Source organism: Caulobacter segnis (assembly GCF_023935105.1).
In the GTDB taxonomy this organism is placed as follows: Bacteria; Pseudomonadota; Alphaproteobacteria; order Caulobacterales; family Caulobacteraceae; genus Caulobacter; species Caulobacter segnis_B.
Map to the genome: position 1 here is coordinate 5,044,403 of NZ_CP096040.1, position 113,465 is coordinate 5,157,867.

General features: G+C 67.5%; 98 protein-coding genes, 2 pseudogenes and 2 riboswitches (2 of these 102 running past the window's edge). Of the genes and pseudogenes, 32 read left to right on the forward strand and 68 right to left on the reverse strand.

The features are described from left to right. The 9 genes from MZV50_RS23435 to MZV50_RS23475 form a co-directional block, all read right to left on the reverse strand. A protein-coding gene (locus MZV50_RS23435) for an ethanolamine ammonia-lyase subunit EutB (RefSeq protein ID WP_252631737.1) crosses the window boundary here: on the reverse strand, positions 1 to 948 show its 5' portion. 441 nt of this gene lie to the left of the window's left edge; only the first 948 of its 1,389 coding nucleotides appear in the window; its start codon is at positions 946 to 948; the stop codon falls past the left edge of the window. Between the two features lie 4 nt (positions 949 to 952). Then, on the reverse strand, positions 953 to 2,029 hold the full coding sequence (locus tag MZV50_RS23440; RefSeq protein ID WP_252631738.1) for an ABC transporter ATP-binding protein: 1,077 nt from the start codon (positions 2,027 to 2,029) through the stop codon (positions 953 to 955). Next, positions 2,022 to 3,734, reverse strand: coding sequence for an ABC transporter permease (locus MZV50_RS23445; RefSeq protein WP_252631739.1), 1,713 nt, complete (start codon positions 3,732 to 3,734; stop codon positions 2,022 to 2,024). Before MZV50_RS23445 ends, MZV50_RS23440 begins: the two co-directional genes overlap by 8 nt. Positions 3,735 to 3,757: 23 nt before the next feature. Further along, positions 3,758 to 4,867, reverse strand: coding sequence for an ABC transporter substrate-binding protein (locus tag MZV50_RS23450; RefSeq protein WP_252631740.1), 1,110 nt, complete (start codon positions 4,865 to 4,867; stop codon positions 3,758 to 3,760). After that, on the reverse strand, positions 4,860 to 5,645 hold the full coding sequence (locus MZV50_RS23455) for an HpcH/HpaI aldolase family protein (RefSeq protein WP_252631741.1): 786 nt from the start codon (positions 5,643 to 5,645) through the stop codon (positions 4,860 to 4,862). Before MZV50_RS23455 ends, MZV50_RS23450 begins: the two co-directional genes overlap by 8 nt. Beyond that, positions 5,639 to 6,481 carry a hypothetical protein gene (locus MZV50_RS23460; protein ID WP_252631742.1) on the reverse strand — a complete coding sequence of 281 codons (843 nt, stop codon included), beginning with the start codon at positions 6,479 to 6,481 and terminating at the stop codon, positions 5,639 to 5,641. The genes MZV50_RS23455 and MZV50_RS23460 overlap by 7 nt, the downstream gene beginning before the upstream one ends. A gap of 82 nt (positions 6,482 to 6,563) precedes the next feature. Further along, positions 6,564 to 8,711, reverse strand: a complete 2,148-nt coding sequence (locus tag MZV50_RS23465; protein ID WP_252631743.1) for a TonB-dependent receptor — start codon at positions 8,709 to 8,711, stop codon at positions 6,564 to 6,566. 117 nt (positions 8,712 to 8,828) lie between these two features. Continuing rightward, positions 8,829 to 9,722 carry a proline iminopeptidase-family hydrolase gene (locus MZV50_RS23470; protein ID WP_252631744.1) on the reverse strand — a complete coding sequence of 298 codons (894 nt, stop codon included), beginning with the start codon at positions 9,720 to 9,722 and terminating at the stop codon, positions 8,829 to 8,831. Further along, positions 9,719 to 10,555, reverse strand: coding sequence for a carbon-nitrogen hydrolase family protein (locus tag MZV50_RS23475; RefSeq protein ID WP_252631745.1), 837 nt, complete (start codon positions 10,553 to 10,555; stop codon positions 9,719 to 9,721). Before MZV50_RS23475 ends, MZV50_RS23470 begins: the two co-directional genes overlap by 4 nt. A gap of 154 nt (positions 10,556 to 10,709) precedes the next feature. Here MZV50_RS23475 and MZV50_RS23480 point away from each other — a divergent pair, with 154 nt between their 5' ends. Next, positions 10,710 to 11,306 (forward strand): GntR family transcriptional regulator, encoded by a 597-nt coding sequence (locus tag MZV50_RS23480; protein ID WP_252631746.1) that lies wholly within the window; start codon positions 10,710 to 10,712, stop codon positions 11,304 to 11,306. A 34-nt stretch (positions 11,307 to 11,340) separates the two neighbouring features. Here the strand turns inward: MZV50_RS23480 and MZV50_RS23485 are convergent, their stop codons facing one another. The 3 genes from MZV50_RS23485 to alr are packed head-to-tail and all read right to left on the reverse strand — an operon-like array spanning position 11,341 to position 14,135. After that, a complete protein-coding gene (locus tag MZV50_RS23485) occupies positions 11,341 to 11,688 on the reverse strand; it encodes a RidA family protein (protein ID WP_252631747.1) in 348 nt (115 codons plus the stop codon). Positions 11,689 to 11,718: 30 nt separating this feature from the next. Further along, complete coding sequence (locus MZV50_RS23490) at positions 11,719 to 12,975, reverse strand: D-amino acid dehydrogenase (protein WP_252631748.1); 1,257 nt, start codon at positions 12,973 to 12,975, stop codon at positions 11,719 to 11,721. After that, positions 12,972 to 14,135 (reverse strand): alanine racemase, encoded by a 1,164-nt coding sequence (alr, locus tag MZV50_RS23495; RefSeq protein ID WP_252631749.1) that lies wholly within the window; start codon positions 14,133 to 14,135, stop codon positions 12,972 to 12,974. The genes MZV50_RS23490 and alr overlap by 4 nt, the downstream gene beginning before the upstream one ends. Positions 14,136 to 14,273: 138 nt before the next feature. Here alr and MZV50_RS23500 point away from each other — a divergent pair, with 138 nt between their 5' ends. Next, positions 14,274 to 14,729, forward strand: coding sequence for an Lrp/AsnC family transcriptional regulator (locus tag MZV50_RS23500; protein WP_252631750.1), 456 nt, complete (start codon positions 14,274 to 14,276; stop codon positions 14,727 to 14,729). A gap of 257 nt (positions 14,730 to 14,986) precedes the next feature. On the opposite strand, the gene MZV50_RS23505 is transcribed toward MZV50_RS23500, so the two are convergent. From MZV50_RS23505 to MZV50_RS23525, 5 genes are all read right to left on the reverse strand, one after another. After that, on the reverse strand, positions 14,987 to 15,769 hold the full coding sequence (locus MZV50_RS23505) for a 3-hydroxybutyrate dehydrogenase (RefSeq protein WP_252631751.1): 783 nt from the start codon (positions 15,767 to 15,769) through the stop codon (positions 14,987 to 14,989). A 3-nt stretch (positions 15,770 to 15,772) separates the two neighbouring features. Continuing rightward, the gene (locus MZV50_RS23510) at positions 15,773 to 16,966 is read right to left on the reverse strand and encodes a patatin-like phospholipase family protein (protein WP_252631752.1); all 1,194 of its coding nucleotides are present in this window, start codon (positions 16,964 to 16,966) and stop codon (positions 15,773 to 15,775) included. Next, positions 16,959 to 17,525 carry a carboxymuconolactone decarboxylase family protein gene (locus tag MZV50_RS23515; protein WP_252631753.1) on the reverse strand — a complete coding sequence of 189 codons (567 nt, stop codon included), beginning with the start codon at positions 17,523 to 17,525 and terminating at the stop codon, positions 16,959 to 16,961. The genes MZV50_RS23510 and MZV50_RS23515 overlap by 8 nt, the downstream gene beginning before the upstream one ends. A 434-nt stretch (positions 17,526 to 17,959) precedes the next feature. Continuing rightward, positions 17,960 to 18,895: a TraB/GumN family protein gene (locus tag MZV50_RS23520; RefSeq protein ID WP_252631754.1), complete on the reverse strand. Its 936-nt coding sequence runs from the start codon at positions 18,893 to 18,895 to the stop codon at positions 17,960 to 17,962. A gap of 231 nt (positions 18,896 to 19,126) precedes the next feature. Continuing rightward, positions 19,127 to 20,020 (reverse strand): NAD(P)/FAD-dependent oxidoreductase, encoded by an 894-nt coding sequence (locus MZV50_RS23525; RefSeq protein WP_252631755.1) that lies wholly within the window; start codon positions 20,018 to 20,020, stop codon positions 19,127 to 19,129. Positions 20,021 to 20,114: 94 nt separating this feature from the next. On the opposite strand from MZV50_RS23525, the gene MZV50_RS23530 reads away from it, so the two are divergent. Both MZV50_RS23530 and MZV50_RS23535 read left to right on the forward strand, forming a co-directional pair. Next, on the forward strand, positions 20,115 to 20,762 hold the full coding sequence (locus MZV50_RS23530; RefSeq protein WP_252631756.1) for a TetR/AcrR family transcriptional regulator: 648 nt from the start codon (positions 20,115 to 20,117) through the stop codon (positions 20,760 to 20,762). A gap of 292 nt (positions 20,763 to 21,054) precedes the next feature. Further along, positions 21,055 to 21,798, forward strand: a complete 744-nt coding sequence (locus MZV50_RS23535) for an AraC family transcriptional regulator (RefSeq protein ID WP_252631757.1) — start codon at positions 21,055 to 21,057, stop codon at positions 21,796 to 21,798. 219 nt (positions 21,799 to 22,017) lie between these two features. Here MZV50_RS23535 and MZV50_RS23545 read toward each other — a convergent pair whose 3' ends face one another. Further along, on the reverse strand, positions 22,018 to 23,754 hold the full coding sequence (locus MZV50_RS23545; RefSeq protein WP_252631758.1) for an amidohydrolase: 1,737 nt from the start codon (positions 23,752 to 23,754) through the stop codon (positions 22,018 to 22,020). 114 nt (positions 23,755 to 23,868) lie between these two features. Beyond that, a pseudogene (locus MZV50_RS23550) lies at positions 23,869 to 24,300 on the reverse strand (aldehyde dehydrogenase family protein); the annotation flags it as partial. Between the two features lie 147 nt (positions 24,301 to 24,447). Between MZV50_RS23550 and MZV50_RS23555 the strand changes: the two are divergent. From MZV50_RS23555 to MZV50_RS23580, 6 genes are all read left to right on the forward strand, one after another. Beyond that, positions 24,448 to 24,789 carry a LysR substrate-binding domain-containing protein gene (locus MZV50_RS23555; protein ID WP_289781931.1) on the forward strand — a complete coding sequence of 114 codons (342 nt, stop codon included), beginning with the start codon at positions 24,448 to 24,450 and terminating at the stop codon, positions 24,787 to 24,789. A gap of 519 nt (positions 24,790 to 25,308) precedes the next feature. Then, complete coding sequence (locus MZV50_RS23560; RefSeq protein ID WP_252631760.1) at positions 25,309 to 27,684, forward strand: TonB-dependent receptor; 2,376 nt, start codon at positions 25,309 to 25,311, stop codon at positions 27,682 to 27,684. Between the two features lie 85 nt (positions 27,685 to 27,769). Next, the gene (locus MZV50_RS23565; protein WP_252631761.1) at positions 27,770 to 28,537 is read left to right on the forward strand and encodes a substrate-binding periplasmic protein; all 768 of its coding nucleotides are present in this window, start codon (positions 27,770 to 27,772) and stop codon (positions 28,535 to 28,537) included. Then, entirely contained in the window at positions 28,537 to 29,199 is a 663-nt protein-coding gene (locus MZV50_RS23570) for an amino acid ABC transporter permease (protein ID WP_252631762.1), read from the forward strand. Before MZV50_RS23565 ends, MZV50_RS23570 begins: the two co-directional genes overlap by 1 nt. Further along, positions 29,196 to 29,921: an amino acid ABC transporter ATP-binding protein gene (locus MZV50_RS23575; RefSeq protein ID WP_252631763.1), complete on the forward strand. Its 726-nt coding sequence runs from the start codon at positions 29,196 to 29,198 to the stop codon at positions 29,919 to 29,921. Before MZV50_RS23570 ends, MZV50_RS23575 begins: the two co-directional genes overlap by 4 nt. Positions 29,922 to 29,935: 14 nt before the next feature. Beyond that, on the forward strand, positions 29,936 to 30,394 hold the full coding sequence (locus MZV50_RS23580; protein ID WP_252631764.1) for a DUF3299 domain-containing protein: 459 nt from the start codon (positions 29,936 to 29,938) through the stop codon (positions 30,392 to 30,394). A 3-nt stretch (positions 30,395 to 30,397) separates the two neighbouring features. On the opposite strand, the gene MZV50_RS23585 is transcribed toward MZV50_RS23580, so the two are convergent. From MZV50_RS23585 to yghU, 7 genes are all read right to left on the reverse strand, one after another. Continuing rightward, positions 30,398 to 31,333 carry a 2-hydroxyacid dehydrogenase gene (locus tag MZV50_RS23585; RefSeq protein ID WP_252631765.1) on the reverse strand — a complete coding sequence of 312 codons (936 nt, stop codon included), beginning with the start codon at positions 31,331 to 31,333 and terminating at the stop codon, positions 30,398 to 30,400. 34 nt (positions 31,334 to 31,367) lie between these two features. Next, on the reverse strand, positions 31,368 to 32,780 hold the full coding sequence (locus MZV50_RS23590) for an NAD(P)/FAD-dependent oxidoreductase (protein ID WP_252631766.1): 1,413 nt from the start codon (positions 32,778 to 32,780) through the stop codon (positions 31,368 to 31,370). A gap of 2 nt (positions 32,781 to 32,782) precedes the next feature. Next, positions 32,783 to 33,139, reverse strand: coding sequence for a cupin domain-containing protein (locus tag MZV50_RS23595; RefSeq protein ID WP_252631767.1), 357 nt, complete (start codon positions 33,137 to 33,139; stop codon positions 32,783 to 32,785). Positions 33,140 to 33,143: 4 nt separating this feature from the next. After that, the gene (locus tag MZV50_RS23600) at positions 33,144 to 34,622 is read right to left on the reverse strand and encodes an NAD-dependent succinate-semialdehyde dehydrogenase (RefSeq protein ID WP_252631768.1); all 1,479 of its coding nucleotides are present in this window, start codon (positions 34,620 to 34,622) and stop codon (positions 33,144 to 33,146) included. Beyond that, positions 34,622 to 35,923 (reverse strand): 4-aminobutyrate--2-oxoglutarate transaminase, encoded by a 1,302-nt coding sequence (gene gabT / locus MZV50_RS23605; RefSeq protein WP_252631769.1) that lies wholly within the window; start codon positions 35,921 to 35,923, stop codon positions 34,622 to 34,624. The genes MZV50_RS23600 and gabT overlap by 1 nt, the downstream gene beginning before the upstream one ends. Before the next feature lie 105 nt (positions 35,924 to 36,028). Further along, positions 36,029 to 37,009 (reverse strand): LysR substrate-binding domain-containing protein, encoded by a 981-nt coding sequence (locus tag MZV50_RS23610; RefSeq protein ID WP_252631770.1) that lies wholly within the window; start codon positions 37,007 to 37,009, stop codon positions 36,029 to 36,031. A 143-nt stretch (positions 37,010 to 37,152) separates the two neighbouring features. After that, on the reverse strand, positions 37,153 to 38,049 hold the full coding sequence (gene yghU / locus MZV50_RS23615; protein ID WP_252631771.1) for a glutathione-dependent disulfide-bond oxidoreductase: 897 nt from the start codon (positions 38,047 to 38,049) through the stop codon (positions 37,153 to 37,155). Between the two features lie 18 nt (positions 38,050 to 38,067). Between yghU and MZV50_RS23620 the strand changes: the two genes are divergently transcribed. Together MZV50_RS23620 and MZV50_RS23625 are read left to right on the forward strand one after the other, a co-directional pair. After that, positions 38,068 to 38,709, forward strand: coding sequence for a hypothetical protein (locus MZV50_RS23620; RefSeq protein ID WP_252631772.1), 642 nt, complete (start codon positions 38,068 to 38,070; stop codon positions 38,707 to 38,709). A gap of 267 nt (positions 38,710 to 38,976) precedes the next feature. Further along, complete coding sequence (locus tag MZV50_RS23625; protein WP_252631773.1) at positions 38,977 to 39,552, forward strand: class I SAM-dependent methyltransferase; 576 nt, start codon at positions 38,977 to 38,979, stop codon at positions 39,550 to 39,552. A gap of 199 nt (positions 39,553 to 39,751) precedes the next feature. Here MZV50_RS23625 and MZV50_RS23630 read toward each other — a convergent pair whose 3' ends face one another. The 4 genes from MZV50_RS23630 to MZV50_RS23645 all read right to left on the reverse strand — a co-directional run bounded on the left by MZV50_RS23630 (position 39,752) and on the right by MZV50_RS23645 (position 47,114). Next, positions 39,752 to 40,552, reverse strand: coding sequence for an amidohydrolase family protein (locus MZV50_RS23630; protein ID WP_354668910.1), 801 nt, complete (start codon positions 40,550 to 40,552; stop codon positions 39,752 to 39,754). Positions 40,553 to 40,778: 226 nt separating this feature from the next. Beyond that, positions 40,779 to 42,719, reverse strand: a complete 1,941-nt coding sequence (locus MZV50_RS23635) for a S9 family peptidase (RefSeq protein ID WP_252631776.1) — start codon at positions 42,717 to 42,719, stop codon at positions 40,779 to 40,781. 86 nt (positions 42,720 to 42,805) lie between these two features. After that, on the reverse strand, positions 42,806 to 45,508 hold the full coding sequence (locus MZV50_RS23640; RefSeq protein WP_252631777.1) for a TonB-dependent receptor domain-containing protein: 2,703 nt from the start codon (positions 45,506 to 45,508) through the stop codon (positions 42,806 to 42,808). 122 nt (positions 45,509 to 45,630) lie between these two features. Next, a riboswitch (glycine riboswitch) is annotated at positions 45,631 to 45,722 on the reverse strand. 3 nt (positions 45,723 to 45,725) lie between these two features. Beyond that, positions 45,726 to 45,816: riboswitch (glycine riboswitch) on the reverse strand. A gap of 266 nt (positions 45,817 to 46,082) precedes the next feature. After that, positions 46,083 to 47,114, reverse strand: a complete 1,032-nt coding sequence (locus MZV50_RS23645; RefSeq protein ID WP_252631779.1) for an ABC transporter substrate-binding protein — start codon at positions 47,112 to 47,114, stop codon at positions 46,083 to 46,085. Positions 47,115 to 47,205: 91 nt separating this feature from the next. Here MZV50_RS23645 and MZV50_RS23650 point away from each other — a divergent pair, with 91 nt between their 5' ends. Together MZV50_RS23650 and MZV50_RS23655 are read left to right on the forward strand one after the other, a co-directional pair. Further along, entirely contained in the window at positions 47,206 to 47,874 is a 669-nt protein-coding gene (locus MZV50_RS23650; RefSeq protein WP_252631780.1) for a response regulator transcription factor, read from the forward strand. Next, on the forward strand, positions 47,871 to 49,244 hold the full coding sequence (locus MZV50_RS23655) for a sensor histidine kinase (protein ID WP_252631781.1): 1,374 nt from the start codon (positions 47,871 to 47,873) through the stop codon (positions 49,242 to 49,244). Before MZV50_RS23650 ends, MZV50_RS23655 begins: the two co-directional genes overlap by 4 nt. Before the next feature lie 563 nt (positions 49,245 to 49,807). Here the strand turns inward: MZV50_RS23655 and MZV50_RS23660 are convergent. From MZV50_RS23660 to MZV50_RS23685, 6 genes and pseudogenes are all read right to left on the reverse strand, one after another. Beyond that, a complete protein-coding gene (locus tag MZV50_RS23660; RefSeq protein ID WP_252631782.1) occupies positions 49,808 to 50,089 on the reverse strand; it encodes a hypothetical protein in 282 nt (93 codons plus the stop codon). A 210-nt stretch (positions 50,090 to 50,299) separates the two neighbouring features. Then, entirely contained in the window at positions 50,300 to 51,166 is an 867-nt protein-coding gene (locus MZV50_RS23665) for an Hpt domain-containing protein (RefSeq protein ID WP_252631783.1), read from the reverse strand. Between the two features lie 118 nt (positions 51,167 to 51,284). Continuing rightward, positions 51,285 to 53,045, reverse strand: a complete 1,761-nt coding sequence (gene nagE / locus MZV50_RS23670) for an N-acetylglucosamine-specific PTS transporter subunit IIBC (protein ID WP_252631784.1) — start codon at positions 53,043 to 53,045, stop codon at positions 51,285 to 51,287. A 17-nt stretch (positions 53,046 to 53,062) separates the two neighbouring features. After that, a pseudogene (ptsP, locus tag MZV50_RS23675) lies at positions 53,063 to 55,584 on the reverse strand (phosphoenolpyruvate--protein phosphotransferase). 22 nt (positions 55,585 to 55,606) lie between these two features. Then, entirely contained in the window at positions 55,607 to 57,889 is a 2,283-nt protein-coding gene (locus MZV50_RS23680; protein WP_436792190.1) for a family 20 glycosylhydrolase, read from the reverse strand. A gap of 147 nt (positions 57,890 to 58,036) precedes the next feature. Continuing rightward, entirely contained in the window at positions 58,037 to 60,703 is a 2,667-nt protein-coding gene (locus tag MZV50_RS23685; protein WP_252631785.1) for a TonB-dependent receptor, read from the reverse strand. Positions 60,704 to 60,959: 256 nt separating this feature from the next. Between MZV50_RS23685 and MZV50_RS23690 the strand changes: the two genes are divergently transcribed. Continuing rightward, the gene (locus tag MZV50_RS23690) at positions 60,960 to 61,703 is read left to right on the forward strand and encodes a GntR family transcriptional regulator (RefSeq protein WP_252631786.1); all 744 of its coding nucleotides are present in this window, start codon (positions 60,960 to 60,962) and stop codon (positions 61,701 to 61,703) included. Further along, positions 61,703 to 62,839, forward strand: a complete 1,137-nt coding sequence (nagA, locus tag MZV50_RS23695; RefSeq protein WP_252631787.1) for an N-acetylglucosamine-6-phosphate deacetylase — start codon at positions 61,703 to 61,705, stop codon at positions 62,837 to 62,839. The genes MZV50_RS23690 and nagA overlap by 1 nt, the downstream gene beginning before the upstream one ends. 98 nt (positions 62,840 to 62,937) lie before the next feature. Here the strand turns inward: nagA and MZV50_RS23700 are convergent, their stop codons facing one another. From MZV50_RS23700 to MZV50_RS23760, 13 genes are all read right to left on the reverse strand, one after another. Continuing rightward, a complete protein-coding gene (locus tag MZV50_RS23700) occupies positions 62,938 to 65,958 on the reverse strand; it encodes a TonB-dependent receptor (RefSeq protein ID WP_252631788.1) in 3,021 nt (1,006 codons plus the stop codon). Positions 65,959 to 66,246: 288 nt separating this feature from the next. Next, positions 66,247 to 66,717, reverse strand: coding sequence for a chemotaxis protein CheE (locus MZV50_RS23705; RefSeq protein ID WP_252631789.1), 471 nt, complete (start codon positions 66,715 to 66,717; stop codon positions 66,247 to 66,249). Further along, positions 66,714 to 67,316 carry a response regulator gene (locus tag MZV50_RS23710; protein WP_252631790.1) on the reverse strand — a complete coding sequence of 201 codons (603 nt, stop codon included), beginning with the start codon at positions 67,314 to 67,316 and terminating at the stop codon, positions 66,714 to 66,716. The genes MZV50_RS23705 and MZV50_RS23710 overlap by 4 nt, the downstream gene beginning before the upstream one ends. Before the next feature lie 6 nt (positions 67,317 to 67,322). After that, complete coding sequence (locus tag MZV50_RS23715) at positions 67,323 to 67,706, reverse strand: chemotaxis protein CheU (RefSeq protein WP_252631791.1); 384 nt, start codon at positions 67,704 to 67,706, stop codon at positions 67,323 to 67,325. 5 nt (positions 67,707 to 67,711) lie between these two features. Further along, positions 67,712 to 68,281 carry a chemotaxis protein CheD gene (locus MZV50_RS23720; protein WP_252631792.1) on the reverse strand — a complete coding sequence of 190 codons (570 nt, stop codon included), beginning with the start codon at positions 68,279 to 68,281 and terminating at the stop codon, positions 67,712 to 67,714. Beyond that, positions 68,278 to 68,667: a response regulator gene (locus tag MZV50_RS23725; RefSeq protein WP_004621657.1), complete on the reverse strand. Its 390-nt coding sequence runs from the start codon at positions 68,665 to 68,667 to the stop codon at positions 68,278 to 68,280. Before MZV50_RS23725 ends, MZV50_RS23720 begins: the two co-directional genes overlap by 4 nt. 3 nt (positions 68,668 to 68,670) lie before the next feature. Continuing rightward, the gene (locus MZV50_RS23730; protein WP_252631793.1) at positions 68,671 to 69,705 is read right to left on the reverse strand and encodes a protein-glutamate methylesterase/protein-glutamine glutaminase; all 1,035 of its coding nucleotides are present in this window, start codon (positions 69,703 to 69,705) and stop codon (positions 68,671 to 68,673) included. After that, positions 69,705 to 70,586 carry a CheR family methyltransferase gene (locus MZV50_RS23735; protein WP_252631794.1) on the reverse strand — a complete coding sequence of 294 codons (882 nt, stop codon included), beginning with the start codon at positions 70,584 to 70,586 and terminating at the stop codon, positions 69,705 to 69,707. The genes MZV50_RS23730 and MZV50_RS23735 overlap by 1 nt, the downstream gene beginning before the upstream one ends. Then, positions 70,586 to 71,053: a chemotaxis protein CheW gene (locus MZV50_RS23740; protein ID WP_252631795.1), complete on the reverse strand. Its 468-nt coding sequence runs from the start codon at positions 71,051 to 71,053 to the stop codon at positions 70,586 to 70,588. Before MZV50_RS23740 ends, MZV50_RS23735 begins: the two co-directional genes overlap by 1 nt. A 3-nt stretch (positions 71,054 to 71,056) precedes the next feature. Further along, positions 71,057 to 73,351 (reverse strand): chemotaxis protein CheA, encoded by a 2,295-nt coding sequence (locus MZV50_RS23745; protein WP_252631796.1) that lies wholly within the window; start codon positions 73,349 to 73,351, stop codon positions 71,057 to 71,059. 81 nt (positions 73,352 to 73,432) lie between these two features. Beyond that, positions 73,433 to 73,798, reverse strand: a complete 366-nt coding sequence (locus MZV50_RS23750; RefSeq protein WP_062095129.1) for a response regulator — start codon at positions 73,796 to 73,798, stop codon at positions 73,433 to 73,435. Next, positions 73,795 to 74,082 carry an STAS domain-containing protein gene (locus MZV50_RS23755; protein WP_252631797.1) on the reverse strand — a complete coding sequence of 96 codons (288 nt, stop codon included), beginning with the start codon at positions 74,080 to 74,082 and terminating at the stop codon, positions 73,795 to 73,797. The genes MZV50_RS23750 and MZV50_RS23755 overlap by 4 nt, the downstream gene beginning before the upstream one ends. Further along, positions 74,083 to 76,056 carry a methyl-accepting chemotaxis protein gene (locus MZV50_RS23760; protein ID WP_252631798.1) on the reverse strand — a complete coding sequence of 658 codons (1,974 nt, stop codon included), beginning with the start codon at positions 76,054 to 76,056 and terminating at the stop codon, positions 74,083 to 74,085. A 345-nt stretch (positions 76,057 to 76,401) separates the two neighbouring features. On the opposite strand from MZV50_RS23760, the gene MZV50_RS23765 reads away from it, so the two are divergent. Then, positions 76,402 to 76,713, forward strand: coding sequence for a hypothetical protein (locus MZV50_RS23765; protein ID WP_013080820.1), 312 nt, complete (start codon positions 76,402 to 76,404; stop codon positions 76,711 to 76,713). A 100-nt stretch (positions 76,714 to 76,813) separates the two neighbouring features. On the opposite strand, the gene MZV50_RS23770 is transcribed toward MZV50_RS23765, so the two are convergent. The 5 genes from MZV50_RS23770 to MZV50_RS23790 all read right to left on the reverse strand — a co-directional run bounded on the left by MZV50_RS23770 (position 76,814) and on the right by MZV50_RS23790 (position 82,646). Next, positions 76,814 to 78,424 (reverse strand): globin-coupled sensor protein, encoded by a 1,611-nt coding sequence (locus MZV50_RS23770; protein WP_252631799.1) that lies wholly within the window; start codon positions 78,422 to 78,424, stop codon positions 76,814 to 76,816. A gap of 240 nt (positions 78,425 to 78,664) precedes the next feature. Next, positions 78,665 to 79,813: an acyl-CoA dehydrogenase family protein gene (locus MZV50_RS23775; protein ID WP_252631800.1), complete on the reverse strand. Its 1,149-nt coding sequence runs from the start codon at positions 79,811 to 79,813 to the stop codon at positions 78,665 to 78,667. Between the two features lie 69 nt (positions 79,814 to 79,882). Next, on the reverse strand, positions 79,883 to 81,337 hold the full coding sequence (locus tag MZV50_RS23780) for an amino acid permease (RefSeq protein ID WP_252631801.1): 1,455 nt from the start codon (positions 81,335 to 81,337) through the stop codon (positions 79,883 to 79,885). Between the two features lie 68 nt (positions 81,338 to 81,405). Next, positions 81,406 to 82,407 (reverse strand): putative sulfate exporter family transporter, encoded by a 1,002-nt coding sequence (locus MZV50_RS23785; protein WP_252631802.1) that lies wholly within the window; start codon positions 82,405 to 82,407, stop codon positions 81,406 to 81,408. Beyond that, positions 82,404 to 82,646 carry a DUF6356 family protein gene (locus tag MZV50_RS23790; protein WP_252631803.1) on the reverse strand — a complete coding sequence of 81 codons (243 nt, stop codon included), beginning with the start codon at positions 82,644 to 82,646 and terminating at the stop codon, positions 82,404 to 82,406. Before MZV50_RS23790 ends, MZV50_RS23785 begins: the two co-directional genes overlap by 4 nt. Positions 82,647 to 82,768: 122 nt before the next feature. On the opposite strand from MZV50_RS23790, the gene MZV50_RS23795 reads away from it, so the two are divergent. From MZV50_RS23795 to MZV50_RS23810, 4 genes are all read left to right on the forward strand, one after another. After that, complete coding sequence (locus MZV50_RS23795) at positions 82,769 to 83,236, forward strand: Lrp/AsnC family transcriptional regulator (protein WP_252631804.1); 468 nt, start codon at positions 82,769 to 82,771, stop codon at positions 83,234 to 83,236. A 64-nt stretch (positions 83,237 to 83,300) separates the two neighbouring features. Then, positions 83,301 to 84,416 (forward strand): pyridoxal phosphate-dependent aminotransferase, encoded by a 1,116-nt coding sequence (locus MZV50_RS23800; RefSeq protein ID WP_252631806.1) that lies wholly within the window; start codon positions 83,301 to 83,303, stop codon positions 84,414 to 84,416. Positions 84,417 to 84,488: 72 nt separating this feature from the next. Next, positions 84,489 to 85,487: a cupin-like domain-containing protein gene (locus MZV50_RS23805; RefSeq protein WP_252631807.1), complete on the forward strand. Its 999-nt coding sequence runs from the start codon at positions 84,489 to 84,491 to the stop codon at positions 85,485 to 85,487. A gap of 33 nt (positions 85,488 to 85,520) precedes the next feature. Further along, complete coding sequence (locus MZV50_RS23810) at positions 85,521 to 86,105, forward strand: hypothetical protein (protein ID WP_252631809.1); 585 nt, start codon at positions 85,521 to 85,523, stop codon at positions 86,103 to 86,105. 2 nt (positions 86,106 to 86,107) lie between these two features. Here the strand turns inward: MZV50_RS23810 and MZV50_RS23815 are convergent, their stop codons facing one another. Beyond that, positions 86,108 to 86,737: a TetR/AcrR family transcriptional regulator gene (locus MZV50_RS23815; protein ID WP_252631810.1), complete on the reverse strand. Its 630-nt coding sequence runs from the start codon at positions 86,735 to 86,737 to the stop codon at positions 86,108 to 86,110. 286 nt (positions 86,738 to 87,023) lie between these two features. Here MZV50_RS23815 and MZV50_RS23820 point away from each other — a divergent pair, with 286 nt between their 5' ends. Continuing rightward, positions 87,024 to 87,860: a UDP-2,3-diacylglucosamine diphosphatase gene (locus MZV50_RS23820; protein WP_252631811.1), complete on the forward strand. Its 837-nt coding sequence runs from the start codon at positions 87,024 to 87,026 to the stop codon at positions 87,858 to 87,860. Continuing rightward, entirely contained in the window at positions 87,860 to 88,951 is a 1,092-nt protein-coding gene (locus MZV50_RS23825) for a glycosyltransferase family 4 protein (RefSeq protein WP_252631813.1), read from the forward strand. Before MZV50_RS23820 ends, MZV50_RS23825 begins: the two co-directional genes overlap by 1 nt. Positions 88,952 to 89,296: 345 nt before the next feature. Here the strand turns inward: MZV50_RS23825 and MZV50_RS23830 are convergent, their stop codons facing one another. The 9 genes from MZV50_RS23830 to phnC form a co-directional block, all read right to left on the reverse strand. Continuing rightward, positions 89,297 to 89,734, reverse strand: a complete 438-nt coding sequence (locus MZV50_RS23830) for a DUF6491 family protein (RefSeq protein ID WP_252631814.1) — start codon at positions 89,732 to 89,734, stop codon at positions 89,297 to 89,299. Between the two features lie 116 nt (positions 89,735 to 89,850). Continuing rightward, the gene (locus tag MZV50_RS23835; RefSeq protein WP_252631815.1) at positions 89,851 to 90,150 is read right to left on the reverse strand and encodes a putative quinol monooxygenase; all 300 of its coding nucleotides are present in this window, start codon (positions 90,148 to 90,150) and stop codon (positions 89,851 to 89,853) included. An 81-nt stretch (positions 90,151 to 90,231) separates the two neighbouring features. Next, positions 90,232 to 91,545 (reverse strand): hemolysin family protein, encoded by a 1,314-nt coding sequence (locus MZV50_RS23840; RefSeq protein WP_252631816.1) that lies wholly within the window; start codon positions 91,543 to 91,545, stop codon positions 90,232 to 90,234. Between the two features lie 145 nt (positions 91,546 to 91,690). After that, positions 91,691 to 92,734, reverse strand: coding sequence for a substrate-binding domain-containing protein (locus MZV50_RS23845; protein ID WP_252631818.1), 1,044 nt, complete (start codon positions 92,732 to 92,734; stop codon positions 91,691 to 91,693). Positions 92,735 to 92,804: 70 nt separating this feature from the next. Further along, on the reverse strand, positions 92,805 to 94,064 hold the full coding sequence (locus tag MZV50_RS23850) for an OprO/OprP family phosphate-selective porin (RefSeq protein WP_252631819.1): 1,260 nt from the start codon (positions 94,062 to 94,064) through the stop codon (positions 92,805 to 92,807). A gap of 300 nt (positions 94,065 to 94,364) precedes the next feature. Then, on the reverse strand, positions 94,365 to 96,776 hold the full coding sequence (locus tag MZV50_RS23855) for a TonB-dependent receptor (protein WP_252631821.1): 2,412 nt from the start codon (positions 96,774 to 96,776) through the stop codon (positions 94,365 to 94,367). A gap of 437 nt (positions 96,777 to 97,213) precedes the next feature. After that, positions 97,214 to 98,044, reverse strand: coding sequence for a phosphonate ABC transporter, permease protein PhnE (phnE, locus tag MZV50_RS23860; RefSeq protein ID WP_252635307.1), 831 nt, complete (start codon positions 98,042 to 98,044; stop codon positions 97,214 to 97,216). Between the two features lie 23 nt (positions 98,045 to 98,067). Further along, complete coding sequence (gene phnD / locus MZV50_RS23865) at positions 98,068 to 99,126, reverse strand: phosphate/phosphite/phosphonate ABC transporter substrate-binding protein (RefSeq protein ID WP_252631822.1); 1,059 nt, start codon at positions 99,124 to 99,126, stop codon at positions 98,068 to 98,070. Further along, on the reverse strand, positions 99,123 to 99,917 hold the full coding sequence (gene phnC / locus MZV50_RS23870) for a phosphonate ABC transporter ATP-binding protein (RefSeq protein ID WP_252631823.1): 795 nt from the start codon (positions 99,915 to 99,917) through the stop codon (positions 99,123 to 99,125). Before phnC ends, phnD begins: the two co-directional genes overlap by 4 nt. A 237-nt stretch (positions 99,918 to 100,154) precedes the next feature. Between phnC and MZV50_RS23875 the strand changes: the two genes are divergently transcribed. The 7 genes from MZV50_RS23875 (at position 100,155) to MZV50_RS23905 (ending at position 107,867) form a co-directional block, all read left to right on the forward strand. Beyond that, positions 100,155 to 101,414 carry a type III PLP-dependent enzyme gene (locus tag MZV50_RS23875; protein WP_252631824.1) on the forward strand — a complete coding sequence of 420 codons (1,260 nt, stop codon included), beginning with the start codon at positions 100,155 to 100,157 and terminating at the stop codon, positions 101,412 to 101,414. Between the two features lie 190 nt (positions 101,415 to 101,604). Continuing rightward, the gene (locus tag MZV50_RS23880) at positions 101,605 to 103,368 is read left to right on the forward strand and encodes a 6-pyruvoyl-tetrahydropterin synthase-related protein (protein WP_252631826.1); all 1,764 of its coding nucleotides are present in this window, start codon (positions 101,605 to 101,607) and stop codon (positions 103,366 to 103,368) included. A gap of 107 nt (positions 103,369 to 103,475) precedes the next feature. Beyond that, a complete protein-coding gene (locus MZV50_RS23885; RefSeq protein ID WP_252631827.1) occupies positions 103,476 to 104,534 on the forward strand; it encodes a 1,9-bis(guanidino)-5-aza-nonane synthase in 1,059 nt (352 codons plus the stop codon). Between the two features lie 73 nt (positions 104,535 to 104,607). Beyond that, on the forward strand, positions 104,608 to 105,378 hold the full coding sequence (locus MZV50_RS23890; RefSeq protein WP_252631828.1) for an acid phosphatase: 771 nt from the start codon (positions 104,608 to 104,610) through the stop codon (positions 105,376 to 105,378). 48 nt (positions 105,379 to 105,426) lie between these two features. Continuing rightward, complete coding sequence (locus MZV50_RS23895; protein WP_252631829.1) at positions 105,427 to 105,915, forward strand: Fur family transcriptional regulator; 489 nt, start codon at positions 105,427 to 105,429, stop codon at positions 105,913 to 105,915. 196 nt (positions 105,916 to 106,111) lie between these two features. Continuing rightward, the gene (locus MZV50_RS23900) at positions 106,112 to 107,059 is read left to right on the forward strand and encodes a thioesterase family protein (protein WP_252631830.1); all 948 of its coding nucleotides are present in this window, start codon (positions 106,112 to 106,114) and stop codon (positions 107,057 to 107,059) included. A 55-nt stretch (positions 107,060 to 107,114) separates the two neighbouring features. After that, positions 107,115 to 107,867: an FkbM family methyltransferase gene (locus MZV50_RS23905; protein WP_252631831.1), complete on the forward strand. Its 753-nt coding sequence runs from the start codon at positions 107,115 to 107,117 to the stop codon at positions 107,865 to 107,867. Positions 107,868 to 107,877: 10 nt separating this feature from the next. Here the strand turns inward: MZV50_RS23905 and MZV50_RS23910 are convergent, their stop codons facing one another. Then, the gene (locus tag MZV50_RS23910; protein WP_252631832.1) at positions 107,878 to 108,768 is read right to left on the reverse strand and encodes an alpha/beta fold hydrolase; all 891 of its coding nucleotides are present in this window, start codon (positions 108,766 to 108,768) and stop codon (positions 107,878 to 107,880) included. A 115-nt stretch (positions 108,769 to 108,883) separates the two neighbouring features. Here MZV50_RS23910 and MZV50_RS23915 point away from each other — a divergent pair, with 115 nt between their 5' ends. Then, positions 108,884 to 109,318, forward strand: coding sequence for a DUF488 domain-containing protein (locus MZV50_RS23915; protein WP_252631833.1), 435 nt, complete (start codon positions 108,884 to 108,886; stop codon positions 109,316 to 109,318). A gap of 125 nt (positions 109,319 to 109,443) precedes the next feature. Here MZV50_RS23915 and MZV50_RS23920 read toward each other — a convergent pair whose 3' ends face one another. Continuing rightward, entirely contained in the window at positions 109,444 to 110,232 is a 789-nt protein-coding gene (locus MZV50_RS23920; protein ID WP_252631834.1) for an SH3 domain-containing protein, read from the reverse strand. A 101-nt stretch (positions 110,233 to 110,333) separates the two neighbouring features. Between MZV50_RS23920 and MZV50_RS23925 the strand changes: the two genes are divergently transcribed. Beyond that, the gene (locus tag MZV50_RS23925) at positions 110,334 to 111,194 is read left to right on the forward strand and encodes a crotonase/enoyl-CoA hydratase family protein (protein ID WP_252631835.1); all 861 of its coding nucleotides are present in this window, start codon (positions 110,334 to 110,336) and stop codon (positions 111,192 to 111,194) included. A gap of 3 nt (positions 111,195 to 111,197) precedes the next feature. Here the strand turns inward: MZV50_RS23925 and mdoH are convergent, their stop codons facing one another. Together mdoH and MZV50_RS23935 are read right to left on the reverse strand one after the other, a co-directional pair. Further along, positions 111,198 to 113,084, reverse strand: coding sequence for a glucans biosynthesis glucosyltransferase MdoH (mdoH, locus tag MZV50_RS23930; RefSeq protein WP_252631836.1), 1,887 nt, complete (start codon positions 113,082 to 113,084; stop codon positions 111,198 to 111,200). Between the two features lie 88 nt (positions 113,085 to 113,172). Further along, positions 113,173 to 113,465, reverse strand: partial view of a glucan biosynthesis protein gene (locus MZV50_RS23935; RefSeq protein ID WP_252631837.1) — the 3' portion only. 1,246 nt of this gene lie beyond the right edge of the window; 293 of the gene's 1,539 nt are visible here — the last part of the coding sequence; its start codon lies off the right edge, out of view; the stop codon is at positions 113,173 to 113,175.

Genomic DNA, 113,465 nt, shown 5'->3' on the forward strand with positions numbered 1-113,465 from the left:
CCGCGCCACGGCATAGGCCCGGGTTTCCATGGTCTGCTGATCGGCGCCGTGATGGGCGTCGGCCGAGAGGGCCGCGCCCTGCCCGGTCTCGAAGTACATGACGTCCTGACCGACGGTCCCGCGGTTCAGCGACAGAGCCGCCTCGCGCCCTTCGCGCAGCACGGACAGGTCGACGCCAAAACCGCTGTTGGCCTTCTGGCTGCCGGCGATCGATTGGAACACCAGGTCCACCGGCGCGCCGCGCTCGATCGCCGCGATGGTGTTGGTAATGTGAGTGAGGATGCAGCTCTGGGTCGGGATCGCATAGGCCTGGCGCAGATCGTCGATCAGCCGCAGCAGGGTCGTGGCGCCCGCGACGCTGTCGGTGGCCGGATTGACCCCGATGACCGCGTCACCGCTGCCCATCAGCAGACCATCCAAGATGATCGCCGCGACGCCGGCCGGATCATCGGTCGGATGGTTGGGCTGCAGCCGGACGGCCAGGGCGCCGGCCTCGCCCAGGGTGTTGCGAAAACGACTGACCACCTGGATCTTGCGCGCGATGGCGATCAGGTCCTGGTTACGCATCAGCTTGCAGACGCCCGCGACCATTTCCGGCGTCAGGCCCGGCGATAGCCGCGCCAGGGCCGGCCCGTCCGCAGTGTCGCCGAGCAGCCAGTCGCGGAAATCGCCGACGGTCAGGTGCGAGATCGGCGCGAAGGCCTGCGCGTCGTGCCCGTCGATGATCAGCCGGGTGACCTCGTCATCCTCGTAGGGAACGATGGCGTCGGTCAGGAACGCCTTCAGCGGCAGGTCCGCCAGCGCGCGCCTAGCCGCCACGCGCGTCGCGGCGTCGGGGGCGGCGACGCCGGCCAGGGCGTCGCCCGATCGAAACGGCGAGGCGGCCGCCAGCAGGGCCTTCAGATCGTCGAACCGATAGCGCGTGCCGCCCAGGTCGATCGTCGGCATCGGCCTAACGCGCGATCAGCAGCGTGTCGCGCGGCTCGAATACCGCGAAGATCGGCCCCGGCTCGAGCACCTCCTCGGCCTCGGCGACCAGGGTATGGCCACTGATCTCCAGGCCATAGGCGTGTCGCGCCCCCAGATAGGTGCGGTCGATGATCGCGCCGGCCAGCACGTTGAGGCCAGGATCGGTCGGCGCTAGGCGCGAAAGGCGGATGTGTTGGGGCCTGACCGTGACGATCCCGTCGTCGGCGCTGGGCGAGCCGGCGGCCACCGCGCGCAGAGCGACGCCCGCCTCGGTCATCACCGGCGTGATATCGTCCACCGTCGCGCCCGTCCGCCGCACCGGCAGGAAGTTGCTGGCCCCGATGAAGTCGGCGACGAAGGTGTTGGCGGGGCGGCGATAGATGGTCTCGGGCCGGTCCAGCTGGACAATCCGACCCTTGTCCATCACCGCGATGCGGTCGCTGAGCGCCAGGGCCTCTTCCTGGTCGTGGGTGACGTAGATCGTGGTTAGGCCCAGCTGGCGCTGCAACGATTTCAGCCAGCTTCGCGCCTTGAGCCGCAGCTTGGCGTCCAGGTTCGAGAGCGGCTCGTCGAGCAGCAGCAGGGTCGGCCGGAACACCAAGGTGCGGGCCAGGGCCACGCGTTGCTGCTGGCCGCCGGACAGTTCGTGCGGAAAGCGCGCGCCGTACTCACCCATATCGACCAGCGACAGGGCCTCGGCGATGCGCGGCGCCTGCTCGGCCTTGCTGACGCCGCGCAGCTTCAGCGGAAAGGCCAGGTTCTGGGCGACCGTCATATGCGGCCACAGGGCGTAGGACTGAAAGACGAGGCCGAGATTCCGGCGCTCGGGCGGCACATCGACCTTGCCAGCGCCGTCGAAGAAGGTCTGGCCGCCCACCCGGATCACGCCGCCCGTGGGGGTGTCGAGGCCGGCGATCGCGAACAGGGTCGTCGATTTGCCGCAACCGGACGGGCCCAGCAGGGTCAGGAACTCGCCCTGCGCCACATGCAGGTTGACGTCGTGCAGGGCGGTGACGTCGCCAAACCGCTTGGAGAGGTTCTCGACAGAAACATCAGACATCGCGGTGCGTCCTTGTGATGAGGCGCGCGGCCGTCACGAAGAGGAAGGTGATCAGAAGCTGGATGACCGACAGGGCGGCGACCGCGCCGCTGTTGCCGTTGGCCCAGAAGGACAACATGGTCGTGCCGATGATCTCGGCGCCCGGCGCGAACAAGAACACCGCCGAGGCGTATTCCTTCAGCATGCCCAGGAACAGCAGGGTGAAGGCCGAGAACAGGGCGGGCTTCATCAGGGGCAGGACGATGCGGGTCGAGACCGTCCACCAGCTGGCGCCGACCGAGCGGGCGCTCTGGTCCAGCTCCTTACCGATCTGCATCATGGCCGGCGCCAGGGCGCCATAGGCCGTGGGCATGCCGCGCATGGCGAAGGCGATCATCAGGATCCAGATCGTGCCCTGCAGCAGGCTGGCGCCGGGGATCAGCAGCATCGCCCAGAAGAAACCGATGCCGGCCACCACGCCGGGCATGGCGCGCGGATAGAGGGCGACATATTCCAGCTGTCGCCGGAACGGGAAGCTGGAACGCTGCACGACCAGGGCCAGCAGGGCCACGAAAGTCGTGGCCCCGACGCCGCCGACGAAGGCGATGACGACGCTGTTGGTGATCGAGCGGATATAGGCCGGGTACTTGGCTAGGATCGTGAAGTTGTCGAAGGTCAGCAGCTCGAACGGCGACAGCAACGGCGTCAGGAAGGTCGTGAAGGCTCGCAGCACGATGCCGATCAGGGGGATCAGCAGGGCCAGGACGAGATAGAGCCACAGCGCCGCGGCGATCGGCGGCCCGGCCTTGCCCAGGTCGGCGACCTTGGGTCGCTGGGCCTTACCCTTCACGGTGACGAACCGGCCGGCCTTGCTCAGCAGCAGGCCCTGCAGGACCAGCAGTCCCGAGACAATGGCGAGCAGCAGGGCGGCGGCCGCGCCCACCAGCCCATAGTCGGGGGTGATCGCGCCCAGGCCCCGGCTGAACAGGAAGGTGGTGAAGAACTCCAGGCCGGCGGGGCGTCCAAACACCAGCGGCACCGCCAGCATCTCCAACGAACCGATGAACACCAGAAGGGCGCTGTAGATGATCGCCGGCCGCATCAGCGGCAGCGAGATCGACCACAGCACCCGCAGGGCGCCCGCGCCCATGCTGCGACCGGCGTCCTCCAGCGTGGCGTCGGCCATCCGCGCCGAGCTCGAGCAGAACAGATAGACCAACGGCGCCTGGGTGACGCCCGCGACGATGGCCATGCCGGGGATCGAATACATGTCCCAGGGCGGCACGCCGATCAGGCGCTCGCCCAGCAGGGTGATGTAACCCGACGGCCCGTAGATGATGTACCAGGCGAAGGCCGTCACCAGCTGCGAGATGTACATCGGCCACAGCACCAGCGGTCGCAGCCAGCGCCGGCCTGGCAGGTTGGTGCGCTCAATGAACAGGGCGAAGACCACGCCCGCCGCGCAGGCGACCAAGGTCGTCAGGCCGGCCAGCTGGAACGAGTTGGCGAGCACGTCGTGGAAGTCGGGGTCGCCGAAAAGCCGCGAATAGTTGCGCAGCGTCAGCGCGCCGGTCTCATACAACGGCTTGTCGAGGAAGGACTGCCAGAGGATCGGGCCCAGGGGCGCGGCGACCAGGATGACGGTGACGATCGCCGTCGCCCACTGGATCAGCAAGGCATGCGATAGCGACGAGCGGCCGTCGAGAAGCTTGGCGGATGCGGGCATGGGGGCTCCAGAGCTCGCGCGGCTCATCGGCGCCGCCTGTGGAACAGCCCGTTCCAGCGGGCGACGAAGGCGTCGTACTGGCTGACCATCCGGTGGTCGTAGCCGACCATGACCACCTTGGACTCACCGCCCAGCCGACGGATCACGCCGTCATGGGTCAGGAACGGCACGTCGCGCTCGCTCACATCGCTGCGATAGGGCGTCAACCCGCCCTTGGCGGCGGCGATCTGGCCGTCGCGCGACAGCAGGTAGTCCAGCATCAGCCGGGCCGAGGCCGGATTGCGCGCCGCGGCCGTCACCGCCATGCCGCGCGGCACGACGGGCGTGCCGTCGGCGCAGAGCGTCCAGGCGACGATCTTAGCGCGGCCCTTGGTCAGCATCTGCGGCAAGACCGTCACGGCCGAGACGTGGTAGCCGACCAGGTATTCGCCGGCCGTGACCTTGTCGAGCATGGCCGCCCCGCCCGTCTCGACCCGCACGTAAGGCGCCAGGCGCTGCATCAGGTCCCAGCCGCCCGGCTTCTTCTGATCGATCGCCGACCAGTGCACCGCATAGGCCAGGGCGTGGGCGGACGCGTCATAGGTGGTGATGCGGTGGGCGAACTTGCGTGGATTGGCCGCCGCCAGCGTGGTCAGCTGATTAAGGCCCGTCGGGACCTGGTGCGGATCCAGCAACGCCTTGTTGTAGACCATCAGCATCGGGTCGGCCGACAGGGTGTAGACGCCCGGCAGCGGCAGGCTCCAGGCCGGCAGGCGCGATTGCTCGGGACTGCGATAGCTGGCCGCCGCACGGCGCTGGGCGAAGCGCAGCCAGGCGTCCGGCGCGCTGCTGACGATGATGTCGGCCGAGGCGCGCCGGGCCGAGGTTTCGGCGTAATAGCGCTCGAAGGCCTCGGTGGGTCCCATGTCCAGGGTCTCGACCCGGATCCAAGGATAGCGGCGCTTGAACCCCTCCAGAATCTCGCGCCAGTTATATTCGGCCATGTTGGAATAGACGCGCAGGCCCGTCTCGCGCCGCGAGGCCGCGATCAGGTCCTGGCCCTGGGCCAGTCCCCTGCCCCCGGTCAGACCCGCCATGGCCGCTAGACCGGCCAGCACGCCACGACGCGCGGGCGTCATCTTGCCATCAGTCATGCGCGGGTCTCCTGGCGCCATCCAGCGCCGACACGGCCGCGCTCCGCAAGAAACCCGCATCCGCGCCCACCGTCACGAAGGCGTATTGTCGCTCGAACAGGCGCTGGGCCGGATGGCCCGGCAGGATCGTGCCGCCCAGGGCGACGCCGCTTTCCAGGATGCGCCGCTCGGCCTCGCCCCACAGCTCCATGAAGGCGGGACTGTCGTACTCACCGGCCACGCCAATGCTGGCTGACAGGTCCAGCGGGCCAATGAAGAACATGTCCACGCCATCGACCGCCGCCATCTCGGGGATGGCCGCGACGCCCTTCTCGGACTCGATCATCACCACGATCAGGGTCTGGTCGGCGGCGTGGTCCGGATAGGCGGCGCTGTCGGCGCCCCAGCCCGCGGCGCGTGAGACGGTGTAGTGCAGGCCGCGCGCGCCGCGCGGCGGATAATAGGCGGCTCGGACGAGGCGCTCGACTTCGTCGGCGCTCTCCAACGCGGGGGCGAACAGACCCTCCACGCCCATGTCGAGCACGGGCTTGACCACGGCGGCCTCGACGTTGGGCAGGCGCGCCAGCAAGGTCGGCCCGTCAGGCCGACCGCCGGCTGCGCGCAGCTGATCGACAGCCTCGCCCAATGCAGCAGGCGAATGTTCCAAATCGACGATCAGGGCGTCGAACCCAACATGGGACAACAACTCGGCGGCCGGCGGGCTGGCCATGAACAGCCAGGCGCCCAACGAAGGCTCGCGCCTGGCCAGACGCGCTTTCACGGCGTTGGGCCTCAGCATGGCGTGGATGCATCCTTGGCGCCGAGCGCCTGGGTAAAGAAAGCGATGGCTGACTGGGCCAGGGCGTCCCGCTGGTGGCGCACCCCGGGCAGGATGTCCATCCGCACCCGCACGCCGGCCGCCGAAAGGCTGGCCTCCAGCGCCTTGAGGCGTTCGATGCGGGTTGCTCCAGCCCCGTTGGCCCCTTCCATCCAGTGCGCGCCACCGGGTTTGTGGGTGATCTCCCAGGTGTCGGTGTCGGCGTCGCCGACCGCCAGATGGACCGGCACGGCGCGCAGGGCGGGCGGATCGAGCGGACGCCCAAACCGCGCCTCCATGTCGGCCACACCCACCCACCAGGGCTTGTGACTGTCGAGCAGGGTCGGCGAGCCCGGCGCGCAAACCGACAGGGCGCTGAGCCGTTGGGGATGCAGATAATAGAAGCGGTGCACGAAATGGGCCCCGCCTGAGAAGCCGAACAGCGAGAAGCGCCCAGCGTCCACGCCGTAACGCGCTGCGACCTCATCGATCATCGACAGCAAAACCTGGTCGAAGCGGATGCCGCGATATTCGATGTATTTGTAGTTGTCGCGATCATAGGGCTCGTCGATCCCGCACGGGAACAGCGGCGCCAGGATGATCAGGTTGAGCGCTTCGGCCAGGTCGGAGAACAGGTCGCGCATCGCCTGGTTGCCGCGCTCGGTGCCGTGGACGGCCACCAGGATACGCCGGTCGGACGCCTCCCCGGTGGTCGGCACATAGAGGCAGTAGGAGAACCGCTGGTCAGCGCGACAGGCCGTGGCCGGCGTGCGACCAAGGTCATAGGGCGACAAGGGCGGGATCGTGGAATCGGTCATGGACTAGGGAGCGACCGACGCCTCAGGCGCCGGCCGCGGTCTCCGCGCTGTGATCTTCGAAGGTCGATGAGGCCTGTCGGCGTCAGTAGTTGATCCCAAGCTTCAGATAGACCGTCCGCCCCTCAGCCTTGCTGTAGAGTTCGTTGCGATTGATCATCTGCGAGGTGATCGAATAGTAGTTCTCGTTGAGCAGGTTGTTCACGCCGACACTCATATCGATCTTATTGACCTTGAACTGGGTCAAAGCATCCAGCCGATCGGTGCTACGCACGCGACCAGTGTAGAAGCTGCCGACGGTGGAGTTCGGGAAGGCGTTGCGGGTTCCCGAGTGGTTGTACTGCAGCCGCACCAGCCAATCGTCGGTGATGTCGTGCTCCAGCATCAGGTTGAACTGGTCGGGGCCGATGCGGCGGCCGGTCAGCGGCGTGTCGAGCGTGCCGTCATGGGTGGCGTCGCGCTTGCCTTCGGTGTGCGAATAGTTGGCCGACCAGCGGGTCTTGAGCGTCAGGCGGCCATCCAGCACCACTTCCCAGCCGTGGACCTTCTCCTTCTCGCGCAGGGTCTGGGCCTCGGAAGGATTGACCGTGTCGATGATGAAGTCGGTGCCGAACTTGGCGGTGTTGATGAAGTAGGCGCCGGTGTAGCGCACGCCCAGGACCTTGCCGCGCAGGCCGAGCTCGTAGTTGTTCACCAGCTGCGGCTTGGGATCGAAATTATCCAGGTTAGTCACGGCCACGCGACGCAGCGGCGAGCCGATATCGGGGATCGAGAAGCCCTGTGAGAAGCCGCCGAACAGCTGGGCCTGCGGGGCGATCTGGAAGGTGCCGCCGATATTGACCGGCGTGGCGTGGTACTTCAGCTCGCCGCCCTCGACATGCACGCCGGTGAGGCCGGCGACGAAGTCATCGATCTTCAGCACGAACTGGTCGTGGCGCACGCCGGCCCGCAGGGTCAGGCGCTCGGTCAGCGGCATCTCCAGCTGGGCGAAGGCCGCGTAGTTCATCTGCTCCAGCGGCGGCGTGAAGGTGCGGCCGTCGCCGGGATTGTTGGTCAGCGGGATCAGCGGCTGCTGGGTGGTGTCGCGGCTGATGTCCGCGCCCCAGAGCAGTTCCCCGCCCGACGACCAGCCCAGCTTCTCCAGCGGCGTGCGGAAGTCACTCTGCAGGCCGATCTTCTCCGACGAAATCGTCGTCTGGGTGCCGCCCAGGCGCGCCGGATCGAACGAGAAGACCGAATAGTTCTTCAGATAGTAGGCCTGGGCATGGAAGGCGCTGCTGAGCAGGTCGTCGTTGTAGTAGCCCAGATAGCCCATCACGTTGCGGTTGACCGGATCCAGGGCGCGCGGATCGTAGGATCCCTTGACCGCCGTTTCCTTGAGGCCCTGCGCGATGTTGCCGGCGCGGCTGATGTAGTCGGTGTCCTGGTGTTGGCGATAGAAATTGCCCATCACCTCCAGGCGCTGGCCGCCGAAATTGTAGCCGACCTTGCCGAACATGTTCCAAATGTCGGAGTCGGAGATGCCGCCAAAGTTATGCGGGTCCGGAGCCAGGCGGTCGCCGTCAGCGTCGAACTGGCCGCCGACATGTTCGTAGCTGCCGTTGAGGGTGACATCGAAGCCCTTCACCGCGCCGGTCACGCTCTGCGAGACGCTGGGACTGCTGCTGCCGGTGAAGTGTTCCGTGGAGAAGCCGGTCCCGAGCTCGGTGTGGAATTTCCAGCCGTCGTCAGCCTTGCCCTTGCGGGTCACGTAGTTGATGACGCCGCCCGCGCCGCCTTGGCCATAGATGGCCGAGGCGCCGCGAATGACCTCGATGCCGGAAATCGCGTTGGGCGAGATCAGGCGCAGGTCGCGACCGCCGTCACGCAGCGGGTTGGAAACCGGCACGCCGTCGATGAACACGCGAAGCGGGCGGCCGCGCAGGCTCTGCTCGACATTGGCCGCGGTGCCGTTGGCGGCGGCCATGCCGGGAATGGTCGAGGCCAGGACGCTGCCGATATCGTTGGTCGTGGCCAGCTGCTTTTCCAGCTGTACTTCATTAAGCACCGTGGACGAGCCCGGGAAGGTCGTCAGCGTGCCGGAGAAGCGCGAGCCGGTGACGACCACCGCTTCCAGTGTCGTGCCGTCGTCGGTCGTGGCGGCCTGGGCCTGGGCCTGGGCCTGGGCCTGGGCCTGGGCGGCAGCCGCGCCTAACAGCGCCGTGGTCGCCAAGAGCAGGTGCGAGAATTTCATGAGCCTATCCCCCGAGGCCGACCGCCCCGGGTCGGCTCTAAATAGTAGCCAATATGGAGACCTAATAGTAGCCAATTTTGGCATGCAATCGATTTGTTCGATTTTAATGACGAATTTTCACGGCGCCTTCGCGGCGCGCACCTCGTCCAGAAACGCTTCGAGCACGGCGAAATAGGCGTCGGGCTCTTCGTAGAACGGCATGTGCGAGCTGTGCGGGAAGATGTGGATCCGCGAGTCCGGCAAGGCGTCGTGCATCAGGAAGGCGCAGGCCGGCGTGAGCTCGTCATAGCGCCCCGCCACCACCAGGCATGGCGTGGTGATCGCCCCCATGGCGGGCACGCGATTCCAGGCCTTCATATTGCCGGTATAGGTGAACTCGTTGGGGCCCTGCATGGTCTCGTAGGGACCCATGTTCCAGTCGGCCAGGGCCTGGGTCAGCGGCTCGGGCCACACCGGCAGGCGGCAGACATGGCGGTGATTGAGTAGGGTCACCGCCGCCTGGTACTCGGGATGGTCCAGCGTGCCCTGGGCCTCGTGGAAGACCATCATCGAGACGGTCTCGGCCCCCAGGGCGCCGCGCAGGCGGCCCAGCTCGCCGACCAGATGCGGGATGTCGCAAGCCCCGTCGGCCAGCACGCAGCTCTTCACGCTCTGCGGATAGGTCAGGCAGTATTCGGTGAACAGCCAGGTGCCCCAGCTGTGCCCCAGCACGTGTACTTGGCCCAGATCGAGCGCGGCGCGCACCTGCTCGGCCTCCTCGACATAGCGGCCCAGCGTCCACAGCGCCGGATCGGTCGGTCGGTCCGACGCCCCGCAGCCCAACTGATCCCAGGCCACGACCCGATAGCCGCGCTCGACCAGCCGGGCGTGCGGCGCGCGCAGGTAGAGGCTGGGTAGGCCCGGCCCGCCATTGGCCATCAGCACGGTCTCGGTTCCCTCGCCATACACATAGGCGACGACCTCGTGACCTTCCTTCAGGCGAACGCGGACGGTGGTCGGCTCCAGGGTCATGCCGCCACCTCGCCGAGGGCAAAGGCGCGGCCCTTGGCCAAGGAGGGGATGGCGGCGCGGAAGCGCTCGACCTCGTCCAGGTCCAGATCGGCCAGGATCACCCCGACCTCATCGCCGGCTTCGGCCAGCACGCGGCCCCACGGGTCGATGATCATCGACTGGCCGTGACTGCGGCGCTCGCCATAGTGCAGGCCGCACTGGGCCGGAGCGATGACGAAGCTGCCGGTCTCGATCGCCCGGGCCCGCAGCAGCGTTTCCCAATGCAGGGGTCCGGTGACGCTGCTGAAGGCGGCGGGCACGGCCAGGATGCCAGCGCCCGCCTCGGCCAAGGCGCGATGCAGCTGCGGGAAACGCACGTCGTAGCAGATCGTCAGGCCCAGGCCGCCCCAGGGCGTATCGGCGACCACCGCGCGCTCGCCCGGTCGATAGAAGTCCGACTCCCTCACCGCGCCGCCATCGGGCAAATCGACGTCGAAAAGGTGGATCTTGTCATAGCGCGCGGTGATCGCGCCTTCGGGATCGATCACCAAGGATCGATTGACCACCGCGCCATCGCCCGAGCGGGTGGAAACCGAGCCGGCCAGGATCCAGATCGAAAGTTCCCTGGCCAGCCCCTTTAGACGAAGGGTGGCCAAGTGGCTCTCCTCGGGCAGGGCGTAGGCGTGCATCTCCGTAGCGGTCGGCGCCAGGAAGTCGAACGCTTCCGGCAGGGCGACCAGGCTGGCGCCCTGCCCCGTGGCCTGACGGATAAAGGCTTCGGCCTGCGAAAGGTTCTGTTCGAGGTCAGGCGTCGCGCACGTCTGCACGCACGCCACCCGCACGGGAAATGGCATGGAAAGTCTCCTTAAGATCGACAAGGGCCCCGGCCGGCGGTTGGCAACGGATCGCGACTGTTGCTAACTTAGATGCCGTGATTGGCTACAGAGATTGGCTACTATCGTGGATGTGTCAACCGCGTCGCGGAAGAAGGACGGCGCCGCTGAGCTGGTGAGCGCGCTCGAAGCAGATCTGCTGTCGGGCGCCTTTCGGCCGGGCGAATGGCTCAAGCAGACCGATATCGAGACCAACTACAGCGCCCATCGTTTCGACGTGCGCATGGCGCTGCTGGACCTGAAGACCCGGCATTTGATCGAGCACGTCAAGAATCGCGGCTATCGGGTGATCAACCTCACCGACCGTGAGCGCGAGGACCTGATCGAGACACGCACGGTGCTGGAGAAAGCCGCCGTCCAGCTGGCGGCCAAGCGGCGCACATCGCAGGACATCATCGAGCTGAAGGCGATGGTGGCCCAGTTCGACGCGGCCATCGAGACCGGCGACCTAGACGTGCTGCGCGGCCTGAACTCGGACTTCCACGACCGCTTCTATGAAGCCTGCAACAACCTGACCCTGGCCCAGGAGATCAAGGCCCTGCGCCAGCGCGGCCTCCCCGGGGCGCGCGGCTGGCGTTCGCTGGGCGCGATCCGCCGCAGCAACGACGACCACGCCCAGATGATCGGCTTGCTGGAAGCCGGCGACGGCGAGGCCTTGTCAGCCCTGATCGATCGCCACTTGAACCGCTGGCGCGAAGGCCCGGAAGGCTAAAGGACGGCGTCGGCCGAGCCGACGCCGCCAGGGTCTAGTCGCGCGCGGCGACGATGATGATCTCGACCTTGTAGTCCGGGGTGGCCAGCTTGGCTTCGCCGGTGGCGCGCGCCGGGGCGTCCTGCCCGCCGACCCAGACGTCCCAGACGGCGTTCATCTCGGCGAAGTCGGCCATGTCGGCCAACCAGATCGTCGCCGACAGGACCTTGGACTTGACGCTGCCGGTCTCGGCCAACAGGGCGTCGATCTGGCCCAGGATCGTCTCGGTCTGCTCGGTGACGCTCTTGCCTGGCGCGCCCACCTGGCCGGCCAGATAGATGGTGTCGCCGTGGATGACGGCCTGGCTCATGCGTGGGCCGGAATGAAGACGGGTGATGGTCATGGACGGTCTCTTCTGTTGAGGCGGAAGGGTCTAGCGGCCGTAGCGCGCGATCGAAAGATCGGCGGTCTCGATGTCGGGCGTACGGCGGCTGATGATGTCGCTGAGCACCTGGGCCGAGCCGCAGGCCATGGTCCAGCCCAGGGTGCCGTGGCCAGTGTTGAGATAGAGATTGCCGATCTTGGTGGGGCCGATCACCGGGGTGCTGTCGGGCGTCATCGGCCGCAGGCCAGACCAGAAGGTCGCCGCCTCCAGATCGCCCGCGCCAGGGAACAGGCTGCCGACCGAGCGTTGCAGGGTGGCGCGGCGACGTTCGGGCAGATCGTTGTTGTAGCCGGAGATCTCGGCCATGCCGCCCACGCGGATGCGATCGCCCAGCCGGGTGATGGCCACCTTGTAGGTCTCGTCCAGCAGGGTCGAGACCGGCGCGCGCTCGGCGTCGATGATCGGCGCGGTGATCGAATAGCCCTTCACCGGATAGACCGGCAGCTTCAGGCCCAGCGGACGCACCAGCCGCGCCGAGAAGCTGCCCAGGGCCACGACATAGGCGTCGGCCTTGATCGGACCGCGGGACGTGCGCACGGCGGTGATGTCGCGGCCATCGACTTCGATCGCCTCGATGGCGGTGTCGAACTGGAAGCGGACGCCCTGCCCCTCGGCCAGCTTGGCCAAGGCGTTGGTGAACTTGAAGCAGTCGCCGGTCTCGTCATTGGGCAGGCGCAAGCCCCCGACGAAGTCGTCGTCGGCGTGGGCCAGTCCGGGTTCGGCGGCGATGCAACCGGCCCGGTCCAGCACCTCGAACGGCACGCCGCCGGCGCGCAGAACCTCGATGTCCTTGTCGATCCCGTCCAGCTGATACTGGGTGCGGAAAAGCTGCAACGTGCCCTGCTGGCGCTCGTCATAGGCGATGCCGGTGGCGGCGCGCAGGTCGATCAGACGGTCGCGGCTATATTCCGCCAACCGCACCATGCGGCCCTTGTTGAGCGCGTAGCGGCGGGCCGTGCAGTTGCCCAGCATCGACAGCAGCCAGGCCAGCATCTCGCCGTCCAGCTGCGGGCGCAGGATCAGGGGGGCATGCTTCATCAGCAGCCACTTGATCGCCTTTTGCGGAATGCCCGGCGCCGCCCAGGGCGAGGCGTAGCCCGGTGAAATCTCGCCGGCGTTGCCGAAACTGGTCTCCAAGGCCGGGCCGGCCTGGCGATCGACGACCGTCACCTCATGCCCGGCCTGGGCCAGGTAATACGCCGTGGTGACGCCGACGACGCCGCCGCCTAGAACCGCGACCTTCACGACCGCGCGCCCGCTTGGCGCAGCGAAATGGGAAGCTGCTGCATGACGGGATCCTCCACATAGGTCCGGTGATACCGGCGCCCGAGGTTGGTCAGGATTTCATAGGGGATGGTTGCGGCGTCGCGGGCCACATCTTCCAGGGTCTGGTGTGGACCCAGCAACTCGACGAGATCGCCAAGCTTCAGGGCCAGTCCCCGTTCGCCCAACGCCGAGACGTCCAAAGTGATGCTGTCCATCGAGACTCGGCCGGCGATCGGCAGACGAACGCCCTGATAATAGGCCGCGCCCGTGTTGCTGAGATGGCGCGGCCAGCCGTCCGCATAGCCGACGGCGATGGTGGCGATCCGGCCCGCCGTCTCGCGCGCATAGGTCAGGCCGTAGCCGACCCGATCGCCGGCGGCGACGTCACGCACCTGAATCACCCTGGCGTCCAGGCGCACCACCGGGCGCATTGGATTGGGCCCGGCGTTGGGCGAAGCGCCATACAGACCGACACCGGGCCGGACGAGATTTCCGTGATGCGAAGCGTCCAAGAAGATCCCACCAGAATTGGCGAGCGACCAACGCGCGGCCGGCAGACGATCGGCCAGGGCCGCGAACCTGGCCCTCTGCTCGGCGTTGCTAGCGGCCGCAGGCTCGTCGGAACAGGCCAGATGGCTCATCACCAGCGCCAGCGAAACCTCATCGAAGAACGTGGCGTCGGCCAGGAGCTCATCCAGATCCGCCTCCGAAAGACCTAACCGGGCCATGCCGCTGTCGATCTGGATCACCGCCGGCAGCGCCGCGCCTCGAGAGGCAGCCAGATCGCGCCAGCGCCAGGCCTGCTCCAGGCCATTGAGCACGGGGATCACGCCGGCGGTCAGGCAGGTCGTTTCAGCGCCGGGCTGCAGGCCGTTCAGCACATAGAGCTTTGCGCCAGGCGACAGCGCCGACTTGAGAGCCAAGGCTTCTTCCAGATGGGCGACGAAGAAGTCTTCGCACCCGGCCCGCTCGAACACGGGCGCGACCTGTCGGGCGCCCAGCCCATAGGCGTCGGCCTTCACCACCGCCGCAGTCCTGCTGGGCCAAACGCGACGGGCAAGGTCTAGATAATTAGCCGCCAGGGCCGTCAGGTCGATACGGAGCAGACCACCGGCCATGTCGCGAGAAGGCTCGCCCATCATCGTCATCGATCCTCAGCGGCAGCTGAACGCAACCATGACCGTAAAGAAACGAGCTTCGAATGAATGACTTATAGTTCGCAGATATCTCTATAATGCGCCCCAGAACGACGCCATGTTGCACAAGACTCGAATAACATGCTGAAGCTCGACATTCTCGACCGGAAGATCATCGGCCTGTTGCGCGTCAATGGCCGCATGCCCAACAACGAGCTCGCCGCCCAGGTCGGCCTCTCGGCCTCGGCCTGCCTTCGGCGCGTCAAGGCGCTGGAGGAAAGCGGCGCGATCCGGGGTTACGCCGCCATCATCTCCGAGGCCGTGGCCGATGACGGCGTGGTCGCCATCGTTCGCATCACGCTCGACAAGCAGACCGAGGACTATCTGAGCCGCTTCGAGCAGGCAGTGCGAATGCATCCCGAGATCGCAGAATGCTTCCTGATGACCGGCGACGCCGATTACATCCTACGCGCCACAGCCTCGAGCACGGCGGCCTACGAGCGGATTCATACCGAGATCTTGTCTCGCCTCCCCGGCGTCGCCCGCATCAATTCCAGCTTCGCGATCCGCAGTGTAATGGTGGCCAAGTCAGGCTAGACATAAATTCTCCCGTCGAGCGACACGGCCGATCTCGACAAAGTCGAGGCGCCCTCGCAAGGACCGACCTACGCCATTTCCTGACGTTGGCAGCCTGCCAGATCCAGACATTCGCTGTCGGTTGTTAGTGCCTGCCCAATCCGCTGAAGGACCTGGCTCATCCCGATCGCCGGTCACTTGCGCAACGACAAACGGGAGACGGCTGGCGAGGACAGTGACATTTGCCATCAGCAGCCATCGCGCGGCGCCTAGCGGTTCTACTGCATGAACCAGCCGTGACTGACCACGATCGATTGGCCGGTCAGGGCGTTCGTCGGAAAGCCGGCCAGGAACACGGCGGTTTTGGCCACGTCATCCACCGTCGTGAACTCGCCATCGACGGTGTCCTTCAGCATCACGGTTTTGACCACGTCCTCCTCACTAATCCCCAGCGCCTTGGCCTGTTCGGGAATCTGCTTTTCCACCAGGGGCGTGCGGACGAAGCCGGGACAGATGATGTTGGCGCGAACGCCGTGCTTGGCGCCTTCCTTGGCCACCACCTTGGCCAAGCCCTCCAGCCCGTGCTTGGCGGTGACGTAAGGGGCCTTGAGCAGCGAGGCTTCCTTGGAGTGCACCGAGCCCATGTAGATCACGCTGCCGCCGCGGCCCTGCGCGTACATGCGTTGCAGGCACGCCCGCGTGGTCAGGAAGGCGCCGTCCAGGTGGATGGCCAGCAGCTTCTTCCAGTCGGAGAACTTGTAGGTCTCGATCGGGCCGACGATCTGGATGCCGGCGTTGGAGACCAAGATATCGATGCCGCCGAACTTCTTGGCGACGGCCTCGATCCCGGCCTCCACCTGATCCTCGTCGGTGACGTCCATGGCCACGCCGAAGGCGCGCTGGCCGGTCGGGTCGAACTCCAGGGCGGTGGCGGTGGCGGCTTCGACGTTGAGATCGGCGATCGCCACCTTCGCGCCATTGGCCAGGAATTCCTTGGCGATGTCCTTGCCAATGCCGCTGGCCGCGCCGGTGATCACGGCGACCTTATCTTGCAAGCTCATGGGTCAGTCCTTTGCGGGAGACGAGGATGGGGTCGTGAAGTCGAAGGTCCGCACGGAGTGGGCCGCCGTCGGCGGCGTCAGCACCTCAGGGTGGGACAGAGTGAGCAGCGCGTCGCGACGGCCGGCCGCCCAGTGCTCTTCCATGGTCCGGCGCGAGAACTCGTAGTCCTTGGACTGGCCTTCATAGGTGGCTGATCGATAGACCAGCTGGACGATGTTGTAGACGGCCGGGTCCGAGGCCTCGGCCAACAGCCGCGCCTGGGGCGTGGCGGCCAGTTCGGCCGGCATCTGGGCCAGCAGTTCGTTGAAGGCGGCGCGCAGCGTCTGGATCCGCTCGAAGCCGTCGGTCGCCGCGCGGGTGCGGCTGGAGAATTGCACCTCCTTCATCCGCACCGCCACCTCCGACAGGTCGCGCGGCAGAACACCCTGAGCGCTCCAAAGGTCGACCTGAAAAATCAGGGTGTCGAGGTCCGAGCGCGCGGACAGCACCCAGTCCAGCGGCGTGTTGGAGACCATGCCGCCGTCCCAATAGAACTCGCCGTCGATCTCGACCGCGTCGAAGGCCGGCGGCAGGGCGCCGCTGGCCATGACGTGTTCGGGACGAATGACGTCGGCCTCATTGTCGAAATAGGCGAAGTTGCCAGTGCGCACGTTCACCGCCCCGACGCTGAAGCGCATGGTCTTGCTGTTGATGCGATCGAAATCGACCAGTCGCTCCAAGGTCGGCTTGAGGGCCGAGGTGTCGTACCAGCTGGTCGCCCCCGCCAGGCCCGCGGGCATCAGAAACGGCGGCGGCAGGCGCGGCCGGAAGAAGCCTGGAACGCCCTTGGCCATGATCTCGCCGGCCGACAGTTGGTTGACCCAGCCGCGCGCGGCGTCGCCGTTCAGCATGTCCGACCAATAGCTGGACCAGCCGCCGTCATGCGGCTGGCTGACCATCTCCCAGAACTCACGAAGGCGCGCACAGCGGGTCTCGCGAGGATTGCCGGCGATGATGGCGCTGTTGATCGCCCCGATCGAGATGCCCGCGATCCAGGTCGGCTCGACATTGGCGTCCAGCAAGGCCTCGTAGACACCGGCCTGGTAGGCGCCGAGCGCCCCGCCGCCCTGCAGCAGCAGGGCCACGCTCTCGAAGGCCGTGGCGGTGGGTTTGACCTTCTCGGGGACGGCGACCGCTTTGCGCGCCCGGTTACTCACGTTCGGGAACCGGCACGTTGAAGCCGTTCAGCGTCACCGAGACCAGGGCGTAGAGGCCGACCAGATAGATCAGTTCGTTGGCCCCGTGCTGGCCGAAGGTCTTGACCGCCAGGGCGTAGAGCGGTTCGGGCAGGACACCGCCGCGCGACAGCGCGTAGGCCACGTCGAAGGCCACGCTCTCGTCAGGCGCCAGGTCGGTGGGCTTCAGGTCGGCCATCATCGTCGCCAGACGCTCGGCCGGCATGCCTTCGCGTTCGGCGACGGCGATGTGGGCATAGATTTCGTAGGCGGCGTCGTAGCGGGCGCCGACCACCAGAATGGCGATCTGGCGGACATGATCGGGCAGGACCGCGTTGGCGGTCATCGCCAGGGTGAAATCCCAGATGGCCTTGCCGATCGCCGGCTCGTGCAGCCAAGGGTTCCACGGCCCCATCAACGCGCCGTCCTCGCGCTCGACCTTGAAGGCGTTGAAGTGACCGGCGATGCCCTTTCGCATGTCCTCGTAGAGCGGCTTTTGTTCAGGCGTCAGGTCGGCGGGAGCGATCAGAGGCAAGCGCATCGTGGATCCTTCCGAAGAGGGCGACGAGCCCTCTGGTCCACCAGGAATGGTGCAGCGCAGCAAGTCACTCCGATCGTGGCCAGATCACGGCGATACGGTATTGTGCAGTTCAATCACCAAGGCACGCCGCGCGGTGCAACGAGGGCAGCATCAAAGGTTGAAGCTCGCCGCAAGAGCAGACGCTTGGGGGTCCCGATCATCGCAGTTCCGGCGCGGAGTAAGCGCCGCTTCTCCAGCCTGGTTGCGCCAATTTCTGACGTTGGCGCACCTTCCGGTAACCGGACGCTCGGCGCGGAGCGAGAAGACCGTCCACGACCTATTGCGGACGTCTGGCGCGGTGCGTCCTTCGAGGCGCGCTCAGGAGCGCGCACCTCAGGATGAGGTCGTTAGTGAAATGAATTCCTCGTCCTGAGGCGCCCGCGCACGACCGGCTCTCAGTCGACCTCAAATCCGGCGCGCTGCAACTGGACCAGCATGCTTTCCGGGCCGACAAGGTGATAAAGGCCAACAACGACCAGCGTGGGCTTCGGACCGTTCAGCATCGTCTCGAAGCGCGGAACCCAGGCGCGATTCCGATCGACCGTGAGCTTGGCATAAAGCTCGGGATAATCGCGACGTTCGTGATCGACAAAATCAGCCGCCGCCGCCTGTCGGCCTGCGAGCCAGTCTGTCGATATCCGTTCGGAACCTTCGCGGCCCAACAACGCGCCATCGACGGCGTAGCAAACGAACTGCGCTTCCTGTTTCGGGGTCATGCCGGCGAACCAGGCAAAGACGTCGTCCTTCACTTCGAACTCGCTCGAGACTGGAATCCCAATTTCGGTGGCCCGTGCGCTGAGAACAGCGTTGGCCGATTTCCCGGTCAGACCTGCGGCTCGGTAACCAGCGTCCTCGATCGTCGCGCCGATCAGCCACGGCCGCGCGCCAGCAAGATCGTTCATGGATACCGCGCACAGGGCCAGCGCCGTCTTCAAACGGGCCAACTGCTCCGGCGACAGGAGCTCCAGAGGCGACGGCGACGTCGACATGCCAAACTGCTTGATGAGTTCACCGCCGGGACGCCGGTAGATCTGGTTCGTTTCGGTCCAGAGACGGCCACAACGCTCCAGCAACGCCACGATCTCAGGGGCATGCCAATCAACAGGGCGGGGCAGGGTTTCGCCTAGAATATAGATGCGCTTGCCGCCCTTCTTGACCGTCCAGAGCGGCGCCTTGGGGGCCGCAAGCACCGATTTTGGCGCTAAAGCAACGCAAGCTGCGGGGAGGCTATAGTTGAGGAACTGGCGTCGCGTGCGCTGACTTTCCGGCAATGGGGCATCGACACTTGCCAGGAGGGCAAGCTCAGGCAGCGGCGTCCTCGGTTCCTTCATGCAGCCAGTCCTCCCGTCCAGTCCAAAAGGACGTTCGCACGCGCCGGTGCTCGCATCACCTTAAGTTTAGGTCATGTCGAAGGCGACCGAACGTCGCCATGCCAACGCCGGCTCCTGGCGCAGGGCGATCTCTGAAAGGCCCGTCTGAAGGACCGGCTTCGACCCATGGCGGACGTCAGGCCGGACCAGCTCGCAGCGACGGCCCCAGCCGTGCTCCGGGAATCTGTCCTTTCAAGCCAGCATCGACTGCTGTGCGAAGATACCTGCCATCGCGCCCTGCCAGATCGCCGTGGTGACCGAGGGGATTCCGGGGTTGGCGAGGTCGCCGGCGGCGTAGATGCCGGGCACGCTGGTTTCGCGGCGATCGTCGGTCTTGAGGGCGATGCCGGTTGGCGTATTGACCGTGGCGAGGCCCAGGGAATCATGCAGGCTTGCGGACGGCTTGGTACGCGGATGCGCGAACAGGATATTGACCGCTACATCGAGGCCGGTATGGAGCTTGAGGGTGGCTCCATGGGTTCCGTGACGGGCGATCCCGGTGACCCGGCCATCAACGACCGGGGTGTTGCGGCCTGCCAAATCGGCCCGGATTTCAGGCGCGATGTCGTGACCATCGGCGAAGACTGTCAGCTTGTCGGTCCAATCGTGGAACAGCTTGACCTGATTCATTGACTGCGGACCCGACCAGACAAGGCCCCAATGCTGGTCGGCAACTTCGAAGCCGTCGCAATAGGGGCATGGGATGATGGATGTGCCCCAACCTTCGGCATAACCTGGAACATCCGGCATCTGATCCACAACGCCATAGCTCAGGATCAAGCGGCGCGCCCTTAGGCTTTCGCCATCGCCAGTGACGATGGAAAAATTGTCGATGGCGCCGGTGATGCTGTCGGCGCGGCCATTGATCATCCTGATCGCAGGATAGCGCGATAGTTGCTGCCGCGCCTCGGCCCAGATGTCTGACGGGGGCTTGTGATCGTGGCCGAGCACGCCGTGCGAGCGTCCCGCGAAACGATTGCGCCGCAGGCCGGTATCGAGAACGGTGACCTTGCGACGAGCGCGGCCGAGCTGCAGCGCGGCGGCGAGGCCAGCGAAGCTGCCGCCGATGATGATGACATCGTCCATGGTGATGAACCTACCCATTGGCTTGCACATTTTCGATACTGCGTGGTACCTTAAATGTGCAAGAATTGAGATACTGTCAAGTACTGGAATTGTCGTGACCGAAAACAGCCAGGCCCGGCGCGGCCGGCCCGCCAACGAGGCCCTTGGCCAAACAATCGTCGACGCCGCGTACGATCTCCTTGTGGAATTGGGTTTTCAAGCGACGACCTTGGACAAGGTCGCCCAGCGGGCGAAGATATCCAAGCTCAGCATCTATCGGCGCTTCGAGAACAAGGAGGCGCTGTTCAGCGCGGCCATTGCGGCCCACTGCCATCAGTTTGCACCACTGGCTCTCATTGAAGGCGTCGACGGTTCGGCCAAAGATCAGCTCATGGCGGTGGGATCATCCCTGCTTCGCACGCTGCTCAGCCCGGACGTCCGCGGTGTCGAAGCCATGATCATGGCCGACAAGACGAACCAAAAGTCGTTGGGCAAGCTCCACTACGAGGCCGGCCCTGCCTATATCATCGCCCAAATCGAGGCCTTGTTGCGTCAGTTGCACGCGAAGAAGCTTTTGAGCGTGCCCGATCCTGTCCAGTCCGCCCGCTTGTTTGCCGCGCTTTTCAAAGGATCCGATCTCCTGATGATTGCACGCTTTGATGAGGAGAGAGCACGGGGCGACAACGAAATCGAAGCTTATTGCGAGTCAGCCATCGCCATGTTTATCGCCGCGCACGGAGGCGACGATCACGCAGGCGGATAGCCACCCGTAGCGGACGCTAAAATTCCCTTTCTCAAAGAGAAGCCTTGCGGGGCGCCAGACGGCCAATCTCGACGTCTGCTCACCACACCCTCCGCGGCCGATCCGAAGGTCTGTGTCACCGGCCAGGCAGCGCCAACGACGGACTCGAGCACCACTCCAGGAACGCGACATTCGGGTCCGACCAAGAAGGAAGGGCCGATATGTGGCGGACCTTTGCAAAATTGTCAGCGCGTCTAGGCTGCCGACACGGCCAGCGATATGCGCACCGTGTGCCTAGCCCCCATAGGAATCAATGGATCTCAGCCAGCTGGACGTGATCACTCGGGTCGCGGGGGCCACTCTGCTGCTGGCGCTGTCGGCACTGCTGGCGCGCGACGCGCGCACGCGGCGGCTGGCGGCCTATTTCGCGCCAATGGCCCCGTGCCTGGCAGGCTTCCTAGCCGGCGACACGCCAGGGCATACCTTGCGCCTCGGCGGTCCGCTGGGCCACGCCGCCGTCTTCCTGTGGTGGTTCGGCCTGGCGAGCTTCGATCCCACGTTCCGGCCATGCGGCGGGGTACTGGCTGCGGGGCTGGCATGGCTGGCCGTCGCCAGCGCCGATCGCGGCCTGCTGGGGCCAGCGCTGGAGAGTAAGGGTCTGTCCTGGGCGTTGATCGCCCTGGGCCTGGGCATGATTGGCGACCTCTTCTGGCGCCTGGTCCGCGACCGGGCCGGAGACCTGGTCGATGAGCGCCGCCGGGCGCGGATCCTGGTCCTCGTCGTCATGGGACTCGACTGGAGACCGCAAAGCTTCACCATCATCCAGAACACGGCTCTACTGGCCTTCGCAGCCTGGCTGGCCCTGCGCCTGCTACCGGTCCCTGCTCCGGGCGCCGGCGCGGCCGCGGCCGCCGCCCTGCCCGCCCGGGGCGAAGAGGCCCGCCTGACCGAGCGCCTGCGGGTCCTAGTCGAGGTCGAGAAGGCCCACCTTGAACCCGATCTGACGTTCGCCGATTTCGCCCGGCGCATGAGCGCGCCGGAGCGGACCGTGCGCTAACTGATCAACCACCGCCTGGGCCACGACCACTTCCGCGCGTTCTTGAACGCCTGCCGGGTGGCCGAGCAGATGCTGGCCTGCGCGCAAGCTGCCGGTCTTCTTGTAGATCTGCGCGACTTTCGGGCGGCGGAGGCAGGCCGGCGATGCGGCGCCGTGAGCCGGCGTTGTCCGTCCATCGGAGCTTAGGGCGCTGGCCCCGCGTCGGGTCGGGGCTAGCGCTTAGCGGCGCTCATAGGCCACTTTGCCGTCGATGATGGTCATATCGACGGGGATATCCGCCAGCTTGGCTTTCGGTACGGTCAAGGGGTTTTGGGCCAGCACGGCGAAATCGGCCAATTTACCCACCTCGATGCTGCCTTGGGTCTTCTCCAGGAAGTTGGCGTAGGCCGCCCAGGTGGTGAACATGCGGATGCCGTCCATCACCGAAATGGCTTCCTCGGGCTGGACCACCGAGCCGTACTTGGTATCGCGGTTCACAGCGCGGGCGATTGAGAACATCGGGTAAGTCGCGAAGTTCTGAGTACCGATCGTGTCGATGCCCCCCGCCGGATGGAAGCCGCGGTCGATCAGGGTCTTCATCGCGAAGAACGTCACCTCCGGCTCCTTGATGTTGACGTCAGTCAGACGCCACAGGAACGCCGGCTGGGGCGAAGGAATGACGTGGTCGTCCTTCATGCGCTTCAGGCGCGTCTCGGTTCGTTCGGAATCCTGCACCAGGAAATGCCCGAAATGTTCGATCCGATAACGCGGATCGGGCCGGGGGTAGGCCTTTTGCGCGGTCTCGTAGGCGCTCAGCACCATGTCCTGGGCGCGATCGCCATTGGCGTGGATCTGGACCTGCCAGCCGTCCTTGGCCGCCTCGATCACGGCGTCGTTCAGCTGCGCCTGGGTCATGCTGGCCCCGCCATAGTTGTCCGGCGTCCAAGTGGTGCCAGAGCCGTTCCAAACGGGTTTGTAGACCGCCGCCGTCGTGCCCCAGACGCCGTCAAGTACGTACTTGATGGCGCCGGCGCGCAGCCAGTCGTCTCCCTTGCCCGGTGTCAGGCCGGCGGCTCGCAGCGGCGTGAAAGGTGAGGTGGCGGGATCGGACATGACGTTGACGCCCGGCACGGCCTTGGCCCGCAGCATATAGTTCATCCGTACGCGGGTCGGCAGGCGGCCCTCAGCCTTCAACTGGGCATAGGCTTTGTAGGACTCCATGTCGGACATGTCCGACACCGTCGTCACGCCGCGCTTCAAGTAGAAGTCGCTGAGGACGTAGCGCAGCGCCTCCTTGAGTTCGGTAGGCGTGAACTCGGGCGACTTGTCCCTTGGCCAGGGCGCGGGCGCATCCCGAATGATCGCAACCTCGCCATCCGCCGTGCGCTCGTAGCGTCCGGTCGTGCCCGCCGGGGGATCGGGAAAGTCCTTACCCATGCCCATCAAGGCCGCGGCCTTGTGATTGATCAGGTGGTCGTGGACGCTCCACTGGAGATCGACGGGATTGTCCGGAAACGCCGCGTCGATCTCCGCGCGGGTCGGCATGACCTGGTTGTAGGTGCCCTGCCCTGTCAGCCAGGCGCCCGGCGGCAGCTTGGCGGCGGCTTCCTTCAGGCGCGCGATGACCGCCGCGCCGTCCTTCAGGGGCGGGACCTGGATGTTGATGTAGTGCGCCTCGACATTGGCCATGCCCGACACGTGCGAGTGGGCGTCGATGAAGCCTGGCAGCAAGGCGCGGCCCTTCAGATCGATGACCTTGGTCTTTGGGCCGCGCCAGGCCGAAACGTCGCCGACCGCCGCGATCCTGTTGCCGACGACCGCCACCCCCGAGGTCACGGTGTCCTTGTCGTCGACCGTGATCACCTTGCCGTTGACGAAGACGAGGTCGGCTTTCGGCGCGGCGAAGGCCGCCGAGCAGAACCCGGAGGTGGCCAGAAGGGCAAGCCCGGCCAAGGCGGATTGAGCTGGACGGCGCATGTGTGGCTCCCTCTTGGACTTTCAGGCATCGATGATGACCTGCGCCGTGTCCAAGGCGGAGTTGAAATTCCGGGTCGAGGTGGTGTGCTTTCGACACCGCCTGACCTTGATGCGTCACCGCATCGTCGGAATGACGAAGCTCTGGTCCAGCACCGTCCCGCCCTTGGGCCAGCGCTGGGTCACGGTCTTGGTCCGCGTATAGAACTTCACCCCGTCCATGCCGTACTGGTTGAGGTCGCCGAAGCCCGAGCGCTTCCAGCCGCCGAAGCTGTGATAGGCGACCGGCGCCGGGATCGGCACGTTGATTCCGACCATGCCCACCTCGACCTGGTCGGCGAACTCGCGGGCGGCGTCGCCGCTGCGGGTGAAGATGGCCACGCCGTTGCCGTACTGGTGGCGCGACGCCAGACCGATACCCTCTTCCAGGGTCTCGGCGCGGACCATCTGCAGCACCGGGCCGAAGATCTCGTCCTGATACGAGCGGCTGGTCGGCTTGACGCGGTCGAACAGGGTCTGGCCGACGAAGAAGCCATCCTCGTGGCCTTGCGGTGCGAGCCGCGACCGTCGCCCGGCGCTTGTCGGCTTTGGAGGCGGTGATGGGCGCGCGGCTGATCGACCGCTCATCGCATGGCGTGATCCTGACCAGCCAAGGTCAAGCGCACCGAGGCCTAGACCATCGCCGCGGCCGAGAGGCTGGGGGTCGAGGGCCACCCCCTTTCGGGCGCCGTGCGTCTGGCCACGCCCGAGACCTTCGGCGCCTGGCTGGTCGCGCCTGCGGCCAAGGCCTTTCACGACCAATATCCTGGGCTGCAGTTGGAACGGGTTCCGGAATCGCGATCGGTTAATCTTTCTCGGCGAGAGGCTGATATCGCCATCAGGCTCAGCAGGCCGACCCAAGGCCGGCTGGTGGCCCGGCGATTGGCCGACTACACCCTGGGCCTCTATGCTTCGCGCGACTATCTCAAGACGCACGGCGGCCTCGAAAGTCTCGCCGACCTACCGGGCCGGCCGCTGTCTGGTACGTCGACGAACTGATCGACGTGCCCGAGCTTCGCGATCTGGATCAGGTCGCCAGCGGCGCGCCAACCATGTTCCGATCAAACTCGATACCGCCCAGCAGGCGGCGATCGCCTCCGGGGCTCGACTTCGGCGTCCTGCACAAATTTGCGGCGCCGCAAGATTCCCGGCTGGTCAGGGTGCTATCAGAGGCCCTCGACCTGAAGCGCAGCTACTGGCTCTGCGCTCGCGCCAACCAAGCCAGGATTCCTCGCGCACACGCGGTGATGGATTTCCTCGCCGACCTTACGGCCGCGCGCCATAAGAATTTATAGGCGGCAAAGCCCAAGGCCGCGACAGCGCCAACCGCGCGCTTGGACGAACGGTGGTGTCAGTTTGACACCACTACAATCGTGTTTCTCACCTTACGCCACGCGATCTTGCTGGAACTCTCGCGAACACTGAGAGGCGAGCCGAAACCTCCGTTCCGGCTGAGGGCCGCAACCACTCAGCGCCCGCCAGGGGAATGACGGTCGGCGCAAGACAAGGGGGATAGTGATGCTTCGCGACAGAAATTCGAAGGGAATGCTGCTTTGCGGCGTGGCGGCCTTCATCATGACCGGCGGTCACGCCATGGCTCGGACCCAGGATGACGGGACGGCGATCGAGGAGATCATCGTCACCGCCACCAAACAGAGCACCGCCCTGTCCAAGACTCCGATCTCGATCGCGGCCTATTCGCAAGAAGCGCTGGACAAGCGCGGCGTTCGCGATATTCGCGACGTGATCAACCAGACCCCCGGCGTCGACATCACCCGTAGCGGCGCGACCCGCGTGACCATCCGCGGCATCGACTCGTCGGCCGGCGCGGCCACCTCGGCGATCTATATCGACGACACGCCGATCCAGGCGCGAAACGCCTCGCTGAACTACAATGGCAGCACCCTGCCCTACATCTTCGACCTGGAACGCGTGGAGGTGCTGCGCGGACCGCAAGGCACGCTGTTCGGCGCCAGTTCACAAGGCGGCGCGATCCGCTTCATCACACCCACGCCCAGCCTGACCAGTTACAGCGGCTACGGCCGCGCGGCGGTCAACCAGGTCAAGAACGGCGGCGAGGGCTACGAGCTCGGCGTCGCCGTCGGCGGCCCGATCGTCGAGGACAAGATCGGCGCGCGGATCAGCTTCTTCCATCGCAAGGACGCCGGCTGGATCGACCGCCAGAGCTGGCAGAACGCCGCCAGCCGCGACGAAAACGTCAACACCAGCACGGCGACCGTGTTCCGCGCGGCCCTGACGATCCAGCCCACCGAGTGGCTAACGATCACGCCCAGCATCTATCACCAGAACAGCAAGTTCGCCGACCGGACGCTCTTGACCACGCGCTGTCCGGCCACGACCGGCTCGGTGATCAATCCGACCTTGAACCCCTGTCCGCTCGGCGTATCGGACCCCGACCATGGCAAGTTCCTCAGCTACGCCTCCATCCCGCAGCCCAGCAGCGACCACTTCACCGTGCCGGCGCTGAAGATGGTGGCCTCCGCCGACGGCCTGGACTTCACCAGCGTCAGTTCGTTCTTCAAGCGCCACGTGATGGAGACCAACGACGCCACCCACGGCAATGACCGCACCTCGTTCGGCAACGCCTATCTCTATCCAGTCACGCCCGGCTTCCAGCAGTCGATCACCTGGCAGAACCCGAACATCTATCAAAACCTGTTCACCCAGGAGTTCCGGATCAACAACACCGATCCGGGCGCGCGCCTGAAGTGGAGCGTCGGCGCGTACTTCTCGCGCAGCGCCCTGCGCTCGGATCTGGCGATCAACGAGCCGCACTACAACGCGCTCTATCTGGTGCGTTACGGCCGCACGCCGCAGGCCGCGGGCGTCGCGCCCCTGGTCAACGGCATCGCGCGCTACTACGGCAACGAATGGACGGTCGAGAAGACCACCGCGGTCTTCGCCAACCTCGACTACAAGATCCTGGACAATCTGACCCTCACCTTGGGCGGACGCTATTCGAAGGACACGCTGGACTTCGACGTGCTGGAGCGCGGTGTCTCCTACGCGGGCGGCGTCTCTCGCGCCTCGGGCTCAATGTCCAAGAAGCCCTTCACGCCGAAGGTCGCTCTGTCGTGGCAGGCCACGCCCGAGGCGCTCTACTACGCCTCCTACGCCCGCGGCTACCGCTCGGGCGGCGTCAACAAGGCGCTGCCCGACGTCTGCGCGACCGAGGCCGCCACCTTGGGCCTGGGCAAGGCCGGGACCTACGATCCCGACACCACCGACAGCTACGAGATCGGCTCCAAGAACCGGCTCTTCGGCGGCAAGGTGCAGTTCGAGGCCAGCGCCTACTACATCGAGTGGAAGAACATCCAGCAGCAGCTGCGCCTGACCTGCGCGTTCAGCCTGGTGGCCAACACCGCCAGCGCCACCAGCAAGGGCGTCGACCTGAACCTCAATGTCCGCCCGGTCGAGAACCTGCTGCTGGGCTTGGGCGTCGGCTACAACGACGCGACCTACGACAAGACCATCCAGATCGGCACGGCCCCTATCGTCGTCGCCGGCCAGACGCTGGGCCAGACGCCCTGGACCGTCAATCTGAGCGCCGAGTACCGCTTCAAAGTGCTGGAACGCGACAGCTTCGTGCGCGCGCAGTACAATTACCGCAGCGTCAATGACGGACCCTTCCTCTACCAGGTCCCGACCTCGACGACCTACGACCCGCGTCGCCCGCTGCCGTCCGAACCCACGACCCTGGACCTGCGGGCCGGCGTTGACCTGGGGCGCGTCAGTCTCTCCATTTATGGGGAGAACGTCCTCAATAACGTCGACTACATCTCCGAGTCGTCGACCTATGTGAACGGTCCGCTCTGGACCGGCGCCACGCTTCGCCCGCGCACGATCGGCCTACAGGCCATCGCCCGCTACTAGCGAAAGCAAGGGCGCTGGACCGGAGTCCTCCTCCCCGGCCCGGCCCAGCGCCCAGGCCCGAATGCGCCGACACCAAGAGGCTTAAGTGAATATCCAAGGCCATCCTACCCGCCGGAACATGCTGGCGATGACGGGCGCGGGACTGGCGCTGAGCGCTTGCGGCGGCAAGTCCGGCGCGTCCGGCGCGCTGGTCGTCGGCTCGACCGCCACCGGCGCGCCGTTCAGCTTTCTCGACATCAAGACCAACCAGTTGACCGGCGCGATGATCGACATCGCCCATGCGGTGGCCGCCAAGGCCGCCCTGCCGATCCGCATCGAGACCACCACCTTCGCCGCGCTCGTCCCGTCTCTGACCGCCCGCAAGATCGATATCGTCGCCGCCGGCATCCTGCGTACGCCCGAGCGCGAGAAGGTCGTGGCCTTTACCGACCCGGTCTACGCCTATGGCGGCGGGGTGGTCGTGGCCAAGGCCCAGGCTCGCCCGATCCGCACCCTGAGCGACCTGAAGGGTCTCACCGTCGGCGCCCAGGTCGGCACGCGCTTTGTCGAGCAACTGGCCCTGGCCGGCGTCGCCGACGTCAAGACCTACGATAATCTTGGCGACATCCTGCAGGACCTGGGCCATGGCCGGATCGCCGCCGGCTATGGCGACGCGCCAATCCTGGCCCACCGGCTGCGCACGGCGCCCAATCCGGCCCTACGCTTGGTCGCCGACTTCGAGCCGCCATCGCGCGAGGACGTCTGCCTGCTGGTGCGCAAGGACGATCCGGCCCTGCTGGCCAAGCTCAACGCGGCCATCGGCCAGATCAAGACGACCGAGATCGCCGCCATCCTGGCCAAGTGGTCCCTGTGATGGGTGGGCTCGAGCAGTTCTTCGCCGACGCCGTCCAGTTCCTGCCGATCCTGATGTCGGGCCTTCTGGTGACGATCGGCGTCACCCTGGCGGCCCTCGCGATCAGCGTGGTGCTGGGTCTGGGCTGGGCGCTGATGGGCATTTCCAAGGTCCCGGCGCTACGGGTGATCAGCCGGGTGGTGATCAACACCGTCCGCGGCGTGCCGATCATCGTCCAGCTCTTCTACGTCTATTTCGTGCTGCCGGAGCTGGGCGTGCAGCTCGACGCTTTCATCGCCGGCGCCATCGGCCTGGGCGTGGCCTATTCGGTCTATCAGGCCGAGAACTTCCGGGCGGGGTTTTCATCGGTTGACCCGATGCTGATCGAGGCCGCCCAGTCCCTGGGCATGAGCGAGCGCAAGATCATGCTGCGCGTGATCATGCCGCTGGCCATCCGGGTGACCCTGCCACCGTTTGGCAACACCGCCGTGATGCTGCTCAAGGACTCCTCGATCGCCTCGACCATCACCGTGGCCGAGCTCACCCGGGCCGGCCAGCTGCTGGCCGTCAGCACCTTCAAGAACATGTCGGTCTATACGCTGATCGCCCTGCTCTACCTGGCCATGAGCCTGCCCCTGACCTATCTGGTCGGCCGCCTCGAACGCAGGTTCGCCCGCAAATGATCAGCCTCAAGAACGTCAGCAAGTCCTTCGGCGACGTCCAGGTCCTCAAGGACATCAGCTTCGAGATCCAGCGCGGCGAGGTCGTCTGCCTGATCGGTCCGTCGGGCTCGGGCAAGTCGACCATCCTGCGCTGCATCAACGGCCTTGAGCGTCACGACGGCGGCGAGATCCTGGTCGATGGCGCGCCCCTCACCGAAAAGTCCTTGCCGGCCATCCGCGCCAAGGTCGCCATGGTGTTCCAGCGCTTCAACCTCTTTCCGCACCGCACGGCGCAGGAGAACGTCGCCGAAGGTCCGATCCACGCCCTGGGCCGTCCGGCCGCCGAGGCGATGAACCAGGCGCGCGCCCTGCTCGGGCGGGTGGGCCTGGGCGACAAGTGCGACGCCTATCCGGCCAAGCTGTCGGGCGGCCAGCAGCAGCGGGTCGGCATCGCGCGCGCCCTGGCCATGCAGCCGCAGGCGATCCTGTTCGATGAGCCGACCTCGGCCCTGGATCCCGAACGGGTCGGCGAGGTTCTGAAGGTGATGCGCGCGCTGGCCGACGAAGGCATGACCATGGTCATTGTCACCCACGAGATCGGCTTCGCCCGCGAGGTCGCCGACCGCGTGCTGTTCATGGACGGGGGCCGCATCGTCGAGAGCGGCCCGGCCCGCGAGGTGCTGACCGCGCCCAAGGTCGAACGGACGCGCGAGTTTCTCGACCGCGTCCTCAACCCGCTCTAGCCCGGAGACCGGCCATGATCCTTCGCCGCGGACTGCTGACGGGCGCGACGGCCATGGCGGCCCTGGCGCCGCTGTCGCGCGCCCTGGCCCATCCGGGCGGCGACGAGCAGGACATCTCCCGCGATCCGATGTGGGCGTTGTTGGCCGCGACGCAGCTGCGGCAGGCGCCGCCCGACTATGCCTACCAGGCTCGGTATCCGCCTTCGGTCCTGGAACTGGATGGCCGGGTGGTCGAGATTTCCGGCTTCATCACGCCGGTGACCATGGAGCGCCACGCCCGGCAGTTCCTCCTGACGCGCTACTCGATAGACTGCTGCCCGCAAAACCAGCCCAACGAGCTGGTCGAGGTCTTCGCCGACCAGCCGGTCCTCCAGCAGAAGAGCGAGCAGGTTCGCCTTCACGGTCGCTTCGAGGTGCAGGACAAGGGTCAGGTTGGGCTGCTCTTCCGCCTGGCCAGCGCCACCCAGCTCTGATCCTCAGTAGCCGGCCGCGCGGTCGACGAGGTCCAGCAAGTCTTGGCCGGCCAGATGCCGGCGGATGTTGGCCACGATCGTCGGACCGGCCGTGCCCGGCGGCGTCAGGGCCGAGGCGTGCGGGATCACGGTGATGCGCGGATCCGTCCAGAACGGATGGCCGGCCACGAGCGGCTCGGTCGCGAACACGTCCAAGGTGGCGTTGGCCAGGTGACCGGCGTCCAGCGCCGGGATCAAGTCGTCCTCAACCAGGTGGGCGCCGCGGCCGACATTGATCAGGCTTGCGCCCGAAAGCTGCGACAGCGTCGCGGCGTTGAGGACGCCGCGCGTGGCCGGCGTCAAGGGCAGCAGACAGACCACCACCTCGCACGGCGCCAGGAACGCTTCGAGCGGCCCCTCGAACGACTGCACGCCGGGGAGGTCCTTGCGTGTGCGACTCCAGCCGCGAACCTTGAAGCCGTTGGCGGCCAGGCTGGCGGCGCAGGCCGCGCCAAGCTGGCCAAGGCCCAGCACGCCCACCGCACGATCCCTCGCGAGCGGCGCGGCGAGCTGGCGCCAGACGCCCTGGCGCTGCTGAGCTTCGTAGGCTGGCATCAGCCGGTGATAGTGCAGCACCCGGGCCAACACGAACTCGACCATGCCCTGGGTCAAACCCTCGTCGCGCATGCGCGCGATCGGGACCTTAGGCAGGTCGGTGTCTTCCAAAATCCGATCCACGCCGGCGCCAATGCACAGCACCGCTCGCAGACTGGGGAACTGACGCAAAAAGCCATTGGGCTGAGCCCAGACCACGACGTAGTCGATCTCGTCCTTGTCGCCCGCGTCCGGCCAGACCCGCAGCTCGAAGTCCGGCGCGGCCTTGGACAGCGCCGCCAGCCAAGGCTCGGCGCGCACGCCAAAGCAGGCCAGCAGCACCACCGTCTTGCCCCCAGCGCTCATCCCATCCTCGCTGATCGCCTCTGCCGCGCCAGCCCTACTGCTTGCTGAGGCGACGGACCAGGGCTGCGTCGATGGGCGCGGCCTTTCTGGCCTTCATGGCCGCGTCCATGCGGGCAAAGCCTTCCTGGACATAGCGCACGCCCAGCCAGCGCAACGGCTCAGGCTCCCACTGCGGCGAGCGGTTGCCAACGCTGGGCAGGAACTCCAGCCCGGTCGGCTTGCCTGTGATCATGCCCGCCAGGATTCGCGCCGAGATGTTGGTCGTCGACACGCCCCGGCCAGTATAGCCGAACAGCTGCCCAACCTTCGTATTCGGATCGAAGCTAATCGTCGGCGTCCAGTCGCGCGATACGCCTAGATATCCTGCCCAGCTATGGGTGAAGCCGATCCCCTCCAGGCTCGGGAACCACTCGATCAGGGTCTCGCGCATGGTCCTGGCCGTCGCCGCGTCCCAGGGCTGATCCAGGTTGGAGTGCATGTGGTAAGGCGCGCCGCGACTGCCGTAGAGGATGCGGCCATCGGTGGTCTTGGTGAAGTAGTCGACCATGTTGACCTGGGAGCCCAGGCCCTCGCCGTCCGCCCAGCCGACGCTGGCCCATTGCGCCGGGCTCAGCGGCTCGGTCAGCACGATCAGGGAGGACATCGGCAGCAGCGTGCGCCGATAGCGCGGCTGCTGGGTCAGATAGGCCTCGCCGGCCGCCACGATCGCTTTGCGGGCGACCAGGACGCCGCTGTCGGTGTGCAGACGCGGGCTCTGACTAGGCTCGAAGCGCGTGACTGGCGAGCGCTCGTAGATAACCCCGCCCAGGCGCTCGACCGCCTGGGCCAGGCCGCGCACCAGCTTGGCCGGATGCACCGTGGCGCTCTTGGGCGAATGAAGCGCCCCCTCGACCTCAGTGGCGTTGACCTTCGCGCGCGCGGCCTCCGCGCTCAGCAAGCGGTTCTGCTCGCCGAACCCCAGGCGCTCGTAGGCGCGATGGGCGGCCTGGATCGCCGGCAGCTGCGCCTTGCCCCGCGCCAGGCTGAGAATCCCGGTCTGGCGATATTCGGCGTCGATGCCTTCGCGTTCACAGACGCGGCCGACCTCCTCCACCGCGTCGTACATCGCCTGCAAGGTCTTGCGGCCGATCTCGACGCCATAGCGGTCGGCCAGGGTGCCCGCGTCCAGCGGATAGCGTGACGAGCACCAGCCGCCGTTGCGTCCCGAGGCGCCGTAGCCGCAGATGTCCTTTTCCAGGATCGCCACCTGCAGGCCTGGATTGTCCCGTAGCAGGTAGTAGGCGGTCCAAAGGCCCGAGAAGCCGCCGCCCAAGACGGCGACATCCACCGCCACCTGGCCGCTCAGCGCCGAGCGCGGCGTCAGGTCGTCCTGGCAAGTTTCCAGCCAGTAGCTGGTGTCGCGATAGGCCGACGCTTCAGATGCGGCGGTGAGGTTTCCCGGCCGCATGTTCATCGGGCTTCATCGAAGATGACATAGGCCTTGCGAGCCTTGGTTTCGATCGTCCAGACGCCGCCGGTGTTGGCCGGAAAATAGACCGCCTCGCCGGCCTTGATCCGGATGGGCTCGCCCTCGTCCGGCTCGAACACGCAGTCTCCTTCCAGGAAAACGCAGAACTCGGCGGCCAGCACCTGGCGACGCCAGCGGCCTGGACTGCACTCCCACACCCCGGTGCGGGTCGTGCTCGCAGCCTCGGACGTGAAGCTGCGCACGGCGATCTGGGAGATCGGCTCGCCGATCGGAACCGGCGCGGGATTTCCCGGCGGCATGGCGACGAAGAGCTCGGTCGGCGCGAATTTGATGATCATGGCCCTAGGCCCCCGCGATGTCGCTGCACAGAAGTTTGAGTTCGACGAACTCGTCGACGCCGTGGCGCGAGCCTTCGCGGCCCAGGCCCGATTCCTTGACCCCGCCGAACGGCGCGACCTCGGTCGAGATCAGGCCGGTGTTCAGCCCGACCATGCCGTATTCCAGCGCCTCGCCGACCCGCCACGAACGGTCGAGATCGCGCGTGAAGAGATAGGCCGCCAGGCCCGCCGTGGTGTCGTTGGCGATCTCGATGGCCTCACCCTCGGTCTCGAAGCGGATCAAACCAGCCACCGGACCGAAGGTCTCCTCGTTGGCCAGCAGCATGCGGCGAGTGACGCCGGTCAGCACCGTAGGCTCGTAGAAGAAGCCTTCGCCCGGCAGGGCCGCGCCGCCCGTCAGCACGCGCGCCCCACTGCCGATGGCGTCCTCGACATGGCGAGCGACCTTGGCGGCGGCGGCGGCGTTGATCAGCGGGCCCTGGTCGGTCGGGCCGGCCAGGCCGTCGCCGACCACCAGGCGCTCGACCCTCGCCTTCAGCTTGTTGGCGAAGGCCTCATAGACGCCGGACTGCACCAGCAGGCGGTTGGCGCAGACGCAGGTCTGGCCGGTGTTGCGGAACTTCGAGGCCAAGGCGCCCTCGACCGCCTTGTCGAGGTCGGCGTCGTCGAAGACGATGAAGGGCGCATTGCCGCCCAGTTCCAGCGACACCCGCTTGACGGTGGCCATGCAGCGGGCGGCCAGCATCTTGCCGACCGGGGTCGAGCCGGTGAAGGTGAACTTGCGCACCCGCGGATCATCGGTCAGCACCTGGCCGATGGGCGCGGCCTGACCGGTGACGACGTTGAACACGCCGGGCGGCACGCCGGCCTCCTCGCCCAGCGCCGCCAGGGCAAGAGCGCTGAACGGGGTCAGTTCCGAGGGCTTGAGCACCACCGTGCAGCCGACCGCCAGGGCCGGGCCGACCTTGCGGGTGATCATCGCCGCCGGGAAGTTCCAAGGCGTCACGGCCGCGACCACCCCGACCGGCTGCTTGAGCACCATCAGGCGCTTGCTGGCGTCGTGACCGGGGACGATGTCGCCATAGACGCGCTTGGCCTCTTCGGAGAACCACTCCAGGAAGCTGGCCGCGTACAACACCTCGCCTTTCGCCTCGGCCAGGGGTTTGCCCTGCTCGGCGGTCATCAGCCGGGCCAGGTCGTCAACATTTTCCAGGATCAGGTCTCGCCAGCGCCGCAGGACAAGGCCCCGCGCCTTGGCGCTCAGCCGGCTCCACGGACCGAACGCCGCGTGGGCCGCGCCGACGGCCCGCTCGGTCGCCTCGGCGCCAAGATCGGGCACGCCGCCCAGCCGCGCGCCGGTGGCGGGCGAGATCACCGCGATCTCGTCGACGGCGGCGATCCATTGACCGGCGACATAGGCCGCCTGGCGCAGAAGGTCGGGCCGGGCCAGACCCAGCCCGGCAACAGGGATCGAGCCGTCCATCAGGCCACGTCCAGGCGCAGGCTGTCCTCGAGGATGTCGAGCCCCTCGTCCAACTGTTCGAACGGAATGGTCAGAGGCGCCAGGACCCGGATCGTCTCACCGTGGACGCCGCACGTCAGCAGGATCAGCCCCCGCTCCAGCGCACGGGCCGCGACCGCCTTGGCTCCCATGCCGTCCGGTTGTCCGTCGGGGGTGACGACATCGAAGCCGATCATCGCCCCCGGACCGCGCAGGCCTCTCGTCGCGACCAGGTCGTTGCGTCCGGCGAAGGCGGCGATGCGCTCGCGCAGCCGCGCCCCGATCACGTCGGCGCGGGCGCACAGGGCCTCGTCCTCCATAACGTCCAGCACCGCCAGGGCCGCGGCGCAAGCGATCGGCGAACCGCCATAGGTGCCGCCCAGGCCGCCCGGCTCGACAAAGTCCATCAGGGCCGCGCGGCCGATCACCCCGGACAGCGGAAAGCCGCCCGCCAGGGACTTGGCCACGGTGATCAGGTCCGGCCGCACGCTCCAGTGCTCGGCGCCGAACATCCGGCCCGTGCGGCCAAAGCCGGTCTGCACCTCGTCGGCGATCAGCAAGATGCCGTGCGTGTCGCAGATCGCGCGCAGCGCGGTCATCAAGGCGTCCGGCGCCGGATGGAAGCCGCCCTCCCCCTGCACCGGCTCGATGATGATGGCCGCCACGGACGTGGGGTGCAGGTCTGCGGCGAACAGGAAGTCCAGGCAGCGCAAGCTGTCCTCGACGCTGACGCCGTGCGCCTCGATCGGGAACGGCGCGTGGAAGACGTTGGCCGGCGCGCCGCCGAACATCCGCTTATAGGGCGCGACCTTGCCGGTCAGGCCTGAGGACAGGACGGTGCGGCCATGGAAGCCGCCGGTGAAGGCGATGACGCCGGGTCGACCTGTGGCGGCGCGGGCGATCTTCACCGCGTTCTCGACCGCCTCGGCCCCGCTGGTGAAGAAGATGGTCTTGGCCGCCCCCTCGATCGGGGCCATAGCGTTGAGGCGCTCGGCCAGGGCCACATAGGGCTCGTAGGCCAGTACCTGGAAGGCGGTATGGGTGAACCGCCCAAGCTGGGCCTCAACCGCGGCCATCACCCGAGGATGGCGGTGGCCGACGTTCAGGACGGCGATGCCGCCGGCGAAGTCGATGTAGCGGCGCCCCTCGACGTCCCAGACCTCGGAATTGAAGGCCCTATCGGCGTAGACGGCCGTCGAGCTGGCCACGCCCGACGACACGGCGGCGCGGCGGCGCTCGAGCAAATCGGCATTGGAAACGGAAGCGATCGCGGAGGCGGACAAGGAGGATCTCGCAGGAAACAAAGCACCTGACGAGATGCTCGGCCACAACCGCCGCGATGCGGAGATGACAACTCCGCTGCGGGTGGTGACGAAACATCACCGACGCTATTGCGACCAGCGCGCGGCCTCCTCGGCGGCCTCCTTGACCAGCCAGCGCCGGAACGCCAGGAGGGCCGGCGTGCGCCAGCGGTCGCGCCGGGCGCAGAACACATAGGCGCCCATGACGATCGGCTGAGCGCCGACCCGCGCCCCGACATCGACCAGCCGCCCAACCTTGAAATCGTCGCCGACCAGGAAGGCGTTGGCCAGCGCCAGTCCCTCCCCGCGCCGCGCCGCGTCAACGGCGAGGTGGGCGTGCCACAGCTTGTGCCCCGCTAGTTCTTGGTCCTGCGTCACCCCGTTGGCCGCGAACCATGCGGTCCACTGGCGGGCGTTCTCCTCGTGCAGCAGCGGTCCATGGAGCAGGTCGGCGGGCGTGCGGGGATCGCCCAGGGCTTCCAGCCGAGCGGGGCTGGCAACGGCCAGAACGGGCGGCCGCGCCAGTTGCACGGTCTCGACCTCGCCTGCCGGCGGCTTGTTCGGCGCGGCGTCGATCACGTAGCGGATGTCGCCGTCCATATCCCGGCGCGTGAAGTCCGGCGCGGTGTCGGATGGGCGCAGGATCAGCTGGATCTCCGGGTGGCTCTGGCGGAAATCGGCCAGGCGCGCCAGCAACCAGTTGGAGGCCAGGCCTGGGATACACGATAGCTGCAGGGTGCGTTCATTGGGGCCGTTCACCAGCTCGGCCGAGGCGGCGGCGATCTCGTTGAGCGCGGTCGTGATCCGGGCGTGGAACTTGGCGCCCTCCGGCGTGAGTTTGCCGCCGCCGACGCCGCGCTCGATGAGGGGCACGCCGGCCCAGACCTCCAGGCTGCGCAGGTGACGGCTGACGGCCGCATGATCCAGCTCCAGCACGGCCGCGGCCCGGCGGATGCCGCCGAACTCGCCAACCGCCGCGAAGGCGCGCAGGGCGGTGAAAGGCGGCGTCGCGCGTCGATTCCAGAATGCCAGGGCGGGATCCTGAGGGGCTGTAACGCGCGACGGCATGCGAAACTCCTGTACCGTCTCAAGCTAGGCCAGGCGCAAGGCGCTGTCATCGCCGCTGCGTGGACCGGCCTCCCCCGCTTCAACGTCCCCACCGCTCCAGCACAGGCTCCATGACGACGAAGACCGCTGAGGCGGAGGAGACGTCAGGCCAGCTTGTCGGCTGTCCGGGTGTCGAAGTCGGAGGCGTCGTGGCGTTCGTGCAACTGCTCGGACGGGTCGCCATGCAGCCGGTTGACCATTCGCCCGCGCCGCACGGCCGGGCGCGCGGCGATCTCGGCATGCCAGCGCAGCACGTTCTCGTAGCTCGCCAGATCCAGGAAGCTGGCCGCGTCACCGTAGAACTTGCCCTGGGTCATTTCCCCGTACCAGGGCCAGATGGCCATGTCGGCGATCGTGAACGCCTCGCCGGCCATGAAGCGGTTATCCGCCAGATGCCGGTCGAGCACGTCGTACTGGCGCTTGGTCTCCATGGCATACCGGTCGATGGCGTATTGGATGTGCATGGGGGCGTAGGCGAAGAAGTGGCCAAAGCCGCCGCCTAGGAACGGCGCCGAGCCCATCTGCCAGAAAAGCCAGTTGAGGGTCTCGGTCCGCGCCCGGATTTCCGTGGGCAGGAACGCCCCGAACTTCTCGGCCAGATAGACCAGGATCGATCCGGACTCGAAGACGCGCACCGGCTCGCCGCCGCCTACGGGCTTTTGGTCGACCAAGGCGGGGATCTTCGAATTGGGGTTGGCCTCGACGAACCCCGAGCCGAACTGATCGCCCTCGCCGATGCGGATGGGCCAAGCATCGTACTCCGCGCCCGTGTGACCGGCGGCCAAAAGCTCCTCCAGCATGATCGTCACCTTCACGCCGTTGGGTGTGGCCAGGGAGTAGAGCTGCAAGGGGTGCTCGCCGACGCGCAGGGGCTCCTCGCGCGTGGCGCCGGCAATGGGCCGATTGATGTTGGCGAAGGCGCCGCCGCCCTGTTCCCAGGTCCAGACCTTGGCCGGCTCATAGCCTGCGGGGAAGCTTTGGGAAGGATCGCGATCGGCCATGAGGTCTTGCTCCGTTGTATGAACCGCCATGTGGCGATTGCCTGGCTGTTCGGCAATCGTCCCTTCCGGCGCAATCGCTCCCGGCGTCCCCAAGCCTGGACGTGCGGGCTCCACGGCGTGAGCGACGTCCTCCCGACAGCAGGCCAGCCGCTGACGCGGTTGAGCTCTGTCCTAAGGCGCGCCGCGGCCGCCGACGGCTGTGAACCGGCGGCGGGCAAAGAAAAAGCCCGGCGAAACGCCGGGCTAGGTAAGGGAGGAAACGCCCGGATTGGGCAGAAGCGCCGCGCGCTTCACCCTTCTTTTCTAGGCGCGAACGGCGCGGCGCCGAATCCAGAAAACCTCATGACGTCCTCAGCGGCCGCCATCGCCTGTTCAAGGGTCACTGTGACGCGAGGGCGTATCGGCGGGCGCCGCTTTGAGCGTCACCGGCTTGGCGGGCGGGGCGGTGCGGATCGCGCGGACGCCGTCACGGGCGAGCACCTCCCACACCGATTCGTCGCGCCAGACCTCTACAGTCGCGGCGGCGGCATGATCACGCAAGAGCTGGAAGGCATGCGCGCGAAGATGGCCCTCGGCCAGGGCCAGAACCTCGCGGTGCACGGCGACCTGATTTTCGCCAGACAGACGAAGGTGAAGGTGGCGACCATGGCCGCAGGCTAGCAGGTTCGGGCTCGCGAGGACCGTCGAAAATCGACCCATGTCGAACCTCACCGAAGCCGCCGCCAAGTCCTAGACCATCCGGGCGGGGCGTCCGGGCAAGGCCAGACGAGCCTGTTCGACGGACCAGACAGCCTGAAGCTTGAAGGCGAAACCCTTGTTGGCGATTGACCAGGGCGACAACGGACGGAACCTTCATCATCTCATGACGACCGTAGGACGCTGCTTGCTCGCCTGCGACGGGCTCCCGCAACCGCACAGACTTGACCTATGTCCATCGATCTCTCTCACGGCTGGAACGACGTGGCGCAAAAGTTCCTGCAAGTGCGATCGCCCATCGGCGCGACCACCGCGCGCCGGTGGGCCAGACAGCTGCCGCCTGGCGGCGACGTCGTGGACGTGGGCTGTGGCTCCGGAGCGCCGATCTCCGCCGCACTGATGGAGGATGGCTTCCAGGTCTTCGGCGTCGACGCCTCTCCGGTTCTGGTCGCGGAATTTCGCCGTCGATTTCCTGGCGCGGAGGTCGCGTGCGAAGCGGCGGAGACGAGCGGTCTGTTTCAGCGAAACTTCGACGGCGCGGTCGCCATCGGCCTGCTGTTCCTGTTGCCGGCCAAGGATCAGCGCCAGGTGATCGAGCGCGTGGCGCGGGCGCTGAAGCCCGGCGGCCGCTTCCTGTTCAGCGCGCCGCGCCAAGCTTGCGAATGGACGGACACCCTGACGGGGCGTCCGTCGCTGTCATTTGGCGAAGCGGAATATCGACGTCTATTGGACGAGGCGGGTCTGGGCTTGTCGGGTCATTTCGTCGACGAGGGCGGGAACGATTACTTCGACGCGGTGGCGCCATAGCGAGCGCGTTTGAGAACAATCAAGCTAGTATGGATTGCGTCCATGCCCTTGACGCCATGGAGTTGGCGGATGGGGCAAAGCAGCGCCAGAAGCGGACCTTGGTTTGCCTCCAGAAAGGCGGCGTTAGAATACGCGCGGACAGCCCATGACTATGGGGTCGGCGGGCGGAAGATCGCTCTAGCGCGGCGCGCGCCTCAGGCTAGCGACCGATCATCGCCCACTCCGCCGGCGTCAATTCGGGTGTCGCATAGGCGGTTGCGAAGTAGGTCTTGAGGCCGCCGGCGAACGGCCAGTCGGACCCGGCGATGAAGTGCTGTGGGCCGATCCTGCGGATTAGCCCCGCCATCGCCGTGCGGCCTTCTGGGGTCGTCTTGCTGGTGAACACCTGGGCCAAGTCGAAGCGCAGGTTGCGGCCGAACTTCGGGTCGCGCGCGAAGGCGTCGGCGAAGGCGCCCAGGGCGTCCAGGGTCACGGCGTCGATCCCGCCCCAGCCAGCGGCGTGGGCTATGACCACGGGCGCATCGCCGGCCTCGGGCAGGACCTTGTCGAGGAAAACCCGCACGTCGCGCGCGCCGTAGTCGGCCGCGCCAGTGCGCACGTGGATCATGATCGTCCAGCCGTTGGCCGCCGCGGCGCGGAACACCGCCGCCAGCTTGGCGACCTGGACAGGGTCGCGGAGATCGACGCCGGAGTTGGTCAGGTGCAGCTTCAGCCCGGTCACGGCGCGGTCGCCCTTCCAGCGCGCGATTTCGCCCAGGGCGTCGGGCGCGGTCGGGTTGACGCTGACGAAGGCGGCGAAGCGATCGGGATACTGCCGGGCGAGGCCGACGGTGAAGTCGTTGGCGTCGCGCAGCACCTGGGCCGCGTCCGGACGCGGCTCGGCCAGGGGCTCTCGGCCAGGTAGGCCGTCGACATCAGCCAGCCCTGCCCAATACCCGCCCCGTCCATGGCCTTCAGTGCGTCCTGCGCCGTCAGCGGCGCGGTAAAGCGCGGGTCGCACGGGCTCTTGCGCATCGGGCTGGCGCAATAGGTCGGCAGGATGCGCAGGATCGCCGGCGAATGGACGTGCATGTGGTGGTCGACCACCGGTCCGGCCCAGGCCTGGCCGGCCAGCAGCGTCAGGGCCAGTTGGACCCAGCCTCGCAGAGAGCTCACGTCCGATATCCTCCCCAGGGCCTCATGAGAAAGGGCGCGAACCGACTGGTCCGCACCCTCGCCTGCCAGCTCTATTGGCCCAGCAGCGTCTTTCGCCAGAACATGATGCTGGTCCAGAAGTAGTAGTCCTCGTTCTCCTTCTTGCGGAAAACGTGACCCTCGTTCTTGGCCAGCACGTGCCAGACCGAGCCGCCATTAGCGCGCACGGCCTTGATCATCTGGTCGGCCTCGGTCGGCGGCACGCGCGGATCGGTCCCGCCCGTGGCCACCAGCAGCGGCGTGGCGATCTTGTCGACGCTGGTCAGCGGCGAAATCTTCATCAGCTGCTCGCGCTGCTTGGGATCGCGCTCGTCGCCATATTCCACCCGGCGCAGGTCGCGACGGTAGGCCTGGGTATTCTCCAGGAAGGTGACGAAGTTGGAGATCGCGACGTAGCAGTTGGCGCCCTTGAGGCGCGGACTGTAGTGCGTGGCCGAGGCGTAGCACATGTAGCCGCCGTACGAGACGCCGTTCACCGCGAAGCGGCTGGCGTCCAGGGCCGGGTCCTTCTCTAGCGTGTCGAGGAAGGCGCCGATGTCCTTGACCGAGTCCTCGCGCTTGAACGGGCCGTTGTCGAGATTGACGAACCGCGCGCCATAGCCGGTGGAGCCGCGCACGTTCGGGAAGAACAGCGCGATGCCCAGCTCGTTCAGCAGGTAGTTGTTGCCGCCCAGGAAGTCGGGACGGGTCTGGCCTTCGGGACCGCCGTGGATGTCGACGATCAGCGGGCGCTTGCCGGGGAACTTGGCCGGGTCGGGCTGGTAGAGGAAGCCCGAGACCTTCTCGCCGTCGAAGCTGGCCACCTCGACGAGCTTGGGCTCGACATTGAGGCTGGGATCCAGGCCGCCGGTCTCGCTGTGGGTCCACTGGCTGACGGCCAGGGTCTTGGCGTCAATCGAGAAGGCGTCGCCCGGCACCTTGGCGCTGGCCATGCTGAGGCCGATCTCGCCCCACGGCGCGATGTCGATAGCCGCGCCGATGCTGTAGGGGATCACACCCGCCGGCAGGCCGGTCACCGGACGCACGGCGCCGGTGGCCAGATCCAGCACCCGCACGCGCGACACGCCGGCCTCGTTGATGGCGTAGACCGCGAAGGTTCCATCCGGCGAGACGGCGTAGTCGCTGACGTCCCAGCGCGGCTCCTTGGACACCGGGACGAAGCCGCCCTTGCCGTCCAGCTTGCCCAGGCGCTGGAAGTCCGAGCCCTTGTTCGAGGTCAGCCAAACCGAGCCGTCACGGGCGTATTTCGGATCGACGTACGAGGCCTTGGCCTTCGGATCGGTAAGGGGCTTCATCTTTCCGCTGGCCAGGTCCAGCTCATAGACCATGGCCTCGTTGACCGACATGCGGTTCAGCACCAGGGCCTTGGCGCCGTCGGCCGAGAAATCGACGATGTTCCAGCCGCCGCCGGTGACCTGGGCGACCAGGCGGTCGGTCTTGGAGTCCTTGGGGTCGACGACATAGAGGTCCATGTCGGCGCCGTTGCGGCGCGACGAGGCGTAGCCGACGAGCTTGCCGTCCGGCGACCAGGCGCCGAACCAGTTTCGGCTCTTGCCGTCGGTGATCAGGCGCGGACGGCCGGCTTCCAGGACGTAGAGCTGGTAGAACTCGTCGCCGCCCTTGTCCTTCTGAACGACCAGGGCGTCGCCCTTGGGCGAGAGGGCTGCGGCCAGGATCGGCTCGTTCTCGAAGCTGATCTGGCGGCGATCGCCGTCGGGCTTGGCGACGACGTGGACCTGATCGGAGCCGCCGAAGCGGGTCTTGATCAGCATCGAGTGGTCGGCCGCGTTCCAGCCCAGGAAGTTGGCGTGGCGCGCCTGCAGATAGGGCGCGGTCGCGGCCGCCAGTTCCTGCGGAATGGCCGGCGCGCCGTCGACGACGATGGCGGCGGGCGGCGCGACGGTCTGGGCCGCCAAAGGGGTCGCGATAGCGCCGGCCAGCAGGGCCAGCGCCAGGGAGTGACGGAAAATCATGTGAGGTAGGCCTCGGAGAAAAAGGAGGAGCGCCGCCGGCGAGAGGTGCTTGGGGGAAGCAGCCGGCGGCGCTGGGTCGGGCGGGCTTAGAAACGCATCCGCGCGCCGACGGTCACATAGCGGCCGATGACGTCGTAGTACGGCGAGTACAGCGACGAGACCGGGGGGGCCTTGTCGAAGAGGTTGGTGGCGTTGGCGTAGAGCTCGACGCCGTGGCCCATGACGTCGGGCAGCTTGGCCTGCACGCCCAGGTCGACATAGGTGTAGGCCTTAATATGGCCGTTCACGAGATCGACGGTGCTGTTGTAGGCGCCCGGCGAGATGTAGCGGGCGCGGATGTTGGCGCTGAACACCTTGCCAGCCCAGTCGAGGCTGCCGGTCATCCGGGTCTTGGGCGTGCCCAGGCCGAACGAATAGCCCTGCGACTTCACGTACTCGATCTTGCTGACCCCATCGTTGGTGGTCAGGCTGTTGACCCAGGTCATCAGCCAGCGGGCGCGGATGCGGCCCGGGGCGTTGGGGATGATGCGGTCGAAACTGGTCGCGTACGAAATCTCGGCGTCGACGCCATCGGTTTTGTAGTTGGCCAGGTTGACGTAGGTCGAGACGATCCGACTGATCGTGCCGGTTCCGTCCCGGGTGACCCGCGAGCACATGTCGGCGTTGCCGTTGTTGCAGCGCGTGACGATGTCCTGGGCCGAGACCGTAGTGATGACATTGTCGATGTCGATGTCGAAGTAGTCGACCGAGATGTTGAAGCCCGGCAGGGCCGGCGGCGAATAGACGAAGCCGGTCGTGAAGGTCTTGGCCGTCTCGGGCGTCAGGTTGGCGTTACCGCCGCCGTTGGTCAGCACATAGACGCTGGAATTGGTCTTCTGGTCGACGATCGTGTTGTAGCCGGTCGTGCTGGTGGTGAAGAGTTCGGTCAGGTTGGCCGAGCGGATGTCGCGCGACTTGGTGATCCGCCCCCGGAAGCCCGGGAAGAACTCGTTGGTGGCGCCCAGCTTCCACGACCAGATCGAGCCGGTGGTGTTGTAGTCGGAGACGCGCGCGGCGGCGTTGACTTCCAGCTTGTTGAACACCGGCACGTCACGGATCACCGGGACCAGCACTTCGGCGAAGGCTTCCTTGACGCTATAGCTGCCGGCCATGGCCGAGAAGCTGAACGAGGTGAAGGCCTTGGCGGTGTCCAGCGCGCCGACCGTGCGGTCGACCGACTCCTTGCGGGCCTCGGCGCCGACGGCGATGGAGACGGGACCGGCCGGCAGCGAGAAGGGCTCGCCGCGCAGGCTGAAGCCACCGACGTCCAGCTTGCTGGTCTCTCGCATCGAGGGCGTGCCGGTGACGTAGGCCAGCGCCGCCGCCGAGGGCGCGCCCTGGCCGAACAGGTTGATCGGCACGCAGTTGGTGGTGGTGGTCAGGGCGATGCGGCAGACGGCCTGGCCGGTGGTCGGGCTGATCACCGAGTCCACGGCGTTGGCATAGTTCTGGGTCAGGAAGAACCCGGGCGTGTCGATATTGTTCTCGTTCTCGCCGTGGCTGTAGTAGGCGCTCCACCGCCAGCCGTCGCCGAACGAACCGTCCAGGGCCAGCGTGCCCTGGGTTGAGACGCGCTCGAAGTCTATCGTCGGATAGGCCTCGGTGTTGAAGCGGCCCATCGTGAAGCTGGTCTGGCCGGCCGCCGCCAGGGCGCTCTTCACCGCCGCCGGCAGGAAGGCGTTGTCGGACTTGATCGTCAGGTTGCCGCGGTTGTGGTCGCCGAACCAGATGTAGTTGTTCCACATCCGCGAGCGGCGCAGCTCGGCCGTCAGCTTCACCTTGTCGGTTAGGTCATAGGTGACGCTGGCCATGGTGGCGTAGCGCTTTTGCGGCGTGACCAGAGGCGACAGGTCGTCGTTCGACGGGCCTTCGCCGCCCACCGAGTTGGCGCCGATCACCGTGCCGGCGTTGAAGACGCGCAGGGTGCCGTCGGGATTGAAGGCCATGCCCTTCAGCACGCCCGACATGATCAGGCCGCCATAGGCCGCATTCGAGAAGCCGACGTTCGGGGCCAGGACGAAACGGCCCGCACCGTTCGAGATCGTGGCCCAGCGGCCGATGTTGGGACGGCTGTTCTTCGGGATGACCCCGTCATTGTCGAGATACTCCGCGCCGATCACGAAGTGGCCGCGGCCGTCGGCGAAGGTCTTGCCAGCCGCCGCCTCGAGACGGACCTGCTTGGCGTCGTGATATGAGGACTCGCCGCCCTCGACGCCGAGCTTCAGGCCCGTGAAGTTGCGGTCGATCGAGATGTTGACCACGCCGGCCACGGCGCCCGAGCCCCACGCGGCCGAAGCGCCGCCGGTGACCACGTCCACGCCCTTGGTCAGGATGCTGGGGATCAGGTTCAGGTCGTTGTCGCCCGAGAAGCGGCGGCCATCCAGCAGCACCAGGGTGCGGCTGATGCCCAGGCCGCGCAGGTCGACCGGGGCGTTGCCCGCGCCGGTGTTGGTGCCGGTGGTCTGGGGCGAGGTCGTGGCGCGGAACTGCGGCAGGTCGTTCAGGGCCGCGGCGATGTTCGGACGGGCGCCGACGCTTAAGTCCTGGGCCGTGACGCGCACCGTCGGAGTCGGCGCCTCGAAGCCCGCGCGGTCGATGCGCGAGGCGGTGACGACGATTTCACCGACATTGGTGTCGTCGTCGGCCTTGGCGGCCTCCTGGGCGAAGGCGGCGCCGTGCAGGGCCAGGACGGCGGGAACCAGGCTGCATCCCAGCAGCAGGCTTCGGCGGGTTTGGCGTGAAAGAGTCAAAACGAGATCCCCTATGTTTCAGCAGTCGACAGTCGCCCTCTCCCGCGCGGCCGCTTGTTCGGTCGCATCTGGTCGCTTCGCGTGGGTGGTCCCACGGCTCCGCCAGGCGGTTCCTCTGCCCCCGCTGTCCTTGGGCCTGAGAGATTCAGGCGCGGTCGCGCCCTTGCTCCTTCGGCGAGGCCGCTCGCTATTGGAGCGGTCCTGCTTTCCAGCGTCCTAGTGCTCTGCGGTCCCTGTTGCCTGAGCGTTTCCGGGGCGGTTGCGCCTTCGGCGTCGGGCCGAAACCCGATCTCTTCCGCGAGAGCCAGGGCAGTACGAAGGGTTCTTCCGGTCCCGTCAAAGCGGCCAAGTTCGGTAGAAATATCCGAAATGGTCCATCACGGAGAAAATTATGACCACGAACTCAACGCGCGGTAGGACGCTCGTCGGCGCGAGCTCGGACCCTTTTCGGCTCGTGACAGGTCGGTGACAGATTGGTGCGCGGGGCGCTGTTCCTCAGAAAAGAAGCCCAGGCTTCGGCGCGGCGCAATGCGATTGAAATATAATCAGATAACGCACGTTAATTGTGCAAATATCATTGTCCGACCGCGCCACGCCGCCATCGCGCCAGGAGTTCGGCGCGTCGCCCCTGGTCGAAATTGGCCAGCAGCGCGGGGCCGACGCGAACGGGCCGACCACCCGCCGACGGCGCCGCGCCCAGGCCAGGGCGGACCGGCGTGAGGCGAACTTCCAGCAGGCGCCGCTGCCCGCTCTCCGACATCAGGTAGTCCAAGAACACCCGCGCCGCGCCGGGATGCCGCGCCAATCGCGTGATGAAGGCCACCCGCGAGATCGACAGGTGATAGTCCTCCGGCACGACATAGCCGACGTCGGAACCGTGGTGGCGCACATACCAGTCGGCGTAGGACCCGTTCATGTCGAAGGCCAGCCAGTGCTCGCCGGAAGCCACGCGGTCCAGCATCGGCTTGCCAGGCACATAGGTCGGCGCGCCCGTCGCCGCGATCGCATCGTACAGGGCCCAGCCGTCCGGATAGGTCTGGGTGTTGCTCGACAGGTAGAAGAACCCCATGCCGCTGCGCTCGGGGTCGTACAGCGCCACCTTGCCGCGCCAGCGCTGGGGATCGGCGCGCAGCGCGGCCAACAGGGCGGCGTGGCTGCGTGGGACCTCGCCATCCTTCAGCAGCCGCTTGTTGTAGACGAAGACAATCGGCTCGCTGGTCATGCCGAAGCCCTGGTCGCGCCACCGCGCCCAGGCTGGCAAATTCTTGGCCTCGGGGCTGTCATAGGTCTGGGCGTAGCCGTCGTTGATCAGCTTGACCTGGGTGTCCATGGCCGAGGTCCAGACGACGTCGGCCACCGGCTTGCCGTTCCTGGCCTCCTCGATCACCCGGGCCTGCATATCGCGCGAGGTCAGGACGACGAATCGCAGCTTCACCTTCGGAAAGCGCCGCTCGAAGTCCTCGATCAGCGCCTGGTGGACGTCGTTGTTGATATAGACGACGACCTCACCCTCGCGCGCGGCCGTCCGGACGTCCGAGCCCCGCGTCGCCTGCCCCGGCGCGCCGGGCGCACAGCCGGCCAGACTCGCCAGGACGACCGCGCCCAAAGCGGCTAGGAGACCCCGTCTCTTGACCTCGCTTGGCAATCGGCGTGGGATGGCGGCCCTCCATGCATGTGCTGCAGCGTCTACATCCCCGATGAAGATACTCGTTGTCGAGGATGATCCGCCGCTCCGGCGTTCGCTGACCGCGACTCTGGAAAGCGAAGGCCACCAGCCCGTCTGCGCCGAAACCGGCGAGACCGCGCTCGCCCTGGCCCTGGCCGCCGGCGCGGATTTCGACGCCGTGATCCTGGACATCGGCCTGCCCGACATTGACGGCTTCGAGATCCTGAGCCGACTGCGACGCGAAGGGTTTCCCACCCCGATCGTCATGCTGACCGCGCGCGACGCCGTACGCGATCGGATCGCGGGCCTGGATATGGGCGCCGACGACTATGTGCTGAAGCCTTTCGACCCGTTCGAGCTGGTCGCCCGGGTCCGCGCGGTGGCGCGGCGCAAGGGCGGCTACGCGGCGCGAACGGCGCATGTCGGCGCCCTGGCCTGCGATTGGGAGGCCGGCTCGGCCTGGATCGGCGACCGGCGCCTGGACCTGCGCCCGCGCGAGTGGGCCGTCTTGAAAGCCCTGGCCACCCGCTCGGGCCGCGTCGTCGAGCGCGACCGGCTGGCCGCCGAGGTGTTTCCCGACGAGGATTCGCCCTCCCCCAACGCGCTGGACATCCATGTCGGTCGGCTGCGGCGCAAGCTGACCCCGGACGGCCCTCGCCTGAGCACGCTGCGTGGCGTGGGCTACCGGCTCGACCCGTGAGCCGCGAAACGCGCCGCTCCAGCCTGGTCGGCCGACTGCTGCTGGCCCAGATCGTGCCGTTGGCCCTGCTGGCGGCGGCCCTGACCGTGGCCGGCGCCCTGGCCGCGCGAGCCGTGGTTGAAAAGTCCTCCGACCGCCTGTTGGCCGGCTCGGCCGCCTCGATCGTCGCCCAGATCGGCGCCCGGGACGGCCAGGCGCAAGTCGCCCTGCCGCCTTGGGCCCTGGGACTGCTGGACAGTCCCGAGCGCGACGCGGTGTTCTATGCCGTGCGCCAGGGCCCACGACTGGTCACGGGCTATGACGACCTGCCGCGCCTCCCCGCCCCCTCGCCGAACGAGACCAACTTCGCCTACGCCAGAATGCGCGGCTATACCGTCCGCATCGTCCAGTCGACGGTGATGGTCCCCGGGGTGGAGGACCCGGTCGTGGTGGCCGTGGCCCAGAGCCTCGACTCCCGCCGCGCCAGCGTACGCGAGCTGCTGTTCAACCTGATCGGGCTGCCGGTGCTGCTGGTCGCCACCGCCGCCGCCCTGGTCGTACCCGCGGTCGGCTGGGGCCTGGCGCCGCTGCGCCGCCTGACCACCGAGCTGACGACGCGGGCCCAAGCCTCGCGCCCCGATCTGACGCCGATCGATGCCGCGGACGCCCCCACCGAGCTGACGCCGGTGGTCGGCGCCTTCAACCACATGATGGGCAGCCTGGAACGCTTCACCCGGGCGCTAGAGCGCTTCTCGGCCGACGCCTCGCACCAGCTGCGCACGCCCCTGTCGGTCATTGTCGCCAACCTGGCCCTGCTGGAACGCTCGGCGGCGTCGCCCCGCGACAAGGCGCTACTGGGTGACTCGCGCAACGCCGCGGCCAACTTGCGCCAGGTGCTGTCGCAATTCCTGGCCCTGGCCCGCTCCGAAGCCGCCGCGGCAGATGGCGAGGCCGATCTCGCCGCTCTGCTGACGACGATCCAGATCGAGGCCGTCCGCGCCTTTCCCGAGGTCGAGGTCCTGGCGCGCCTGCCCGCCGACCTGGGGCTCGCGCGCGGCAACTCGGTGCTGGTCGGCGAGGTTCTGCGCAACCTCGTCTTCAACGCCTGCGCCTATGGCGCCGGCAAGGTAATCATCCTCGCCGCGCCCGACGGCGACGGACCAAGGGTCGTGATCTGGGATCATGGCCGAGGCATGAGCGAAGACGAGCTGCGGAGCCTATTCACCCCCTTCAGCCGGGGCGCCGCAGGCCACGCATCGACCGGCGCGGGCTTAGGCCTAGCCATCGTACGCTCGATCACTCGCCGCCTGAATATCGGCCTCGTACTGCGTCCTCGCCATCCCCGACCAGGGCTTGTCGCAGACCTTCGCTTTTCCGCTCCCCAACCCTGAGATGCTCGATCGCCATTCGGTCAACAAGCATCGCGTGCGGCGAACGAGCGCCAGCTATCGGCCTATGGTTCGACCGCGTGCGTCACGCGATCGTCACTCGAACGGGCCGAGATCGCGAAGCGGGCTCGGCGGCGTCCGGCGTAGCCGGTGCCGTAGAGCGCGGTTGCGCGCGCCAGCGCGCGAGACGCCCAACGAACGTTAAGGGTTCTTGCGGCGTACCTCCAACCGCCGGCGAAAGGCGCAGCGCGAGGTCGCTGTCGCCCTCGACGACCGGGCCCTGACCCGCCTGCCAACGCCCAGCATGCAAGACGAAGCGGCGTCTTCCGCGCAGATGTTGCTCGCCCTGCCGCCCAAGTGACGCGATGTTTTCGTCCTCGACGCCGAGCGCGACGGCGCGGACTGGCGCGAAGCGGCGCGGCTGTCGCTGCACCGCGACCCTATCGGCGATCCGCAAGGGGCGCGGCGCTGCTGGGAGAGCCATCTTGCCCGGGCGCGATGGATGACGAAGGTCGGATACCGTCTCCTGCTTGCGCAATGCAAAGCCGGCGGCTGAGCGGCGCCGATCAATGCCGGCTTGCCTGAGGGAAATGCTCGTCGAGAAAGGTGCGGATCAGATGAGCGCCCTGCGCCCAGAGCGCCTGCGCCGTCCCGCTGTCGGGCGCCAGATCCATGCAGCGGGTGATGCGCTCGACCTCGCGCCCGAGCAGGGAATAGAGCTGGATTTGCCGGGTCGTCAGCCGCCCCGCGTCGAGATCGGCGCGCAGCCCGAGCAAAAAGGCGGGTCCTTGATAGCAGTTTACATAGCTGCGGCTCTCATCGCTGTTCAGACTGTCGTTGGTCTTCATCTATGAATTCAATGAGCCACAAAAGTCGCCCAAAAAGGCTGAAATTCATGGATTTGCGGGACGATTTGTGGGATAGAAATTTCTGGAAACGTTCATTAAGGCTATGTTTTATAGCGTTTTTCGAGCTTCCGAGTGCCCACCCTCTCCGCCACCATCCCTCAAGACATGTGTAAAGCCGCGGGCGTCGACCGCCCTTAATGCGGCATGTCCTCAGTGCAGCATTTGCCGTGGCGGTGAGGCCTCGGCGAAGGCGGCGAGTTCCGCCTCCCAACGTCGGGCGACCCCGATGGTCCGCGCGACGAGGCCGCGCGTCACAGCCAGGGCCGCCTGGTGATCGGCGCCCGTGTCGATGGCGGCTTCCAGAGCCCGGCAGGTCCTGGACAGCTCCAGAAAGCCCATCATGCCTGACGAGCCGGCCAGGGCGTGAGCGTCCTCGCGCACGGTCCGAACGTCGGTCTGGCCAAAGCAGCTGTCCAGCTGGGCCACCAGGATGGCCAGCAGCGAGCGGACGGCGGTCGCGCCCATCGACTCCACCAGATACCGACGCGCCGCCTCGCCGGCGTCGCTCTCCGGTTCGGCCTGGACGGGGACGGAGATGCGCGCTCCAGCGGCCGGCGAGACCTGGATGTGCTCCCTCGCCTGCTGGACGGGGACGTCGCGCAGGACGTCCAGATAGCCCGTCGGTGCGCCCGAGAGCGGGTCGCGCATCAGGACGGGGGTCGATTCCAGCCAGGTCCACGCGCCGGTGCGCCCATGGCGAGCGCGCCAGCGCAGCCGGTCGATCGGCGGGCCGGCGATCAGTCGGTCGAAGATATCGCGAACCCGCTCGACATCGTCGGGATGGGCGATGGCCTGGAGATCCGGCGCGCGGCCGTCCTCGGCCGGATAGCCGATGAGGTCGCGCAAGGCGTCGTTGACCTCGACCAGCCGGCCATCCGCTCCGACCAGGGCCATGCCGATCGGCGCGTGCTGGAAAGCGGTCTGAAACATCCCCGCCTGGGCCGTGGCCAGCCGGGTCATGTGGTCGAGGCGGGCGCGCAGGATCGCGATCTCGTCCTCGGCGATGTCTACGGCCATTCCAGACTTTCTGTCTTCGCCTCGGATCCGGGGCGTCAAGCCATAGGGGTCGCGCGAAAACATGAAGGGCGGGTTAGTCCGCCTCCGTCGCGCCTGCGACCTTTGGACCCGAACCGCCCTACCCGATCCCCTTGATGGCTTCGGCGACGCGTTCGGCGCTGGGGCCCAGGACGATGTGGAGGGCGTGGTCGCCGACGCGGACGAGGCCGCGCAGGCCGGCGGCGTGGAGGGCGGGTTCGTCGACGGTGGCGGGGTCGGCGACGACGATGCGCAGGCGGCTGGAGCAGGTCCCCACCTGGCGCAGGTTGGCCGGGCCGCCGAGGGCGGAGACCAGGGCCTGGGCCTTTTGGTCGTCCTCGACTGTGGGCAGGATGGACGGCGCGGGCTTGACCGGCATGACGACCGAGGTGGCGGCGGGCCTGGCCGCCGGGGCCGGCGTGACGCCCATGGCCGCGCGGATCTCGCCGGCGACGGCGTCGGCGATGGGGCCCAGCACCACCTGCAGCGCCTTGTCGGAGGGCTTGACGACGCCGCGCGCGCCCAGGGCCTTGAGCGCCGGTTCGCTCACCGCGCCCTGGTCGGTGACGATCAGGCGCAGGCGGGTGGTGCAGGCGTCGACGCTGACGAGGTTGGCCGCCCCGCCCAGGGCCTGGACGAAGTCGGCCCCGCGCCCGCCGCCGGTGGCCACCGCTTGCGGCGCGACGACGTCGTCGTCCTCGCGGCCGGGGGTCTTCAGGTCGAAGCGGGTGATGAAGACCCGGAAGAGGCCGTAATAGACCGCCGCATAGACCGCCCCGATCGGCAGCAGCCACAGCGGACGGGTGGCCTTGCCAAAGTTGAGCACATAGTCGAACAGCCCCGCCGAGAAGGTGAAGCCCAGCTTGACGGACAGGGCGTTCATCAGGGCCATCGACACCCCGGTCAGCACCGCGTGCACGGCGTAGAGCGCCGGGGCCAGGAACATGAACGAGAACTCGATCGGCTCGGTCACCCCGGTCAGGAACGAGGTCAGGGCCAGGGAGACCAGCATGCCGCCGACGGCCTTGCGCTTTTCCGGCTTGGCGGTGTGGTACATGGCCAGGCACGCGGCCGGCAGGCCGAACATCATCACCGGGAAGAAGCCGCTCATGAACCCGCCGGCGGCGGGATCGCCCGCGAAGAAGCGGCGCAGATCGCCGGTGGCGCCGTGGAAGTCGCCCACCACGAACCAGGCGATGTTGTTGAGGATGTGGTGCAGGCCGGTGACGATCAGGATGCGGTTGAGGAAGCCGTAGACCAGAAGGCCCAGCTCGCCCGAGCCGACGATGGCGCGGCTGGCCGCGTCGACGCCGCCGTTGATGCCGTCATAGCCCCAGCCGATCAGCACGGCCATGACAAGGCCCGCCAGGCCCGAGACGATCGGCACGAAGCGCCGGCCGCTGAAGAAGGCCAGGTACTCGGGCAGCTTGAAGCCGGAGAAGCGGTTGTAGAACAGCCCGGCGATCACCCCCGACAGGATGCCGATCGGCACGCTGAGCTTGGCCAGCGCCTTGGCCTTGTAGGCCGCGCCCGCCAGGTCGGCGTGGTCCTTGACGAGATGGGCGGTGACCTCGGCCGGCACGTGCAGCAGGGCCTTGGCCCCTTCGCTGGCGATCAGGAAGCAGACGACGCCGGCCAGGCCGGCCGCGCCGTTGTTCTCGCGCGCCAGGCCCACGGCCACGCCGATGGCGAAGAGGAGACCCAGGTTGGAGAAGATCGCATCGCCGGCCGCGGCGATGAAGCCGATGTCCAGGAGGTCCGGCTGGCCCAGGCGCAGCAGCAGGCCCGCCACCGGCAGCACCGCGATCGGCAGCATCAGGGCCCGGCCCAGCGGCTGGAGGATTTCGAGCGGAGACTTCATCTGAAGCTTCATGGGGCTTAGCTTCCGAAAGCTTTGGCGAGGTCGCGCACGGCCTCGGGGGACGTCTGGTTCAGCGCCTGGCGGGCCAGGTCGCGGCAGGCGGCCAGGTCGAGTTCGCGGACCCGGGCCTTGACCTCCGGCGCGATGCTGGCCGTGGTCGACAGCTCGGTGACGCCCAGGCCCAGCAGGATGGCGGTGGCGGCCAGGTCCGAGGCCAGGCCGCCGCACACCCCGACCCAGCGGCCGTGCTTTTCGGCCCCGCGGCAGGTCAGGTCGATCATCCGCAGCACGGCCGGATGCAGGGCGTCGATCCGCGCGGCCAGTTCCGGATTGCCCCGGTCCATGGCCAGGACGTACTGGGTCAGGTCGTTGGTGCCGATCGACAGGAAGTCGGCCTCGGCGGCGATCAGGTCGGCGGTGACGGCCGCGGCCGGGGTCTCGATCATCACCCCCAGCGCGACGCGCTCGGTGATCCCAGCTCGCGCTGGGCCTCGTCGAGCACCGCGCGCACGGCGCGCAGCTCGTCCAGGCTCCCGATCATCGGGACCATGATCTTGCACTGGCCGAAAGGCTGGACGCGCAGGATGGCGCGCAGCTGGGTCTTCAGGAGATGCGGCCGCCACAGGCTGACGCGCACGCCGCGCAGGCCCAGGGCCGGGTTCTCCTCGGCCGGGATCGGCAGGTAGGGCGCGGCCTTGTCGCCGCCGACATCGAGCGTGCGGATGATCAGCGGCCGGCCGGCAAGCGCGTCGGCGATGGCCTGGTACTGGCGGGCCTGCTCGTCCTCGTCGGGCGGGGTCTCGCGGTCCAGGAACAGGAACTCGGTGCGCAGCAGGCCGCAGCCTTCCGCCCCGTTCTCGACGGCGGCCACCGCGTCCTTGACCGCGCCGGTGTTGGCGAACACCTCGATGCGGGCCCCGTCCTTCGTCACGGCCGGATCATGGGCGGCGGCTTGCGCCTGAGTCTTGCGCGCCTGGCGATGAGCCAGCTGGGTCTGGGCCGCCGCCAGGGCCGGGGCGTCGGGGGCCACCCGCAGAGCCCCGCCATCGGCGTCCAGGATCAGGGCCGCGCCGTCCTCGACGCTCAAGACCGCCCCGCCCAGCGCCACCAGGGCCGGAATGCCCATGGCCGCGGCCAGGATGGCCACGTGCGAGGTCGGGCCGCCGCGGGCGGTGGCGAAGCCGGCGACGACGCCGGGGTCGACGCCCATCAGCTGCGAAGGCAGGAGCTCGTCGGCCAGCAGGATCGAGCCCGGCGCCAGGACGGTGGTGTCGTCCTCTTCGCCCGCCCCCTCCAAAACAAGAAGCGCTCGCAGCACCTGGCGCTCCAGGTCGATCAGGTCGTCGACCCGCTCGGCCAGGCGGCGATCGCCCAGCCCCCGCAGGGCCTCGACATAGCCACCGACCGCCGCGCGCCAGGCAAAGCCGGCGCTCTTGCCCGCGCCGATCAGCCGGCGCGCCCCGGCGAACAGTTCAGGGTCTTCCAGGAACGCCAGGTGCGCGCCCAGGATCGCCTTGCGGGCCTTGTCGCCGGTCAGGGCGTTGTGTTCGATCCTGGCCCGGACCTTGGCGATGGCGGCGGTCAGCGCCGCTTCCTCGTGGCCCACGCCCTCGCCGGCCTCGCGCACGGCGATGTCTGACGACGCCAGCCGCACCGCCTTGCCGATCGACAGCCCCGGCGCGGCCAGCACGCCCTTCAGCACCCCGTCGCGGGGCAGCTCGGCGGGCGCCACAGGCGCCTCCGCCACGACTGGCGTGGCGGCCTTCGCCGCCACCGGCGCGCCCTCGCCCATGCCGCTCTCGATCAGGCCGGCGATGGCGGCCATCGCCGCCTCGGCGTCGGAACCCGAAGCCACCACCTGGATCGCGTCGCCATGGCGGATGGCCAGGGCCATCAGCCCCACCGGGCTCTTGGCGCTGGCCCGGCGGCCGGCCACGCTCAGCGCCGTCTCGGCCGTAAAGCCCCGCGCCGTCTCGGCGATCCGCGCCGCCGGCCGCGCATGGATCCCGTGCGCCAGCGGCACGATCACCTCGCGGGAGATTTCAAGGGCGGGAGCGGAAGTGACAGCCGCCGTCTCGCCGACCGGCGACAGCGCCATCAGGAAGTCGCCCACGCCCACGGCCCGGTCCTGGTCGCGGCGCACGATCGAGAAGGCGTCCAGATTGGTGATGACCACCGGCGTGATCAGGCTCTTGGCCCGCTGCGCCAGCAGGTCCAGATCAAAGCCCAGCAGCGGCTCGCCGGCCTTCACGCTCTGGCCTTCGGCGACGAACACCGAGAAGCCCTCGCCGTCCAGCGCCACCGTCTCCAGCCCCACATGCATCAGGATCTCGGCCCCGTTGGCCGCCCGCAGGGCCACCGCGTGCCGCGCCCGGTGCACGCTCGTCACCACCGCGTCGCACGGCGCATGCAAGGTCGAGCCCAAAGGATCGATCGCCAGCCCGTCCCCCAGCATCCGCTCGGCGAACACCGCGTCCGGCGTCTCATCCAACGGCGCTACCCAGCCCTGCAGCGGCGAGCGGAGAACGAGGTTGGGCAAGGCGGCTACTCTTCTTTGAAGATCAGGGCGCGGGCTTCACGGTCACGCGATCCAGGACCCAGAAGGGATCGAGACTCTTGTTCGTGAAGCTCAGGCAAAGATCGACCTTACCCGCTCGGGCGGGCAAGCGGCCGCTCACCGTCGACAGGGCCGGATTTTTCGCCGAGTCGCCTAGCGGGATGGCGGCGACGCGCTCGCCCGCGCAGCCCAGGCGCACCTCCAGCTCGCCGCCCGGCGTGGCGGGCGGGTTCAGCTTGATGCCGTCGCGATCCTTGCCGACCTGGAAGTTGAACGGGATCTGGCCGATCCGAGCGGTGATCCGCGCCCCCTTGGACAGGTCGACGCCCTCCCAGATCCAGCACGGATTGAAGATGTCGACGTCGAACATCGCCCGCTTGTCGAAGGCGGCTGGCGCGTCGTCGATCATCAGCAGCGGCACATGGCTGGTGCAGCGCTTCAGCTGGCCGCTGGTGCGGGTCTGGAGCGCGACCGGATCGATCGTCACCGTCTTCTCGCGGCCCAGGGCCTGGCCGTCGACGAAGGAGCGGGCCTTGACCGTCGTTCCCGCCGCCAATGCCAGGGGGCCCGCATAGGCGGGCGAGGCCGCCGTCGGAACCTTGCCGTCGGTGGTGTAGCGCACCTCGCCTACGCCCAGCGGCGCGGTCAGCGCCAGCGTGATCTGGCCGCCCTCCCCCTCGGCCATGCGCGGGTCGGGCTCGAACGGCACGGTGTTGGGCGTGACGCCCAGCACCTTCAGCCGAGCCATCTGGGCGGGCAGGCGGCGAGCGAAGTCGTCCCAGCTGACGTCCGCTTCCGGCGTCCAGGCCCGCTCGGCCAGGGCGATGGCGCGCGGGAAGGCCATGCGCTGCATCCGCGCGTCGGTCTGCATGTGCTCGGTCCAGACATTGGCCTGGACGCCGAGGATGTGTTTGCGCTCGTCGACGCTCAGCTGGGCCGGCGCGGGATCGAAGGCGTAGACGTCCTTGAGGCTGATCACCCGGCCCCGGCCGGTGGGCTCGTCGGGCGACAGGCTCTGGCGGTTGTCGAGATAGAGCGTCGGATGCGGCGACAGCACCGTGTCGTGGCCGGCCTTGGCGGCGGCGATGGCGCCGTCGATCCCACGCCATGACATCACCGTGGCGTTGGGGGCCAGGCCGCCTTCCAGGATCTCGTCCCAACCGATCAGGCGGCGACCACGCTTGGCGAGCGACTGGCCGACCCGCTGGATGAACCAACTCTGCAGTTCATGCTCGTCCTTGAGTCCCAGCTCCTTGATCTTGGCCTGGATCTTCGGGCTGGCCTTCCACTGGTCCTTGACCGCCTCGTCGCCGCCCACGTGGATGAAGGGCGACGGGAAGATGTCCATCACCTCGGAGAGCACGTCGTCGAGAAAGGCGAAGGTCGCGTCGTCGGTGTTGTAGAGCCAGGGGAAGACGCCCCAATCGCCCATCTTGCTGGCGTCGGGGGCGGCCGTGCCCAGCGCGGGATAGGCCACGATCGGCGCCAGGGCGTGGCCTGGCGTCTCGATCTCGGGGACGATGGTGATGTTGCGCGCGGCGGCATAGGCGACGAGCTCGCGGGCCTGGTCCTGAGTGTAGAAGCCGCCGTACTTCGGATAGCGCGCGGCCGCGCCCGGATCATGCCGCCAGCCGGCCACTTCGGTCAGCTTGGGATACTTCTTGATCTCCAGCCGCCAGCCCTGGTCGTCGACCAGGTGCCAGTGGAAGGTGTTCAGCTTGTGCGCCGCCATGGCGTCGATCACCGCCTTCAGCGTGTCGAGCGACTGGACGTGGCGGGCGCTGTCGACCATCAGGCCGCGCCAGGCGAAGCGCGGCGCGTCCTCGATCGCGGCGGCGGGAACGGCCACCGGGCCCTTGGCCACGTCGGGCGTCGCCAGCTGCCACAGCGACATAGCGCCGTAGAAAAGGCCAGCGCGCTGGGCGGCGGCGATGGTCACGCCGCCGGGACCGATGTCGAGCTTGTAGGCCTCGCCCGCCGGCCCCTCGCGGGTCAGGACGATCGATCCGACGGCCGGGCCGCCCTCGATCACCGCGGGCCGAAAGCCGCGCGAGCGCCGGATCAGGTCGGCCAGTTGCAGGGCCACGCCCCTGGCCTCGACGTCGCCCTTGGTCACGACGATGCGGGTGGCGGCGGAAAGCTTGAAAGTCCCCTCGGCGACGACCGCCCTGGCCGGCGCGGGCGTGATGGTGAGGCTGTCGGCCAGGGCGCCGGTCGCGAGCGCGGAAGCCCCGACACCCAGGGCGAAGGCGAACGCCGAGACGGCGATAGTGCGAGTCTTGGTCACGCGGCCTCACGGAAGAATAGGCGGCAAAAAGCGGGCGGGACAGCCAGCTGCCCCGCCCCAGCTCCATGCTTGCAGTCAGGAGGGATCGGATCAATCGCGGCGTGGCGAGAGGCTTCGGATCACGCCGAAGCCTCCGCCGGCCGAGCGTCAGAAGCTGACGTTCAGCGTCGCCTGCAGCTTGCGGCCGGTGCGGTAAACGCCGCGCGGCAGCGAGGTGGTGTTGGCGTAGGCGTAGTACTCGCTGTCCAGCAGGTTCTGGCCCGAGACCGACGCCGTAATGTTCTTGGTCACGGCGTAGCCGACGGTGGCGTCCAGGGTCTTGGACGCCCGGACGAACATGTCGTCGCCGCGGTCGACGCCGGTGAAGTACTTCGAGCGCCAGGTGAAGGTCGCCCGGGCCGAGAACGGGCCCATTTCGTAGAAGGGGCTGAGATTGACCTGATTCTTCGAGCTGTAGGGCAGCGGCGCGCCGCCTTGGCCCGAGGCGTCGGCATAGGTGTAGTTGGCCAGCAGGCCGAAGCCGTGGGCGAAGTTCTGCTGATAGGCGACCGCCAGACCCTTGACCTCGGCCGAGCCCGCGTTGAACGGACGGCTGATCTGGTAGGTCGTAACCTTGCCCTGCGACTGGTTGAAGTACGATTCCGGCTGCGTGCGCTGCAGGATGTAGTTGGAGATGTCCTTGTAGAACACTTCCGCCGACAGGATGGCCTGGGGCTGGAAGTACCATTCGGCCGACGCGTTGACGTTGCTGGACTTGTAGGGCTCCAGGTTCGGATTGCCGCCGCCGCCGGTCAGGATGCCGTCCGACAGCCAGAAGTAGTTGGTCATGTCGGCGTAGTTGGGCCTGGCGATCACCTGGGCGGCCGCGAAGCGGAACACCAGGTCCTCGCGGGCGTCGACGATGACGTTCACGCTGGGCAGGACGTTGTCGTAGCTCTTCTTGGTCACCTGCCAGGTCCAGTCGGCCGCGGCGTTGCAGGCCGCGCCGGGCTTGCAGACGTAGCCGGCGCTGTTGACCGAGGTCTTCACGTAGCGGACGCCGAAGTTACCGCGGATGTTGTCGGCCTTGAAATTGGCCTGGGCGTAGGCGGCGTCGATGTTCTCCTGGATGTTCCAGTTGCCGGCCGTGAACTCGGCGGCGGCGAAGATCGAGGGCTTGGGCATGGCCCCGCCCGCCGGCAGCCACTTGCCGCTCTGGACGTAGTCGACCATCGACTGGCCGCTGATCCGGAAGCGGTTCTTCATCTGGTCGCCGACGCCGTCGAAGCCCTTCAGATAGTTGCCGGGGACCTGGGTGGCGCTAAACAGCGAGGCCGGGGCGGCGACGCCGGTGATGGCGATGCCGGCATATTGCTGACCGGTCTCGTGCTCACGACGCTTGTAGCCGACCTGGATGCGCTGGATGACGCCGTCGAAGTCCTTGCCCAGGTCGATCTGTGCGTATTTCTCCTCGTCGGAGGTCGGCTTGGAGACCAGGTTGCCGCTCCAGCCCGGATCGGTCGCGAAGGCGGCCGGGTTGCCCATCACGTTGGTCGTGTAGGTCAGGCTGCCCGGGCTCTTGGGCGCGCCGCTGATGTCGACGGTGTAGTTGGCCCAGTTCAGGAACTCGAGGAACACCTGACGCTTGGTGCCGCCGTCGGCGGTGGACTTGCCGATCTCGCCGTTCAGGTCCCAGCCGTCGCCCTTGTACTGGCCCTTCAGGTGATAGGTGTCGGAGTTCAGCTCGGCTTCGCGATACTGCACGTCCAGCACGCTCAGCGCGTTGTTGAACGAGGCCTTGGTGACCACGCCATCCTTGACGGTCAGGTCGGTCAGGGCGCCCAAGCTGTTCCAGGTGTTGCCCTGGAAGGCATACATCGACTGGTTGGTGTTATCGTAGTCGGCCTTGATCTTCATCCAGTTGAACTCGAACGAGAGCGCCTCGGTCGGCTTGTACTGAAGGGCCGTGGTGTAGGTGGTGCGGACGCGATCCTGCTCGAAGTACGAGGCGCCGAAGGCGTTCGGGCTGCGGGCGGTCAGGTTGTTGGTCAGGGTCGTGGCGCACGAGCCGGTGCAGCCGCGGGTCCGCGAGTCGACCGGATTGTCGGGATTGCCGCCGGCCCACTGGTTGGCGGCGATGGTGCCGTAGCTCTCGACGCCGTCCCGGCGCAGTTGGTCCTCGGCCCGCTGGACCGAGAAGCTGGCGCCGAAGGTCTGGTCGGCGTTCTTCCAGCTGACCAGCAGCGAACCCTGGGCGTCGCCCTTCTTGGAGCGATCGTTGTACAGATAGCTTACCGCGCCGGCGATCAGGCCCGACTTGAGGTCCAGAGGCTTGCGGGTGTTGACGATGACGGTGCCGCCGATGCTGCCTTCGTCGATGCGCGCTTCGGGCGACTTGTAGACGTCGACCTTGCCGACGATCTGTGGGGCCAGAAGGGCGTAGTTGAAGGTGCGGCCGGGAGAGTCGAGGATGAACCAGTCGGCCGAAGCGACGGTCTGGCCGTTGAGCAGGGTGCGGTTCAGCGCGGGGTCGGTGCCCAGAATGCTGACCTTCTCGCCTTGACCGAAGGCGCGATCGACGGTGACGCCGGGGACGATGGTCAGGGCTTCGGCGACGTTGGTGCTCGGGAACTTGCCAACGTCCTCGGCGGTGACGACATCGACGATGGCGTCGGCGCGGCGCTTGGATTCGATGGATTGCAGCAGCGAGGCGCGGATACCGGTGACGACCACTTCATCGACGGCGGTGTTGTCCTGCGCCAGGGCCGGCGCGGCGATCAAGACGGCCAGGGCGCTGGCGGATGCAGCCAAGACGGACTTATGGAACTTCTTCATCGTTCACTTCTCCCCATTTGCTCGGCCGCTTCGGACGCGAGCCAAACCCCAAAGACCAATCTGGTACCAATCTTTTCGGAGCGATCCCGAAAAGTGGCGCTTCTCAGGCCTCGGAAGGCGACTGTGACGGAAATTTTGCAGATGACAAGGCCAAAAAGAAACCAATTGCAGACCATGTTCTTATTGGTATGAAAATGGTCATATGCTATCGAAGCGAGCGCAAGGCGCCGCGGACTTGTTCGGGGAGGGCTGTGAAATGACGTTTGCTGAACGGATTGGACGGCTCGACGCCGCCGGCGACCACGCCCCGCTCTACAAGCAATTGCAGCGTGCGTTGCGCGAAGCGATCCAGAAGAAAGTGCTGGCGCCCGACGACGCCCTGCCCGCCGAACGGGACCTGGCCGACGAGTTCAGCATCTCGCGCATCACCGTGCGCAAGGCGTTGGACGGCCTGGTCAGCGAGGGCCTGCTGACCCGCCGCCAGGGCGCGGGCACCTTTGTCGCCGCGCGCGTGGAAAAGAGCTTCTCCAAGCTCTCGTCCTTCACCGAGGACATGATCTCGCGTGGCCGGGTGCCGCGCAGCGAATGGATCAGCCGCAGCGAAGGCCAGGTAACTCCGGAGGAGTCGCTGACGCTGGGCCTGTCGCCTGGCACCTCGGTCTTTCGCTTCGCCCGCATCCGCTACGCCGACGGCGCGCCGATGGCGGTGGAGTACACGACCATCGCCGCCTTCGCCCTGCCCTCCACCGAGGTGGTCGGCGTCTCGCTGTACGAGGCGCTGGAAGCGACGGGCCATCGGCCGGTGCGGGCCCTGCAGCGGCTGCGGGCGGTGCTGTTCGCCGCCGAGCAGGCCGACCTGCTGGGCGTGCCGGTCAAGGACGCCGGCCTGCTGATCGAGCGGCGCGGTTTCCTGAAGGACGGCCGGGCGGTGGAAGTGACCCAGTCCTACTACCGGGGTGACGCGTACGACTTCGTGGCCGAGCTGAACGCCCTGTCCTGATGCTGGCTGCTCTCGTCAACGGCCGCGTCCTGACGGCCGCCGGCATCCTGGATGGCCAGGCCGTCCTGATCGAAGGCGGCCGGATCGCCGGCGTGGTCCCTCTGGCCGAGGTTCCGGCCTCGGCCGCGCGTCGCGACCTGGCCGGCGGCCTGCTGGTCCCCGGCTATATCGACACCCAGGTCAATGGCGGCGGCGGGGTGCTGTTCAACGACGCCCCGACGGTGGAGACCATCGCCGCCATCGGCGCGGCCCACCGCAAGTTCGGCACGACCGGCTTCCTGCCGACCCTGATCAGCGACGACCTTTCCGTCGTCGACCAGGCCCTGCGGGCGACCGAAGCGGCGATCGCCGCAGGCGTCCCCGGGGTCCTAGGCGTCCACATCGAGGGCCCGTTCCTCAATCCCAAGCGCAAGGGCATCCACGACGCGGGCAAGTTCCGGATCCTGGACGAGGCGGCCATCGCCCTGCTCTCGTCGCTGAAGGTCGGCCGAACCCTGGTGACCCTGGCCCCCGAGCGGACCACGCCGGAGACGATCCAGCGTCTGGCCGACGCCGGCGTCCATGTCGCCGCCGGCCACACCAACGCCAGCTACGCCACCCTGCGCCAGGCTCTCGACCACGGCCTGACCGGCGTCACCCACCTGTTCAACGCCATGTCGCCGCTGACCAGCCGCGAGCCGGGCGTGGTCGGGGCGGTGCTGGAGAACCAGGACGCCTGGGCCGGGATCATCGTCGACGGCCGCCACGTCGATCCCGTCACACTGAAGATCGCCCTGCGCGCCCGGCCGCTGGACCGCTTCATGCTGGTCACCGACGCCATGCCCACCGTGGGCATGACCGACAAGCGCTTCACCCTGCAGGGCCAGGAGATCGTCGTGCGCGACGGGGTCTGCGTCGGCGAAGGCGGCACCCTGGCCGGCTCGGATCTCGACATGGCCGGGGCCGTGCGCAACGCCGTCCGGATGCTGGACCTCTCCATCGCCGACGCGGTGATGATGGCCTCGGCCGCCCCGGCGGCGTTCCTGGGCCTGGCCGACCAGCGCGGCCGCATCGCGCCGGGCTACGCGGCGGATCTGTGCCTGCTCGACGACGACCTCAACGTCACCGCCACCTGGATCGACGGAAACGAGGGCTAGCCGCCCGCACCCGGGCAAGAAAAACCCGGGCAAGAAAAAAGGACGCTGGCCTCGCGGCCGGCGCCCTTTTCCGTTTCAGCTCAGCGAGCCATGGAAGCCTAGAACTTCCACTTCACGCCCAGATAGTACTGACGGCCGTAGTGCACGTACTCTTCCGAGTTCATGCGCGTGGAGTCGACCAGCTTGCTGTCCTTCTCGTCGGTCAGGTTGATGCCTTCGAGGGTGACGGTGAAGTTGCCGAAGTTGTAGCTGACCTGGCTGTCGATGTTCAGGGTCTTCTCCTTGATCCGAACATCGTTGTTGTTGGTCGCCGACGGGGCCACCTGGATCAGGTACGGGTCGCGGTAAGAGGCCGAGACGCGCGCCTTGAAGTTGGCCTTCTCGTAATAGAGCGTCGCGTTGTAGGCGTCCGGCGACAGGTTGATCAGCGGCTGGGTGATCAGCACGGCCGGCGCCGTCTGGACCCGCGGATTGCCGGCGTAGGTCGGGTTCTTGATCACGTATGCGATGTCGCTCTGCACGTGCGTGTAGTTCACGATGCCGCCGAAGCCATCGAAGGGCGCCGGTAGGAAGGTGAACGGACGCTGCAGCGAGATCTCGTAGCCCTTCAGCTTGCCGCCGGGGCTGTTGATCTGCGTCGTGACCGTGAACAGCGTGTCGACGGTGTTGCCGTTCGTCAGCAGGCTGGTCGGCAGACCGGTCTCCGAATACGGCATCGCGACAGCCGTGGTCTGGATGTAGGACTTGATGTCCTTCTGGAAGACGCCGACCGAGAACAGGGTTTCCTTGTCCGGATACCACTCGAAGCTGAGGTCCAGGTTGTTGGACAGCATCGGGTTCAGGTCGGGATTGCCGCGCGTCAGCGTCTGGGCCGACTGGCTGCTCGCGGTGTAGCCCGGCGTCAGGTTCTGCAGCTGCGGACGCGTCATCACCTTGGCGGCGGCGAAGCGGACGTAGAAGTTGTCCCACGGCTGGGCCGAGACGTTCAGCGACGGCAGGGTGTTGGTGTACTGGCGCGAGGTCGTCTGGACGCCGTCGGTCGGGACGGTGGTCGAGATCGTGCCGAAGGGCGTCGCGACCGGCGTCGTCACGCTGCCGGTGTTGTAGTGGCCCAGGGCCGCCTGCTCGGTCTTCACCCAACGCACGCCGACATTGCCGCGCACGGGAATGTTGAGGATGTCGTAGTCGAAGTCGCCTTGCAGGTAGAAGGCGGTGTCCTTCTCGGTGATGTTGCGCAGCGCGCCCAGCTGGTTCAGGACGCTGAGACGGAAGTCGCCGTTGGCGTTGATGCAGTTGCAGTCATAGCCGAGCTTGGCCTGCAGCTTGGCCAGATCCGGGGCCAGCCACGAGGTCGGCACGCCCGACGGCAGATCCAGGCCGCGGCCGAAACCGCTGATCACGCGCGAGACGTCGGCGATCGAGGTGCCCGCCGGCAGGCCGAAGCCGGCCTCGGCCGTGAAGGTGGTGCCGGTCGACGCGAGGTTACGCGAGAAGAGGCGCTTTTCCCACGAGTTGAAGCCGTATTCCTTGTAGTTGCCACCGTACCGCAGCTTGAAGCCGTCGAGGATCTGGTAGTCGACGTCGACGTGGAACGTCTTGAAGGTGTTGACGGCCTTGCTGGGACGCAGGCGCAGCAGCGAGGCGTCGCCCAGGGCGTTGCTGGCGCTGTAGACGTAGTTGGCCGGGTTCGTCGCGTCGAAGCCGTAGTTGAAGTTGGGCAGCTTGTCGTTGCCCGAGTAGTCGTAGCTGTAGTTGTCGCTGTCGTAGCGATCGAACGAGAAGGTCGTCTGGACCGGGTTGTCCTGGATCGACCGCGACTGGCCATAGCCGACCGCCAGGTGGCCGGCTTCGCCGAACTTGGTGTCGTAGGTCAGCGAGAACTGGTTGAACTCGGTCTTCAGCTCGTCGTGGCGATACTCGACCCGGGCGTCGACGTCGTCGAACGTGCCCTTGATCAGGTTGCCCTTGCTGTCGGCCGTGAAGTTGACGACGTCGGTCTGGGGCAGGCCCGCACCGCTACGGCTGAACGAAATGATCTCCAGATAGGTCTCGTCGCGGTTGTTGGTGAACTTGGCCAGCATCGCGTCGAGGGTCAGGGTCGAGCGGTCGTTCGGGCGCCATTGCAGCGAACCGGTCACGCCCAGGCGCTTCTGATCGTAGTCCAGGCGGCCGTAGCGCGGGATCCGCGGGTGCCACAGGTTGTTGGCGGTGCCGGCGGCGGCCGTAACGGTCGGCGAGGTGCCGCCCGTGACCGTGCCGATCTGGGCGCAGGTCAGGGCCGGACCGCTGACCGGGTTGTAGGCCGCGCCCGAGCACGGGAAGGCGGTCGACGAGTTGAACTGGACCGACGGGTTTTCCCAACGGCCGGTCGAGGAGCCTTCCTCGCGCTGGGCGCGGGTGGCGTAGGCGACCGACAGCAGCGCGCCGACCTCACCGATGCCGGTGTCCCAGCGGTTGCTGACCAGGAAAGTGTAGCGGGGGTCGCTCTTGCGCGAGAGGTCGTTCCAGCCGGCCTTGGCCGAGGCGCTCATCGTGAACTTGCTGAAGTCGAACGGGCGGGCGGCCTGCAGGTCGACGATCGCGCCCAGCGAGCCTTCCTCGTTCATGGCCGAGGTCGACTTGCGCACGGTGACGCTGTTGAACAGTTCCGAGGCGAAGATCGAGAAGTCGAACTGGCGGCCGCGGTTGGCGCCGCCCGAGCTGTCCTTGCCGCCGGTGGTGGCCAGGGCTTCCAGGCCGTTCAGGCGCACGACGGTGAAGTCGGGACCCAGGCCCCGGACGGTGATGGTGCGGCCTTCGCCGCCGTCACGGTCGATCGACACGCCCGGCACGCGCTGCAGCGACTCGGCCAGGTTCAGGTCGGGGAAGTCGGCGATGTCCTGGGCCTTGATGACGTCGACCAGGTCGTTCTCACGACGCTTGACGTCAAGGGCGTTGGCGAGCGAGGCGCGGAAGCCCGTCACGACGACGGCTTCGACTTCCTCGGCGGGGGCCGCCGCCGCGGGCGCTTGAGTGTCTTGGGCGGCCGCCGCGCCGGCGAACGTCATCGCCAGAGCCAGGGCGCCAGCCGAGACGCCGTAGTGCAGAACGCGCACGCGTCCCGTGGTTTTCTTGGACATAGAACCTCCTCCCGTGTCGACCGTTGGTCGTTCCAGGCGACGTAACCGCCGCCTTCGGCCTTCGTCTCGACCCCGCGTCCTTCCCACGAGATCGGCCCCAGCCTTTTTAAAACTCATTTTGCTACCGGTGTCAGAACCGCACTATGGTTTTTGACACCGGTATCAGACTGCTAACAAAGCCCGAGACGGCCGACAAGGCCACAAAGTGGCCACACCTGACGAGACTCCCGCCCCCGTTGCCTTTGCGACACATAGCGACGTTAGGTCACAGTCCGTGTCCGTGCGTTTTCAGCCTTCGTCGGGCCGGTAGTGGCTGACCTGGTAAAGACCTTGCAGCATGGCGTCGCGCTGCTCGACCGGCAGCTCGGCTCCCATGGCGCGCAGCAGCTTGAGCGCCTTGACGTGGACGTCCACGGCGTCCCAGCGCCAGGCCCCCACCTCGGCGCAGCTGTCGGCGAGGCCGCAGAGCGACATCGCCGCCTTGTCGACGCCGGAGTCGGCCACGAAGGCGCTGACGTCGATGATCCGCGAGGCCAGCAGATACAGGTCCTCGAACGATTGCGTGGCGCGGTCCGGCGCGCTCTTGCCGAACCGGCTGTCGATTTCGGCGAGGGCTTCGTCCAGAGCGGCCATCGAGGACTCGCGCAAGGTCTCGACCCCCGCCTCCGCGGCGGCGATCGCGTCCTGGGCCAGCAGCCCGCCGCGATCCTTGATCATCGAGGCCAGACGATTGGGCGGGCGGAACTTGCGAACGGTCATATTTGCACCTTGGCTGGGCGCATCAGATTGGCGATTTCGTCGTCGGACATGTTGGGCGTCTGCGCTTCGCCCACCTCCGCCGGAAGGTCATCCTTGCGCCGTCCGTCCGTTCCCGGCGGCGGCCCTTCGTGTTTGAATCGTCGATCGGGCCCGACATAGGTGTCGCATTCGATGAAGACCCGCTCCTCGCGCGCCACCCAGTAGATGCGCTCCAGCAGCACCTTGGGCGTGATCGGCTTGGCGACGACATAGTTGGAGCCCGCGTCGCGCAGCTTGCGGATCTGCGAGCTGCGGGTGTGGCCGGTGACCAGGATCACCGGAACATAGCGATTGGTCTCGCCGCTCTGCTTGCGCAGCCATTCGATGAACTCGATGCCGTCGGTGACCGGCATCTGCACGTCGCTGATGATCAGGTCGAAGGTCTTGGTGCGGATCAGCGACTGGGCGGCATCGACGCTCTCGGCGCGGAACAGCTGCTTGACCCCGAAGCCGGAGACCACCTGCGACAAAATGTCCAGCGAGGCGCCGTTGTCGTCCAGCACGAGCACCGTGGCTCGTTCGAGATTGATCCTTGCCGAGGGGAGAAGGGCGTCCGGCATCTGCCCCTAGAAGAAATCCAGTTCGCCGGCTTCGGCGCGGACGCCGGCTTGTTCCTCGGCGCGCAGGCGCTTGGCCATGTCGGCCAAGCCCAGGCCGTTCAGCACGGGCGCGATCGAGACGCTCCACTCGCCGGAGGCGTGAAGGCCGATCCGTTCCAGCACTTCCGACAGGCCGTGCAGCCGCTGGCTCAGTTCGTCCAGCGCCTGCAGGCGCGAAAGGTTCTCCAGCGTGGCGCCGCCCGTGGCGAGGTCGCCGGCCAGGTGTTCGCAGTCCCGACAGATGGCCGCGGCCGAGGCCAGCTCCGCCGCCAGGCGACGCGACAGCTCTCCGACCGCGAGGTGTTCCTCGGGCGGGGCGATCGGCGACGACGGGAGCGGCGAAGCGGTCATGAGTGTCAGAACAGATCCACGTCGCCGCTCGAAGCGGCGGGCATCGGGGCCGGAACGGGACGACGGACGTCCTGCGGCGCGTTGTCCACGGCCACCAGACGCTGGCGCACCCGACCCGAGGTCGGCCAGAATTCGACGCGGCGGGCCGAAACCCCGCCGGTGCTGGACGAGACGATCGGAATGCCTTCGTCGCGCAGGAACCGCTCGGCGAAGGCCGAGTTGCTGGCGCCGACGTCCGAGAGGCCGTCGAACAACTTGGCGCCGCCGAAGATCTTGGCTTCCAGCCGCTCGCGGCGGGCGCCCTTCTTCAGCAGGTCGTTGATCAGCAGTTCCATCGCATAGGCGCCGTAGCGCACGGCGTCACCGCCGCCGCCGCCCCGTCCGTCGCCTTCGGGCAGCAGGAAGTGGTTCATGCCCCCCACGCCCGCTTGCGGGTCGCGGATGCACGCGGCGATGCAGGAACCCAGCACGGTGGTCATCACCACCTGCGGGTCGGTCGTCACATGGCTTTCGCCCTGGGTGACATGGACCTTGATCGCGCGTTCCGGGTCGTCGCTGTGGGAGAATTGCGTCATGTCAGCTGCCCGAACACCTGTTCGATCTTCTCCCTCAAACCCTGCACGGTGAAGGGCTTGACGCAGTAGTTGTTGACACCGAACTGGACGGCGCGCTGGACCAGTTCGCGGTCGGCGCGGCCCGTCAGCATGACGAAGGCGGTCTGGCGGATCGGCGGGTGCGAGCGCACGGCTCGCAACAGCGCCAGGCCATCCATCTTCGGCATGTTGAAGTCCGAGATGACGAGATTGGCCGGCTTGGCCAGGAGGTTCTTGAGAGCCTCCTCGCCATCGGGCGCCTCACGGATGTCCTTGAAGCCGATCTGCTGCAGCGCATTGCGGATCAGAGCCCGCATGGTCAGCTGGTCGTCGACCACGAGAACGGAGATGGAGCTAGCTTGCGGCATGGTTCATCGCCTCGCGGAGGCCAAATCGAGAATGGATTGACCCATGGAGGACAGGGAAACCTGCTTCTCCACGGCGCCAAGTTCGAAAGCAGCCCGGGGCATGCCGTAGACGACGCAGCTGGCCTCGTCCTGGCCCAGCGTCTTGGCGCCGGCCTTGCGCATGGCCAGAAGGCCTTGGGCTCCGTCGCGGCCCATGCCGGTCAGGATAGCCCCGACCGCCTTGTCGCCGACGGCCTGAGCCACCGAGTTGAACAGCACGTCCACCGACGGGCGGTGACCGCTGACCGGATCGCCCTGGACCAGGCGGCAACGCAGGCCGGCCGAGCGAACGACCTCCAGGTGCGTGGCGCCGCCGGGGGCGACATAGACCTTGCCCGGCTCCAGCACGGCGCCGTCCGTGGCTTCCTGCACCCTGGCCCCGCTGGCGCGATCCAGGCGCGCGGCGAAGCTGGCGGTGAAGGTGGCCGGCATGTGCTGGGTGATGACGGTCGGCGGGCAGGTCTCGGGGAACAGGGTCAGGATTGACAGCAGGGCTTCCACCCCGCCGGTCGACGAGCCGATCGCTACGATGTCGCCCGAGGGCATGAAGTCCTTGCGCCGGGTCGGCGCCGCGGCCGGCGTCGCGCCGGCGTTGGTGCGGACCGAAGCGCGCGCGGCGATCTTCACCTTGGAGACGATCTCGGCCAGGGCTTCCTGGGTGCCGGTGGCGTCGGCGGGCTTGCCCACGCAATCCACCGCGCCCAGTTCCAGGGCGCGCAGCGTCATTTCGGCGCCGGCCTGGGTCAGGGTCGAGACCATGACCACCGGCATCGGCCGCAGGCGCATGATCTTCTCGAGGAACTCGATGCCGTTCATGTTCGGCATCTCGATGTCGAGCGTGACGACGTCGGGGTTCAGGGCCTTGATCATGCCCCGCGCCTCGAACGGGTCGCCGGCGCCGCCGACCACCTCGATCTCCGGGTCACGATTGAGGGCCGCCGAGATCAGGCTCCGCATCGTGGCGGAGTCGTCGACGACAAGAACGCGAATCTTCGGCATCAGCGGCCCACCTTCCTGTAGGCGGTCAGGCCGCAGCTCTCGAAGGCCGTCACCGACGCACCCACCCGCTCGGAGTGGCCGACATACAAGCGACCGCCCGGCGCGACGAGCGGCGCGAAGCGGCTCCAGACACGCTCTTGGGTGGGTTCGTCAAAGTAGATCACGACATTCCGGCAGAAGATGGCGTCGAACGGACCCTTCATAGGCCAGGACGGACCATTGAGATTTAGTTCCCGGAACGCGACCAGGCTGCGCGCGGCCTCGCAGACGCGGAAGGCGCGGCGGTCCGAGGGATCGCGTTCGAAATACTGGTTGCGCGCGGCGGGCGGGATGCCCTCCAGCAGGCTCTCGTCGTAGACGGCGGCCCGACCGGTCGCGAGTACGTTGGTGTCGATGTCCGTGCCCAGGATCCGGATATCCAGATCGGCGGCGTTCGGCCAGACCGACAGCACCGTGAAGGCCATCGAATAGGGCTCCTGGCCCGACGAGCTGGCGGCGGACCACAGGCGCAGGCGGCCGCCGGCGCGGACCTTGTCGGCGACCGGCTCCAGCACGTTGGCGCGCAGGTCGTCGAAGTGGTGCGGCTCGCGGAAGAAGCGCGTGACGTTCGTGGTCAGCGCACGGAGCATTTCCTGGCTCTCGTCGTGGCCCTTGTCGCTGGCCACGAAGGCGCAGTACTCGGTGAACGAGCGCAGACCCAGGTTGCGCAGGCGCTTGGCCAGGCGCGAATAGACCAGCGTCGCCTTGCTGTCGGGCAGGCTGATGCCGGCCAGATCGTACAGCAGCGCGGCGATGCGCTTGAAGTCCTGGGTGGTGAAGGCGAACTCGCCGTCGACCAGGGCCTCGCGGCGTTCCATGGATGAAGCGGAAGCGGTCGTCATCAGGCGGCCAGAGCCTCGCGTTCAGGGAGAATGCGGTCCAGCGAGATCTCGCTGATCATCCGCCCCTCGATGGAAACAATGCCGCGCACGAAGTTGCGAACCGTGTCGCAGGCCATGTCGGGCGTCGGCTGCACCATGTCGTCATTGATCGACAGGATGTCCGACACCGCGTCGACCAGCAGGCCGACGGTGCGGTCGCCCGCCTTGACGACGATGAAGACGCTGCGGACGGTCGGCTCGATCACCGGCATCCCCAGGCGGCAGGCCAGGTCCATGATCGGCAGGACCGCGCCGCGCAGGTTGATGACGCCGCGCATGAAGCCCGGGGTCTGAGGCAGAACGGTCGCCGGGCTCCAGCCGCGGATCTCGCGGACGGCCATGATGTCGACGCAGTACTCCTGGTCGCCAACACGGAACGAGATCAGCTCTCGGCGGTCAACACCGGTGGCGGTGGCATGGTCGGTCATGACTTACTCCGCGGCGATGAGGGTGGGTTCGGGGGGACGAGGCGCGCCGCCTTCGCGGCGCCGCATGGCGATCGTGGCGTCGACGTCGAGGATCAGCGCGACGCGGCCGTCGCCCAGGATGGTCGCGGCGGCGACGCCCTCGACCTGCTGGTAGTTCTGCTCCAGCGACTTGATGACGACCTGACGCTGACCGTGGATGGCGTCGGCCACCAGGGCGGCGCGCGAGCCGTCCTCGCCCTCGACCAGCAGCACGACGCCGTCGGTCGGATGGGGAGAGTGGTCGCGGTAACCAAGGGCCTGACCGACGTCGATCAGCGGCACGAAGCTGTCGCGGACGGCCAGCACCGAGCCGACCGGGCCCAGCGGGCGAACTTCTTCGGGTTTCGGACGCAGGCTCTCGACGATGGCGGCCAGCGGCACGACCAGGGTCTCGCCGGCGACGTCGACCACCATGCCGTCCAGGACGGCCAGGGTCAGCGGCAGGCTGAGCGTGAAGGTCGAGCCCAGACCGGGACGCGAGGTGATCGAGATGCGGCCGCCCAGGGCCTGGACCGAGCGCTTGACCACGTCCATGCCGACGCCGCGGCCCGAGACGTCCGAGATCTTCTCGGCGGTCGAAAAGCCCGGCAGGAAGATCAGGTTGTCGATCTCTTCGTCGGTCAGGGTCAGGTCCGGCGAGATCAGGCCCTTCTTGACCGCGATGCCGAAGACGCGCTCGCGGTTGATGCCCTTGCCGTCGTCCGAGACCTCGATGACGATCCGGCCGCTGCGGTGCAGGGCGGCCAGGCGCACGACGCCTTCAGGATTCTTGCCGGCCGCCTTGCGCTCCTCGGGGCTTTCCAGCCCGTGGTCGATGGCGTTGCGCAGCATGTGGGTGATCGGGTCGGACAGACGCTCGATGACCGTCTTGTCGACCTCGGTGTTCTCGCCTTCCATGACCAGGCGAGCCTGCTTGTTGGTCATGTTGGCGACTTCGCGGACCAGACGCGGCATGCGCTGGAACACCGACTTCACCGGTTGGGCGCGAATGGCCATGACGCTGTCCTGGATCTCGCGCGTCAGCTGTTCCAGCTCGTCGAGGCCCATGGCCAGGTTGGAGGACGGGGCGATACCGTATTCGCCGACGCGCTGCGCCAGCATGGCCTGGTTGATGACCAGCTCGCCGACCAGGTCGATCAGGCGGTCGATGCGTTCGGGATCGACGCGAATGACCGACTGGCCGGGGCCCGGGACTTCGACCGGGGTGGCTTTTGGGGTCGCGGCGGCCGGCTTGGCGGCCTCGACGACCGGCGCGGGGGCCGGAGCGACGGGCGCGGCCTCGGCGACGGGCGCCGGGACGGAGATTTCGATCGGCTCGGGGGCCGGGGTCGGAGCCGGGGCGGGCTCGACGACTTCGGCGACGGGCTCGGGGGCGACCGGCTCGGGAGCGGCGGCCTCGGCGACGCTCAGCAGCGAGGCCATGGCGTCCTCGACCTTGCCTTCGCCGCGGGTGATGTCCAAGTCGCAGTCGCCGTCGACGAATTCGAAGACCTCGCGGATCGCCGCCTCGTCCTCGTCGGTTTCCAGGCGCACGCTCCAGGTGACGAAGGCCGCTTCCGGATCCAGGTCTCCCAGGGTCGGCAGCGCGCTGTCGTCCAGGGTCGCCTTGATCGGACCCAGGCGGCTGAGCTCGCGCAGCAGCAGCGCCGTCTCGTTGGCCTTGCGGTACAGGTCCGACTTCGGACGGATCGACACCGTCCAGACATTCGAGGGGACCAGGTCGGCGTCGGCGGCCTGCGCCTCGACCGTGATGGTCTGGGGCACGAAGACGAAGCCGAGGTCGTCGTCTTCCATGGCGTCGTCGTCGGCGGCGGCGACAGGCGCGGGCGCGGCGTCCTCGACGGCGACCGGCGCGGCGGCGGCCGGGGCGGCGTTCGGATCGGTCCAGGCTTCCAGCTCGGCGGCCATGGCGGCCGAGGCCCCCATGTCGACATCGCCCAGGCCGCGAGCGGCGCTGACGTGGTCGGCCAGGATGTCGGACGCGCGCAGCAGGACCGCGGCCAGCTCGACCGTGTTGGGTACGGAGCCCGAGCGCACGGCGTCCAGCAGGGTCTCGAACACGTGGGCGAAGCGCACCAGCGGCTCAAGGCCGAAGGCGCCGGCGCCGCCCTTGATCGAGTGGACGGCCCGGAACACGGCGTTGACCGTCTCGAGGTCGCCGGCCCCTTCCTGCATAGCCAGGAGACCGCCCTCGAGGTCGGCGAGGAGCTCCTCGCATTCCTGGAAGAAGGTGACCTTGATGGCCTCTAGCTCGTCCATTCCCGTAAGTCCTAATTCGCGTCTAGCAACGGGTACTCAAAAAACGGGGTACTAAGTCGTGGCCTGGATCAGGCCCCGGATTTAGGCCGCCACGCGCCGGATGGCGTCGACCAGCTTTTCCGGGTTGAACGGCTTGACGATCCAGCCCGTGGCGCCGGCTTCGCGAGCCCGCTGCTTCTTGGCCGGGTCGCTTTCCGTGGTCAGCACCAGGATCGGGATGGCGCGATAGTCGTCGTCGACCCGCACCGCCTCGATGAAGCCGAAGCCATCCAGCTTGGGCATGTTGATGTCGGTGATGATCACGTCAGGGCGATGAGCCGACAGGACTTCCAGGCCATGCTCGCCATCGACCGCCTCAACCACGTTGAAGCCGGCTCCGGCGAGGGCCATGCGCAGCATGTCGCGCATTGTCCGGGAATCATCGACCGTGAGAATCGTACGCGTCACGATTCAGCTCCTTGGAATTCCGCCGAAAGGAGCGCCCTTTCGGCGCCGAACAGACGGGTGGTTTCGACGAAGGCCTCGGAAGGCCCCTTGATTGAGAAGGACTGACCGTCCAGGTCCCAGGCCTTGCGGGCGGCCAGCAGAACCTGCAGGCACAGACCCCCAAGACGACGGACCTGGTCGGCTTCCACCGTGATCGCCGCGCCGCGACGTTCCAGAAGGGCGGCCTTGAGAGGGGCCGCGGCCTTCAGATCCAGGTTTTCGGGCAGCGCGATCGCAGCGGCCATTTAGAACTCCTCCCAACCTTCCGTCGCGGGGGCCTGGGCGGCGGCCGCCGAACCACTGCTCCGGCCCGGACGGGCGAAGGTGTTCAGACGAGCCTGCTGCTCGGCCACCGGGTTGCGCGCCGGGGCGTGTTGAACCGGGTCGGCGACGGCCGGCCGGCTGTAGGACGAAGAACCCGACCCGACTTGGAAGCGGGCCATGAGGCGGACCAGTTCGGCGGTTTCGCCCTTCAGCGAGTGCGTCGCGGCGGTCGATTCCTCGACCATGGCGGCGTTCTGCTGCGTGACCTGGTCCATCTGGTTCACGGCGGTGTTCACTTCGTTCAGACCGGTCGCCTGCTCCGCGGCCGAGGCCGCGATCTCGGTGACCAGGGCGTCGATCTCGCCCACCTTCGCCACGATCCGTTGTAGGGCCTCGCCCGTCTGGCCGACCAGGCTGACGCCTTGGCTGACCTGCTGGGTCGAGCTGGAGATCAGAGCCTTGATCTCCTTGGCCGCTTCGGCCGAGCGCTGGGCCAGGGCGCGAACTTCCTGGGCGACGACCGCGAAGCCGCGGCCCGCTTCACCCGCTCGCGCGGCTTCGACGCCGGCGTTCAGGGCCAGGAGGTTGGTCTGGAAAGCGATCTCGTCGATCACGCCGATAATCTGGCTGATCTGCTTGGACGAGTTTTCGATCTCGCCCATGGCCGACACTGCCTGATGAACGACCTGGCCGCTATGCGTCGCTTCGCCACGCGTCGTCGAGACCACGTCCGAGGCCTGACGAGCGCCCGAGGCCGTGCGGCGCACGGTGGCGGTCAGTTCGTCCAGAGCGGCGGCGGTCTCTTCCAGGCTGGCGGCCTGTTGTTCGGTGCGGCGCGACAGATCGTCCGAGGCGTGAGCGATTTCGTCCGCGCCGGTGCGCAGGCCGTCCGTCGAGGCGGCGATGACCTTCATCGTCTCCTGCAGCGAGCCCATGGCGCCGTTGAAGTCGTCCTTCAGCTTGCGGTACTCGCCCGGGAAGTCGGCGCTGACGCGGAAGGTCAGGTCGCCCTTGGCCAGCTGTTCCAGGCCCTCGGCCAGGCTGCTGACGACCAGCGAGCTCTCCTGAGCGGCGGCGGCGGCGGCGGCTTCCTTGGCGCGACGTTCGTCGGCCGTGAGGGCGGCGGACTTCTCCTGCTCGGCGCGCAGCGTATCCAGGTGCAGCTGGTTGTCGCGGAACACCTTCAGGGCCGAGACGATGGCGCCCAGCTCGTCGCCGCGCGTCAGCTTCTCGAGGTCGATGGTGTTGTCGCCCTTCGACAGCTTGTCGGTGGCGCCGGCGATGTCGTTGATCGACTTGCGGGTCGTCATGACCGTGAACAAGGCCAGACCGCCGACGGCGGCCAGGGTGATCAGCGACAGCACGATGGTGATGCTCATCGCGGCGGTGGCTTCGGCCTGACGCTTGGTCGTCTCGGTCTCGATGCGCTTGTTCGCGGCCAGGACGACCTGGTCGAGCAGACCGGTCATCTTCGCGTACTGCTCCTCGAACGGCGCGATGAAGCCGACGGCCATGCCGAAGTCGACGCCGATCATGCCGCTCACCGTGTCGATGGCGCTGCGGCATTCCTCGAGCGACTTGATCAGCTCGGCGATCTTCGGCTGTTCGGCGGCGGGGAGCTTGGCCTTGAGCGCGGCCAGGTCCTTCTTCACCGAGTCGGTTTCCGTCAGGATCGCCGCCATGCGGGCGTCGTTCCCGGCCAGATCGATGTTGCCCGCCTTGTGGGTCAGCACCGTGTAGAGTTCGCCGTTGATGTTCGAGATGCGCTTGGAGATCTTCTGGATCTCCATGTTCTGACGCATGTCGCTTTCAACAACCTGTTTCAGAGCAGCCGACTGGCTCTTCTGAACGACGATCGCGCCACCGGCCATCAAAGCCAGCATCAGTAGTGCGAAAGCCGGTGCAACACCGATCTTGATGATCAGTGGCAAATCGACGAGACGAATCCGTTTCATCGCGAGGTCCCCTCCAACCAGCGCTCCGTGCCCACGGATCGCCAAACTGAAGAGGGATAATCCCGATAGAGTCCTAACAGACTCTGACTTGGTTAAAGCCAATTCGACATAATAAGCAGAAATCGTACCTGGAAAGTCGTTTCGTCGCAGGCTCCCAGGCGCTGATTCTATAAAGAGAGCCTCCAGCTGCGATAGTTTCGTTAGAATTCGAGTAGGGTTACCTGGAAGTAAAACCCGAATATTCTTCTGAAACTTAGAATGTCTTAACTTGCACCTGCGAATTTGCCGCTGCGTCCGGTTGGCGCGTCGCCCAATGGGCGAGACCTTTTTACTAGGAGCAGCGGGATGAAATATCCGATCGCTATTGCCGCTGGAATCGCCGGCAGCTTTTTCGTCGCTCAGGCCGCTACGGCCGCCGGCGGTTTCGAAGATCAGATGGGTCGCTGCCTGCAGCAGTTCGCGAACACCCGCGACGCCGCGCAGGTGATGCTCGAGTGCAACGCCGCCGACGGTAAGCTGTCCGACTGCAAGGTCGTCGACAACAGCGCGGCCGGCAAGGGCTTCGACAAGGCCGCGATGTGCATCGCCGAAAAGCTCCCGATGGGCGCCAAGACCGGCACCGTGAAAGTTCCGTTCCGCTTCCCGGGCGGCGCGTAAGCGCCACGTCCGATCAGGGGGAACACAGCGCCCTCGCCGACTCGGTCGGCGGGGGCGTTCTGCTGTTTGAAGACAGGTGGACACCCGCGCGTCCTATACTTCAGAATTCTTGCCACTCGTCCTTGATCGCCACGGCTGTATTGCCGCGAGCGACCGGCGCCGAGGCGCCCGGACGAACGGTCGGACGCTGGACGGCGCGCGTGGCCGGCGGCGCGGCGCGAGCGAGCTCGGGCTTGCTCCTCGCAACGGCCGGGCCGGTCCCCGACACACGGAACGCCGTCACCTGCGTGATCAGTTCGGCGGCCTGGCCCTTGAGGGAATGGGTCGCGGCCGTCGTCTGCTCCACCATGGCGGCGTTCTGCTGGGTGACCTGGTCCATCTGATTGACGGCCGTGTTCACCTCATGCAGGCCCTGGGCCTGCTCCTGGGCCGAGGACGAGATCTGCACGATCAGTTCGTCGATCTCGGCCACCTTGCCGACGATGCCGCGCAGGGCGTCGCCGGTCTGGCCCACCAGGCCGACCCCGGCTTCGACCTGCTTGGTCGAGGCGTTGATCAGCGTCTTGATCTCCTTGGCCGCGTCCGCCGAGCGCTGGGCCAGCGCGCGGACTTCCTGCGCGACCACCGCGAAGCCGCGACCGGCCTCACCGGCCCGCGCCGCCTCGACGCCGGCGTTCAGCGCCAGCAGGTTGGTCTGGAAGGCGATCTCGTCGATCACGCCGATGATGTTGCCGATCTCGCGCGAGCTGGTCTCGATCTCGCCCATCGCCGCCACGGCCTGGTCGACGACCACGCCCGAGCGCTCGGCCTCGGCCTTGGCGCCGATCACGACGTCCTGAGCCTGCTTGGCGCCCGCCGCCGAGCGGCGCACGGTCGAGGTGATCTCGTCGAGGGCGGCGGCGGTCTCTTCCAGGCTGGCGGCCTGCTGCTCGGTGCGGCGCGCCAGATCGTCGGCGGCGACGCTGATCTCGTCGGTCCCCGCGCGGATGCCATCCGAGGCCGCCGACACGCGGGTCATGGCCAGCTCCAGGATGCCGACGGCGTTGTTGAAGTCGTCCTTCAGCTTCTGGAATTCCGGTGTGACCTCGGCGTTGAGGCGGCCGACCAGGTCGCCCTGGGCCAGGCGGTCGAGGGCGTCGCCCAGCGCCTTGACCACGGCGTTCTGGCTGGCCTCGTTGGCCAGGCGCACGCTCTCCAGGCGCTGGCGTTCGGCCTCGATGGTCTCCAGATAGATCGAGATGGCGAAGTCCATGTCCAGCATGACCGCCTTGATCAGGGCGCTCAGCGAATCCCCAGCCTTGCCCGCGTCGCCCTTGCTCATGAAGCCTTTGGGCCACTGGTCCTCGATCACGGCGCGGATCAGGTGTTCGCTGACCACCGCGTAGCCGCCGATGTACCAGCGCGGCTCCAGGCCGATGCGGGCGTGGGTCTGGCCGATCGTGCGGACGGCCTTGACGTAGGTGTCGTCGAAGTCGCCGCGCGAGATCACGTCCCAGTGCGACTGCTGGCGGCTCGAGGCCGACCGCATATGATTTTCGTCGGCGAAGAACTTGCGCGTCTCGGGGGTGGTGCGAACCTTCGCGTAGAAGGCGTCCAACGCCTGGCCGACGGTCTTGCGAATGACAGGCTGGAGCTCGCGCAACGCGGCGCGCGCCTTGTCGTCCAACCCCATGAACGCCACGCGTTCGCTGATCGCATGATCCTGGCTCAAGGCCCTACCCCCGTCTTCGAAATGCGGGGAGCAGGCTCGTCTGGCATGCTTAATAGCGACTTAAATAATCGCGCCGCGCGAGCGACAAGGTGACGCACACGCGCGGAGGTTACAGACCACCTTCATGGACCCGTCAGCCGTGAAACCCTCCGCATGGCCGAGGGCGAACGCCCTCCATGCGGCATTCGGGCACGGCCCGATCATCAGGCGCGGCGCGACATCCCGCCACGCCCCCTCGCCCTAGCCGCCGCGCTTCAAGGTCTCGCGGGCGATGACCAATTGCTGGATCTGGCTGGTGCCCTCGTAGATCCGGAAGATTCGCACGTCGCGATACAGCCGCTCGATTCCATAGTCGGCGACATAACCGGCCCCGCCGAACACCTGCACCGCCCGGTCGGCTACCCGTCCCACCATCTCCGAAGCGAACAGTTTCGAGGCCGCCGCCTCCAGGGTGACGCCCGTCCCGGCGTCGCGCTTGCGGGCGGTGTCCAGCACCAGGGCCTTGGCGGCCAGGGCCTCGGTCTTGCTGTCGGCGATCATCGCCTGGATCAGCTGGAAGCTGGCGATCGGCTGGCCGAACTGCTTGCGCTCGCTGGCATAGGCCACGCAGTCGGCGATCAGCCGCTCGGCCACGCCGACGCAGACGGCGGCGATGTGCAGGCGGCCGCGATCCAGCACCTGCATGGCGACCTTGAAACCCTCGCCCTCTTCACCCAGGCGGTTCTCGACCGGCACGCGGACATTGTCGAAGGTGACGTCGTGGATGTGGGCGCCCTGCTGACCCATCTTCTTCTCGGGCTTGCTGACCGAGAGGCCCGGCAGGTCGCGCGGAACCAGGAAGGCCGAGACCCCGCCCCCGCCCTTCACGTCGGGATTGGTGCGGGCCATGACCGTGAACAGCGACGCCTTGCCGGCGTTGGTGATGTAGCGCTTGGCGCCATTCAGAACATAGGCGTCGCCGTCCAGCGTGGCGCGGGTCTGCACCGCCGCGCTGTCCGAACCGGCCTCGGGCTCGGTCAGGGCGAAGGAGGTGATGGTCTCGCCGGACGCGATGCCCGGCAGCCAGCGAGCCTTCTGGGCGTCGGTCCCGAACATGACCAGCCCCTGGCTGCCAATGCCGACATTGGTGCCGAACACCGAGCGGAAGGCCGGCGAGGCCCGGCCCAGCTCGATGGCTACCAGCGCCTCTTCCTCCATGTTCAGGCCCAGACCGCCGAATTCCTCCGGAATGGAGAGGCCGAACAGGCCCAGGCCCTTCATCTCCTCGATCACATCGGCGGGGACGGCGTCGTCCTCGGCCACCTTGGCCTCGATCGGGCGCAAGCGCTCGGCCACGAAGCGCGCCACCGTTTCGAGCAGTTGCTCGCGGGTCTCCAGATCCAGGGCCATGCGCTTACTCTCCCGATCAAACACTTGTTTTGACCGGGACTGTAGCGGCGGCTCAGGAGAATGGAAGCCTTACCCTTGGGCCTTCTCAGTCTGGGCCAGCACGCTCTTGCGCACGCCGTACGCCAGGTAGACCGCCGCGCCGATGACGTGCGCGAACAGGAAGTAGAGCTGGGTCTTGGCCGGCAGGCTGTAGAACAGATACAGGCACCCCAGGATGCCGGCCGGGGCGACGACCTGCCAGGCCGGCGTCGAGAACACGCGCGGCCGGTTCGGCTCGCGCCGGCGCAGCACGATCACCGAGGCGCCGACGGCGATGAAGGCGGCCAGGGTGCCGGCGTTGGCCAGCTCGGCGATGTCCTTGAGCGACAGGAAGCCCGACAGCACCGCCGACAGGGCGCCGGTCAGCAGGGTCATCAGCACCGGCGTGCCGGTCTTGGCGTTGACCCGCGACAGGGCGCGCGGCAGCAGGCCGTCGCGGGCCATGACGAAGAAGATCCGGCTCTGACCATACATGAAGGCCAGGATCACGGTCGGCAGGGCGACGACCGCGGCCAAGGCGACCAGCTGGGCCATCTTACCGTGTTGCAGGCTCTCCAGGATGAAGACCAGCGGCGCCTCGCTCTTGGAGAACACCTCGGTGCGCGAGGCCCCAATCGAGGCGGCGGCGACGATCATGTAGATGGCCGTGCAGGCGGCCATCGAGCCGACGATGCCGATGGTCAGGTCGCGCTTGGGGTTCTTGGTCTCCTCGGCGGCGGTCGACACCGCGTCGAAGCCGTAGAAGGCGAAGAAGATCAGGCTGGCGGCGGCCATGACCCCGACCTTGGCGGCGTCCGCGCCGCCCCCCGCGGGCACGTGCGCCGAAAAGCCGTTCGGCATGAACGGCGTGAAGTGGCTGGCGTCGAAGGCCGGCAGACACAGGACCACGAAGATGACCAGGGCGATGATCTTCACGAACACCAGGATCATGTTGACCGTGGCGCTCTCGCGGGTGCCCAGGGCCAGCAGGCCGGCCACCGCCATCGAGATGATCACGGCCGGCAGGTTGACGACGCCGCGCCCTCCGTCCGGCAGAATGACGTGCGGACCGGCCAGCAGGTACTCGGGAAAGCCCGCCGCCGCGAACAGCCCGTGGGCATGGGCCGACCAGCCGACGGCGACGGCCGCGCAGACCAGGGTGTATTCCAGGATAAGGCTCCAGCCCACGAACCAGGCGACGGGCTCGCCCATGGCCGCGTAGCTGTAGGTGTAGGCGCTGCCCGCCGCCGGCATCATCGTCGACAGCTCGGCGTAGCAGAGGGCGGCGCAGGCGCAGACCGCGCCGGCGATCAGGAACGACAGGATCACGCCCGGCCCGGCCAGGCCCGCGCCAACGCCGGTCAGGGTGTAGATGCCAGTGCCGACGATGGCCCCGACGCCCAGAGCGACCAGGTGGTACCAGCTCAGGGTCTTCTTCAGTTGATGGCTGTCCGCGTGGCCGGCGGTGATGGTGTCGATCGCCTTGCGGCGCGTCCAGAAGCTCACGGTAAGTCCCCTAACGACTCGTTGCGGGGACCATGGCGCTGCTTTTGTTGCGCGCCAAGCCCTTGTTGTTAGAAGAATATTCTCGTCAGGGCATAGGCCAGGATCGCGACGGCCACTGTGACCGTTCCCAGCATCATGGCCAGCTTCGGCTTGACCTCCAGCAGCGCCTTGGGTCCGAGCTTGGCGGAAATCGCCCCCACGCCGGCCAGCAGCAGGAAGCTGGAGCAGGCCATCAGGGTCGACACCATCGCCGCCGGGATCAGGTTCAGCCCGCGCGCCGCGGCGAGGGCGAAGAAGCCCAACACGAACAGCGGCGGCGCCTTCAGCCCCGAGACGACGCCGCCCGCCTTGCTGCGGGTCAGGACGAGGCCGATCAGGACCACCGCCGGCCCCAGCCAGACGATGCGGGCCAGCTTGGCCAGGGCCGCCGTGCTGGCGGTCTCCGGCGAGACCGAGGCCCCCGCACCGGCCACCTGGGCGACATCATGGATGGAAAGGCCGAAGAACACGCCGGCCTGATGGGCGGTCAGGCCCAGGGCGTGGGCCAGGGGCGGATAGGCCAGCATGGCCACCGTCGACAGCAGGTTCACCCCGACGATCACCAGGGCGGTCGTGCGCTGGTTGGCGGGACTGGCGGGTGCGGCCTGCGACGCGGCCAGAGCCGCGGAAGCCCCGCAGATCGAACAGGCGGCGGCGGCGATCAGGGCCTCGGCGAACGGCAGGCCCAGGGCCACGCCGGCGGCCGCGCCGATGGCCAGGCCGCCCAGCACCACGACGCCGCTGGCCAGGACGGCCGGACCGCCCAGCGCCGCGAACTCGGCCCAGCTGATCTGGGCCCCCATCATGGCGACCCCGAGACGCAGGCCGGGCTTGGCGAAGACATCGAGTCCGACGCCCAGCTGAGTCTGCAGGCCCAGGGCGCCCAGCATCATGCCCAGCACCACCGCGATCAGCGGGGCGGGTGCGTGCAGGCTGGTGGCCAGCAGCTTGGCCAGCACCGCCAGCAGCACACCGGCCATCAGGCCTGGCGCCAGGCGTCCGGCGCTCAGCTTGAGCGCGGCGGCGGTCATCCGCGCACGGCCTCGCCGTTGAAATGCGTGTCGGCCTTCGCGCAGCGGTTGGACAGGCGATCGTTGAGGCGGCGAACCGTCTTGCTGCCGGTGCGCTCGAAGGCGAAGGGCAGGATGCCGTGGACCAGGCAGGCCAGGCCCGCGCCGATCAAGGTGAAGCCGAAGCTCCACGCCACGCCCATGTGCTCCCCATAGGTCTCGCCGACGGATCGCGGGTGACGGGTGAACGACAGGTCCATGGAGCCTCGCTGGTGTGCAGAGGCTCCCTAGGATGGCGACGATTCGAAGAAAGGCATTACTGGATTGCGCGCTGAACGCGGCGTAGAGAGAATTCCATTCTTCCGACCACGGGGATCCGGAGATGATTGATCTCGATCAAGTCGATCGCCGCATATTGGCCATCCTCCAGGATGACGCCACGGTCGCCATCGCCGAGTTGGCCGAACGGGTCGGCCTGACCCAGACCCCGTGCTGGAAACGCGTGAAGCGCCTGCAGGACGCCGGCGTCATCACCGCCCGCGTCGCGCTGCTGAACCGCGAGGCCCTGGACCTCGCCCTCACCGTCTTCGTGGCCGTGAAGACCGGCCGTCACGACGAGGACTGGCTGGCCCAGTTCGCCGCTGGCGCCAAGGCGTTGCCCGAGGTGGTCGAGTTCTACCGGATGAGCGGCGATGTCGACTATCTGCTCAAGGTCGTGGTGCGCGACATCGCCGCCTATGACCGCTTCTACAAGCGCCTGATCGCCACCGCGCCGCTCACCGACGTGTCGTCCAGCTTCGCGATGGAGCAGATCAAGTTCACGACGGCGCTTCCGATCACGCCGACCTAGGCCGTGTCTTGAGCCTGTCACCGATGCCGTTCAACTAGGCGCGGTTTGGCGTGGAGAACGGCACATGGACGCGACGCGGCGTGGACTCCTGATCGGCGGCGCGGCCCTGGCGCCCGGCCTGGCCCCCTCCTCGTCCTTTGGAGCGGCCGAGACCTCGGTCGACCCGACCGCGCCGCCGGCGATCCGCGCCCATCTGGGCGTCACCGAAAACCCTTTCGGCCCGTCCCCCGCCGCGCGCAAGGCCGCCGCCAAGGCGATGGAGGACCTGGCCTATTACGGCTGGGAGCTGGAACCGCCGCTGGTCAAGCTGATCGCCCAGCGCGACGGCCTGAAGCCCGAGCAGGTCGGCCTGTGCAACGGCTCGCTGGAGGCGCTGTCGCTGCTGTCGACCGCCTTCTCGAAAGCCGGCCCGGTCGTCTCGGCCCAGCCCAGCTACGCCACGCCCCTGCTCTATGCCGAGCGCCAGGGCGCGAAGCTGGAGTGGGTCCCGCTGGCCGCCGACCAGCAGATCGACCTGCCGGCCCTGGCCGAACGCGCCAAGGCGACGAGCGCCGGCGCGGTCTATGTCTGCAATCCCAACAATCCGACCGGCCTGCTGCTGGACTCGGACGCCCTGAGGGCGTTCTGCATCGAGGTCGCCAAGACCCGGCCGGTGATCGTCGACGAGGCCTATATCGAGATCAGTCCCGACCCCGTCCGCAATTCGATGATGGACCTGGTCCGCGCCGGCCACGACGTGATCGTCGCCCGCACCTTCTCCAAGGTCTACGGCCTGGCCGCCCTGCGGGTCGGCTTCGTCGCCGCCCGGCCCGACCGGGTGCGGACGCTGAAGAGCATGATCCCGACCCACAAGGGCCGTCCGGGCCTGGCGGCGGCGGCGGCCTGCTACGGCGACCCGGCCTATCTGGCCGGGGCGAAGACCTATCTCGAGACCTGCCGCGAGAAGATCTACGCGATCTGCAGGGCCAACGGCCTGAAGTACATCCCCTCGTACGGCACCTATGTCTTCGTGGACTGCGGCAAGCCGAACCTGGCCTTCCAGAAGACCCTGGCCGGCCTGGGCGTCGAGGTGCGGGTGTTCGACAGCCCGGCCCATCCGACCTGGATCCGGGTCGGCACCGCCACCCCGGCCGAACTGGACGTCTTCGCCGAGGTGCTGCCCAAGGCGCTTAAGGCCTAGGCGTTCGATCTCTAGGCGAAGAGGCGGGAACGCCCTAAGGGTCTGACCTCGCATCAGATCAGTGATCCCGCCATGCCCATTGTCGAGATGAATGCGGTCGACGCCGACCGCTTCCACGGCGAGATCGTCCCCGCCGCCCGGCCCGTCGTGTTCCGGGGCCTGGTCGCGCACTGGCCGGCGGTCGCCGCGGCCCGCGAAAGCGACGAAGCCCTGTTCGCCTATCTGGCGCGCTTCGACCGCCAGGAGCCCGTCGGCACGCTGATCGTCCCGCCGGAAGCCGACGGCCGGTTCTTCTACAATGAGGACCTTTCGGGCTTCAATTTTCAGGGCGGCCGCGCCCGTCTCTCGAAGAGCTTCGACTTCCTGCTGGCCAATCGTCAGGTCGAGCGCCCCGCGACCCTGGCCGCCCAGTCGATCCCGGCCAATACCCACCTGCCCGGCTTCAGCGCCGAGAACGTCTCGCCCCTGCTGGACGCGGCCATCGAGCCCCTGCTGTGGCTAGGCAACCGGGTGATCGTCGCCGCCCACCAGGATCCGTACGAGAACCTGGCCTGCGTGGTCGCCGGCCGTCGACGCTTCACCTTGTTTCCGCCCGAGGCGGTCGCCGACCTCTATGTCGGCCCTTTCGAGAAGACGCCCGGCGGCCCGCCGATCAGCCTGGTCGCGTTCGACGATCCGGACCTTGAAGCCCATCCGCGTTTCGCCAAGGCGCTGGACGTCGCGCAGACGGTCGAGCTCATGCCCGGCGACGCGCTCTACATCCCGTACCTGTGGTGGCACCACGTACGCTCGCTCGAGCCGGTGAACCTTCTGACGAACTACTGGTGGGCCAGCGAGCCGGCCGGGCGCGGCCAGGCCATGGACGCCTTCCTGCACGCGGTCCTGGCCCTGCGCGCCCTGCCCGCCCACCAGCGGGCGGCGTGGAAGAGCATTTTCGACCACTACGTGTTCGGCGACCCGGACGCGGCCACGGCGCATCTGCCAGAGCACGTCCATGGCATGCTGGGCGCCCTGAGCGAGGAGGACGCCCGCCGCATCCGCCAGGTGCTGGGTCGCAAGCTGTCGGGTTGACGCCACGCCGACGGCATGGCTCAACTTTCGGTTATGAAAGACCCTCGTCGCACGCTGCCGCTCCTGGGCGCCGCCATCGCCGTGGCGACGGTCAGCCTTCTCCAGATGAACCACGTTCGCGCCGCCGCCACGGTCGACGCCGATTATTACAGCGCCCTCGAGGCCTTCGGCGACGTCTGCATCAAGTCGGCCGACCCTGGCGAGATGCTGCGCAAGGTCCGGATCAAGGGCTGGGAAACCCTCGAAGACGACACCGTCCCCGCCGTGGTGCGCGGCAATGGCGCGGTGCGCTTCGCCGAGGTGCGTCGCGGCCAGATCGAAGGGCGGCCGGTGATCCTGGCGGTGGGCGGGTCCAGCGGAACGTCATTCTGCCGCGTCTATTTCCACGCGATCGACCAGGCCGCGATGGAGACGCGTCTGCGCTATGTGAAGGTGCTGGGCTCGCCGCTGAGCGCGCCCGACTTCAGGGGCCCGCTGAACTTCCCCGAGGGCTGGAGCGCCGTGGGCTGGCATCGCTCGGTCGGCGACCAGTGGCGCGCCCTGCACTATAGCTTCGATCCCGACGGCCAGGGCCCCAATGCGGCCTGGCAATCGATCGAGATCACCCGCAAGGCCTGAGCCTATTCCGGCCAGAGGTCCTGGATGTCGCCCTTGCGGTTCAGCATGTGGGTGGCGCGCTTGATGACGGCCAGCAGGCGCTCCTTCCGGCCGTCCTTGTCGTAGGTCAGGGTCGAGCGGGCCAGGCCCTCCAGCATGAAGCGGGCGAGGTCGCGGCTGGCCTGGAAGCGGGGGCCCGCGCCGGCGTGCAGGATCTTCAGGAAGTGATCGCCGGCCTGGGCGCGGTCGAACTCGGCCTGGGCCGGGGCCAGCAGGGCGTGGATGGCCGGGTCCGTGCGGCCGGCGGCCTCAAGCTCGGCGAAGGCCTGGAACGGGACCGAATGCAGCAGGTCCCAGTAGCTGTCGATCGCGTGCTCGGTGACGTCCGCACCCGGCGGCAGGCTGTCAGCGGCGGCGCGAAACAGGGTCGAGCGCTCGGCCTGAATGTGGGCAACGGCGGCCTCGACCAGGGCCTCGCGAGTCGGGAAATGGTACAGCATCGCCCCGCGCGTCAGGCCGGCCGCGTCGGCGATCGCCGGGTTGGTGGCGGCGTGATAGCCGATCTCGGCGATCAGACGCATGGCCTGGTCCAGAATCCGCGCGCGGGTCTTCTGCGACTTCGGGGTGTCCTTGGCGAGGCGGGCGGCGTCCATCGCGGTGATCTAGTGCGATGGATGTTGCGCTGCAACAGGCTTGCCGCCTTCTGGCCAACCCCAAGCGGCGAAAGGGGTTGCTTATGTGTCCAGTTTTTTGACAAACCCGCCGAAATTGCGCGTTTCGCAGGCTGACGCAGCGGAAGCTCGGCCATGACAACCGCAAAGCGGGTCCGCCAGCCGTTTCATTAAAGCGACATGCAATCAGCTTATTCGCCAGCCGTTGGCCGCCATCGCGCCGATCCGGGGACGGAGCGATCTCGCGGCTCTTAACGGGGGTTCGACCATGAGCGCCGACGTCGCCGTCCGCCGCTACCGCTCCATCTTCATCAGCGACCTGCACCTGGGCACGCGAGGGTGCCAGGCCGAGCTGCTGCTGGACTTCATCCGCCACATCGAGTGCGACAAGCTCTATCTGGTCGGCGACATCATCGACGGCTGGAAGCTGCGCAGCGGCTGGTTCTGGCCCCAGGCCCACAACGACGTGGTGCAGAAGATCCTGCGCATGGCCCGCAAGGGCACCGAGGTGATCTACGTGCCCGGCAACCACGACGACCGAATCCGCGACTTCTGCGGCGTCCACTTCGGCGGGGTGATCGTGGCCCGCGACGTGATCCACGAAGCCGCCGACGGCAAGCGCTACCTGGTCGTCCACGGCGACGAGTTCGACGGCATCGTCCAGCACGCTAAGTGGCTCGCCTTCCTCGGGGATTGGTCCTATAGAACCATCCTCATGCTGAACACTCTGGTGAATCGCTTCCGGCGCCGCCTGGGGTTCGGCTATTGGAGTCTCTCGGCCTATCTGAAGGTCAAGGTGAAGAACGCGTTGCAGTTCATCGAGAACTTCGAGGCCGCCGTGGCCGATGAAGCTCGACGTCGGGGGGTGGACGGCGTGATCTGTGGTCACATCCACAAGGCCGAGATGCGCGACATCGACGGCATCCGCTACATCAATGACGGTGACTGGGTGGAAAGCTGCACGGCCTTGGCCGAGCACGCCGACGGTCATCTCGAGATCCTGGAGTGGGCCAAGCTGCGCTCGTGGTCGGTGATCGATCGCGCCCGCCAGGCCACCACCCAGCACGGCGCCGACGAGTCCCTGCCGGAGCCGGCCGCCGCCTGATGCGAATTCTGCTTGCGACCGATGCATGGGAACCTCAGGTCAACGGGGTGGTCCGCACCCTGACCCGAGTGGTCCAGGAGCTGCGCGCCATGGGCCACGACGTCGACGTCGTCAGCCCGGAACAGTTTCCGACCTTCCCGCTGCCGACCTATCCCGAGATCAAGCTGGCCATCGGCGCGTACGAACCGGTGCAGGAGCGGTTCAAGCTGTTCGAGCCCGAGGCGATCCACATCGCCACCGAGGGTCCGATCGGCCTGGCCGCCCGCCGGATCTGTCTGGAGTGGAAGCTGCCGTTCACGACCAGCTACCACACCAAGTTCCCCGAATACGTCTCGGCCCGCCTGCCGCTGCCGCTGGCGGCCGGCTACACCTACATGCGCTGGTTCCACAAGCCGTCGGGTCGCCTGATGGTGGCCACGCCGACCATGCGCGACGAGCTGGCCAAGCACGGCTTCCGCAACCTGTCGCCATGGTCGCGGGGCGTCGACACCGACATCTTCAAGCCGCGCGCGCCGGGCGATCCCGATCCGTTCGAGGGCCTGGCCCGCCCGATCTTCCTCAATGTCGGCCGCGTGGCCGTCGAGAAGAACATCGAGGCCTTCGCCAGCCTGGACCTGCCCGGCACCAAGGTGGTCATCGGCGACGGGCCCCAGCGCGAGGAGCTGGCCGAAAAATATCCCGAGGTGAAGTTCCTCGGCGCCAAGTTCGGCGACGAGCTGGGCCGCTATTTCGGCGCCGCCGACGTGTTCTGCTTCCCGTCTCTCACCGACACCTTTGGCCTGGTGATCCTGGAAGCCATGGCCGCCGGCGTGCCCGTGGCGGCCTTCTCGGCCCCCGGCCCGGTCGACATCATCCCCGGCTCCAACGCCGGCGTCCTGGCCCCCGGCCAGACGGACGGCCTCAAGGAAGCCTGCCTGGCGTGCCTGGATCTCGACCGCGTCGTGGTCCGCAAGTTCGCCGAGAAGTTCTCGTGGCGCGCTTGCGCCGAGGAGTTCTTCCGCAACCTGCAGCCCTATCCCGAGCCGGAAAAGACACGGTTCTGGCGGCGGCTGCGGCGGCTGGCGCGGCTGCGCAAGAAGGCGGCGGCGTAGGGCTCCTCGTCTCCCTTCTCCTCAATGGGGAAGGGTTGGGGATGGGGTGACGTGCTGAGCTGGCGGCTACGCGGCGTTGACCGCCGCATTACCCCCTAAGCGGATCATTCAGCGGCGCGTGAAAGTGAGAAGCGATTGATTTCGCTGAATCTATCTCGCGAATTCCGAGGATAGACGCCCCCCTTCTCCCCTTGCGGGAGAAGGTGTCGGCGAAGCCGGCGGATGCGGGGTTGAAGGACGTATCCGCCGCGGCGACGGTCGACGCCGGGTGCGGGTTGAAGGGCCTTTCGACCCCTCATCCCACCGCCTTCGGCGGCCGCCTTCTCCCGTAAAGGAGAAGGACGCCTATTTCGAAGCGGACGCCGGCGACAGGGCGGCGGCCTCGCGAGCGGTGACGCGGCGCACATCGGCGACACGGCACGCGCTGACACCCGAGGCGGTCCGCGCGGTCAGCTGGGCGCTGTCGCCGGGACAGATCACGTCGCTGCCATCGGACCGCAACGAAATCTTCTTGGCGTCCGCGAGTCCCGCGCAGTCCTGAGCAAGGCGCATCCGATAGACACCGCCGCGCGCCGGCTGGACGTAGAGGATCCGTCCATTGGCGGTGTTGGCGCCCGTGATGTGCTTGCCGCTGAAGCACTGCCGGCCCGCATTGGGCTCGGGGCCGTCGTTCGCATAGGCCGCGCGCTGGGCGCCGAAGTCGAAACGCTGGCCGTTGTCGGCCATGGCCGGGGCGGACACCATCAGCAGCGCCGTCGCGCCAATCAGGAACAGGGCCTTCATGCAATCAGCTCCCACGGTTATGCGAACAGCCTAGCCCGCTCTCGCGACGATGGAAAGCACCCGCCGACTAAACCTCCGTCGTATACTTTCGCCTGCACGGCTTGAGGATGACCCGCTCACCCTCTCGGCGCTTCGGTCGCTTCGAAGATGTTCATCTTCGGGGGCTCGACGACGAACGCCTGCATCTCGCGCACGAACGCGGCCGAGTCAGGAACGCCGAAGTGGACCCGCAGGGCCGTCAGATCCAGCCACCGCTCGACGAACTGGAGGCGGTTGGGGTTGGCCGCGTCGATGAAGCAGTCGTGCGACAGGCACCCAGGCTCGGCCCGCGACCGCGCGCAGTGCGCCAGGCCGACGGCGATCGCCGCCGCGCGGTGTTCTGGCGCGACGAGAACCTCGCCGAGAACGATGATCATGCCGCGTCTCCTCCGTCATGGCGGCGCGAGACTAGATCACGGACAAGACCAGAACAGGCCTCCGCGAGGGAAAGCCGTCTCCTATCCCTCCGCCGCGTCCTTCTTTCGCTTGCACGGCTTGAGGATGACCTTGTCGATGCGCGAGCTGTCCATGTCGACGATCTCCAGGTCGAAGGCGCCGATGGTGAGGTGTTCGCCTTCGTCGGGGATGCGGCCCAGGCGATCTAGGATCAGGCCGGCCACGGTGTGATAGCCGCCGTCGGCCTCGAAGTTCTCGCCCAGGTGATCGTTCAGCTCCTGGATGTCCAGGCGGGCGTCGATCAGCCAGCTGCCGTCCTCGCGGCGGATGATGCGGGCGTCGTCGTCGGCGTGGTCCTCGGGGAAGTCGCCGGCGATCATCTCCAGCAGGTCCAGCGGGGTGATCGCCCCCTGCAGCGAGCCGAATTCGTCGACGACCAGGGCCATGTGCAGGCTGGTCGACTTGAAGACCGCCAGGGCCTTGAGCAGCGACATGGTCTCGGGAATGGCCACGGGCTGCTGCACGTGGGCCTTCAGGTCCAGCGGCTCGCTGCCCAGGCAGGCGTCCAGCAGGTCCTTCTTGAGCACCACACCGATGTCGCCGTCCAGATCGTCCTCGGTGGCCACCAGGATGCGAGAGTGGGCGCTGGTGCGGATCTCGTTGAGGATGGTCTCGGGATCGTCGGCCAGCGACACCCAGAAGAGGTCGCGGCGCGGGGTCATGGCCACGCGGACCGGACGGTCGCCCAGGCGCATGACCTCATTGATCATCGCCCGTTCCTCGGGCTCGATCAGGCCCGCGTCGGCGCCTTCGGCCAGCACGGTCTCGACCTCTTCCGAGGTGATGCCATTGTTGCGCTCGTCGCGCACGCCCATCAGCTTCAGCACAGCGGCCGTGGAGACGGTCAGCAGGGTCACGAATGGGCGCAGCACCGCGGCCACCACGGCCAGGAACGGGGCCATGCGGCGAGCGATGACGTCCGGGAACATCAGGGCCAGGCGCTTGGGCACCAGTTCGCCCAGGATCACCGAGACGTAGGTCAGGCCCACGACGACGATGCCGGTGGCGATGGCCTCGGAATACTTGGCCAGGGCCGGGACGCTGGTCTCGAGCCACGCATCCAGGGCGCCGGCGATGGTCGCCTGACCATAGGCGCCGGCGAAGATGCCGATCAGGGTGATGCCGACCTGCACGGCCGAGAGAAAGCGGGTCGGGTGCTCGGCCATGTCGAGGGCCAGCTTCGCCCCCTTGTCGCCCCGATCGGCGAAGCCTTGCAGGCGGGCCTTGCGGGCCGAGACGACGGCCAGTTCGGACATGGCGAAAACCCCGTTCAACAGAACGAGGAGGAAGACGACGGCGAGCGCGACGAGAATCATGGCCCTTCAGGGTCGGGGACGCGTCGCCGGACGGCGATCGCGACGGGGCTTGGGGAACGGCCCGGCGGGTTCACTATACAAAGAAAAACGCCGTGGCCCATAGGACCACGGCGCTCGTCACACTTTGAGACGTTCAGTCGCCCTATTAGGCGGCCGGGCGGCCCATCACGGTCTTGCTGTTGACCACGCCCTTCTGGGCGTCGTGCTGGCCGGGGGGCAGCGGGATCAGGCCGCGGCCCTGGAGGTAGCCGCCGCGACCGGTCGCGGCGTCCGAGGTGAACTCCTTCAGGAACTCTTCCAGGCCCGGGGTGACGCCGATATTGGCCTTCTTCACGTAGATGAAGAGGGTGCGCGACAGCGGATAGGAGCCGTCCGAGATGGTCTGGGCCGAGGGCTTCACGCCGTTGACGGTCGCGCCCTTGATCTTGTCCATGTTCTCTTCGAGGTACGACCAGCCGAAGACGCCCAGCGAGCCCGGGGTCTTGGTCAGGGTGCCGACGATGGCGTTGTCGTTTTCACCGGCGTCGATCCAGCCGTCGTTGCGCAGCGGGTCGACCAGGCCCTTGAACTTCTTCTCGTTGTCCGAGCGGATGGCGTCCAGGGTCGGGTACTTGCGGGCGCCGGCCTCGATGGCCAGTTCGACGAAGGCGTCGCGGGTGCCCGAGGTCGGCGGCGGGCCGTAGACCTGGATGCGGTTGCCCGGCAGGCCGCCGGCGACGTCATCCCAGTTCTTGTTCGGATTGGGGATGAACTGGCCGCCCTTCAGGACCGTCTTCGACAGGCCCATATAGAGGTTCTCGGTCTTGAAGTTGTAGTCGGCGCCGTCCTTGTCGGTGGCGACGACGATGCCGTCGAAGCCGATCTTGATGGCGATGATGTCCTTGACGCCCTTGGCGGCGCAGGCGTCGAACTCGGCCTTCTTCATCGGACGCGAGGCGTTGGCGATGTCGGGGAAGCCTTCGCCCGTGCCCGAGCAGAACAGCTTGATGCCGCCGCCGGTGCCGAGGCTTTCGACCTTCGGAGCCTTCTTGCCCGACTTCTTGGCGAAGTTCTCGGCGGTGCGGGTGGCGAACGGGAACACGGTCGAGGAGCCGGCGGCCCAGACATAGTCGCGGGCGGCTTGGGCGGGGGCGGCGGCCAGGCCCGAGAGGGCGACGGCGGCGGCCGCGCAGGACAGGAGCTTCTTCATGGTCAGGTCCTAAGGAATAAAAGCGAATGGGTCGGGCGAGCCGCTTCGGCCCGCCCGAGGGACGCGGGTCCTAGAAGTCCAGCTGGGCGCGCAGCTGGAACTGCTTGATGTCGTAGTCCTGGTTCAGGCCGATGTTGTCGGACTTGCCGTCCGTGTAGTTGGCCTGGAAGCGGACGTACGAGACCGGGTAGTAGTTCAGGCCCAGCGTCCAGCCGGTGTACTTGCCGGCCTGCGAGGTCGCCGGCTTGACGTTCAGCGTGTCGTAGGCGTCGCCCAGGTCGGCGTAGTCGTAGCGCAGGGCCAGTTCGACGCCGCCCATACCGCCGGCCGTGACCGGGTTCAGGATCTTGGGACGCTTCACCTCGCCCGCGGCCGGGTCGTAGTTGCGCATCTCGCCCGTCGGCCAGAAGCTGACGAACGCGTAGCCGACCTTGACCTTCGGATCCTTGCCGATGGCGGCGCCGCCGACGCGGGTGATGTCGATGTTCGAGTATTCGCCTTGGACCGACAGCGGGCCGTGGATGAGCATGGCCTCGGCGGCCAGGGTCTTGTCACGGTTGCCGATGCCGCCGGTCGTGTAGAACGTGGTGCCGTTCGTGTAGGCGGTCGTCGTGCGGCCGGTATAGGCGAAGGCGCTTTCGTCACCGCGGTTGCGGTAGCGGTACGACAGGCCGAGGTGGACCTTGCTGGTGTCGGTGTTGACCGGGGCCCAGTGGGCGCGGGCCGTCAGGCCGAAGCGCTCCTTGGAGTCGGCGCCGGCGTTGGCGACGTCGGCGCTGTTGATGCTGTTGCCCTGCACCGCGAACGTGGCCGAATAGTTGAAGCCCTGGTACTTGGCGACCGCGCTGACCAGGTAGCTGTCGACGCCGAAGTCACCGTACGGACCCCGGTCCATGAAGGTGATGAAGCGGGTCGAGGTCAGGTTCTCCAGGCCGGCGGCCTTGATGTTCCCGAACAGCAGCGAGACCTGTTCGTTCGGCTTGTACTCGATGACCACGTCGTCCCACGAGGCCGCGCCGCCGTTCACCCAGCCGCCTTCGGCCTTGTAGGCGAAGTAGTTGTTCAGCTTGCCCTCGACGCCCAGGAACACCTGGCGACCGCGCCAGTTGCTGGTCTTGAAGTCGCCGCCGGGACCATCGCGGCTGACGTCCTGGTTGACGTAGTCGACCAGGATCCGACCCCGGAACTTGAACGCCACGTCGTCATTGCTGAACTGCGGAGCGCCGCTCCACTTGTAGCTCATGTCCTGGGCTTGGGCCGCGACGCCCAGACCCATGGCGAGCGCGACGCCCAGCGCCGAACCGGCGGCCAGCGAGATCTTGTTGCTCATTGTGAGATTTCCCCTTGAAGGTGCCCCGAACTCACTCACCCGCCGTGGCGGGGTAACGCTGTTCGCGGATTAACATGGGGGATGTGACGGTTCGGACACCGACTTATGACAAGCCGATGACAAGTGTTTTCAACCGGTTAAGCTGTGTCGCCTCGGCAACAAACCGCTCGCCCAAAGGGCCGGGCGAAAGTCCGCCTACCGATGGTAGCGATCGGATGGGATCGCTCGCCGGACACAGAAAAGCAGAAGGGCGGCCCATCGCTGGGCCGCCCTTCGTCATCCAGGGATCTTGGCTGGATCCTAGTACTTCACGCGGAGCTCGATGCCGTAGGTGCGCGGCGGGTTGAAGTTCGCGTAGTCGCCGATCGTGCCGCGGTTGGCGGCCGAGATGCGGTAGATGTGCGACTCGTTCAGCAGGTTGCGCGACCACAGCGACAGGCTGGCCGAGCCGGCGTCGCCCATGGCGATGTCGGCCAGGGTCAGGTTGCCGTTGACGATGAAGCTGCTGTCGCCCTTCACGGCCACGTTCTGGACCAGCTTGCCGGTCGGCGAGACATCGGCGAACTCGGTCTGGAACGAGTACTGGGCGTCGGCGTAGTTGGCGTCTAGGTGAGCCTTGAACGTCATCGAGCCAACCGGCTGCTTGAAGTCGATATAGGCCGAGGCGGCGTTCGGCGGCGTGTAGACCACGTTGACCGGGAACGGCGTGCCTTGCGGGACGTCGGCGTTGCCGGTGAACGGGAACGGCGCGGCCGGAACCTTCACGTCGGTGTAGGCGTACGAGACGCCCACCTGGATCTGGTTGGTCACCTGGGCGGTCAGGTCCGCTTCGAAGCCGCGGATCTTCGAGGTGCCCGGCGCATTGCGGGTTTCCTCGGTATGCGCGCCTTGGGTCGGGCTGCCGGGCGTGGTGTCGACGTTGTCGAAGTCGATCTGGGTGCCGGTGCGGTCCATGGCGTAGGCGGCCAGGTTCAGGCGCAGACGGTTCTCGAGGAAGTCCATCTTGGCGCCGACTTCATACGCCTTGACCTTTTCGGCGTCGAAGGCCTGGAAGGTCTGCGAGCGGTCGTTGGCGCCGCCGGCGCGGTAGCCGGTCGAGAACTTGGCGTACAGATTGACGCCTTCGGCGGCGTCGTAGGCCAGGTTGATCAAGGGGTCGAAGCGGCCCTTGTCGTAGCTGAACGTGAAGTTCGTGGCCTTGCCGTTGACGATGTAGAGCGTGCCGTCGCGCTTGTCCTTGGTGTAGCGACCGCCGACCGTCAGGTGCAGCTTGTCCATCGTGGCCGGGGTGTAGGTGCCTTGGCCGTAGATGGCGTAGCTCTCGGCGTCCGCTTCGGAGGCGCGGGTCAGGAAGCGCGTGCCGCGCTCCCAGCCGGCGGTGCCGGCGGCGGCCTTCGAGGTCCCGGCCGACGAACGGATCGTGTAGGCGGTGCCGTCGGCGTTCCACTGGTTGGTGAACGGCGTGGCGGCCGATTCCTTGGCGTGTTCCTTGAAGTAGTACAGGCCCGCGACGTAGTCGAAGGTCTCGCCCACATTGCCGACCGCCTGGAATTCCTGGCTGTACTGACGCTGATACAGGTCCGACAGGCTGTAGCGGCCGAAGGTGGCGTTCGGCGCGAAGACGTTACGCGCTTCGATGCCCGAGTTGTCCCACTGGTTCGTCGCGACGGCGCGGGCCGCCGTGATCGAGCGCAGCTGCAGGTTCGGGGAGATGTTGTACTTCAGCGTCATCATGGCGCCGCCGGTCTCATCGACGCTGGGCTGCTGCACCGTGCCGATGTCCGAGACCTTCTGGCGGTCGGTGTGGACCTTCACCAGCGAGGCCAGCGGGTTGATCGTGCCGGCCGGGGCGCTGGCCGGGCCAGCCTGGAGCTCGGCCAGGGTGCGGACGCGCTTGCCGTAGGGGTTGTAGTTGATCAGCTGGCTGAAGAACGGGGTGTTCTCGTCCTTCGAATAGTCGACGGCGACGAGGGCGCTGAACTTGTCGTTCGGCTTGTACTGGGCCTGGATGCGGCCGCCCTTGCGGTCGTACTGGTTCCAGCCGGCCTGGCCCGCCATCGGGTTCTTGATGGTCGGATCCTGGTGCTGCAGCAGACCGTCGACCTTGATCGACAGGCCGTTGAACTCCTGGAAGTCCTGGTGCAGCTCGCCGGTGTAGGCGCCGTAGTTGCCGACGCCGGCCACGATGCGGCCGCCCGCCACGCCCGACGGCGCCTTGGAGACGATGCTCACCGCGCCGCCTTCGGTGTTACGGCCGAACAGCGTGCCTTGCGGGCCGCGCAGGACTTCGATGCGCTCCAGGTCCAGCAGGGCGACGTTCAGGCCTTGCTGACGGCCCAGATAGACGCCGTCGATATAGACGCCGACGCCCTGGTCGCGGGCGGTCTGGTTGGCGTCGAAGGGCACGATGCCACGGATGCCGACGGTCAGGGCCGACTGGCGGGCTTCGAAGGTCGCGACGCGCAGCGAGGGGATGGCGCCATCCATCAGGCTGATCAGGCTCTCGGCGTGGCGGTCGGCCATGGCCGTGGCGCTGAGCACCGAAACGGCGATCGGCGTCGTCTGCAGGTTGGTTTCACGCTTGGTCGCGGTGATGACCACCTGGTCCAGCGCCGTGCCCTCGTCGGCGGCGGGCGTGGCGTCGGCGGCGTAGGCGCCTTGGCCGGCCATCATCAGCGCGACGACGGCCGCGCCTGCGAAATACTTACGCATCAAAAGTACCCCTTTTTGGTTGGCCAGGGGCATAGGCCATCAGCAGTGATGCTTCCGTGACGTCGTCATGTAGGTTTTACGACGTGATAAATTTGCGCCACGTTCGCGCAACAATAGGTATATCCCGCCCGCTCTCGCATAACGTCGATATTCAGAAAGCGGGACCTCCAGGTATCGACGATCGATATCTGAATAGAAAACGATATCAAATCCATGTTGCACGGATGAAATACATGAAATGCAGCTGAAAGATCGCTCAAAGCGGCTTTCTTATTTCCGACAAGGCCCCTTCTGCCGCTCACCAGATCCAAACAACCACAAATGGCGGCGCTCCCGCAAAAAGGGTGTGGATTGGAAATTTTTGTCGTTGAACAACGCCCTGCGGAAATCCCCGCGCGTCAGTGGGCGCGTCCGCGGAGCGAGCCTTTCGCCTGCGCCTAGAGCAGGCGCGTCCGGATGATCTGCGACAGCAGGTCGATCAGCGACACGGCCACCACGATGACCAGCACGATGCAGCCGGTCTGGTCGTACTGGAACGCGTTGACCGAATCGAGCAGCACCTGGCCGACGCCGCCGGCCCCGATCAGGCCCAGCACCGTCGCCGAGCGGCTGGACGACTCGAAGCGGTAGAGCGCGTAGCTGGTCCACAGCGGCGCGACCTGCGGGATCACCCCCCAGACGACCTCCTGCAGCTTGACCGCGCCGGTGGCGCGCACGCCCTCGACCGGGCCCTTGTCGATCGACTCGACGGCCTCGGCGAACAGCTTGGCCAGCACGCCGCCGGTGTTGAACATCAGCGCCATCACCCCGGCGAACGGCCCCAGGCCCACGGCGGTGATGAAGATCAGCGCCACGACCAGGTCGGGAATCGAGCGGATCAGGTCCAGCACCCGGCGCACCGGCTGCTGGATCCAGATGGGCGTGATGTTGCGCGCGCCCAGGAGGCCCAGCGGGATGGCGACGATGATGGCCAGGAAGGTGCCCCACAGCGCCATCTGGATCGTCTGCCACATCTTGCCGACGTACAGCCCCCAGTCGGCGGCCATGAACGCCTTGGGATCGGTGAACGGCGAGAAGAAGCCTCGCGCGAACTCCTGCATCCGCCCGGCTTCGGTGAACAGCTGCGGGAACTTGTCGATCTCGGCTGGCTTGAAGCTGACGATCAGCAGCATGGCCACGCCGCCCCAGATCAGGGCGTCGAAAGCCAGCGCCGTGGTCGAGCGTCGGGGCGGTGCAAGAGGGAGCGGCGCCGGAGGGGGCGGGGCCATAGTGGTCTCGCTCATGAAGCGTCTCAGTTGGCGGGCGGAGCGACAGGGGCGACCGGCGCGGCCAGCCCCGCCTTGCCCTCGGCGGCGATGCGCTCGGCCTTGATGCCATCGAGGTTCTTCTGGGCGGCGGCAATCTTGGCTTGGTCGCCGGTCTCCTTGGCCAGGCCCAGCTGTTCCAGCGCTTCCATCTCGCGGACCACCAGCAGGTGGCTGTCGTCGGCCGGCTTGAAGCCGCCCATCGACAGCTTGGCCAGGTTGGCGCGCTGCTGGGCCGCCTCGGGCGTGTCGCCCTGGCCGTAGGTCAGGAAGAACTGGCGCAGCTTTTCCTTCACGACCGGGTCCAGGTCCTTGCGCCAGACGATCGGGTCTTCCGGCAGGGTCGGCGATTCCCAGATCACCTTGACCTTGGCGGTCTTGTTGTCCGCGCGCGCCATGTTCAGGCGCAGGGCCGTGGTGTTGTTGGTCGAGGCGTCCAGCTTGTGATTGGCCACCGCCGCCAGGTTGGCGTCATGGCTGGCGCTGAGCACGGTCTTGAAGCAGGTCTCGGGCTTCACGCCGGCCGGGATGAACACATAGGTCATCGGGGCCAGGGTGCCCGAGGTCGACTTCTTATCACCGATGCCGAAGTTCAGGGTCTTGTCGCACTTCAGCAGGCCTTGCAGGGTCAGCTTGCTGTCGGCGGGGACGATGATCACCGACTTGTAGCCGTCGGTGCCCGACGGGTCGAAGGTGCGAGCGAAGACCTCGCCGCCCGAACGGCGGACCGCTTCCAGGCCCGACTGGTTCGAGAACCAGCCCAGGTCGGTCTGCTTGGCGCCCATGGCCACGATCAGCGACGAGTAGTTGGACGAGAAGAACGGCTTCACCTTGAGGCCGGTCTGCTTTTCCATGTCGGCCAGGATGGGCTTCCAGTAGCCCTCCATGTTCTGGGCCGACTCGGTGGACAGGATCGAGAACACGACCGTGTCCTTGGCCGAGCCGGTGGTCGCCGGCTTCTGGCCGCACGAGGCGAGGGCCAGGACCGACAGGCCAACGACCGACAGACGGGCGGCGATGGCGAAAGCCGAACGGCGGCTGATCATTGTGGGGCTCCTTCCCAGAACACGTCCTCGAATTCCGGGCCGTAGATATCGATGAGTTTTTCACGCTTCAGGCTGGAAGCCGGTCCGTCATAGACCTTCTTGCCGGCCTTCAGGGCCACGACCCGGTCGCAGTAGCGCAGGGCGTAGTCCACCTGGTGCAGGGTGACGACGACGGTGAGGCCGTCGCTTTGATTCAGGTCACGCAGGATCTCCATGACCTTGCGAGCCGAGACGGGGTCCAGCGAGGCGACGGGTTCGTCGGCCAGGATGATCTTGGCCTTCTGGACCAGGGCGCGGGCGATGGCGCCGCGCTGCTGCTGGCCGCCCGACAGGGTGTTGGCGCGCTGGGCGGCGTAGTCGACCACGCCGACGCGCGCCAGGGCCGCCATGGCCGCCTCGCGCGTCTCCCTGGGCCACCAGCCGAACAGGCCGCGCACGAGGGGGATGCGGCCCAGCGAGCCCAGCGCCACGTTGCTGAACAGCGACAGGCGGCCGACCAGGTTGAACTGCTGGGCGATGAAGCCGATGCGAATGCGCGCCTTGCGCACCTCGTTCGAGACCTTGCCCCTGGCCTGCACCGGACCGCCGAAGGCGCCGATCGTCCCTTCCCCCTCGTCGATGGTCTGCAGGCCGTCGATGGAGCGCAGAAGCGTGGATTTCCCGGAGCCCGAAGGGCCGATGAGCGCGATCATCTCGCCTCGAACGACGTCGAGGGAGACTTGGTCCAGCGCCCGGCGCGACCCGAAGGTCTTGGAGGCGGCGCGGATCGAGAGAACAGGGTCCGACGTCATGGTCGGGGCGAATCCTTAACGTGGTTTCGTAGCTTGGGAAATGCGATCACCGGTTTGGGGGAGGTTCGCAATGGATTTGTGACAACCGGTGGATCAATTGGTCCCGAAACGGGGCTGCGAAAGGGTCTTTACATCCCCGTCAATCACCCCTATCTCGCACGGCTCCGGCGGACCCGAAGTCCTCTAAACGCTGCTAACGCCGGCCTGGGTTTAACTTCCAACAGGGGGTTACGTGAATTGCACACGTACCGTTCTCCCCTGGACCTGGTCCGTGAGCGGTCACCGGAACGTCCCGTCGCACTCGTGCGGCCTGACGCGGTTTCCGTAGCTGCGCGCTGGTTCCAGTCCGAATTTAAAGGCGATGTCTTCTACGCGGTGAAGGCCAATCCTTCGCCGTGGGTGATCCGTGAGCTGGCGACCGCCGGCGTGCGGTCGTTCGACGTCGCGTCGCTGAACGAGATCGAGACGGTGGCGGAACACGCCCCGGGCTCGCGCATGGCCTTCATGCATCCGGTCAAGAGCCGCAAGGCGATCTCGGCCGCGTACTTCGACCATGGCGTGAAGACCTTCTCGTTCGACACCCACGAAGAACTGGCCAAGATCCTGGACGCCACCGGCCAGGCCAAGGACCTCAACCTGATCGTCCGCATGGGCGTGCAGGCCGAGGGCGCGGCCTACAGCCTGTCGGGTAAGTTCGGCGTCGAGAGCCACAACGCCCCCGCCCTGCTGCTGGCCGCCCGTCGCGCCACCCAGGACCTGATGGGCGTCAGCTTCCACGTGGGCAGCCAGTGCATGCGCCCGACGGCGTTCCAGGCGGCGATGGCCCAGGCCTCCCGCGCCCTGGTGCGCGCCGGCGTGCTGGCCGACGTCGTCGACGTCGGCGGCGGCTTCCCGTCGATCTATCCGGGCATGGCCCCGCCGGAACTCTCCGAGTACCTGGCGGCCATCGACCGCGGCTTCTCCGAGATGATGGTCCACGAGACCACCGAGCTCTGGTGCGAGCCCGGCCGCGCCCTGGTGGCCGAGGCCTCGTCGCTGCTGGTCAAGGTCGAGCTGAAGAAGGGCGACGCGCTGTATCTGAACGACGGGTCGTACGGCTCGCTGTTCGACGCCGCGCACATGAAGTGGCCCTTTCCGGTCAAGCTGTACCGCAAGAACGGCGAAGTCGTCGAAGAGGGCCTCAAGCCCTTCCGCTTCTACGGCCCGACCTGCGACAGCGTCGATCACATGCCCGGCCCGTTCTACCTGCCGGAAAGCGTCGACGAGGGCGACTACATCGAGATCGGCATGCTGGGCGCTTACGGCGTGGCGATGTCGACCCGCTTCAACGGCTTCGGCGAGACCGACACCGTCGAGGTGCAGGACGCCCCGATGGCCTCGATGTACGGCCTGGCCAAGCGCTCGATCCCGGCGGTCCGCCAGGAGAACGAAGAGCGCAAGATCGTCCGCTTCTCGCGTCCCAAGGGCGCGGCCGGCAAGCGCAAGCGCCGCCGCTGATCCGAAGGGCCAGATCCTGATCCCATGAAGGAGGCGGATGATATCCGCCTCCTTTTTTGCGCCACGGGCTTCTCTCGAACAGTCCGCGAGCGCGCTTCGTCGGCTCTCGCACAACGTCCGGCGGTGGGTTGCGACTGGACAACGCCTGGCGTAACCAGCCAAGTCGCCGGGTCTGGTCTTGGGGCGTGTCGTGTTCAAAGTCTCCGTGGGTTGGCCGCTGGCCCTGTGCGTGTTGGCGCTGGTCGTGGTGTTCATGATGCTGCAGCCGCTGGCGCACGGCGCCGGATGGAGCCACAGCTACAGCTACAACGCCGTCTGGATCCTTGAATTCAACGACACGCTGCGGCGCGGGATCTTCCCGCCGCGCTGGCTGCACGGCGCGTTCAACGGCCTGGGCGCGCCGTCGTTCTACTTCTACCCGCCTCTGCCCTTCTACCTGTCCGCCCTCGTCGGCGCCTTCGTCCGGCCCGGCGACCATGCCGCGATCATCGCCTGGACCAGCTTCTGGATGACCCTGGGTTCGGGCGCGGCCATGTTCGCCTGGCTGCGCGGCAAGGCCGGCGACGCCTGGGCCCTGGTCGGCGCGGTCCTCTACGTCGTCGCCCCCTATCACCAGATCGACTATTTCGTGCGCGGGGCCTACGGCGAGACGGCGGCCTACATGATGCTGCCGCTGTTCATGATCTGCCTGGAACGGGCAGCCCGATCGCGGGCCTGGATTCCGGCGCTGGCCCTCGCCTCGGCCGGTCTGATGCTGTCTCACCTGCTGGTCACCATGCTGGTGATCGTCAGCGTGCTGCCGGTCTATGGCGCGTTCCTGATCTTCACGGCGCCTGCGGCCGAGCGGCCAGCCGTGGCGCTGCGGTGCCTGGCGGGCGGCGTGCTGGGCGCGGCCCTGGCGGCGACCTATCTGGGCCCGGCCCTCCTGATGCAGGGCGCCAGCTCGCTGAACTGGATGTGGGGTACGCGCGACGCCGATCCCTACAACTGGGTCCTGTTCCGTCCAGACCTGTGGCCGCAGAGAAACTACGCCCTCGAAATGGCCTGGCTGGGCTGGGGCGTCGGGGCGGCCGGTCTGGCGGCCGTCGTCGCCGGCCTCGGCCGGACCATGACCCGCGAACGTCTCGAGATCGTGGTCGCGGGCGGCGCCGTGCTGCTGGGCTTCCTGCTCTATGGCGTGCCGTGGGTGTGGCACGGCCCGATCGGCGCTGTGCTGGGCAAGGCCCAGTTCCCTTATCGCCTGCTGGTGGGCATGGAGTTCGCGGCGGTAACGGGCGTCACCCTGGCCCTGGCCCAGGGACGCTGGCTTCGGCTCGCTCCCCTGCTGCTGGTCGGCGCGCTGCTGGCCAAGCAGGGCATGGACATGGCCGCCGTCCCGATCGAGTTCAATCGCCAGCAGATCGGCGACCTCTACGGCGACACGGGGCGTCAGGTCGCCATGCGACGCGTGCCGGCCGAACAGCTGCCGGGAGGCTTCTTCGCCAATTCCGAGCGCTGGCGGGCCGATACCGCTGGCATGACCGGCTATGACGACCTGCCACTGGCGGCGCCCGAGAACGACGGCGCCCGGGTGACCGCCGCCAGCACCTTCCCGGACGGCACCATCGCGGTGGCGGTCTCGGCGACCCGCCCGACCCGGATCGTCGTGAGACGCTTCTTCTTCCCGACCTGGGAGGTGGGCCTGGTTCGCCCCGGCCGCGACCCGGTCGTGCGCGCCGAACCGGTCGGGCTCGACCGGCTGCTGTCGTTCACCGCCGCGCCGGGACAAGAAACCTATCGCATTCGCATCGTCCGCTCGCCGCTGGAGAAGATCTGCGACGCCATCTCCCTCGTCGCCCTGCTCGGCGTCCTGGTCTGGCTGGGCCTGTCGCTGCGCCGCTGCCTGCTGGCGAGATCCGACGACCAAGGGCTCCAGGGCCGCTTCCGCGCGTTTATGCGCATCAGGACTCGATAAACGTCGCAAAGACTCTATATAGCGCCCCCTTAATCCCCTCGCCGGTCGCTCCGTCCCGGCGTGCTGGCGGGTCACGACGGGCGCTCACCTTCAGAGGATCCTCTGTCATGAACGCTCCCGTTCCGAACAACCAAAAGGCCGAACTGCTGCAGAAGGTGGTCGAGCACGTCGACATCACCTCGTACGACGCCCGTCCGATCATCGACGCGATGCGCAAGATGTCGTTCAGCTCGCGCGACACCGCCCGCGCCGCCGACATCTTCAACATGGCCCTGGCCGACAAGGGCTGCTCGACCTGGCTGATCCTGGCCGGCTCGACCTCGGCCGGCGGCTGCATGCACGTGTACCGCGATATGGTGAAGAACGGCATGATCGACGCCGTAGTCGCCACCGGCGCCAGCATCGTCGACATGGACTTCTTCGAGGCCCTGGGCTTCAAGCACTATCAGGCCGCCGGCCCGGTCGACGACAACGTCCTGCGCGACAACTACATCGACCGCATCTACGACACCTATATCGACGAAGAAGAGCTGCAGGCCTGCGACCACACGATCCTGGAGCTGTGCAACCAGCTGGAGCCGCGCGGCTATTCCTCGCGCGAGTTCATCTGGGAAATGGGCAAGTGGCTGGCCGAGGGCAACGCCAAGAAGCAGGGCTCGCTGATTCAGACCTGCTACGAGGAAGGCGTGCCGATCTTCTGCCCGGCCTTCGTCGACAGCTCGGCCGGCTTCGGCCTGGTCAAGCACCAGAAGGAAAAGCTGGCCGAGAAGAAGCCCTACCTGATGATCGACGCGGTCGCCGACTTCCGTGAGCTGACGGACGTCAAGATCGCGGCCGGCACCACGGGCCTGTTCATGGTCGGCGGCGGCGTTCCCAAGAACTTCGCCCAGGACACCGTCGTCTGCGCCGAGATCCTCGGCGTCGAGGCCGACATGCACAAGTACGCCATCCAGATCACGGTCGCCGACGTGCGCGACGGCGCCTGCTCGTCGTCGACGCTGAAGGAAGCCGCCTCGTGGGGCAAGGTCTCGACCACCTACGAGCAGATGGTCTTCGCCGAGGCCACCACGGTGGTGCCGCTAATCGCCTCGGACGCCTACTGGCGCAAGGCCTGGGACGGCCGTGAAAAGCCGCGCTGGAACAAGCTGTTCGGCAAGCGAGCTTGAACGGCTCCCCCTTCTTGATTGTAAGGGCGTGAAAATGCAGGGTCCCCGGAGTTTCTTCGGGGGCCCTTTTTTCATGCGTGTGCTGGCCTTCGCCGCCCTTCTCGCCCTGACCGGCTGCGCCACCCTGAGCGGTGACGCGGCCAGCGACCGCTACCTGACCAAGGCCCAGTTCGACGCGCGCGACCACCTGGGGCCGCCGCCGGCCAAGGGCTCGCCGGCCGCCGAAAGGGATCGCCAGATCTTCCTGACCACCCGCGCCCTGCAAGGCTCCCCGCGCTGGTCGATCGCCCAGGCCGACAATGTCGAGGAGAACGTCCTCGAGGCCTATACGTGCGCCCTGGGCTATGCGCCGACCCGGCGGAGCAATCCGAAGCTGGCCGCCATGCTGCTGCGCATGAGCCGTGACGTCCGCTCGGCGGTCTCGGGTCCCAAGCTCAAATACCGACGCCCGCGCCCGTTCCGGTCCGAGCACGGGCCGCTGTGCATCAAGCCGGGCGTCGGCTTCTCGCTGTCGCCCGACTATCCATCGGGCCACGCGACCTGGGGCTGGAGCGTGGGCCTGCTGCTGGCCGAGGCCGCGCCTGACCGGTCCCAAGCCATCCTGGCCCGCGCCCGCGCCTATGGCGAAAGCCGGGTGGTCTGCGGCGTCCACAACGCCAGCTCGGTCGAGGCGGGCAAGACCAACGCCGAGAACCTGTTCGCCGCTTTGTGGAGCTCGGACGCCTTCAAGGCCGACCTGGCCGGCGTGCGGGCCGAACTGGACGCCGCGCGCGCCCAGGCCACGCCGCCAGACCCGGCCCGCTGCACCGCCGAGGCCAATCTGCTCAGCGCTCCTCTGCTCTAGGAACCCTCCGGAGTTGCGCCGGCGGGCCTGGCCCTCTACCTCTAGGCCATGGCCCACGGCAGTTCCTGCGGACACGATCATCACAACCACGGCGTCGCCGGTCACGCGCTGGCGGCCGAACTGGCCGCCGCCGAGGCCCGTTGCACGGCCGCCGAACAGCGCCTTACCGCCCCACGCCGCCGGGTGCTGGAGCTGCTTCTCGAGGCCGGCCAGCCGGTGAAGGCCTACGACCTGATCTCGACCTTCGGAGGCGAGGGCCCGCCGGCCAAGCCGCCGACCGTCTATCGCGCCCTCGACTTCTTGGAAAAGCAAGGCTTCGCCCACCGGATCGAGAGCCTCAACGCCTATGTCGCCTGCCGCAAGGAGGCCGACGGTCACGCCGCCGCGTTCCTGATCTGCGACTGCTGCGGCGCGACCCGCGAGATCGAGCCCAAGGCCAGCGCCGAGATCATCGCCGCCGGCGCCGCGGCCGGCTACGCCCTGACCGGCGTGACCATCGAGGCCCACGGCCTCTGCGCCGATTGCAAGGCCGGCTAAGCGCCTTCCGCCCCTTCTGGGGGCGGACGACCGCGCGACGCACGGTCAGGTGGGGCAAGTAGGGTGATGTCTCTTTGACCCGCCCCCTCGGCGCTTCGCGCTCCTCCCCCGGAGGGGGAAGCAGGTTGGGAAGCTAGCCAAGCTTCATCGAACCCCGCTAGTCTCGAACGACGTTCCACCTCGCTCGAGAGACGCCATGACGACCGCTGAGCCGCTCCCTGGCGTTGAGATCTGGCGCGGTGGGGTCAACACCTGGGACTGTGACGAGATGGGGCACATGAACGTGCGCCACTATGTCGTCCGCGCTCAGGAGGGCCTGATCGGCATGGCGGCCGAGCTGGGTCTGGCGCACGCGTTCTCGCCCGGCGCCAACGCCACCCTGCTGGTCAAGGAACACCACATCCGCTTCCTGCGCGAGGCCCATGCCGGCGCGCCGCTCCATATGCTGGGCGGGGTGATCGAAATGGGCGAGAGCGACGCCAAGATCCTGCAGCTGCTGGTGCACCCCGCCTCGGGCGAACTGGCCGCGACCTTCCAGACCACCGTCGTCCACGCCACACCGCGCGAGGGCCTGGCCTTCCCCTGGCCCACGATCGCCCGCGAGCGCGCCGAGGCGTTGAAGGTCGAGGTCCCCGAGAAGGCGAGCGCGCGGAGCCTGGACCTGTCCCCCTTCACCCCCACCGCCAGCTTGGCCCGCGCCGAGGCGCTGGGCCTGACCCGCATCGGCCTGGGCGGCCTGCTGCCCACCGATTGCGACGTCTTCGGCCGGATGCGCGCCGAGCAGTTCATCGGCCGGGTCTCGGACGGCATCGGCGCCTTCATCCACCCCTTCCGCGACATGGTGGTCGAGCATGCCGATGCCAAGCCGGCCCGCTCCGGCGGCGCGGTCCTCGAATACCGCATCGCCTACCTGGCCTGGCCTCGCGCCGGCGACCGCGTCGAGCTCCGCTCGGGCCTGCTCGGGACCGACGCGCGAACCATGCGGGTGGCCCACTGGATGCTGGATCCAGCCACCGGCGAGCCCTGGGGGACCTCCGAAGCCGTGGCAATCACCTTCGACCTCGACGCCCGCAAGGTCGTGCCGGTCAGCGACGCGGCGCGAAAGGCGCTGGCCAGACACCAGGTCGCGGGTCTGTCGCTCTAGCCACGGCCGCGGTTCCTGGCCACCATGTCAAGGAATCGATCCGCCAGGAGGGCGCATGCTGCTCGATCGTGTGCCCTATGGGCTGGTGATGCCGACCATCTACGGGCCGGTGATCGTCAATCGCCATGACATCAACCAGACCAACCATCTGCTGAAGACCGGCCGCGCCCACGGGCACGACAGCATCGACATGATCTCGAAGCTGTCGGTGCTGAAGGGCCCCGAGCCGTTCGTCCTGGATGTCGGGGCCAATTTCGGCCTGTTTTCGCTGGGCCTGGCCAGCCTGCTGGGCGGGCGCGGCGTCTATCACTGCTTCGAGGCCCAGCGGATCCTGTTCAACATGATCGCCGGCTCGGTGGCGCTGAACGGCTACAGCAACATCTTCTGCCATCACGTCGCCGTGGGCGAGGAAGCCGGCGCGATCGAGATCCCGCAGTTCGACTACGACCAGGCCATGAACTTCGGCAGCGTCGAGTTCGGCGAACGCCAGACCGAGCGCCTGTCGCAGGAACGCGGCGACGATCCCGAAAAGCGCGAATTCGTGCCGATGCGCACGCTCGACAGCTTCGGCTTTCCCAAGGTCGATATCCTCAAGGTCGATGTCGAGGGCATGGAGCCGCAGGTTCTGCGCGGCGCCGACGCGCTGATCGACGCCCATCGGCCGTTGATGCTGGTCGAGCACCTGAAGTCCGACAGCCAGCGCCTGGCAGACCAGATCACCGCCAAGAACTACAAGCTCTACGCCCTATCGGACGACTTCGTCTGCATTCCCAACGAGCTGGCCCACCTGATCCCGGACCCGGCCTAGGCCGTCGCCCCTAGGCCGTCGCCATGTCGAACAGCGCGTCCCGCGCCACGTCGGGCCGCTCCATCGGCAGGAAGTGGCTGGTCCCCGCCACGACCTCGATGCTCACGTCCCGGCCCCACCGCGCGAAGCCGTCGCCGGCGTGGCAGGTCGAATGCTTCTCGGCCTTCAGGATCCGCACCGGGACCTTCACCTGGCGCACCGCCTTCCACGGGTCGTGGGCCTGGGCGGCGTAGTTGGAGGCTTCCCAGGCCGGAGAACAGGCCAGCTCGACCTTGCCGTCCTCGCGCGCGTGAAAGCCGCCGGCGACATAGTCGGCCAGCATGGTTTCGGGCCAGGTCTTGAAGGCGCCGCGGCCCTTGTAGCCGGCGAACACCTGCTCGCGATCGTCGAACACCGCCCGCCGGCGCAGGGCCGACTGGACCATCGGCATGTGCTTCCAGAGGCGGCCGGAGGTCCACGGCGCCTTGGCGTAGAGGGTGGCCAGCCAGGGCATGATCACCGGGTCCAGCAGCAGCAGGCCCTTGACCCGGTTCGGCCGCTCGGCGGCGGTCAGCAGGCTGACGGTGCCGCCCATCGAGTGGCCGGCCAGCACGACCGGCGGCCCGTCCAGCGCGTCCAGCAGGCCGATCAGATCGTCGCGCAGGTCACGCCACGAGCGCCGGCCATCCGGCTCGGCGGGCAGGGTCGTCTCGCCGTGGCCACGCTGATCGATGGCCAGGATGCGCAGGCTGGCCGCGAGCGGCGAGAGCAACACCCGATAGGTCTGGGCGTTGAAGCCATTGGCATGGACGAAGACGACGTCGATCGGCCGGTCCCGAGGACCGAACTCCAAGGCCGCGATCTCGCCGCCGGGAACGGCCACGGCGCGCTTGCGAGGTTCGCGAAAGACGGCCGCGTCCATCGGCGTGGCTCCCTGAAGGTTATCGGGCTTAAGGTAGGCGCGTAGATCCTTGGCGTCCATGCGGCCCCGCGACGAAAGGCCCCCTCCTTCAAAGGAACGGGATGAAAGGAATGGCATGAACAAGCTCGCCACCATCGGCTACGAGACCGACACGCAAGGCGGCATGATCGATCGGCTGAAGGCGGCCGACGTCCAGCTGGTCGTCGACGTCCGCGCCGTGGCCAGCTCCCGCAAGGCCGGCTTCTCCAAGACGCTGCTAGGCAATAGCCTGAAGGACCAGGGCGTCGACTACCTGCACCTGCGGGCGCTGGGCACGCCCAAGGCCGGGCGCGACGCGGCGCGCGCGGGACGCACCAACGAGATGCGCGCGATCTTCAACGCCCACCTGGAGGAGCCGGAAGCCCAGTTGGCCCTGGCGCAGGCGACGGAATTGGCCAAGGAAAAGCGGATCGCCCTGCTCTGCTACGAGGACGATCCGAACTGCTGCCACCGCCAGATCGTGGCCCAGCGCATCCGCGAACAGCTGAAGTGCGAGGTGGTGGACCTATAGAGTTCCGTCTTCCCCTCCGGGGGAGGAGGGCCGAAGGCCCGGAGGGGGCAAGTCAGTGAGAAATACCCTACTCCCCCCACCTGACCGCTACGCGGTCGTCCGCCCCCATGGGGGCGGAAGGTGCTTTAAGCCTGGGTCACCTGCCACTCGCCGCGATCGTCGCGGCAGGCGCTGTAGCGCTGGCTGGAGGCGCGCTGGCCGCCGCCCGAGACCGAGGCGTCGATCACCCGGCAGCTGGCGACCTGCTGGCTGTCAGGGCGCACCAGCGAGGTCGCCGCGTAGCCGACCGCCAAGCCGTTGCGGCCGACCAGCACCCAACCGCCGGCGGGGGCCAGACCCAGGGCGTCGAAGCTCTCGCCCGCCCCGACCTTGCCGACCACGGCCGTCCTGGTCGACGGACCGGCCCGCAGGTTGGCCGTCGAATTGGCCACATAGGTCCCGCCGGCGGCCTCGTAGCTGGGCAGGCTCTGGACGCCCGAGGCGTAGCGAACGTTGCGGCCGTCGATCGGCGGGCCATAGGTAGACGAGACCACGGAGACTCGGCCCGAATTGCCGGTGCGCTTGTTGTTCCAGGTCTGGGCCACGCCCGTCTCCAGGGCCTTCTTGGTGGCCTGCTCGGCCAGGGCCGCGTCGGTCGACTGCATGCGGCAACCGATATAGCCGCCCGCCGCCGCGCCGGCGGCCGCGCCGACCAGCGTGCCCAGGGTCTTCTCGTTCTTGGCCAGGTTGCGGCCCAGTAGGGCGCCGGCGGCCGCGCCGATCAGGGCGCCGCCTTCCTGCTTCTTGCCCGAGCCTTCGCACGCGAACAGTCCGCCCAGCCCTCGCGACTGGGCCAGCGCCGGGGCCGGCGCGACGGCCAGGCCGCCGACCGTGGCGGCCAGGGCCAGGGCGGTGGAGATCTTGCGGGTCGTCATGGCTGAAGTCCTCTTTCGTCGGGTCAGTGTTGTCGCCGCCTCCGCCCCAGCCGATAGTTGGCGAGCAACGCCCAGGACCATCGACAAAAGAGGAGGCCGGCATGAGCAACCACGATCAGGCGGACTATAGCTGTTTCAAGGTCGAGATCGAGGCTGGCGTCGCGCACATCCAGTTGAAGCGGCCCGAGGCGATGAACACCATGACCCGGCCGTTCTGGAACGAGCTGCCGGCGATCGTCCGCGACATCGACGACAACGCTCGGGCCCGCTGCATCGTCATCTCGTCGACCGGCAAGCACTTCAGCGCCGGCATGGACCTGTCGGTGTTCACCGACGACGAGGGCGTCACCGCCTCGCGGGATGGCGATCGCTGGGTGGCGGCCGAGAGCTTCCGCCGCTTCGTGCATCACCTGCAGGAGACCTTCAGCTGTCTGGACCGGGCCCGCATGCCGGTGATTGTCGCGATCCAGGGCGGCTGCATCGGCGGGGCGGTCGACTTCGTCAGCGCCTGCGACATCCGCTACGCCAGCGCCGACGCCTTCTTCTCGATCCAGGAGATCAACATCGGCATGACCGCCGACGTCGGCACCTTCCCGCGCCTGTGCAAGCTGATCCCCGAGGGCTGGGTGCGCGAGCTGGCCTATACGGGTCGCCGCCTGCCGGCCCAGCGGGCCAAGGAGATCGGCCTGGTCAATGAGGTGTTCGACACCCACGAGGCCCTGGTCGAGCACGCCCTGGCCACCGCCCGTGAGATCGCCGAAAAGTCGCCCCTGGCCGTGGCCGGCAGCAAGGTGATGATCAACTACGCCCGCGACCACACCATCGCCGACGGCCTGGACTACATCGCCACCTGGCAGACGGGCATGTTCTCCGGCCCGCACATGGCCGAGGCCTTCACTGCCAAGGCCCAGAAGCGGGACGCCAGCTATCCGGACCTGCTGCCCCTGAAGAAGAAGATGTAGGCCTCAGGCGGTCTCGTAGCCGAGGCGGGCCGGCAGGGGCAGCGGGATCGGCGGCGCGTTTGAGGCCGCCAGGGTGGCCACCGCCGCCGCAGAGCGCAGCTTGACGGCCCGATCCAGCAGGCGCGGCGGCCGCAGCGTCTCCGGCGTTTCCAGCAGCGCCAGGTCGTCGACGTTCTCGGCGGTCCAGGCCGAGACCACGAAGGCGAAGGTCAGGGCCAGGGCCGGCACGGCGATCCAGACGAAGGCGTTCGGCGCGAAGATCAGGCCCACCCCGACCAGGACAAGGCCAAAGATGGTCTCGCCCCGGTGGACGCGCAGCGTGTCCCTCAGCGTCAGGGTCTCGGCATCGCGGCGCTGGGTCGCCCAGCCGCAATCACGGCCGGTCAGGATCTCGAACAGGGCGCGGGTCTGGGCGAAAAGCACGATGGGCGCGACCAGGCTGGACACCAGGGTCTCCAGCCCGACGCCGGCCAGGGCCCGGCGGGCGCCGCCGAAGCCGTCGGCGCGGCCGCGCCGGACCAGCACGGCCCAGGCCATCAGCTTGGGCGCCAGCAGCATGGCCAGCGACACCCAGAGCACCGACAGCAGTTCGGGCCGGGTGAACGCGGTCGGGTCGTCCTGGCCCGCGCCGGCCAGGGCCGGGAAGGCCGCCAGCAACAGGCCCACGCTCAGCAGGCCCAGCCACAGCGGCGCGGTGAGATAGGTCGAGAAGCCGCGCAGCAGATGGAAGCGGCTCAAAGGGTGCAGGCCGCGCGCGGCGATGACGGCGATGTGCTGCAGGTTGCCCTGGCACCAGCGGCGGTCGCGGACGATCTGGTCGATCAGGCTGGGCGGGCTCTCCTCGTAGCTGCCGCCCATCTGCGAGGCCAGGCGGACCTCCCAGCCGGCGCGGCGCAGCAGGGCGGCCTCGACGAAGTCGTGGCTCATGATCGCGCCGCCGAACGGCTGGGGCCCGCGCAGGTGCGGTAGGCCGGCCTGCTCGGCGAAGGCCTTCACGCGGATGATGGCGTTGTGGCCCCAGTAGCTGGACTCCGCTCCGCTCCACCACTCCAGGCCGCGCGCGAACATCGGGCCATAGAGACGGCTGGCGAACTGCTCGAGGCGGGCGAACAGGGTGCGGGCGTTGATGATCATCGGCACGGTCTGGATCAGGCCCGCGCCCGGCGCGGCCTCCATGGCGGCGGCCAGGCGCACCAGGGTGTCGCCGGTCATCAGACTGTCGGCGTCCAGCACCACCATGTGGTCATAGGCGCCGCCGAACCGACGAACCCACTCGGCGATGTTGCCGGCCTTGCGGTCGGTGTTCTCCGCCCGGCGGCGATAGTAGACCCGGGCCTGGCCCTCGAAGCGGGCGCACAGGCGGTCATAGGCCTCGCGCTCCTCGATCGCGACGGCCTGCTCGCGGGTGTCGCTGAGGATGAAGAGATCGAAATGGTCCAGCGACCGGACGGTGCGCAGCGATTCCAGCATCGCGGCCAGGCGCGCGAACACCGGTCCGGGCGCTTCGTTGTAGACCGGCATCAGCACCGCGTTGCGGCTGGACACCGTGGGCAGGGGGCCGCCCTCGCGCGGCGGGCTCTCGCGCCACAGGGCCAGAAAGCCCACCGCCGCCGAGGCGCACGAGAAGGCCGTCCAGGCGAACAGGCTGGCGAACAGCGGCAGGGCGACCAACTCCAGCACCGTGAAGCGGTCAGCTGCGAAGGCGCGGGTCATCGCCACGCTGGCGGCCAGGCTCAGCACGATCGTGAAGGCCAGCAGCCACGCGCGGCGGCGCGTCAGGCTGTCCGCCAGGATCGGCCGCCGATCGGGCTCGGCGCTGAGGCTCTGGATCGGCATGGCCAGCGGTGATTCCGAAGGAACCGCGTCGGCCGGCCAGGAAAATGATCGCATCTCAAGAACGCCTTACTCGAAGCCCCCCGGCCCCGGCCGCCGCGCGAGCAACGCGGCGGAAGCGAGGCCGAAAGGTTTCACGACGCGTTTAGTTCCCAGCGGGAGCCGGAAAAACCAAACCCGTCCATGTTTCGCTCAAAGCTCGACCTTTTTGCCGCAGCACCACGCGGACATCGGCCGGTTCCGCGCCAGTGGGCGCGACATCGAAGACGACCCGCCAGAGACCGCCCGTCTCGTCCTCGCGCCGGGCGGCGGGATAGTGTGACAGCAGGCGGATCTCGCCGTTGTTGGCGGTGACGTCGGCCTCGATGTCGATCGCCTCGCGCAGGGCGCGCAGGTTCGCGCCCTGGAATTCGATCGCGACCTTGCGGCCCCGGGCGT

What these genes read in the sequence shown, in the direction of transcription:
- MZV50_RS23800 (WP_252631806.1), top strand. Translation starts at nt 83,301, where the DNA reads ATGGACGCGACGCGGCGTGGACTCCTGATCGGCGGCGCGGCCCTGGCG.
- nagA (WP_252631787.1), top strand. Translation starts at nt 61,703, where the DNA reads ATGCTGGCTGCTCTCGTCAACGGCCGCGTCCTGACGGCCGCCGGCATC.
- MZV50_RS23760 (WP_252631798.1), bottom strand. Translation starts at nt 76,056, where the DNA reads ATGAAACGGATTCGTCTCGTCGATTTGCCACTGATCATCAAGATCGGT.
- MZV50_RS23775 (WP_252631800.1), bottom strand. Translation starts at nt 79,813, where the DNA reads ATGGCCCTGGATCTGGAGACCCGCGAGCAACTGCTCGAAACGGTGGCG.
- MZV50_RS23795 (WP_252631804.1), top strand. Translation starts at nt 82,769, where the DNA reads ATGATTGATCTCGATCAAGTCGATCGCCGCATATTGGCCATCCTCCAG.
- MZV50_RS23890 (WP_252631828.1), top strand. Translation starts at nt 104,608, where the DNA reads ATGCGTGTGCTGGCCTTCGCCGCCCTTCTCGCCCTGACCGGCTGCGCC.
- MZV50_RS23910 (WP_252631832.1), bottom strand. Translation starts at nt 108,768, where the DNA reads ATGGACGCGGCCGTCTTTCGCGAACCTCGCAAGCGCGCCGTGGCCGTT.
- MZV50_RS23475 (WP_252631745.1), bottom strand. Translation starts at nt 10,555, where the DNA reads ATGCCATTTCCCGTGCGGGTGGCGTGCGTGCAGACGTGCGCGACGCCT.
- MZV50_RS23785 (WP_252631802.1), bottom strand. Translation starts at nt 82,407, where the DNA reads ATGACCGCCGCCGCGCTCAAGCTGAGCGCCGGACGCCTGGCGCCAGGC.
- MZV50_RS23465 (WP_252631743.1), bottom strand. Translation starts at nt 8,711, where the DNA reads ATGAAATTCTCGCACCTGCTCTTGGCGACCACGGCGCTGTTAGGCGCG.
- yghU (WP_252631771.1), bottom strand. Translation starts at nt 38,049, where the DNA reads ATGGCCGATCGCGATCCTTCCCAAAGCTTCCCCGCAGGCTATGAGCCG.
- MZV50_RS23715 (WP_252631791.1), bottom strand. Translation starts at nt 67,706, where the DNA reads ATGACCGCTTCGCCGCTCCCGTCGTCGCCGATCGCCCCGCCCGAGGAA.
- MZV50_RS23815 (WP_252631810.1), bottom strand. Translation starts at nt 86,737, where the DNA reads ATGGACGCCGCCCGCCTCGCCAAGGACACCCCGAAGTCGCAGAAGACC.
- phnE (WP_252635307.1), bottom strand. Translation starts at nt 98,044, where the DNA reads ATGGCCCCGCCCCCTCCGGCGCCGCTCCCTCTTGCACCGCCCCGACGC.
- MZV50_RS23900 (WP_252631830.1), top strand. Translation starts at nt 106,112, where the DNA reads ATGACGACCGCTGAGCCGCTCCCTGGCGTTGAGATCTGGCGCGGTGGG.
- MZV50_RS23665 (WP_252631783.1), bottom strand. Translation starts at nt 51,166, where the DNA reads ATGGCCGTAGACATCGCCGAGGACGAGATCGCGATCCTGCGCGCCCGC.
- MZV50_RS23905 (WP_252631831.1), top strand. Translation starts at nt 107,115, where the DNA reads ATGCTGCTCGATCGTGTGCCCTATGGGCTGGTGATGCCGACCATCTAC.
- MZV50_RS23830 (WP_252631814.1), bottom strand. Translation starts at nt 89,734, where the DNA reads ATGAAGGCCCTGTTCCTGATTGGCGCGACGGCGCTGCTGATGGTGTCC.
- MZV50_RS23825 (WP_252631813.1), top strand. Translation starts at nt 87,860, where the DNA reads ATGCGAATTCTGCTTGCGACCGATGCATGGGAACCTCAGGTCAACGGG.
- MZV50_RS23765 (WP_013080820.1), top strand. Translation starts at nt 76,402, where the DNA reads ATGAAATATCCGATCGCTATTGCCGCTGGAATCGCCGGCAGCTTTTTC.
- MZV50_RS23590 (WP_252631766.1), bottom strand. Translation starts at nt 32,780, where the DNA reads ATGCGGCCGGGAAACCTCACCGCCGCATCTGAAGCGTCGGCCTATCGC.
- MZV50_RS23535 (WP_252631757.1), top strand. Translation starts at nt 21,055, where the DNA reads ATGGATCTCAGCCAGCTGGACGTGATCACTCGGGTCGCGGGGGCCACT.
- MZV50_RS23805 (WP_252631807.1), top strand. Translation starts at nt 84,489, where the DNA reads ATGCCCATTGTCGAGATGAATGCGGTCGACGCCGACCGCTTCCACGGC.
- MZV50_RS23455 (WP_252631741.1), bottom strand. Translation starts at nt 5,645, where the DNA reads ATGCTGAGGCCCAACGCCGTGAAAGCGCGTCTGGCCAGGCGCGAGCCT.
- MZV50_RS23925 (WP_252631835.1), top strand. Translation starts at nt 110,334, where the DNA reads ATGAGCAACCACGATCAGGCGGACTATAGCTGTTTCAAGGTCGAGATC.
- MZV50_RS23690 (WP_252631786.1), top strand. Translation starts at nt 60,960, where the DNA reads ATGACGTTTGCTGAACGGATTGGACGGCTCGACGCCGCCGGCGACCAC.
- MZV50_RS23635 (WP_252631776.1), bottom strand. Translation starts at nt 42,719, where the DNA reads ATGATTTTCCGTCACTCCCTGGCGCTGGCCCTGCTGGCCGGCGCTATC.
- MZV50_RS23600 (WP_252631768.1), bottom strand. Translation starts at nt 34,622, where the DNA reads ATGGACGGCTCGATCCCTGTTGCCGGGCTGGGTCTGGCCCGGCCCGAC.
- MZV50_RS23920 (WP_252631834.1), bottom strand. Translation starts at nt 110,232, where the DNA reads ATGACGACCCGCAAGATCTCCACCGCCCTGGCCCTGGCCGCCACGGTC.
- MZV50_RS23855 (WP_252631821.1), bottom strand. Translation starts at nt 96,776, where the DNA reads ATGCGTAAGTATTTCGCAGGCGCGGCCGTCGTCGCGCTGATGATGGCC.
- MZV50_RS23705 (WP_252631789.1), bottom strand. Translation starts at nt 66,717, where the DNA reads ATGACCGTTCGCAAGTTCCGCCCGCCCAATCGTCTGGCCTCGATGATC.
- mdoH (WP_252631836.1), bottom strand. Translation starts at nt 113,084, where the DNA reads ATGCGATCATTTTCCTGGCCGGCCGACGCGGTTCCTTCGGAATCACCG.
- MZV50_RS23440 (WP_252631738.1), bottom strand. Translation starts at nt 2,029, where the DNA reads ATGTCTGATGTTTCTGTCGAGAACCTCTCCAAGCGGTTTGGCGACGTC.
- MZV50_RS23585 (WP_252631765.1), bottom strand. Translation starts at nt 31,333, where the DNA reads ATGAGCGCTGGGGGCAAGACGGTGGTGCTGCTGGCCTGCTTTGGCGTG.
- MZV50_RS23740 (WP_252631795.1), bottom strand. Translation starts at nt 71,053, where the DNA reads ATGACCGACCATGCCACCGCCACCGGTGTTGACCGCCGAGAGCTGATC.
- phnD (WP_252631822.1), bottom strand. Translation starts at nt 99,126, where the DNA reads ATGATCAGCCGCCGTTCGGCTTTCGCCATCGCCGCCCGTCTGTCGGTC.
- MZV50_RS23650 (WP_252631780.1), top strand. Translation starts at nt 47,206, where the DNA reads ATGAAGATACTCGTTGTCGAGGATGATCCGCCGCTCCGGCGTTCGCTG.
- MZV50_RS23685 (WP_252631785.1), bottom strand. Translation starts at nt 60,703, where the DNA reads ATGAAGAAGTTCCATAAGTCCGTCTTGGCTGCATCCGCCAGCGCCCTG.
- MZV50_RS23835 (WP_252631815.1), bottom strand. Translation starts at nt 90,150, where the DNA reads ATGATCATCGTTCTCGGCGAGGTTCTCGTCGCGCCAGAACACCGCGCG.
- MZV50_RS23525 (WP_252631755.1), bottom strand. Translation starts at nt 20,020, where the DNA reads ATGGACGATGTCATCATCATCGGCGGCAGCTTCGCTGGCCTCGCCGCC.
- MZV50_RS23720 (WP_252631792.1), bottom strand. Translation starts at nt 68,281, where the DNA reads ATGACGCAATTCTCCCACAGCGACGACCCGGAACGCGCGATCAAGGTC.
- MZV50_RS23485 (WP_252631747.1), bottom strand. Translation starts at nt 11,688, where the DNA reads ATGACCATCACCCGTCTTCATTCCGGCCCACGCATGAGCCAGGCCGTC.
- MZV50_RS23700 (WP_252631788.1), bottom strand. Translation starts at nt 65,958, where the DNA reads ATGTCCAAGAAAACCACGGGACGCGTGCGCGTTCTGCACTACGGCGTC.
- MZV50_RS23745 (WP_252631796.1), bottom strand. Translation starts at nt 73,351, where the DNA reads ATGGACGAGCTAGAGGCCATCAAGGTCACCTTCTTCCAGGAATGCGAG.
- MZV50_RS23660 (WP_252631782.1), bottom strand. Translation starts at nt 50,089, where the DNA reads ATGAAGACCAACGACAGTCTGAACAGCGATGAGAGCCGCAGCTATGTA.
- MZV50_RS23725 (WP_004621657.1), bottom strand. Translation starts at nt 68,667, where the DNA reads ATGCCGCAAGCTAGCTCCATCTCCGTTCTCGTGGTCGACGACCAGCTG.
- MZV50_RS23545 (WP_252631758.1), bottom strand. Translation starts at nt 23,754, where the DNA reads ATGCGCCGTCCAGCTCAATCCGCCTTGGCCGGGCTTGCCCTTCTGGCC.
- nagE (WP_252631784.1), bottom strand. Translation starts at nt 53,045, where the DNA reads ATGAAGTCTCCGCTCGAAATCCTCCAGCCGCTGGGCCGGGCCCTGATG.
- MZV50_RS23895 (WP_252631829.1), top strand. Translation starts at nt 105,427, where the DNA reads ATGGCCCACGGCAGTTCCTGCGGACACGATCATCACAACCACGGCGTC.
- alr (WP_252631749.1), bottom strand. Translation starts at nt 14,135, where the DNA reads ATGGGCGAGCCTTCTCGCGACATGGCCGGTGGTCTGCTCCGTATCGAC.
- MZV50_RS23500 (WP_252631750.1), top strand. Translation starts at nt 14,274, where the DNA reads ATGCTGAAGCTCGACATTCTCGACCGGAAGATCATCGGCCTGTTGCGC.
- MZV50_RS23845 (WP_252631818.1), bottom strand. Translation starts at nt 92,734, where the DNA reads ATGAAGAAGCTCCTGTCCTGCGCGGCCGCCGCCGTCGCCCTCTCGGGC.
- MZV50_RS23820 (WP_252631811.1), top strand. Translation starts at nt 87,024, where the DNA reads ATGAGCGCCGACGTCGCCGTCCGCCGCTACCGCTCCATCTTCATCAGC.
- MZV50_RS23850 (WP_252631819.1), bottom strand. Translation starts at nt 94,064, where the DNA reads ATGAGCAACAAGATCTCGCTGGCCGCCGGTTCGGCGCTGGGCGTCGCG.
- MZV50_RS23570 (WP_252631762.1), top strand. Translation starts at nt 28,537, where the DNA reads ATGGGTGGGCTCGAGCAGTTCTTCGCCGACGCCGTCCAGTTCCTGCCG.
- MZV50_RS23575 (WP_252631763.1), top strand. Translation starts at nt 29,196, where the DNA reads ATGATCAGCCTCAAGAACGTCAGCAAGTCCTTCGGCGACGTCCAGGTC.
- MZV50_RS23735 (WP_252631794.1), bottom strand. Translation starts at nt 70,586, where the DNA reads ATGACGACCGCTTCCGCTTCATCCATGGAACGCCGCGAGGCCCTGGTC.
- MZV50_RS23915 (WP_252631833.1), top strand. Translation starts at nt 108,884, where the DNA reads ATGAACAAGCTCGCCACCATCGGCTACGAGACCGACACGCAAGGCGGC.
- MZV50_RS23885 (WP_252631827.1), top strand. Translation starts at nt 103,476, where the DNA reads ATGAACGCTCCCGTTCCGAACAACCAAAAGGCCGAACTGCTGCAGAAG.
- MZV50_RS23445 (WP_252631739.1), bottom strand. Translation starts at nt 3,734, where the DNA reads ATGCCCGCATCCGCCAAGCTTCTCGACGGCCGCTCGTCGCTATCGCAT.
- MZV50_RS23505 (WP_252631751.1), bottom strand. Translation starts at nt 15,769, where the DNA reads ATGAGCTTGCAAGATAAGGTCGCCGTGATCACCGGCGCGGCCAGCGGC.
- MZV50_RS23840 (WP_252631816.1), bottom strand. Translation starts at nt 91,545, where the DNA reads ATGATTCTCGTCGCGCTCGCCGTCGTCTTCCTCCTCGTTCTGTTGAAC.
- MZV50_RS23460 (WP_252631742.1), bottom strand. Translation starts at nt 6,481, where the DNA reads ATGACCGATTCCACGATCCCGCCCTTGTCGCCCTATGACCTTGGTCGC.
- MZV50_RS23595 (WP_252631767.1), bottom strand. Translation starts at nt 33,139, where the DNA reads ATGATCATCAAATTCGCGCCGACCGAGCTCTTCGTCGCCATGCCGCCG.
- MZV50_RS23450 (WP_252631740.1), bottom strand. Translation starts at nt 4,867, where the DNA reads ATGACTGATGGCAAGATGACGCCCGCGCGTCGTGGCGTGCTGGCCGGT.
- MZV50_RS23625 (WP_252631773.1), top strand. Translation starts at nt 38,977, where the DNA reads ATGTCCATCGATCTCTCTCACGGCTGGAACGACGTGGCGCAAAAGTTC.
- MZV50_RS23710 (WP_252631790.1), bottom strand. Translation starts at nt 67,316, where the DNA reads ATGCCGGACGCCCTTCTCCCCTCGGCAAGGATCAATCTCGAACGAGCC.
- MZV50_RS23620 (WP_252631772.1), top strand. Translation starts at nt 38,068, where the DNA reads ATGAACCGCCATGTGGCGATTGCCTGGCTGTTCGGCAATCGTCCCTTC.
- MZV50_RS23610 (WP_252631770.1), bottom strand. Translation starts at nt 37,009, where the DNA reads ATGCCGTCGCGCGTTACAGCCCCTCAGGATCCCGCCCTGGCATTCTGG.
- MZV50_RS23730 (WP_252631793.1), bottom strand. Translation starts at nt 69,705, where the DNA reads ATGCCGAAGATTCGCGTTCTTGTCGTCGACGACTCCGCCACGATGCGG.
- MZV50_RS23520 (WP_252631754.1), bottom strand. Translation starts at nt 18,895, where the DNA reads ATGAAGGAACCGAGGACGCCGCTGCCTGAGCTTGCCCTCCTGGCAAGT.
- MZV50_RS23515 (WP_252631753.1), bottom strand. Translation starts at nt 17,525, where the DNA reads ATGCGCTTGCCTCTGATCGCTCCCGCCGACCTGACGCCTGAACAAAAG.
- MZV50_RS23755 (WP_252631797.1), bottom strand. Translation starts at nt 74,082, where the DNA reads ATGGCCGCTGCGATCGCGCTGCCCGAAAACCTGGATCTGAAGGCCGCG.
- MZV50_RS23790 (WP_252631803.1), bottom strand. Translation starts at nt 82,646, where the DNA reads ATGGACCTGTCGTTCACCCGTCACCCGCGATCCGTCGGCGAGACCTAT.
- MZV50_RS23810 (WP_252631809.1), top strand. Translation starts at nt 85,521, where the DNA reads ATGAAAGACCCTCGTCGCACGCTGCCGCTCCTGGGCGCCGCCATCGCC.
- MZV50_RS23580 (WP_252631764.1), top strand. Translation starts at nt 29,936, where the DNA reads ATGATCCTTCGCCGCGGACTGCTGACGGGCGCGACGGCCATGGCGGCC.
- MZV50_RS23470 (WP_252631744.1), bottom strand. Translation starts at nt 9,722, where the DNA reads ATGACCCTGGAGCCGACCACCGTCCGCGTTCGCCTGAAGGAAGGTCAC.
- phnC (WP_252631823.1), bottom strand. Translation starts at nt 99,917, where the DNA reads ATGACGTCGGACCCTGTTCTCTCGATCCGCGCCGCCTCCAAGACCTTC.
- MZV50_RS23560 (WP_252631760.1), top strand. Translation starts at nt 25,309, where the DNA reads ATGCTTCGCGACAGAAATTCGAAGGGAATGCTGCTTTGCGGCGTGGCG.